This window comes from Burkholderia sp. Ax-1719 (genome assembly GCF_011753055.1).
Taxonomy (GTDB): domain Bacteria; phylum Pseudomonadota; class Gammaproteobacteria; order Burkholderiales; family Burkholderiaceae; genus Paraburkholderia.
The window spans coordinates 1-114,495 of the sequence record NZ_VWWJ01000001.1 but is presented as its reverse complement, the minus strand read 5'-3'; the positions used below and the strand labels follow the sequence as shown (position 1 = coordinate 114,495).

The 114,495-nt window shown below is 63.1% G+C and carries 100 protein-coding genes and 1 tRNA gene (1 of these 101 only partly in view); 62 read left to right on the top strand and 39 right to left on the bottom strand.

Features of this window, described 5'->3' with window-relative positions; translation table 11 throughout:
• Positions 1-1,334, bottom strand: partial view of an oligopeptide:H+ symporter gene (locus tag F3J17_RS00505; protein WP_167052765.1) — the 5' portion only. Its footprint begins 169 nt before the window's first position; 1,334 of the gene's 1,503 nt are visible here — the first part of the coding sequence; the start codon lies at positions 1,332-1,334; the stop codon falls past the left edge of the window.
• A gap of 341 nt (positions 1,335-1,675) precedes the next feature.
• Here F3J17_RS00505 and F3J17_RS00500 point away from each other — a divergent pair, with 341 nt between their 5' ends.
• Together F3J17_RS00500 and F3J17_RS00495 are read left to right on the top strand one after the other, a co-directional pair.
• Complete coding sequence (locus tag F3J17_RS00500; RefSeq protein WP_167052763.1) at positions 1,676-2,251, top strand: cupin domain-containing protein; 576 nt, start codon at positions 1,676-1,678, stop codon at positions 2,249-2,251.
• Between the two features lie 623 nt (positions 2,252-2,874).
• Positions 2,875-4,398, top strand: a complete 1,524-nt coding sequence (locus F3J17_RS00495) for an OprD family outer membrane porin (RefSeq protein ID WP_167054356.1) — start codon at positions 2,875-2,877, stop codon at positions 4,396-4,398.
• Between the two features lie 88 nt (positions 4,399-4,486).
• On the opposite strand, the gene F3J17_RS00490 is transcribed toward F3J17_RS00495, so the two are convergent.
• Genes F3J17_RS00490 through F3J17_RS00480 form a run of 3 tightly spaced genes read right to left on the bottom strand, consistent with a single transcriptional unit; the run spans position 4,487 to position 7,405 of the window.
• Positions 4,487-5,674, bottom strand: coding sequence for a transporter substrate-binding domain-containing protein (locus F3J17_RS00490; RefSeq protein ID WP_205194573.1), 1,188 nt, complete (start codon positions 5,672-5,674; stop codon positions 4,487-4,489).
• A gap of 17 nt (positions 5,675-5,691) precedes the next feature.
• Positions 5,692-6,714, bottom strand: coding sequence for a hypothetical protein (locus tag F3J17_RS00485; RefSeq protein ID WP_167052761.1), 1,023 nt, complete (start codon positions 6,712-6,714; stop codon positions 5,692-5,694).
• Positions 6,707-7,405 (bottom strand): hypothetical protein, encoded by a 699-nt coding sequence (locus F3J17_RS00480; protein ID WP_167052759.1) that lies wholly within the window; start codon positions 7,403-7,405, stop codon positions 6,707-6,709. Before F3J17_RS00480 ends, F3J17_RS00485 begins: the two co-directional genes overlap by 8 nt.
• A 600-nt stretch (positions 7,406-8,005) precedes the next feature.
• Here F3J17_RS00480 and F3J17_RS00475 point away from each other — a divergent pair.
• A complete protein-coding gene (locus F3J17_RS00475; RefSeq protein WP_167052757.1) occupies positions 8,006-9,103 on the top strand; it encodes an aromatic ring-hydroxylating dioxygenase subunit alpha in 1,098 nt (365 codons plus the stop codon).
• Between the two features lie 18 nt (positions 9,104-9,121).
• Here F3J17_RS00475 and F3J17_RS00470 read toward each other — a convergent pair whose 3' ends face one another.
• The 4 genes from F3J17_RS00470 to F3J17_RS00455 all read right to left on the bottom strand — a co-directional run bounded on the left by F3J17_RS00470 (position 9,122) and on the right by F3J17_RS00455 (position 11,440).
• Entirely contained in the window at positions 9,122-9,538 is a 417-nt protein-coding gene (locus F3J17_RS00470; RefSeq protein ID WP_167052754.1) for a DUF1801 domain-containing protein, read from the bottom strand.
• 117 nt (positions 9,539-9,655) lie between these two features.
• Positions 9,656-10,018, bottom strand: a complete 363-nt coding sequence (locus F3J17_RS00465) for a copper resistance CopC family protein (protein ID WP_167052752.1) — start codon at positions 10,016-10,018, stop codon at positions 9,656-9,658.
• Between the two features lie 23 nt (positions 10,019-10,041).
• Entirely contained in the window at positions 10,042-10,878 is an 837-nt protein-coding gene (locus F3J17_RS00460; protein ID WP_240160771.1) for a hypothetical protein, read from the bottom strand.
• Between the two features lie 172 nt (positions 10,879-11,050).
• Positions 11,051-11,440 carry a DUF2946 domain-containing protein gene (locus tag F3J17_RS00455; protein ID WP_345891102.1) on the bottom strand — a complete coding sequence of 130 codons (390 nt, stop codon included), beginning with the start codon at positions 11,438-11,440 and terminating at the stop codon, positions 11,051-11,053.
• Between the two features lie 164 nt (positions 11,441-11,604).
• On the opposite strand from F3J17_RS00455, the gene F3J17_RS00450 reads away from it, so the two are divergent.
• From F3J17_RS00450 to F3J17_RS00435, 4 genes are all read left to right on the top strand, one after another.
• The gene (locus tag F3J17_RS00450) at positions 11,605-11,904 is read left to right on the top strand and encodes a helix-turn-helix domain-containing protein (RefSeq protein ID WP_167052746.1); all 300 of its coding nucleotides are present in this window, start codon (positions 11,605-11,607) and stop codon (positions 11,902-11,904) included.
• Between the two features lie 20 nt (positions 11,905-11,924).
• Positions 11,925-13,277, top strand: a complete 1,353-nt coding sequence (locus tag F3J17_RS00445) for a pyridoxal-dependent decarboxylase (protein ID WP_167052744.1) — start codon at positions 11,925-11,927, stop codon at positions 13,275-13,277.
• A gap of 259 nt (positions 13,278-13,536) precedes the next feature.
• A complete protein-coding gene (locus F3J17_RS00440) occupies positions 13,537-15,186 on the top strand; it encodes a hypothetical protein (RefSeq protein WP_240160708.1) in 1,650 nt (549 codons plus the stop codon).
• A gap of 289 nt (positions 15,187-15,475) precedes the next feature.
• Positions 15,476-16,633 carry a porin gene (locus tag F3J17_RS00435; protein WP_240160770.1) on the top strand — a complete coding sequence of 386 codons (1,158 nt, stop codon included), beginning with the start codon at positions 15,476-15,478 and terminating at the stop codon, positions 16,631-16,633.
• Positions 16,634-16,645: 12 nt separating this feature from the next.
• On the opposite strand, the gene F3J17_RS00430 is transcribed toward F3J17_RS00435, so the two are convergent.
• On the bottom strand, positions 16,646-17,545 hold the full coding sequence (locus tag F3J17_RS00430; RefSeq protein WP_167052740.1) for a LysR substrate-binding domain-containing protein: 900 nt from the start codon (positions 17,543-17,545) through the stop codon (positions 16,646-16,648).
• A 208-nt stretch (positions 17,546-17,753) separates the two neighbouring features.
• Here F3J17_RS00430 and F3J17_RS00425 point away from each other — a divergent pair, with 208 nt between their 5' ends.
• The 3 genes from F3J17_RS00425 to F3J17_RS00415 are packed head-to-tail and all read left to right on the top strand — an operon-like array spanning position 17,754 to position 20,753.
• A complete protein-coding gene (locus F3J17_RS00425; protein ID WP_167052738.1) occupies positions 17,754-18,917 on the top strand; it encodes a branched-chain amino acid ABC transporter substrate-binding protein in 1,164 nt (387 codons plus the stop codon).
• A gap of 17 nt (positions 18,918-18,934) precedes the next feature.
• The gene (locus tag F3J17_RS00420) at positions 18,935-19,495 is read left to right on the top strand and encodes an L-2-amino-thiazoline-4-carboxylic acid hydrolase (RefSeq protein ID WP_167052736.1); all 561 of its coding nucleotides are present in this window, start codon (positions 18,935-18,937) and stop codon (positions 19,493-19,495) included.
• Complete coding sequence (locus F3J17_RS00415; RefSeq protein WP_167052734.1) at positions 19,488-20,753, top strand: Zn-dependent hydrolase; 1,266 nt, start codon at positions 19,488-19,490, stop codon at positions 20,751-20,753. Before F3J17_RS00420 ends, F3J17_RS00415 begins: the two co-directional genes overlap by 8 nt.
• A 5-nt stretch (positions 20,754-20,758) precedes the next feature.
• Here the strand turns inward: F3J17_RS00415 and F3J17_RS00410 are convergent, their stop codons facing one another.
• Genes F3J17_RS00410 through F3J17_RS00400 form a run of 3 tightly spaced genes read right to left on the bottom strand, consistent with a single transcriptional unit; the run spans position 20,759 to position 23,889 of the window.
• Positions 20,759-21,724 (bottom strand): PDR/VanB family oxidoreductase, encoded by a 966-nt coding sequence (locus F3J17_RS00410; protein ID WP_167052733.1) that lies wholly within the window; start codon positions 21,722-21,724, stop codon positions 20,759-20,761.
• Complete coding sequence (locus F3J17_RS00405) at positions 21,724-22,773, bottom strand: aromatic ring-hydroxylating dioxygenase subunit alpha (protein WP_167052731.1); 1,050 nt, start codon at positions 22,771-22,773, stop codon at positions 21,724-21,726. Before F3J17_RS00405 ends, F3J17_RS00410 begins: the two co-directional genes overlap by 1 nt.
• Positions 22,774-22,830: 57 nt before the next feature.
• Positions 22,831-23,889 carry an aromatic ring-hydroxylating dioxygenase subunit alpha gene (locus F3J17_RS00400; RefSeq protein WP_345891132.1) on the bottom strand — a complete coding sequence of 353 codons (1,059 nt, stop codon included), beginning with the start codon at positions 23,887-23,889 and terminating at the stop codon, positions 22,831-22,833.
• A 236-nt stretch (positions 23,890-24,125) separates the two neighbouring features.
• Here F3J17_RS00400 and F3J17_RS00395 point away from each other — a divergent pair, with 236 nt between their 5' ends.
• The 4 genes from F3J17_RS00395 to F3J17_RS00380 all read left to right on the top strand — a co-directional run bounded on the left by F3J17_RS00395 (position 24,126) and on the right by F3J17_RS00380 (position 30,020).
• Positions 24,126-24,644, top strand: coding sequence for a MarR family transcriptional regulator (locus F3J17_RS00395; RefSeq protein WP_167052727.1), 519 nt, complete (start codon positions 24,126-24,128; stop codon positions 24,642-24,644).
• Positions 24,645-25,038: 394 nt separating this feature from the next.
• Positions 25,039-26,334: an MFS transporter gene (locus tag F3J17_RS00390; RefSeq protein ID WP_167052725.1), complete on the top strand. Its 1,296-nt coding sequence runs from the start codon at positions 25,039-25,041 to the stop codon at positions 26,332-26,334.
• A 37-nt stretch (positions 26,335-26,371) separates the two neighbouring features.
• A complete protein-coding gene (locus F3J17_RS00385) occupies positions 26,372-27,574 on the top strand; it encodes a porin (RefSeq protein ID WP_167052723.1) in 1,203 nt (400 codons plus the stop codon).
• Positions 27,575-27,605: 31 nt separating this feature from the next.
• Positions 27,606-30,020 (top strand): glycoside hydrolase family 31 protein, encoded by a 2,415-nt coding sequence (locus F3J17_RS00380; protein ID WP_167052721.1) that lies wholly within the window; start codon positions 27,606-27,608, stop codon positions 30,018-30,020.
• Here F3J17_RS00380 and F3J17_RS00375 read toward each other — a convergent pair.
• The 6 genes from F3J17_RS00375 to F3J17_RS00350 all read right to left on the bottom strand — a co-directional run bounded on the left by F3J17_RS00375 (position 30,017) and on the right by F3J17_RS00350 (position 38,611).
• Positions 30,017-30,517, bottom strand: coding sequence for a molybdopterin-dependent oxidoreductase (locus F3J17_RS00375; RefSeq protein ID WP_167052719.1), 501 nt, complete (start codon positions 30,515-30,517; stop codon positions 30,017-30,019). The two genes, F3J17_RS00380 and F3J17_RS00375, sit on opposite strands and share 4 nt — an antisense overlap.
• A gap of 186 nt (positions 30,518-30,703) precedes the next feature.
• Positions 30,704-32,008: a replication-associated recombination protein A gene (locus F3J17_RS00370; protein WP_167052717.1), complete on the bottom strand. Its 1,305-nt coding sequence runs from the start codon at positions 32,006-32,008 to the stop codon at positions 30,704-30,706.
• A 77-nt stretch (positions 32,009-32,085) separates the two neighbouring features.
• The gene (gene fusA / locus F3J17_RS00365; RefSeq protein WP_167052716.1) at positions 32,086-34,134 is read right to left on the bottom strand and encodes an elongation factor G; all 2,049 of its coding nucleotides are present in this window, start codon (positions 34,132-34,134) and stop codon (positions 32,086-32,088) included.
• A 115-nt stretch (positions 34,135-34,249) separates the two neighbouring features.
• Entirely contained in the window at positions 34,250-35,023 is a 774-nt protein-coding gene (locus tag F3J17_RS00360) for a slipin family protein (RefSeq protein ID WP_167052714.1), read from the bottom strand.
• Positions 35,020-36,444, bottom strand: coding sequence for a nodulation protein NfeD (locus F3J17_RS00355; protein WP_345891101.1), 1,425 nt, complete (start codon positions 36,442-36,444; stop codon positions 35,020-35,022). Before F3J17_RS00355 ends, F3J17_RS00360 begins: the two co-directional genes overlap by 4 nt.
• 286 nt (positions 36,445-36,730) lie before the next feature.
• Entirely contained in the window at positions 36,731-38,611 is a 1,881-nt protein-coding gene (locus F3J17_RS00350; RefSeq protein WP_167052710.1) for a methyl-accepting chemotaxis protein, read from the bottom strand.
• Between the two features lie 215 nt (positions 38,612-38,826).
• Between F3J17_RS00350 and F3J17_RS00345 the strand changes: the two genes are divergently transcribed.
• Positions 38,827-39,354 carry a DUF4232 domain-containing protein gene (locus tag F3J17_RS00345; RefSeq protein WP_167052708.1) on the top strand — a complete coding sequence of 176 codons (528 nt, stop codon included), beginning with the start codon at positions 38,827-38,829 and terminating at the stop codon, positions 39,352-39,354.
• A gap of 9 nt (positions 39,355-39,363) precedes the next feature.
• Here the strand turns inward: F3J17_RS00345 and F3J17_RS00340 are convergent, their stop codons facing one another.
• Both F3J17_RS00340 and F3J17_RS00335 read right to left on the bottom strand, forming a co-directional pair.
• The gene (locus F3J17_RS00340; RefSeq protein WP_167054350.1) at positions 39,364-40,053 is read right to left on the bottom strand and encodes a DUF3142 domain-containing protein; all 690 of its coding nucleotides are present in this window, start codon (positions 40,051-40,053) and stop codon (positions 39,364-39,366) included.
• Positions 40,054-40,079: 26 nt separating this feature from the next.
• On the bottom strand, positions 40,080-42,305 hold the full coding sequence (locus tag F3J17_RS00335) for a hypothetical protein (protein ID WP_240160767.1): 2,226 nt from the start codon (positions 42,303-42,305) through the stop codon (positions 40,080-40,082).
• A gap of 283 nt (positions 42,306-42,588) precedes the next feature.
• On the opposite strand from F3J17_RS00335, the gene F3J17_RS00330 reads away from it, so the two are divergent.
• Both F3J17_RS00330 and ligD read left to right on the top strand, forming a co-directional pair.
• Positions 42,589-43,482, top strand: a complete 894-nt coding sequence (locus tag F3J17_RS00330; RefSeq protein WP_167052704.1) for a Ku protein — start codon at positions 42,589-42,591, stop codon at positions 43,480-43,482.
• Positions 43,483-43,507: 25 nt separating this feature from the next.
• Positions 43,508-46,117, top strand: a complete 2,610-nt coding sequence (ligD, locus tag F3J17_RS00325; protein WP_167052702.1) for a DNA ligase D — start codon at positions 43,508-43,510, stop codon at positions 46,115-46,117.
• A gap of 9 nt (positions 46,118-46,126) precedes the next feature.
• Here the strand turns inward: ligD and F3J17_RS00320 are convergent, their stop codons facing one another.
• Together F3J17_RS00320 and F3J17_RS00315 are read right to left on the bottom strand one after the other, a co-directional pair.
• Entirely contained in the window at positions 46,127-46,837 is a 711-nt protein-coding gene (locus F3J17_RS00320) for a GGDEF domain-containing protein (RefSeq protein WP_167052683.1), read from the bottom strand.
• Positions 46,838-47,035: 198 nt separating this feature from the next.
• Positions 47,036-47,494 (bottom strand): Lrp/AsnC family transcriptional regulator, encoded by a 459-nt coding sequence (locus F3J17_RS00315; RefSeq protein ID WP_167054348.1) that lies wholly within the window; start codon positions 47,492-47,494, stop codon positions 47,036-47,038.
• 132 nt (positions 47,495-47,626) lie between these two features.
• On the opposite strand from F3J17_RS00315, the gene F3J17_RS00310 reads away from it, so the two are divergent.
• The 6 genes from F3J17_RS00310 (at position 47,627) to F3J17_RS00285 (ending at position 51,077) form a co-directional block, all read left to right on the top strand.
• Positions 47,627-48,358, top strand: coding sequence for an AzlC family ABC transporter permease (locus F3J17_RS00310; RefSeq protein WP_167052681.1), 732 nt, complete (start codon positions 47,627-47,629; stop codon positions 48,356-48,358).
• Positions 48,351-48,659: an AzlD family protein gene (locus F3J17_RS00305; RefSeq protein ID WP_167052679.1), complete on the top strand. Its 309-nt coding sequence runs from the start codon at positions 48,351-48,353 to the stop codon at positions 48,657-48,659. Before F3J17_RS00310 ends, F3J17_RS00305 begins: the two co-directional genes overlap by 8 nt.
• A 55-nt stretch (positions 48,660-48,714) precedes the next feature.
• The gene (locus tag F3J17_RS00300) at positions 48,715-49,515 is read left to right on the top strand and encodes an alpha/beta hydrolase (RefSeq protein WP_167052677.1); all 801 of its coding nucleotides are present in this window, start codon (positions 48,715-48,717) and stop codon (positions 49,513-49,515) included.
• A 170-nt stretch (positions 49,516-49,685) separates the two neighbouring features.
• Positions 49,686-49,770, top strand: a tRNA-Leu gene (locus F3J17_RS00295).
• A 134-nt stretch (positions 49,771-49,904) separates the two neighbouring features.
• Complete coding sequence (locus F3J17_RS00290; protein ID WP_167052675.1) at positions 49,905-50,165, top strand: hypothetical protein; 261 nt, start codon at positions 49,905-49,907, stop codon at positions 50,163-50,165.
• A 123-nt stretch (positions 50,166-50,288) separates the two neighbouring features.
• Positions 50,289-51,077, top strand: coding sequence for a hypothetical protein (locus F3J17_RS00285; protein WP_167052673.1), 789 nt, complete (start codon positions 50,289-50,291; stop codon positions 51,075-51,077).
• Between the two features lie 66 nt (positions 51,078-51,143).
• Here F3J17_RS00285 and F3J17_RS00280 read toward each other — a convergent pair whose 3' ends face one another.
• The 3 genes from F3J17_RS00280 to F3J17_RS00270 all read right to left on the bottom strand — a co-directional run bounded on the left by F3J17_RS00280 (position 51,144) and on the right by F3J17_RS00270 (position 52,603).
• A complete protein-coding gene (locus F3J17_RS00280; protein WP_167052671.1) occupies positions 51,144-51,455 on the bottom strand; it encodes a hypothetical protein in 312 nt (103 codons plus the stop codon).
• Positions 51,456-51,680: 225 nt separating this feature from the next.
• Positions 51,681-51,977: a helix-turn-helix transcriptional regulator gene (locus F3J17_RS00275; RefSeq protein ID WP_167052669.1), complete on the bottom strand. Its 297-nt coding sequence runs from the start codon at positions 51,975-51,977 to the stop codon at positions 51,681-51,683.
• Positions 51,962-52,603 carry a DJ-1/PfpI family protein gene (locus F3J17_RS00270; protein ID WP_167052667.1) on the bottom strand — a complete coding sequence of 214 codons (642 nt, stop codon included), beginning with the start codon at positions 52,601-52,603 and terminating at the stop codon, positions 51,962-51,964. The genes F3J17_RS00275 and F3J17_RS00270 overlap by 16 nt, the downstream gene beginning before the upstream one ends.
• Positions 52,604-52,970: 367 nt before the next feature.
• Between F3J17_RS00270 and F3J17_RS00265 the strand changes: the two genes are divergently transcribed.
• Together F3J17_RS00265 and mug are read left to right on the top strand one after the other, a co-directional pair.
• Positions 52,971-53,978 carry a GlxA family transcriptional regulator gene (locus tag F3J17_RS00265; protein WP_167052665.1) on the top strand — a complete coding sequence of 336 codons (1,008 nt, stop codon included), beginning with the start codon at positions 52,971-52,973 and terminating at the stop codon, positions 53,976-53,978.
• Positions 53,944-54,471, top strand: a complete 528-nt coding sequence (gene mug, locus F3J17_RS00260; RefSeq protein ID WP_167052663.1) for a G/U mismatch-specific DNA glycosylase — start codon at positions 53,944-53,946, stop codon at positions 54,469-54,471. The genes F3J17_RS00265 and mug overlap by 35 nt, the downstream gene beginning before the upstream one ends.
• Here the strand turns inward: mug and F3J17_RS00255 are convergent.
• Positions 54,468-55,406: a LysR family transcriptional regulator gene (locus tag F3J17_RS00255; protein ID WP_167052661.1), complete on the bottom strand. Its 939-nt coding sequence runs from the start codon at positions 55,404-55,406 to the stop codon at positions 54,468-54,470. The two genes, mug and F3J17_RS00255, sit on opposite strands and share 4 nt — an antisense overlap.
• 347 nt (positions 55,407-55,753) lie before the next feature.
• Between F3J17_RS00255 and F3J17_RS00250 the strand changes: the two genes are divergently transcribed.
• The 4 genes from F3J17_RS00250 to F3J17_RS00235 all read left to right on the top strand — a co-directional run bounded on the left by F3J17_RS00250 (position 55,754) and on the right by F3J17_RS00235 (position 60,641).
• On the top strand, positions 55,754-56,422 hold the full coding sequence (locus tag F3J17_RS00250; RefSeq protein ID WP_167052659.1) for an antibiotic biosynthesis monooxygenase: 669 nt from the start codon (positions 55,754-55,756) through the stop codon (positions 56,420-56,422).
• 125 nt (positions 56,423-56,547) lie between these two features.
• Complete coding sequence (locus F3J17_RS00245) at positions 56,548-58,020, top strand: MFS transporter (protein WP_240160766.1); 1,473 nt, start codon at positions 56,548-56,550, stop codon at positions 58,018-58,020.
• A 12-nt stretch (positions 58,021-58,032) separates the two neighbouring features.
• Positions 58,033-59,106 carry an HlyD family secretion protein gene (locus tag F3J17_RS00240; protein ID WP_167052655.1) on the top strand — a complete coding sequence of 358 codons (1,074 nt, stop codon included), beginning with the start codon at positions 58,033-58,035 and terminating at the stop codon, positions 59,104-59,106.
• On the top strand, positions 59,103-60,641 hold the full coding sequence (locus F3J17_RS00235) for an efflux transporter outer membrane subunit (RefSeq protein WP_167052653.1): 1,539 nt from the start codon (positions 59,103-59,105) through the stop codon (positions 60,639-60,641). The genes F3J17_RS00240 and F3J17_RS00235 overlap by 4 nt, the downstream gene beginning before the upstream one ends.
• Before the next feature lie 24 nt (positions 60,642-60,665).
• Here F3J17_RS00235 and F3J17_RS00230 read toward each other — a convergent pair whose 3' ends face one another.
• A complete protein-coding gene (locus F3J17_RS00230) occupies positions 60,666-61,049 on the bottom strand; it encodes a nuclear transport factor 2 family protein (protein WP_167052651.1) in 384 nt (127 codons plus the stop codon).
• A gap of 201 nt (positions 61,050-61,250) precedes the next feature.
• Between F3J17_RS00230 and F3J17_RS00225 the strand changes: the two genes are divergently transcribed.
• Positions 61,251-62,510: an MFS transporter gene (locus tag F3J17_RS00225; RefSeq protein ID WP_205194572.1), complete on the top strand. Its 1,260-nt coding sequence runs from the start codon at positions 61,251-61,253 to the stop codon at positions 62,508-62,510.
• A 90-nt stretch (positions 62,511-62,600) separates the two neighbouring features.
• On the opposite strand, the gene F3J17_RS00220 is transcribed toward F3J17_RS00225, so the two are convergent.
• On the bottom strand, positions 62,601-63,308 hold the full coding sequence (locus F3J17_RS00220) for an SDR family oxidoreductase (protein ID WP_167052649.1): 708 nt from the start codon (positions 63,306-63,308) through the stop codon (positions 62,601-62,603).
• Positions 63,309-63,521: 213 nt separating this feature from the next.
• Here F3J17_RS00220 and F3J17_RS00215 point away from each other — a divergent pair, with 213 nt between their 5' ends.
• Together F3J17_RS00215 and F3J17_RS00210 are read left to right on the top strand one after the other, a co-directional pair.
• On the top strand, positions 63,522-64,109 hold the full coding sequence (locus F3J17_RS00215) for an XRE family transcriptional regulator (protein ID WP_167054344.1): 588 nt from the start codon (positions 63,522-63,524) through the stop codon (positions 64,107-64,109).
• Positions 64,106-64,636: a GNAT family N-acetyltransferase gene (locus tag F3J17_RS00210; protein ID WP_167052647.1), complete on the top strand. Its 531-nt coding sequence runs from the start codon at positions 64,106-64,108 to the stop codon at positions 64,634-64,636. Before F3J17_RS00215 ends, F3J17_RS00210 begins: the two co-directional genes overlap by 4 nt.
• A gap of 24 nt (positions 64,637-64,660) precedes the next feature.
• Here the strand turns inward: F3J17_RS00210 and F3J17_RS00205 are convergent, their stop codons facing one another.
• On the bottom strand, positions 64,661-65,404 hold the full coding sequence (locus F3J17_RS00205; RefSeq protein ID WP_167052645.1) for a helix-turn-helix transcriptional regulator: 744 nt from the start codon (positions 65,402-65,404) through the stop codon (positions 64,661-64,663).
• Positions 65,405-65,581: 177 nt separating this feature from the next.
• On the opposite strand from F3J17_RS00205, the gene F3J17_RS00200 reads away from it, so the two are divergent.
• Positions 65,582-67,498 carry an MFS transporter gene (locus tag F3J17_RS00200; protein ID WP_167052643.1) on the top strand — a complete coding sequence of 639 codons (1,917 nt, stop codon included), beginning with the start codon at positions 65,582-65,584 and terminating at the stop codon, positions 67,496-67,498.
• 51 nt (positions 67,499-67,549) lie between these two features.
• Positions 67,550-69,223 (top strand): long-chain-fatty-acid--CoA ligase, encoded by a 1,674-nt coding sequence (locus F3J17_RS00195; protein ID WP_167052641.1) that lies wholly within the window; start codon positions 67,550-67,552, stop codon positions 69,221-69,223.
• Between the two features lie 66 nt (positions 69,224-69,289).
• Here the strand turns inward: F3J17_RS00195 and F3J17_RS00190 are convergent, their stop codons facing one another.
• The 6 genes from F3J17_RS00190 to F3J17_RS00165 form a co-directional block, all read right to left on the bottom strand.
• On the bottom strand, positions 69,290-69,943 hold the full coding sequence (locus F3J17_RS00190) for a glycine zipper 2TM domain-containing protein (protein WP_167052639.1): 654 nt from the start codon (positions 69,941-69,943) through the stop codon (positions 69,290-69,292).
• Positions 69,944-70,099: 156 nt separating this feature from the next.
• Complete coding sequence (locus F3J17_RS00185; RefSeq protein ID WP_167052637.1) at positions 70,100-71,161, bottom strand: porin; 1,062 nt, start codon at positions 71,159-71,161, stop codon at positions 70,100-70,102.
• A gap of 173 nt (positions 71,162-71,334) precedes the next feature.
• The gene (locus tag F3J17_RS00180) at positions 71,335-73,242 is read right to left on the bottom strand and encodes an alkyl sulfatase dimerization domain-containing protein (RefSeq protein ID WP_167052635.1); all 1,908 of its coding nucleotides are present in this window, start codon (positions 73,240-73,242) and stop codon (positions 71,335-71,337) included.
• Positions 73,243-73,319: 77 nt separating this feature from the next.
• Entirely contained in the window at positions 73,320-74,645 is a 1,326-nt protein-coding gene (locus F3J17_RS00175) for an MFS transporter (protein ID WP_167052633.1), read from the bottom strand.
• Between the two features lie 73 nt (positions 74,646-74,718).
• Entirely contained in the window at positions 74,719-75,894 is a 1,176-nt protein-coding gene (locus F3J17_RS00170; RefSeq protein WP_167052631.1) for an acyl-CoA dehydrogenase family protein, read from the bottom strand.
• Positions 75,895-75,936: 42 nt separating this feature from the next.
• The gene (locus F3J17_RS00165; RefSeq protein ID WP_167052629.1) at positions 75,937-77,502 is read right to left on the bottom strand and encodes an AMP-binding protein; all 1,566 of its coding nucleotides are present in this window, start codon (positions 77,500-77,502) and stop codon (positions 75,937-75,939) included.
• A 93-nt stretch (positions 77,503-77,595) separates the two neighbouring features.
• Here F3J17_RS00165 and F3J17_RS00160 point away from each other — a divergent pair, with 93 nt between their 5' ends.
• Positions 77,596-78,510, top strand: a complete 915-nt coding sequence (locus tag F3J17_RS00160) for a LysR family transcriptional regulator (protein WP_167052627.1) — start codon at positions 77,596-77,598, stop codon at positions 78,508-78,510.
• 6 nt (positions 78,511-78,516) lie between these two features.
• Here the strand turns inward: F3J17_RS00160 and F3J17_RS00155 are convergent, their stop codons facing one another.
• Positions 78,517-80,208: a response regulator transcription factor gene (locus F3J17_RS00155; protein WP_167052625.1), complete on the bottom strand. Its 1,692-nt coding sequence runs from the start codon at positions 80,206-80,208 to the stop codon at positions 78,517-78,519.
• 183 nt (positions 80,209-80,391) lie between these two features.
• On the opposite strand from F3J17_RS00155, the gene F3J17_RS00150 reads away from it, so the two are divergent.
• On the top strand, positions 80,392-81,942 hold the full coding sequence (locus tag F3J17_RS00150; protein ID WP_167052623.1) for a diguanylate cyclase: 1,551 nt from the start codon (positions 80,392-80,394) through the stop codon (positions 81,940-81,942).
• Positions 81,943-81,958: 16 nt separating this feature from the next.
• Here the strand turns inward: F3J17_RS00150 and F3J17_RS00145 are convergent, their stop codons facing one another.
• The gene (locus F3J17_RS00145) at positions 81,959-83,029 is read right to left on the bottom strand and encodes a LuxR C-terminal-related transcriptional regulator (protein WP_167054342.1); all 1,071 of its coding nucleotides are present in this window, start codon (positions 83,027-83,029) and stop codon (positions 81,959-81,961) included.
• 440 nt (positions 83,030-83,469) lie between these two features.
• Here F3J17_RS00145 and F3J17_RS00140 point away from each other — a divergent pair, with 440 nt between their 5' ends.
• The 5 genes from F3J17_RS00140 (at position 83,470) to F3J17_RS00120 (ending at position 88,668) form a co-directional block, all read left to right on the top strand.
• On the top strand, positions 83,470-84,522 hold the full coding sequence (locus F3J17_RS00140) for a porin (protein WP_275692879.1): 1,053 nt from the start codon (positions 83,470-83,472) through the stop codon (positions 84,520-84,522).
• A gap of 24 nt (positions 84,523-84,546) precedes the next feature.
• Entirely contained in the window at positions 84,547-85,722 is a 1,176-nt protein-coding gene (locus F3J17_RS00135; protein WP_167052618.1) for an MFS transporter, read from the top strand.
• Positions 85,723-85,789: 67 nt separating this feature from the next.
• A complete protein-coding gene (locus F3J17_RS00130; RefSeq protein WP_167052616.1) occupies positions 85,790-86,899 on the top strand; it encodes a class II histone deacetylase in 1,110 nt (369 codons plus the stop codon).
• Between the two features lie 129 nt (positions 86,900-87,028).
• Entirely contained in the window at positions 87,029-87,889 is an 861-nt protein-coding gene (locus tag F3J17_RS00125) for a MoaF C-terminal domain-containing protein (protein ID WP_167052615.1), read from the top strand.
• Positions 87,886-88,668, top strand: a complete 783-nt coding sequence (locus tag F3J17_RS00120; RefSeq protein ID WP_167052613.1) for an SDR family oxidoreductase — start codon at positions 87,886-87,888, stop codon at positions 88,666-88,668. The genes F3J17_RS00125 and F3J17_RS00120 overlap by 4 nt, the downstream gene beginning before the upstream one ends.
• A 126-nt stretch (positions 88,669-88,794) precedes the next feature.
• On the opposite strand, the gene F3J17_RS00115 is transcribed toward F3J17_RS00120, so the two are convergent.
• On the bottom strand, positions 88,795-89,592 hold the full coding sequence (locus F3J17_RS00115; protein WP_167052611.1) for an SDR family oxidoreductase: 798 nt from the start codon (positions 89,590-89,592) through the stop codon (positions 88,795-88,797).
• Between the two features lie 229 nt (positions 89,593-89,821).
• Here F3J17_RS00115 and F3J17_RS00110 point away from each other — a divergent pair, with 229 nt between their 5' ends.
• The 12 genes from F3J17_RS00110 (at position 89,822) to F3J17_RS00055 (ending at position 101,431) form a co-directional block, all read left to right on the top strand.
• Entirely contained in the window at positions 89,822-90,514 is a 693-nt protein-coding gene (locus F3J17_RS00110) for a helix-turn-helix transcriptional regulator (RefSeq protein WP_167052609.1), read from the top strand.
• Positions 90,515-90,540: 26 nt separating this feature from the next.
• Positions 90,541-90,981 (top strand): hypothetical protein, encoded by a 441-nt coding sequence (locus tag F3J17_RS00105; RefSeq protein WP_167052607.1) that lies wholly within the window; start codon positions 90,541-90,543, stop codon positions 90,979-90,981.
• Between the two features lie 178 nt (positions 90,982-91,159).
• Positions 91,160-92,659 (top strand): aldehyde dehydrogenase family protein, encoded by a 1,500-nt coding sequence (locus F3J17_RS00100; protein WP_167052605.1) that lies wholly within the window; start codon positions 91,160-91,162, stop codon positions 92,657-92,659.
• Positions 92,660-92,682: 23 nt separating this feature from the next.
• A complete protein-coding gene (locus F3J17_RS00095; RefSeq protein ID WP_167052603.1) occupies positions 92,683-94,011 on the top strand; it encodes an aspartate aminotransferase family protein in 1,329 nt (442 codons plus the stop codon).
• A gap of 106 nt (positions 94,012-94,117) precedes the next feature.
• Positions 94,118-95,059: a helix-turn-helix domain-containing protein gene (locus tag F3J17_RS00090; RefSeq protein WP_167052601.1), complete on the top strand. Its 942-nt coding sequence runs from the start codon at positions 94,118-94,120 to the stop codon at positions 95,057-95,059.
• A gap of 218 nt (positions 95,060-95,277) precedes the next feature.
• Positions 95,278-96,726 (top strand): APC family permease, encoded by a 1,449-nt coding sequence (locus tag F3J17_RS00085; protein WP_167052599.1) that lies wholly within the window; start codon positions 95,278-95,280, stop codon positions 96,724-96,726.
• A gap of 287 nt (positions 96,727-97,013) precedes the next feature.
• Positions 97,014-97,217 (top strand): hypothetical protein, encoded by a 204-nt coding sequence (locus tag F3J17_RS00080; RefSeq protein ID WP_167052597.1) that lies wholly within the window; start codon positions 97,014-97,016, stop codon positions 97,215-97,217.
• Between the two features lie 265 nt (positions 97,218-97,482).
• Positions 97,483-97,752, top strand: a complete 270-nt coding sequence (locus tag F3J17_RS00075) for a DUF333 domain-containing protein (protein WP_167052595.1) — start codon at positions 97,483-97,485, stop codon at positions 97,750-97,752.
• Complete coding sequence (locus F3J17_RS00070) at positions 97,749-98,438, top strand: hypothetical protein (protein WP_167052593.1); 690 nt, start codon at positions 97,749-97,751, stop codon at positions 98,436-98,438. Before F3J17_RS00075 ends, F3J17_RS00070 begins: the two co-directional genes overlap by 4 nt.
• Before the next feature lie 166 nt (positions 98,439-98,604).
• The gene (locus F3J17_RS00065) at positions 98,605-99,018 is read left to right on the top strand and encodes a DUF3597 domain-containing protein (protein WP_167052591.1); all 414 of its coding nucleotides are present in this window, start codon (positions 98,605-98,607) and stop codon (positions 99,016-99,018) included.
• 353 nt (positions 99,019-99,371) lie between these two features.
• Positions 99,372-100,721 carry a reverse transcriptase family protein gene (locus F3J17_RS00060; RefSeq protein ID WP_167052589.1) on the top strand — a complete coding sequence of 450 codons (1,350 nt, stop codon included), beginning with the start codon at positions 99,372-99,374 and terminating at the stop codon, positions 100,719-100,721.
• Entirely contained in the window at positions 100,718-101,431 is a 714-nt protein-coding gene (locus F3J17_RS00055) for an MAPEG family protein (RefSeq protein WP_167052587.1), read from the top strand. Before F3J17_RS00060 ends, F3J17_RS00055 begins: the two co-directional genes overlap by 4 nt.
• Positions 101,432-101,482: 51 nt before the next feature.
• Here the strand turns inward: F3J17_RS00055 and F3J17_RS00050 are convergent, their stop codons facing one another.
• Positions 101,483-103,063, bottom strand: coding sequence for an isocitrate lyase (locus tag F3J17_RS00050; protein WP_167052585.1), 1,581 nt, complete (start codon positions 103,061-103,063; stop codon positions 101,483-101,485).
• A gap of 570 nt (positions 103,064-103,633) precedes the next feature.
• Here F3J17_RS00050 and F3J17_RS00045 point away from each other — a divergent pair.
• The 9 genes from F3J17_RS00045 to F3J17_RS00005 all read left to right on the top strand — a co-directional run.
• Positions 103,634-104,572 carry an AraC family transcriptional regulator gene (locus F3J17_RS00045; RefSeq protein WP_167054340.1) on the top strand — a complete coding sequence of 313 codons (939 nt, stop codon included), beginning with the start codon at positions 103,634-103,636 and terminating at the stop codon, positions 104,570-104,572.
• Between the two features lie 124 nt (positions 104,573-104,696).
• Positions 104,697-105,755 carry a sugar ABC transporter substrate-binding protein gene (locus F3J17_RS00040; protein ID WP_167052584.1) on the top strand — a complete coding sequence of 353 codons (1,059 nt, stop codon included), beginning with the start codon at positions 104,697-104,699 and terminating at the stop codon, positions 105,753-105,755.
• A gap of 90 nt (positions 105,756-105,845) precedes the next feature.
• The gene (locus F3J17_RS00035) at positions 105,846-106,676 is read left to right on the top strand and encodes an ATP-binding cassette domain-containing protein (protein ID WP_205194570.1); all 831 of its coding nucleotides are present in this window, start codon (positions 105,846-105,848) and stop codon (positions 106,674-106,676) included.
• A gap of 11 nt (positions 106,677-106,687) precedes the next feature.
• The gene (locus F3J17_RS00030) at positions 106,688-107,947 is read left to right on the top strand and encodes a sugar ABC transporter permease (protein WP_167052580.1); all 1,260 of its coding nucleotides are present in this window, start codon (positions 106,688-106,690) and stop codon (positions 107,945-107,947) included.
• Positions 107,948-107,982: 35 nt separating this feature from the next.
• Entirely contained in the window at positions 107,983-108,711 is a 729-nt protein-coding gene (locus F3J17_RS00025; RefSeq protein WP_167052578.1) for an SDR family oxidoreductase, read from the top strand.
• A gap of 36 nt (positions 108,712-108,747) precedes the next feature.
• The gene (locus tag F3J17_RS00020) at positions 108,748-110,391 is read left to right on the top strand and encodes an FGGY-family carbohydrate kinase (RefSeq protein ID WP_167052576.1); all 1,644 of its coding nucleotides are present in this window, start codon (positions 108,748-108,750) and stop codon (positions 110,389-110,391) included.
• An 87-nt stretch (positions 110,392-110,478) separates the two neighbouring features.
• Positions 110,479-111,744, top strand: coding sequence for a leucine-rich repeat domain-containing protein (locus F3J17_RS36525; RefSeq protein WP_167052574.1), 1,266 nt, complete (start codon positions 110,479-110,481; stop codon positions 111,742-111,744).
• A 630-nt stretch (positions 111,745-112,374) separates the two neighbouring features.
• A complete protein-coding gene (locus F3J17_RS00010; protein ID WP_167052572.1) occupies positions 112,375-113,541 on the top strand; it encodes a porin in 1,167 nt (388 codons plus the stop codon).
• 224 nt (positions 113,542-113,765) lie between these two features.
• A partial coding sequence (locus F3J17_RS00005) for an ABC transporter substrate-binding protein (protein ID WP_240160706.1) occupies positions 113,766-114,495 on the top strand: 730 nt, incomplete at its 3' end.

The window sequence follows — 114,495 nt, the reverse complement described above, 5'->3', positions numbered from 1 at the left end:
GGCGAGAGATTGCCTTCCGGCATCTTTGCGAACGTGGCAACCACGCTGCCCAGGTATTGCGATACGCCCGTGGCCACGAAGTACGCGCCCATCATGAAGCCGCTCATGCGAGCGGGCACGTAGCGCGCGATCATCGCGAGACCCAGGCCGCTCACGAGCAGTTCGCCCAGCGAGTAGAGGCCGTAGCCCGCCACCATGAACCACGACGACACGCGGCCGTCCACGGCGTAGCGGCCGCTCAGCGCGTAGACGAAGAAGCCCGCAGCCACCACCACGAAGCCCAGCGCGTACTTGGCCGCGACCGGCACGTCGCCGCCACGGCTGGCGAGTCGCGAATAGAGCGTCGCGAGGATCGGGCTCATGACCATGATCCAGATCGGATTGAGCGCCTGGAACTGCGCGGCGCTCCAGCTAAACAGCGTGGTGCCGAACAGGCGGAACGACGGATCGACGTTATGCACCGCGAACAGCGTCAGCGACGTCGACATCTGCTGGTAGAACACGAAGAACAGGATCACCTGCAGCACGAGGATCAGCGCGGCCACGAGGCCCGCGCGCTCCTGGCGCTCGCACGTCATCAGCATCCAGCCGAAGATCGCGAGGATCGCCACGCCCGCCGTATAAACGCAGGTGACGGCCAGCTTCTTGTCCTGCAGCACGAACATGGTCGCCACGCCCAGCACCACGCCGCCGGCGAGCACCCACGCGAGACGACGCCACTGGATCGGTTCGGCATCCGGAATCGAGCCGATCTGCGCCAGCGTGCGCTTCATCAGGAAGAAGTTGGCGATACCCAGCAGCATGCCGCCGCAGCAGACCGCGAAGGCCGCGTGCCAGCCCCATTGATCCTTGATCCAGGGCGTGAGCAGCATCGACACCGTCGAGCCGATATTGACCGCCATGTAATAGATCGTGAAGGCCGCGTCGATGCGCGATTCGTCCCCTTCATAGATACGACGCACGAGATTGGCGGCGTTCGACTTGAACAGGCCGTTGCCCACCACGATCACGCCGAGCGACGCATACATATGGCCCAGTTGGTCGTTGGGCATCGCGAGCATGAAATAGCCCGCAAACAGGATGGCCGCGCCCAGCACCATCGAGCGGCGCGAGCCCAGCACGCGGTCGCCGATCCAGCCCCCAATCGAAGGCGAGGCATAGACCAGCGCGGCGAACGCGCCCCAGGTGAGGGTTGCATGCTCTTCGCTAAAACCCAGCCGCTCGACCATGAACAGAACGAGCAGCGCCGCCATGCCGTAGTAGCCGAAGCGTTCCCACATCTCGATCAGGAAAACCGTCGAGAACGACCTCGTCCGTGAAACTGTTGAATTCATTGTGACCTCAATTTGCTGCGCATTTACTGCGATAGTGGCGAAGGCACGCGGGTCGCGTGCGAAGCGGGCACTCACTCACGCCGGGAGTGATGCCGCTGGCAAGGACGGCGCTTATGGCGCCAGTTGATGTCATATCTCCTCCGTGGTTGGTCTGCGGATCGCGCAGGCACCAGGTTTACAATTTCATTTTTCTCTGAATCTCCATCACAGTGACGGCGCGGATCTCGCTGACGCACTGTTTTGGTGCCGGTTCATATAAGTGAAATTCCGGCAACCCGCAAGGGTATCAAATCAGATTTACCTGTATCAAACAAATTTTGACGATAATTTACGTTCCTGATATGGTTTCTACAAGTGGAAAGCAGGAGCCGATTGCATTGGCGCTCGGTGAAAAGATCCGCGCACTGCGCCAGCGGCTGGGCCAGACGCTCGATCAGACGGCAACGGCGGCCGGTATTTCCAAGCCGTTTCTGTCTCAGGTGGAGCGCGGACTGGCCTCGCCGTCGCTGACTTCGCTATCGGGTATTGCGCGGGCGTTGGGCGTGACGATGCAGTACTTCGTCGAAACGCCCTCAGAGGAACGTTCGGTCAAGCGCGGCGATCAACTGGAGTTTTTTGGCTTTGCGAATTCGGCGAATCTGTTCGCCCGGCTCACGAATACGGCCGGGGGACGCCAGCTCGAATCGATCCTCGTGCGCCTGCCCACGGGCAAGAAGCGCTCGGAAGTCACCACGCACGCGGGAGAAGAATTTCTCTACGTGATCGACGGTGAACTATCGCTGGAACTGGAAGGCAAGGAGTTCGTGCTTCACGCTGGCGACTCGGCACATTATCAATCGACTGTGCCGCATAGCTGGAGCAATAACGGCAGCAAGGAAGCGGTGGTTGTCTGGGTAGGAACGCCGCGACTGTTTTAATCGAGGAAGGACCGGGTGAGTCGCAATATCGGGTGCTTCCTGGTAAGGTATTGTAAGGATGACGAAGTGAACGACTTTTACCTGACACCGGCGTTGCTATGGGCACCGGCTGTTACGGCATGAGGCGGCGCGCGGACCGTGCGTCGTCGTCTTGATTCGAATACAAGAGACACCCGCCCCCTACTGCGATACGCAGAGACACGATAAGGATTCCTTCCTGATGTTCGCCCGATAATGTATTGACGGGCGACGCTGAAGGTATTCCCGTCCTTTGTACGCGTCCGGATTCCGGGCGATATCCCCTCGCCGTGCGATCTAACTTCGCGTAACGCATTTGCGTGCGCTGGCCAGGCGCGCGTTTGCGCGCGTGACGCATGCAGAGGTGTCGACGCTACATTCAGCGTACTGAATGGCGGGGGGCAACACGCGGAGCAGGGCAACGCCAGCGCCGCATCAGCATTTCGCAGCATGGCTGACCGCCATGCCGTGGAATTTGGCCTGCCGTGCCACCGCCGGCGGCCAGGGGGATCGCAGGGTACACCACCCGATGATCCGGAGTACAACGACGTGAAGACAGAATGATGAAAACAGATCGCAGGAAAAACAAGGCGACATCGAAGATCATGTTCGTCGCATTGGGATTGCCGCTTGGTGTGAGCGCGCAGGCCTGGGCGGACGACACCCCGCAGCCGCAAATATCGACGCCGCAGTCGAACGCACAAACGCCGGTGCAAGCGAAACCCGCAGAAAAGAAGGTGCAAAACCGCACGGTCGTGGTGGCGCAGGCCAGCGTGCCGCCCGCGCAGGGTGAAACGCGGAGCGGCGCGCTACAGATGGCGGCAGGCTCGCCCGATCGCAACGCAGAGCGCGTTACGATTGCGGACAACCCGAAGGCCTCGCCATCGAGCCAGGCGCGCAGCAACGGTTTTATCGGCGACAGCCATCTCACCGTGAATCTGCGCAATTACGCCGACCAACTCGACATGCAAGGCGGCCCGCATCGCCACGCATGGATTCAGGCCGCGCAGGTCAACTATGAATCGGGCTTCACGCAAGGGCTGATTGGCTTCGGTGTGGACGCAACGATGTTCGGCGCATTCAAGCTTGACGGCGGCGCGGGCGCGGGGAATTTCGTGCACGTCGGCAAGGATGGCGGCGGTTCGAACCAGCTCGCCTGGGCTTATCCCGGCATGTACGACGTGAAGGCGCGCATCTCGGATACGGTCGTCAAATACGGCCTGCAGCAAATCGTCAATCCGTTCATGGAGCCGCACGACAATCGCGCGCTGCCGCCGACTTTCCTTGGCGTGTCGGTGGTGAGCAAGGACGTGGCGAACATGTCGCTGGAAGGCGGCAGCTTCACGAAAGCGGACGACCGCGGCCATACCAATCTGAGCAACCTCACCAGCTCGTATGGCGGCGTGCGGATCGACCGCCTGAGCTACGTGGGCGGTTCGTGGGACTACGCCAAAGACGGCTCGCTTTCGCTTTACGCCGATCAGGCCGACAACGTCTGGCGTCAGTACTACGCGTCGGTGAAGCAAAGCTTCGGCGACCCGTCGACGATCAAGTGGACCGGCTTCGGCAACGTCTATTCGACGCACAATGCCGGTGACGCCCTCGAAGGGCATATCGACAACAATGCGGTGAGCTTTTCGATTTCGGCGCAGCACGGGCCGCACTCGATCCTGTTCGGCTACCAGCGCATTCTGGGCGACCAGTTCTTCGATTACGTGAACGAGACCAATGGCATTTATCTCGTCAACTCGATGGACGTGGACTACAACGCACCGCACGAGCAATCGTTCCAGGCGCGTTATACGTTTGACGGCAAATACGCCGGTTTGCCGGGCGCGAAGGCGATGTTCTGGTATCTGACTGGCTGGGGCGCCGATGGATCGGCTGAAGCGCAGATCAACGCGTCGGAAGGCAGCGCGCTGCACGGTCTCTACTGGAAGAATGGCCAGCCCGTGCACGGCACGCACCACGAATTTGGTTTCGTGCCGTCCTATACGCTGCAAAACGGCCGCTTCAAGGATACGAAGATCACCTTCATTGCCATGTGGCACCACGGTTCGAAGTACTACTCGGACCCGAGCAATATGGAATATCGTCTGGTGATCGACATGCCTATCAAGGTGTTTTGATCAGCGTTTAGTCAAAGCTTGAGCCATAAAAAACGGGGCAATGCGCGATTTCCCACGCATTGCCCCGTTTGTCTTTTGTGCGCGCCGTTTAGCGCACCGGAATGATCAGTTGCTCGCCCACCAGGATCAGGTTCGGATTCGGCAGGTTGTTGCGGCGCTGGATATCGCGGTAACGCGCGCCTGCGCCGAGTTGCGCGACGGCGATGGTGTTGAGCGTGTCGCCGCGTTTGACTGCATAGGTATGCTCACCATTGCCGGCTGCCACCACATCGGCCTGATCGCTGCGAAAATACTTGCGCAGCAGTTCCAGATAAGCAGGCGTCTGCTTGACGCGACCAATCGCGCTATTCAGATACACGAGCAGATTCTGGTCGTCCGCGCGCACGCCGATCTTGTAGCTGATCGACGAGCCATCGAGTTTGGTCTGTGCAAATTTGAGGTCGCTGCCCTTGATCGATTCGACGGCGAACGGGTAATCGTAGATGAATGCGTCGACCTGATGCTCGTCGATGGCCTTGGTGATGAACTGGTCGTCGGCGTCGTTGACTTCCACGAACTGCGTGTTGGGGAACTGGCGCGTGACGAAAGCCTTCACGTCCGGATCGCCCTGCAGAATGCCTACGGTCTTGCCCGCGAGATCCGCCGGCGAGTGCAGCGGCGAACCCTTCTGCACGATCAGCGCGTAACCGAAGTCATCCAGATAGGGATTCGTGTAGATCACGCCCGCTGGCGTGTTGTCGGGAAAAGTCAGGCCGTCCATCGCGATATCGACAGCATGCACGCCGTTGTCCGAAGCCAGCAACTGTCGCGGCACGTCCTTGTACGCGCTCACTTCGTGATGCGTGTCGATCTTGACCGGGCCACTGGCGTTGAATTCGGGCTGACCGAACAGCAGTTTTGCGAACTCGTAGTTAAAACCATGCGGCGTGCCGTTGGTTTCGCCGTAGATCGGCTCGCTGGGGTTCTCCACGGAAATGCGCACGACGTGGTTTTGCAGGATCTGCTGCCGCGTGTCCGCATTGGGCGTGAAGCTGGCGGGGATCGGCTGCTGCGTGGGGGGCTGCGCGGTTTGCTGTGTACCCGCCTGGGTCGTGCCTTGGTCGGTCGATTGCGGGGCGGGCGAGGATTGCGAATTGTTGCCGACGTCGAGCGCCGCCGGCTGCGTATCGCCATGCTTGCCGATCAGGCCGTGCTGCCAGGCATAGTACGCGCCGTAGACGATCGCGACACTTGCGACGAGGCCGAGGAAGCGCTTCGCACCAGTGGTCAACTGCATGAGGAAACTCCTTAGTCTTAGTTTTTGTAGCGGGTATAGTCGATCGGGCCGGGCGAGGGCGGTTGTCCCTTGCCGGAAGCAGCGGACGACGCGTGCGCGCTATCGGTCAGGCGCGCGGCGGGCGTGAAATCGATCTGGCGGCTGTTGAGATCGGCGAGCAGTTGCAGACCGCGTTCGGTGTCGGCGTCGTCGCGGATCTGCACCGCGTCGATCACCTTCACGCTGTCCTGCACATAGGCGCGCATTTCGCCCATCTTCGCGGCGGTGTCGTCGTTGATGTAATCCACCAGCATGTCGCGCAATTCGTTGACGGTGGTCGTGCGGCTGAACGCGCGCCGGAAGCCGCGCCATGCTTCGGTCATCGAATTCACCGCCTCGTATTCCTTGACCTTGAGGCGGATCTTGAACTCGGCTTCATCGTGCATGCGCCGGAAGGCGTTTTCGGCTTCCACGAGGTTGTTGTAGGTGGCGCTCAGTTCGTCGTAGACCTTGCCGGTGCGCTGGATCGCGGCGTCGAGCTGACCGATGCGGCGCGCGTGCGAATTGATCTCTTCCTGCGGACGATTCTTGCGCGCCATCGCCACGGCTTCGCGTTTGAGCTGCTCTTCTTCTTCCTTGAACTCCTCGATGGTGCGGCGCACGGCTTCGACGCGGCCGCCGCCTTTCACGCGCGCATCGGAAGCCTCATCGATCATTTTGGTGATCTCTTTGGAGAGAATGCGTTCCGTGGCTGCCGGGTCGTATTTGATAATCGAATACGTCAGCCCTTTCATGAGCAGCTGATACGACAGCCACAAGCGGCTGCGCAGCGTGGAATCGAACACGAGCACGTAGACGAGTCCCACGGCGATCGCGCCGAAGAATACCGCAGCCGCGGTGTTTTCCATCAGCCGGGCGATAAACGGCATCACCTTGCCGGCACCCCACACGAGGCCGCCAAGCGCCGCGACCCCCACCACCATGCCGACGCCGCCTTCCTTCGTGTCCCAGAACGAGCGCACGCGCTTCTTGATCTCGGACTTCACGATGTCGTTAGCCATGTGCCGACTCTCCAAGATAGCCCTGAAGCTTCTTTACGATGCCGTCATATTTCTGCACGAGCGTCGTGCGCACGGATTCGAAATCGATCTTTGCCTTGGCGAGACCTGCGGTCTTGCTGTTGATGGACTTGCTGACGGCGTCTTTCTGCGCGTTCTTTTCCGTGAGCTGGCGCGCGAGTGCGCCAATCTCTTCGTTCAGTCGGGTTTCCTGTTCGCGCAGCGAGGCGATGTCCGCTTCGGAGTGCGCGACGAACGCCGATGCAAAGTTTTTCTGTTCTTTCGCCAGCACGTCCGCATGCGAATTGACTGCGCCGAGCAAGGCATCGAGATTGGTTTTCACGCCGAGCAGCGCGGCGCGATAGCGCTGCTGTTCGTCGGGCACCGCTGCCGCGATCGACTGGCTCATCTCGGCGAACGCCCGATAGGGTGCATAGGCCGGGTTGTCCTGGATGAGCGTGTCGATGCGCTTTTCGAGGTCGGCGACATCGATTCCGCTATTGACGCCTGGCTGCTGCCCCGCCTGCGCCTCTTGTGCCTGTTGTGCCGATTGCGTCGAGTGATTGCCCGACGCCGCGCCCGACGCGCTGGCTGACGAATCGCTTTCGGTCTCTGCAGTGGCCGGTGCGGACGCTGCGGATTCGTCCACGATGACCAGGTTCACCACCTTCTTGAGACCTTCTGGAATTTTCATTCAGTCCTCTCTGGGTGTTTGCTGACAACGCAACGACTAATGCGCGCTCATTGTGCGCCGCCCACAACGAAAATCAAGAGGCGCTTGAGGGGTGGAGTCGGCACTCTATGCAGTCCGCATCATCTTTAAAATATGCGCGATAGATGTATCGCGCAGCCACATGAGGGCAGAGTGCAAAGTCGGAGTGACGACGAAGAGAACTGCTTCGATAACAAGTTTGGAATGCGAAATATATTGAGCGGCTAATGGAGAAAAAACGCGTCGCCATGACCGGGTAAAGCGCGCAATCACAGCGCGCGAACGTCCGCATAAGTCTGCCGATTGCGCTACCCGGCCGATACGGGTATGTCCCAACCCGCATGGGTCACGAAGGCGCCAGGCAACGCGCTACGATAGCCGGCGCGACATTGAAAAAAATTCCTGCCCCGCCTGAACTGTGTGCGGGCACTCATTTTGCTACTCAAAATAAATTTGCGGTGCCCAGAACCGCCAGCGAAGGCCATGGCATTCCAGTACCATGGCAGAAGCCGCGCCGATCCGCCCACGAGGCTGGCGTGCTCAACGGCGGCTGGTGCCCGGTTCTGCAAGGAGACATCACGCATGCGTGCAATGCCTTATCTAGACGGCTCCACGAGCGAAGCCCCGGTACGCGATCTTCGCCGCGTGCCCATTCATCCCGATCACTGGTATCCGCTCGCCTGGTCGCGGGAGGTCAAGGCGGGCAAGGCGCTGGGCGTGCACTTCGCCGGCGACCCTATCGTGCTGTTCCGCACCGTATCGGGCAAGGTGTTCGCGCTCGAAGACCGCTGCGCGCACCGCCAGGTGCCGTTGCACAAGGGCGTGGTCGATGGCGAGTCGCTGCGCTGCGGCTACCACGGCTGGACCTACGATTGCTCGGGTCAGTGCGTGGACGTGCCTTACCTTGGCCGGGAACGCCTGCCCAATGGCGTGCGCGCCTACCCGTGCGAGGAAGCGCACGGCATGATCTTCGTGTTCCCCGGCGACGCCACGCTGGCGGCCGGGCGCCCCGTGCCCGCGCTCGCCTCGGTTGGGAACAAGGACTACAAGACGCGCCGTTTCGGCCGCGCGGTCAAGTGTCATTACTCGTTCATGCACGAGAACCTGATGGACATGAACCATCAGTTTCTACACCGCAAGCAGATGGGCCAGATGCGTGCGCGTTCGCTGGGGCGGCGGCGCGGCGAAGGCTGGATCGAAGTGGATTACACCTTCGTGCGTATGGAGGGCAAGCAGCCCGCGGGCGAGGCGCTGGTGTTTCGCGGCAGCAAGAAACGCGAGGATCAGAGCGACCAGAGTGTGATGACGATCCGCACGGAATATCCGTTCCAGACGCTGCAGATCCATTCGAGCGACGGCACGCTCGTGATGGACCTCTGGATCAACTACGTGCCGCTCGACGCGCAGCAGCGCACCAACCGCACCTTCGGCATGCTGTCGATCCGCCGGCCGTCGATTCCTTTCCTGCTCGACCTGGGCTGGCCGCTGCTGGTGTGGTTCACGGAACGCATCTTCGCGGAAGACCGCACCATCGTGGAACTCGAACAGGCTGCGCACGACATGCAGGGCGCGGACTGGAATCACGAGGTGTTCCCGGTCATCAACGAGTTGCGCGAGCTGTTGCGCACCTGCGGCGACCGCACGGTCATCCCGATCCGCGAGGTGCGCGATCTGGTTTAAGGCGTGCCTTGAGCCGCCTCAGGCGTCCGCCTTCTTTGCCGTTTTGGCGGGCGCCTTGTTCGCCTTCGACGCTTTCTTGCCTTGATTGAATTCGATCGCCGCGCGGATCAGCGCCTTGAGCGCCCGCGCGTTGATCTTGTCGCCTTCGAAGAAGTCGATTGCGCGCCGTGCGTTGCCTTCCAGCCCGGCATTGAAGAGGCCGTCCGGGTCCGGCAGACTCGCGCCGTACTGGAAGGTCAGCTTGACCTTGCCCTTGTGCGCGTTCGCTACCGCGATGATCCCGTCGCGTTCCCAGACGGGGCTGCCCATCCACTTCCATTCCTCGACGATGTCCTTGTCCGCCGCGAGAATCGTCTTGCGGAGGTTGGCAAACGTCTCGGCGCGCCAGTCGGGGATGCCCGCGATCAGGGCGTCGATCTGTTCGGATGGCGTCATGGTGTCTCCGTGCCTGCGTGTAAAAGCTACACGATACGGCGTGCGTCAGCGTGCGGGCAAGCCAGGCGTTGCGCTTCGCCTGCCCGCCGCTGTCTGGTGCCGAGTCTGGCGTGAGGCTCAGTGCGCCGTGAAGCTGTAATGGCCAGTGGTGCGATGGCCGTCTGCCGCGACCGCGATCCAGGTGACCGTGTAGATGCCCGCGCTCAGTGCGTTGAGCGGCACCGACATGCGCTTCTTGTTCGACGCATCGACGGCGGCCTTGTCGCGCGTGACCGACTTGCCCGACGCATCGGCGACCTGGATCGAGCTGAAGGCGGGTTCGAGCGCGTCGTCGAAGTCGATCGTCACGGCGCTTTGCGTGGTCGGAACGGTCGTGCCGGCGCCCGGCTCCTGGTGGGTCGGATAGGCGTGCGCCCAGGCGAGTTGCGCGGCGCCCAGCGCGAGGGCGGCGGCAGCGAGGCGGAATGCGGCGAATTTCATGATCGGATTCTCCTGAAAAGCGATTACTGGAACAACGGCTTGCCGATCGAGTTCGGCGCCACGTCGTCGAAGAAAATGTGCGTCTGCACGAGGATGCCCACGTGCGAGCCGCTGGCGCGATTTACCGGAATCTGCGCCTCGATACCGAGCTGGCCGTAACGGTTGATCCAGATAAAGCCCGGATTGATCGTGCCGGTCGTCTGCCCCTGACTGCGCGAGAGCGGCACTTCCACCAGCGGAATCAGATTCGAGAACGGCTGCGGCAGGCCGAGGTCATGCACGTGCTGCTGCAGATACGGCAGGCTGTACTGGAACGTGAAGCCGTAGTTGAAGGCGTTGGGCTGGCCCGCGCCGGTGGTGAACGACGGCCCCAGTTCGCCGGTGATGGCGATCGGGCGCAACCACGCGAGCGAATCGGGCAGGTCGCCCATGCCCTTGCCCGCGTAGACCGTGGGCGAGAGGGTCGAGAAGTTGTCGGCGATGGCGCGGCTGCCGGTGCCGCCCAGTTCGGCGTCCACGCCCACCGAGGTCATGAACTCGTGCGCGTCGTTCACGTACAGCATGTACTTGAGGCCGACGCCGAAGTTGTCGAAGCCGCGCGCCGTGGGGTTGTTCTGCATCACGTAGCCGCCGTCGACGGACAGCGCCAGGCGCGGCGTGAGCAACTTGTCGTATTCGAAGTCGAACGAATTGATGCTCTGGTCGCCTGAGTCGCCAGGCACGCGCACGTGGCCGAACTGAAGGTCGGCTTCGTCGCCGACGCCGGGATCGTCTACCGCCATGGTCGCCGGAAACACGCGGTCGCCCGCGATGGCGTGGGCGTGGGCCGCCTGCGGCGCAATCGCGAGCGCGCCGAGCATCGCGCAGGCAAGCCGGATGGCCGCGCGCGGGAAAAGATCAGACATGATGGTCCTGGTTGTTGCTGCTGCAATCACGGTGTGCGCCTTGTGCATGAAGGCGCGTGCTGACGCGCGGCGACACGTCACGCCTTCGGGCGTTGGACGCATCGCCGCGAGGGCGGTCACAATCGGATCAAACCAGGGGCGGGGCGCGCGCGAGCGCGAAGGTGAGCGGCTCGACGCGCGCGAGCCGTTCGAAGCGCGCCGTGATGCGCGCGTGTACGAGACGTGTGGCGAGCGCAAGCGGCAAGGGTACGCCGGGCATCACGGGCAGATGAGCGAGCAGGTTGCAGTAACCGCAGTCCTGCAGGTCGGCGTTGGGTGTCTGTGCGTGGCTGGGTGAGCCGTCCACGCTGTGGAGGTGGCGCATCGACGGCATGTCGCAATGCGCCGACATCATGAGCGGCTGCGCCGGAGACCCTGCCTGCACCGCGAGCAGGTGCGAAATCACCGGGGCGAGCGTCGTCATGAGGATCGCAAGCGTCCCCAATAGACTGACCAGCCTGAGATGAATCCGGCGCACGGTGGAGAGAAAAAACGGCGGTAGAGAAGACCGGATTATGCCACGCAGCGCGCGCGCTTCGGTCGGCCAGCCGGTATGCCGATATTTTGCGCGGTGTCATACACGCCTCAAGCACACATTTCGTCATTTAGCTAAACTTCAAAATGACAAAGGAGATTGCTTCGATGGATGACGTCATCCGCATCAGCGCGCTTGCCAATGAAAGCCGCCTTGCCATCATGCGCTGGCTGAAGGCGCCGCGCCGCCATTTCCCGGTGCAGCCGCACGGCGATATCGACGAACTGGGCGTGTGCTGCACCTTCATTACGGACAAGCTCGGCATCGCACCCGCAACTACCACGCGCCATATGCGCATCCTTGCCGATGCGGGCCTAGTGCGCGCCACGCGCGTCGGCAAGTTCACTTACTACAAACGTATCGACGCCGAGCTGAAGAAGCTCAGCCGCGAACTTTCGCAACTCTGAACCACGCCCAAAGGTCCAGCATGGATGAACTCGCCTTACTCGGGGACGCCGACCAGCGCGCCCATCGTTATCTTGCAACCGTTGCACAACGTCGCGTGTTTCCCGACGCCACGGCGTTGGCCGGCCTCGCCGCCTTCGACGAGCCGCTGCCCGCCGAGGGCGCGCCGCCGGCCGATACGCTGCGCCTGCTGGACGAGGCCGGTTCGCCCGCCACGGCGGTATCCAATGGACCGAACTATTACGGCTTCGTGATTGGCGCGGCGCTGCCGGCCGCTGCTGCCGCCGAACGCCTGATGCTGGCGTGGGACCAGTGCGCCTCGACCTTCGACAATTCACCTGCTGCGGCGACGATCGAGCGCATCGCGGGGCGCTGGGTGGTGGAGGCGCTGAAGCTGCCGACGGGGAGCGCCGTGGGCTTCGGCACCAGCGCAACGGCTTGCACGCTCGTGGCGATCGCCGCCGCACGGCGTGCGCTGCTCGCGCGCAAGGGCTGGGACTTCGATAACGACGGCTTGATCGGCGCACCCGAAGTCAAGGTGGTGATCTCCGAACTCGCTCATATCACCGTAAAAAAGGCACTGCGCGTGCTGGGCTTCGGCATCAGGCGTCTGATTGTCGCGCCAGTAGATGGTTGTGGGCGCATCGATGTCGAACGTCTGCCCGCACTCGACGATATGACGATTCTTTGCGTGCAGGCAGGCGAAGTGAACACCGGCGAATTCGATCCGTTCGCTGCCTTGATTGCGCGCGCGAAGGCGGCGGGCGCGTGGGTGCATGTCGATGGCGCATTTGGCCTGTGGGTCCGCGCATCGGCGAAAGCCGCCTTGACCGATGGCGTCGACCAGGCCGACAGCTGGACCGCCGACGCACATAAGTGGCTTAACACCCCCTACGACGGCGCGATGACGATCTGCCGCGACGCCGCCGCGCTCGCGGCCGCAATGAATGCCGATGCGGTGTATTCGAGCGCCTCGCACGATGCGCAGAAGAATCTGAATCTGGAGTTTTCGCGCCGTCCGCGTGGCTTGCCGGTGTGGGCCGCGTTACGCAGCCTGGGACGTGCAGGGGTGGCGGAAATGGTGGAGCGGCATTGCGCGCTGGCCGCCCGGATCGGCGAGGGATTGCGCGCCGCGGGCTACGAGGTGCTGAATCGCGTCGTGCTCAACCAGGTGCTGGTGCGCGCCCAAAGCGATGCGCAAACCGTTGCAATACGCGAGGCGGCGCAGGCTTCGGGCGAGGTGTGGTTCGGCGCAACCGTGTGGCAGGGGCGCCCGGCGTTTCGCATCAGCGTTTCGTCCTGGCGGACGCAGGAAGAACATGTGGAGCGGCTGATCGCGCTGCTGGCGGACCTGCGCGAGCGGCACGCGGACTGACCTGATCTGGGCGTCCGCCATCGAGTCGGGCGCGCAGATCGTCCATCAAGGTAGATGTCCTGAACAATCTTTGTGATCGCGTGGCAACGCGATCACGTCCCTGATTTCCCCTGCAACAAATCCTTCACGAAGTCTCGTTACGTTAGCGTCGATTGACCTCCCGTTCGTCCGAAAAACAAGCTTTAAATTCCTTACGGAGACGCTACAGATGGCCATCGAGACCCTTCGTTCTGCTTTCCAGTTTTCCCGCCTCCCCGGTATGACACGCCGTCCGGCGCTCGCAGTCTTGACGCTCGCGATTGCAGGCGCGATCGCCAGCACGAGCGCACACGCCCAGCTACCCGAGCCGTTTTTTAGCGGTCCGGGCCTGCTGATCGTGAGCCGCAGCGTCTACGACAATCTTTCGAGCAACGTGCAGGCCGGCACCGCGCTGCCGCCCGGCTGCGCCAGCACCCAGGCCGCCTGCCCGACGGGCAATGGCGCGACCAGCGACGGCACCTATCCGTACGTCTGGAACAACGTGCTCTACGATCCCAGCTTCGGCATCACGGCGCGTATTTTTCTCGACGCCATCACGCCAGGCGGAGAAGTGGTGCATACGCTCGAAGTGCCCAACAGCCTGCATCCGGGCAAAGATCAGGATCAACTGGTGACGAGCTTCAGTTCGAAATCGGAACTCGCGCTCAATCTGTCGACGGATGGCCGCTATCTGACCTTCATGGGTTACGTTGCGCCTGTTAATGCCATCGACGTGTCCAACTCGAACACGCCCGGCGCGAGCGATCCGACCAACCCCGACGGCCAGGCGTTCTATCGCGCCGTCGCGCGGCTCGACCGCGAAGGTCATTTCAGCTTCACCGAAACCAACGCGTACAGCGGCAATAACGGTCGCAGCGCCATCCTCAACGACGCCAGCGGCGAGGGCTTCTACTACACGGTCGGCAATGCGGGCAATGGCTCGAACCCGCAGCCCACGAACGTGATTCTGGGCGCGGGTTCGCAATACATCGCGGCGACGAAGGCGCACGAAGCGCAGCAGTCGCCGGGCGTGCCCACGCCGCTGGCCAGCTTCTCGGTCACGGAACTGGGCGCAAAGGCCGACAAGGTGGGCAAGGATGACAACTTCCGCGGCCTCACCGTGTACAACAACGTCGTGTATTTCACGAAGGGCAGCGGCAGCAATGGCGTGAACACGGTGTATTTCGTCGATACGACGGGCGCGGCCTGTCCGTCAGGCGTCGGTGTGCCGGCGGCGAACGCGAAGCTGCCGACCAATCCGCTTGCCTACACCGCGGCCACGGTGCAGTCGAACGGCTTGCCGAATAACGTGTGCGTGCTCGCGGGCTTCCCTGTCACGCCTAACAAGACGGCGACGACGCTGGCGTACCCGTTCGGCATCTGGTTCGCCAACGCCAACACGCTATACGTGGCCGATGAAGGCGACGGCTACGCGGGCGGCACCGATCTCTACACGCACGCTGCCGCACAGACCAGTGCGGGCCTGCAAAAGTGGGTGTACAACGCAGGCACGAAAACGTGGAAGCTGGCCTATACGCTGCAAAACGGCCTGAATCTGGGCACCGCCTACACGGTCGCGGGTTATCCGGCTGGCTCCAATAGCGCCACCGGTCTGCCGTGGGCACCGGCCACCGACGGCCTGCGCAACCTCACGGGCCATGTGGACGCCGACGGCACGGCGACGATCTGGGCGATCACCTCCACGGTGAGCGGCAACGGCGATCAGGGCGCGGACCCGAACCGCCTCGTCGCGATTCGCGACGTCCTGCGTAATACCACGGCGGCCAGCGCCACACAGGAGCATTTCGTCACGCTGCGCGAAGCAGGCTTTGGCGAAGTGCTGCGCGGCGTGTCGCTTGCGCCGGGCAGCGTGAACGGCAAGTGGTTCTAGGCTGACTTAAAGACGCTTCGAGTGTCGCGAGGCCAGGCGCAGCAGCGCCTGGCCTTTCTATTTCCGCGCGATTAACCCCTGTTTCAGGAAAGGTACTTTCACGCGCGTCGTATTGATCCCTCATTCCCCCGCATCGACAATCGCGACCTTGCATGCGCACAGTCCCGTGCGCGGCCCGCCTTTCCCAACAACAAGACGGCTGAACGGTGCGTCGCGTGCAGTCTGCGCGCGGCCCGAACGCCTGCAAGACCCGCACATGATGAACAGAAAAGTCCTCTCCACCTGCGCCATGAGCCTGTGTGGCCTGAGCGGCCTGAGCGCGAGTGTCGCTCATGCACAGAGCAGCGTCACGCTGTATGGTTTGATCAATACTTCGATATCCTACGTAAATAATCAGCGTACCAATGGCGCAGGGTCGCCTGGCAGCGGCAATGTGTCGGTGAATAGCGGCAATCTCAGTGCGTCGCGCTGGGGACTGCGCGGCAGCGAGGATCTGGGCGGCGGCGCTTCGGCCATTTTCATGCTGGAAAGCGGGTTTTCGTCGGTCAACGGCAAGACCAGCAACGGCGGCAATCTGTTTGGCCGCCAGGCGTACGTGGGCTTGCGTGCGAATGGCTACGGCACGTTGACGATGGGTCGCCAGTACGACTTCATTCTCACGTTCGTCACGCCGCTGGGCGCGGCGGGTTCGGGCTGGGGCGGCAATCTGGCGATGCACCCTTACGACAACGACGATTCGATCCAGAATATCCGCATCAACAACGCCGTGCGCTATACGAGTGAAACGTATCGCGGCTTCACGACGGGCGCGATGTACGGTTTCTCGAACACGCCGGGCAGCTTCGGCAACAACGCCGCGTATAGCGCGGGCGTCTCTTACGCGAATGGCCCGTTCAAGGCCGGCGCGGCGTTTCTCAAGATCAATCGCGATGGCCGCGTCGCCAATCCGGATGGTGCGGTAAGCACGACCGACGGCTCCGCGACGGTCACGGGCGGCGATCAGTTGATCGTCGCCGTGGGCGCACGCTACGCGTTCGGGCCGCATTCGGTCGGCGTGAGCTGGACCCACTCGGCCACGGACGACGTCACGGGTCTTTATCAAGGCGGCAAGATCGCCTCGCTCAAAGGCAATACGCTGATCTTCGATAATTACTCGATCGATGGACGCTACGCCGTGTCGCCTTCGCTGTATGTGGCAGCGGCTTACACCTATACGCAGGCGCGTTTCGATGCCGGCGCGGGATCGGCCAGGCCGAAGTGGAATCAGGTGGTCGCGCAGATCGACAAGCAGGTCACGCCGCGTACCGACCTCTATCTGGAAGGCGTGTATCAGAGCGTGAGCGGCGGCCGCAACATCGCCGCATTCGATGCGTCCGTCTACACGCTCACGCCGTCGTCGAACAACAATCAGGTGGTGGTTGCGGCGGGCATGCGGCATCGCTTCTGATTCACACGCTCGCTAGGCCGCCTTGGCTGAATCCAGCAGCCATTGCGCGAGCCGCTGCGCGCCGTCCGGCATTTCCGCGTCGGCGCGCCAGCAGAGGTAGTAGTGCCGCCCGTCGTCGAGCTCGTGATCGAACAGCTTGCGCAGCGCCCCCGAGGCCAGTTCGCGCGAGATCAGCGGCGCGCGCAGCAGGGCCGCACCCAGATCGGCCATGGCGGCGCTCAAGGTCAGTTGACCGTCCTCGAACAGCGGACCTTCGGTGCGCGTGACGTGGCGCGCGCCCGCGCTTTGCAGCCAGTTCGCCCAGGTGCTGCGGTCTTCGTCGTGCACCAGAGGCACGCCCGCGAGATCGGCGGGCTTGCGCAGTGGCCCGTAACGGCGCTCGAAGCGCGGCGTGCACACGGGCACCACCGCGCCCGAAAGCAGCGGCGTGCTCGTGTAGCCAATCCAGTCGCCCGTGCCGAAGCGGATCGACAGATCCGCGGCGTCGCTGCGGTAATTGCGGTGATTCGCGTAGAGCACCGTCACGTCCACGTCGTCATTGGTCGCGAGAAAATCGTGCAGCCGCGGAATGAACCAGCCGATGCCGAACAGCGGAATCAGGCTGACCGTGATCTGGCGGCGCGCCGAGCGTTCGCGCACGAAGCCCGTCGCGCTGCGCAGCACCGAAAACGCCGCGCTGATCGAGCGATAGTAATCGCGCCCTTCGTCGGTGAGGACCAGCGAGCGGCCGCTGCGCACGGTCAGCGGCGTCTGCACGAACGATTCGAGCAATTGCAACTGGTGGCTCACGGCCGATGGCGTGATATCCAGCTCGCGCGCGGCCGAAACAACCGAGCCGTGCCGTGCGAAGGCCTCGAAGGCGCGCACCGCGCGCAGCGGTGGATCGTCGGCGATATGCTGAATTTTATTCATGTGTCGAATTATATCGAACAGCGTGCGGATCGACGTCGATGCGATTTAAGTCGATAAATCATTGGCTTAAAGACTATTGTGGCCGCTGGGAATAATGATCGAACTAAAGATAATTTAGGCGGTTTCGCATCAAACCGTAATCTTTTTCATTATTCAAGGACGGCGCGACGAGCGCCTTCCGGTTCCCACATCGCACGCTGACTGACACATGAAAAAGAAAACCCTGCTTTTGCCGATCGCCGCGCTGGCCGCGACGCTGTTTGCGGGCGCTGTCCACGCCCAGGATGAGCAGGTCGTCCTGATTGGACTCGCCGCGCCGCTCACTGGCGGATCCGCCCGTATCGGCAAGGATCTGGAAAACGGCGCGCAACTCGCCATCGACGACGCCAACGCGAAGCATCCGACTATCGGCGGCAAACCCATCGTCTACAAGCTCGCAAGCGCCGACGATCAATCGGACCCGCGCACGGCCGTAACGGTGGCGCAGCAACTGGTCGATCGGCATGTGATCGGCGTGGTGGGGCACTGGAACACCGGTTGCAGCGTGCCGGCCGCGCGCGTCTATCACGACGCGGGCATTGCTCAGATCGCACCGGCCTCCACGGGGCACCAGTACACGCTGCAGGGTTTCGACACCTCGTTTCGCATCATGGGTCATGACGACGATAGCGGCGCTTACACCGGCGCGTATGCTGTGAAGACGCTCAAGGCCCAGCGCATTGCCGTGATCGACGATCAGACCGCGTTTGGCGCGGGCCTCGCGAACCAGTTCGTCAAGGGCGTGCAGGCCAACGGCGGCACGGTGATCGATCATCAGTACGTGACCGACAAGACCATTGATTTCAGCGGCGTGCTCACCGAGATCAAGGGCAAGCGCCCCGATCTGATTTTCCTCGGCGGTATCGACGTGGAAGCCGCGCCGCTCGTGCGCCGCATGCGTCAGCTCCATATTCAGGCGCCGTTGCTGGGCGCGGGCGGTTTCGTGAGCCAGACCTTCCTCAAGCTCGCCGGACCCGCGGGCGAAGGTGTTGCAGCGCTGGAACCGGGCCGTCCGCTCGAACGCATGCCGGGCGGCCCCGCCTTCGACGCGCAGTATCGCGCACGCTGGCATGCGCCGATCGAACTGCATGCGCCGTTCGCCTACGATGCGGCCGCAACCATTATCGCGGCTACGCAGCAGGCCAATTCGACCGACCCGAAGAAGATCGTCGCGACGTTGCACACGATCCGTCGTGATGGCGTGACCGGCACCATCGCGTTCGATGCCCAGGGCAACCTCAAGGACCCGGCATACACGATCTATCAGGTGCGCGACGGCAAGTGGGCCGTGGTGGATGTGCTGGGCGGCGGCGCGAAAGCCGCTGCGCACTGAAAATCGAGGAGTCGATCATGACGCAGAAACACGATCAACAAGCCGAACAAAGCGAACACAGCGAAGGCGTGAATGGCGTGACGCTGGGCATCCTCGAACGTCGTCGCATCGAGGCTGAAATCATCAAGCCGATCTATGAAATCCTCAAGCGCGATTTCGGCGCTGAGCGCGCGCAAGCCGTGATCGGCGAGGCGGTGCGCGGCGCGGCGGTCGATGCAGGCCGCGATTTTGCGGCGCGCGAGCCCAACGGCACGAGCATCGCTTCGTTTGTTGCGCTACAGGTGCTCTGGGAAAAGGACGATGCGCTCGAAGTGGAAACGCTGCGCGCCGACGCCGATGCCTACGATTACAACGTGCATCGCTGCAGCTATGCGGAGATGTATCACGCGATGGGGCTGGGCGAAATCGGCCATCTGCTGAGCTGCGCGCGCGACAGCGAGTTTATCGAGGGCTACGATCCGCGCGTCGAACTCACGCGTACCAGCACGATCATGCAGGGCGGCAAGCGCTGCGATTTCCGCTATCGCATGCGCGATGCACAGGCGCAGAAAACCCACGCGGAGAAAACGCATGGCTGAGTACGATCTCGTGAGTCGCGCTGCATTGCGCGTGAACGGCGCGCGCCTGTGGGATTCGCTCGAACGCATGGCGCAGATTGGCGCAACGGCGAAGGGCGGTGTGTGCCGCCTTGCGCTTACCGAACTCGATCGCGAAGGGCGCGATCTGTTCGTGCGATGGGCGCGCGAAGCGGGCTGCACGATCCGCGTTGATCGCATGGGCAATATCTTCGCGCGCCGGGCAGGGCGCAATCCCGATGCTGCGCCCGTGCTGACCGGCTCGCACGCCGATACGCAGCCCACGGGCGGGCGCTACGACGGCATCTATGGTGTGCTGGGCGGTCTGGAAGTCGTGCGCGCGCTCAACGACGCGGGCATCGAAACCGAACATCCTCTAGAAGTCGTGATCTGGACCAACGAGGAAGGCTCGCGCTTCGCGCCGGCGATGATCGCCTCGGGCGTCTATGCGGGTGTTTATCCGCTCGAATATGGCCTGTCGCGCACCGATGCGTCGGGTACGACGATCGGCGAAGCGCTGGCGCATATCGGCTATGCGGGCGACGAGCCGGTGGGCGGCACGCCGGTTCACGCGGCGTACGAACTGCATATCGAGCAGGGCGCGATTCTGGAGCGCAGTGGCAAGACGATCGGCGTGGTCACGGCGGGGCAGGGACAGCGCTGGTACGAAATCGAACTGGAAGGCGTGGATGCACACGCGGGCACCACGCCGATGGATCTACGCCGCGACGCGCTGGTGGGCGCAGCGCGCATGATCGCGTTCGTGGAAGCGCTCGGCCGCAGCTATGCGCCGCATGGACGCGCGACGGTCGGTATGATCGAAGCGAAGCCGAATTCGCGCAATACCGTGCCGGGGCGCTGCTTCTTCACGGTGGAATTCCGTCATCCGGAGTCCGAAGTGTTGGCGCAAATGGACGCGCAACTTCGCGCCGAACTCGCGCGCGTGGCGCACGAAGCGCAGTTGGGCCACAAAATCGAGCAGATTTTCAACTATGCGCCGGTGCCGTTCGCGCCACAGTGCATCGAGGCGGTGCGGCGCGCCGCGAACGAACTCGGCTTGCCGAACGCCGAGATCGTTTCCGGCGCGGGACACGACGCCTGTTATCTCGCACGCGTTGCGCCGACGGGCATGATCTTTATCCCCTGCGTGGATGGCCTGAGCCATAACGAAGGAGAAGCGATCACGCCCGAATGGGCCGAGGCGGGCGCCAACGTGCTGCTGCACGCGATGCTGGCGAGCGGCCAGCTCGCTCCCGCTTAAGCGCGTCAGAGATCGAGCACGAGCAACGGCGTGAGCGAGCGCGAGCAGCAGGGCAGGAATTGATCGCCCGCTGCCTGTTCCTCCTCGGTGAGATACGCGTCGCGATGATCGGGCTTGCCCTCGATCACGCGTGTGAGACAGGTGCCGCACACGCCTTGCTCGCATGAGGTCAGCACTTCCACACCGTTGGCCGAAAGCGCCTCGATAACGGTGCAGCCCGCTGGCACGTCGATGGTTGCGCCGCTGCTCGCGATACGAATCTGGAATGTGGCATCCGCGGCGGACTGCTCGACTACCGCGCCGAAAAACTCGTAGTGAAGGCGTGGCTCGTCCCATTGCTGGCGGCGCGCTTCTGCAAGCACGGCATCCATGAAGCCACGCGGTCCGCAGACATAGAGATGGCTACCCGCCGGGGCATTTGCGAGCGTCGCAGCAATATCAAAGCGTTGCGAAGGCGCGCCATCGTCGAAATGGAACGCAGCACGCGCGCTGAACGGCGACGCCGCAATGCGCTCGACAAACGCGGTGCGTTCGCGCGAGCGCGTGCAGTAGTGCAGATCGAACGCTTCATCCGCGTGGAAGAGACGTTCGGCCATGCACAGAAGCGGCGTAATGCCGATGCCGCCCGCGATCAGCAGATGATGGGGCGCACCATGGGCGAGCGGAAAGTGATTGCGTGGCGCGCTGATCTTCAGGGCGTCGCCTTGTTCGACTTGGTCGTGAATCGCGCGCGAGCCGCCGCGGCCGTTTTCATCGCGTAGCACCGCGATGTGATAGCGCTGCGTGCTAGATGGATCGTTGCACAACGAATACTGCCGAATCAGGCCGCCGGGCAGATGTACGTCGATATGTGCGCCCGCACTGAAGGGCGGCAACGCACCGCCTCCCGCAGCGACGAATTCGAATCCGTAGATATCCTGAGCTTCCTGCCATTTGCGGGCGACGGTGACATTGAGCGTAGCGTCCGACATCATGCCTCCATGTTCGCGTTTGCACCCTGCTCTGCAGCGAGCAGCCGGTCGATCACCTTGCGCGACAGCACGCCGCCTGCATCGATGTTGAGCTTGAGCAGCTTACGCTGCGGCCAGGCTTCCAGATTGCGTTGCTGGCGCTCCAGCATTTCCAGATCCTCGGCGAAAATCTTGCCCTGACCTTCGCGAATCTGGTCGGTGAGCGCGGCATCGTCAGGCTGGAAATTGCGCGCCATGCCCCAGAAATACCAGATCGACGATTCGGTTTCGGGCGTGATGAAATCCACCACGATCGACGCCGCCTTGTGTTCGGCGCTTGCGTGATAGCCGCCATGTCCCGCGTGCGCCACGCCCACTTCGATCATCACGTGGCTGGGCGGCGAGAAGCGGCAAATCTGCCAGCGGTCCACCGGCACATCGTCGGCCAGACCGTTGCCGCGCAGCGCTATGCGCCAGAACGGCGGCGCCATGATGTTCTCCATGAAGCGGCTCGTCACGACTTCATCGCCCTCGCTGGTCGTCTTTGGCGGCGCTTCGTCGATTTCCTTCTGGCCGATGCTGCTGGCGTGCACGTAGGTTTCGTGCGTGAGGTCCATGAGGTTGTCGATCATGAGACGGTAATCGCAGCGGATGTGATAAAGGCCGCCGCCGTAGGCCCAGGTGGGATCTTCGGCCCACGGTAATGGGTGCAGCGCCGCGGGATCGGCTGCCGCGGCGTCGCCGGGCCAGACCCAGATAAAGCCGTAGCGCTCGATCACGGGAAAGCTGCGCACGGCCGGAAAGCCGTTGACGCGCTGGCCAGGCATGCCGGTGGCCTTGCCGTGGCAACCCATCTCCAGACCGTGGTAACCGCACACCAGCGTGCCGTCGCGCACGAAGCCCAGCGAGAGCGGCGCGCCGCGATGCGGGCAAAAGTCCTCCAGCGCCGCGACCGCGCCACCCGCCGCGCGATAAAAGACCATCGCTTCGCCGCAGATCGTGCGGCCGAGCGGCTTCTGCGCAATCTCATCGGGCGTACACGCCACATACCATGCGTTCTTGAGAAACACCTTGCATCTCCTTGGGGACGATTTTTTATCAGCGCTTTGATCGGTGAGCGCTGCTTTTTAAGGGGCGATTGCAGTGAGGCCGGCAATGATGCGCCGCGCGCGATTCGCGCCCACGTCGACATGAATGTCGATCTGCGGGCCTGCGCCAAAGCGCTGCTGGTTGCGGTATTGCGCCTCGATCACGACCTTGTCTTCTTCGAAGGTCAGTGCGGTTTGTTCGAATACCTGGTCCATATTGCTGCCGCCGTCGGGGCGGCGATTGGTTGCCATGGTCCAGAAGTAGTGCGTGGTCGTCGCCGTTTCCGGCGTGACACCGTGCAGCCCGCGCATATGGAAGCCGCCGCGCGCCGGGTTGTCGAGCGATTCGGTATCGGCATCCACGGCGCCGGTCCAGATACGCAGATGGCTCACATCGAATTCGATTTCCTGCCAGCGATCGATCCGCTCCGCGAACGGCCAGGCGGCGGCATAGGTCGCGGGCGGTTTCGAGCCGCGCATATGGCGCACCACGCGCACGCTGTTGTCGACGCTCTCTACGCGCATATCGGCCTGCATATGAGTGGATGGATCGCCGCCAATCGTGCGCAGATGCACGTAGCCCAGATGGCTCAGATCGAGCAGATTGTCGTGAATGAGCTGATACGGCGCATCGTAGTGATAGACGTCGCCACGAAATTCGTAGCGCACATCCGCGTGCCACGGATAGTCGGGCGGCGACTGCAGCGGCTCTGGATGATCGGCGTCGCCGAACCAGATCCACAGAAGCTGGTCTTTTTCGGCCAGGGTATGCGCCGGGACGCGGCATTTGCCGGGAATCCGCTCCTGGCCGGGAATCTCCAGACATGCGCCGTCGGGGCCAAACAGCAGGCCGTGATAGCCGCAGCGCAGCCCGCGCGCCTCCACCGTGCCGAACGACAGCGGCAGCGAGCGATGACAGCAACGGTCTTCGAGTGCGGCGGCCACTCCGTCAGGTGTGCGAAACAGCACGAGCGGCTTGCCCAGCAAGGTGCGGGCAAGCGGGGTGCCGCGGTCGAGTTCCCAGCCGAAGCCGGCGATATACCACTGGTTCAGTGCAAACACGGTGTCTCCCTGTTTTGCGCGATGCGAGGTAACGATGCCGCTCACGCACATTCGGTTACGTTCAGCATACTTAATATCTAGCGTTCAGTGTACACAAGATCGACGTGCGATGTTTTCAGTAACTTCCCTGGGCTGGCGGTTTTGTCTGCGCCGCGCGAGAAGGGCGGAAACGTCACAGTCGATGCGCTAAAATTCATCGATCAAGAAGAGGAGTGCAACGCGGGCGCGCTGCTCCAACCTCGCAGCAACACCGTCTGACCAGAGGACATCACATGAGCAGTACGGCATCGCGGCCAGCTACACGAACGCGCAAAAAGAAAAAAGACGAGCTGTCCACCGATCTCTACGAACAACCGGGCCACCTGATCCGCCGCGCGCATCAGATCGCCGTATCGATGTTCCATACCGTGCTGGGCCCCGATATCACGCCGGTGCAATATGGCGCGATGCGCATTCTCCAGGACCATCCGGATATCGACCAGGTGACGCTCGCGCGTTACTGCGCGCTCGACAATTCGACTACGGCCACGCTCGCGGTGCGCCTCGAAGAAAAAGGCTGGATCGAGCGCATCACGCCGCCCGAGGACAAGCGCGTGCGTCTGCTGCGCCTGAGTGAAACGGGGGCGTTGCTACTGGAGAGTCTGGTGCCCTCGGTGCATGAGTTGCACAGGCGCATGATGCAGACGCTGTCCGAGGACGAGCAGGAGACCTTCCTGACGCTGCTCGCGAAGTTCGTCCATATCAACAACGAGAAAAGTCGCGCGCCGCTGCGGCGGGGTGATGCGGATTGATGTGCGCCTCGCGCGATTGTCAGCCGACCAGCGGTTGCCTTGCGGCGCCGCTTTTTTAACACTCATTTTCTGCAACTAACTGGCGATCTGGGGCGGCGACTTCAAACGCCGTTTCACGGCGCCAGCCGTGTACGCCACTACGACAACAGACTTTGAAATCTTTGCAATTCTTCAAGATGTCTGACGTCGTACTTAATCCTGATCACGCTAGATTTTCGTTTCTGTTCGTTTCCGGGTCTTTTGCCTATTGACTGTGTTCGAAAGCGAACATAGCATCGGTCTCACGTTGAATGTTTCGGCGATGCTGAACGCATTCACGCGAAAAGAGTCGATGCTTCTCGCAAGCAGGTCATACGACAACGTAACAGATCAAAACAAGATGGAGACAAGCGGTATGACGTCAGTCTCGCAAGGCATTAAAGGATTGCGCTGGTGGATCATCGCGCTGGTGTGTATCGGCACGATCATGAACTACCTCACGCGCAACTCGCTCGGCGTGCTCGCGCCCGAGCTCAAGGGCGAACTGAACATGTCCACGCAGCAGTATTCGTACGTGGTGGGCGCGTTCCAGGTGGGCTACACGATCATGCAGCCGGTGTGCGGCATCATCGTGGACCTGATCGGGCTGCGGTTGGGCTTCGCGCTGTTCGCGGCGCTCTGGTCCGCAACCGGTGTGCTGCATGGCTTCGCCACGGGCTGGACTTCGCTCGGCATGATGCGCGGTTTGCTGGGCGTGTTCGAAGCGGCGGCAATTCCGTCTGGCATGAAGGCCGTGGCCGAATGGTTTCCCGACCGGCAAAAGTCAGTGGCGGTGGGCTATTTCAATGCGGGCACTTCGCTGGGCGCCTTGCTCGCGCCGCCGCTGGTGGTGTTTCTCTCGCTGCGTTACGGCTGGCAGTCGGCATTCGTGGCGACGGGCGCACTGGGTTTCGTGTGGGCCGCTGTGTGGTTCGTGCTCTATCGTTCGCCTTCGGAGCATCTGCGTATTTCCGCACAGGAACTGCAACTGATCGAAAGCGGCCAGGCGCGCGCCGCGCCGGTGAGCCGCCGTCCCGTGCTCGATATTCTCGGTTCGCGGCGCTTCTGGGCCATTGCGCTGCCGCGTTTCTTCGCGGAACCGGCCTGGCAGACCTTCAGCTTCTGGATTCCGCTCTATCTCGCCACCGAGCGTCATATGGACCTCAAGCAGATCGCGCTTTTCGCGTGGCTGCCTTTCCTGGCGGCCGATATGGGCGGCATTCTCGGTGGTTATCTTTCGCCGTTCCTGATGCGCTTTTTCCGCATGCCCCTGCTGTGGTCGCGCGTGGCGGGCGTGGTGCTGGGCGCGTTCATGATGATCGGCCCCGCGTGTATTGGCCTCGTTGCTTCGCCCTATATGGCGATTGCGCTGTTCTGCCTCGGCGGCTTCGCGCACCAGATGCTGTCCACGCTCGTCAACACGCTGTCGGCCGATGTGTTCGATCCGGAGGAAGTGGCCACGGCAAGCGGTTTTGGCGGCATGGCGGCGTGGATCGGCGGCTTGAGCTTTTCGCTGGTGGTGGGTGCGTTGGCCGATAAAGTGGGCTTTGGTCCGCTGTTCGCATGCCTGGGCGCATTCGACCTGATCGGCGCGGCCTTGCTGATTCTGCTGATACGCGGACAGACGCGTGAAGCACGCGGCGCGCTGCCCGCTTCACGTAAAGCAGCCTGATACGTGTCGGACTCCATAACATAATAAGAGACAAAAGATGAATAACTCACACTTCTCGTATCGCAGCAAGGCGCTCAAGACCCTGATTGTTGCGGGCGCATCGATAGGCACGGCGGCAGGATCGATCGACGCACAGGCGCAATCGAGCGTCACGCTTTACGGCGTGCTTGACGATTCGATCGCCTACGTCAATAACCAGAAGGGCCATTCGAACGTTTATCTGCGGCAGGGGAATCTGTACGCGTCCAAATTCGGCTTCAAGGGCGCGGAGGATCTCGGCGGCGGCACCAGCGCAATATTCGATCTGCAAGCCGGTTTCGATCCGAACAACGGCACGGCGTCGTCAGCGGGACTGCTGTTCAATCGCCAGGCTTACGTGGGCCTGCAAAACAAGACCTGGGGCACGCTCACGATGGGCCGCCAGTACACGCCGTACTTCCTGCTGGTCGGTCCGCTTGCTTCAAGCACGTATCTGACTGGCGCAACGGGCGCGCATCCCGGCGATATCGACAGCCTGGATACGACGGTGCGCATCAACAATTCGGTCACCTGGACTTCGCCAACGTGGCAGGGCTTGAGCGCGAGTGCGCTGTATGGCCTGAGCGGTATTCCGGGCAGCGTGGGCGCGGGACAGAGCTGGAGCGGCGCCGTGCGCTATGCGATTGGCGGCGTCAATCTTGCGGCGGGCTTCCTGCGCATGAACAATACCGGCCGCACAACGACGAGCTTCGATGCAAGCGCGACCGGATCATTCGCGACCTCGGCGCTCAACGCGGGCTATCTCTCCGCGCGTGCGGTGCAGAATGCGGCCATCGCCGGCACATGGACCACGGGCGGACTCACGCTCGGGCTGACTTATACCAACGTCGAATATCTGTCCGGCGGCTATTCGGCGTTCCGCGATACCGCGGTGTTCAACACTTATGCTGCGTTGGCAGCGTATCGCTTCACACCGGCGTTCGACGTCGCCGCGGGCTATGCGTGGACGCTCGCTTCGAAAGCCAACGGTGTTTCAAGCGCCGCGCGCTATCAGCAGGTTTCGCTCAAGCAGGCTTATCACCTCTCCAAGCGCACGACGCTTTATGCCTTGCAGGCCTGGCAGCATGCCAGCGGGCAGACGCTCGGCTCGAACGGCGCGATCGTCGATGCCGTACCGGACGTTGGCGACTCGCAGAACTCGACGCCATCGTCCACGCGTTCGCAATTCGTCGGGATGCTGGGCATCGCGACTGTGTTCTAAATATTACGAAGCAATCCCAAGGAATCGCCAGATGGCATCGTTATTGAATCGCCCGTTTTTCCGCCTGATTGACGAAGCGCGCAACCGCCTGACGTTGCAAAGCGAGCAGGGCGCGACCATCGAAATCTTCGTGCTCGAAGAGGATATCGTGCGGGTGCGCGTGCTGCCCGATGGCCAGCCGCACGGGCCGCGCAGCTGGGCGATTGCGCCCGGCATGGACGACGTGCCCCTTGAAGGGCGCGACCGGCTCGATCTTTCGGGTTTCGCCCTGCCGGGCTATGCCAGCGAGAGCACGCCCGATTGCGTGCGCGTGAGCACGTCGAAAATCCGGCTGACGGTGAAACTCGACGGTGGTTTCTGCACATGGGAAATCAATCAGGATGGCGAATGGTTGACCGCGCTGGAAGACCGCGCCACGCAGGCCTATAACTTCGGCTGGTGGGACGAGCGCGTCTATCATTACGTGCGTCGCTTGCCGGGCGAGATGTATCTGGGTCTGGGCGAACGCGCGGGCGCGCTCGATCGCGCCAATCAGGCGTTCCGCATGACCAATGTCGATGCGATGGGCTATAGCGCGAAGACCACCGACCCGCTCTACAAGCACATTCCGTTCTACCTCACGTGGCGCGCGCAGACGCAAACTGGCTTCGGTCTCTTCTACGACACGCTCGCCGATTGCAACTTCGACATGGGCCGCGAACTGGATAATTATCACGGCCACTACCGTCACTTCATTGCCGATCACGGCGATCTCGACTACTACTTCATCGCTTCGCCGGGTACGCCGCTCGACGCGGTGCGGCGCTTTACGTGGATGACGGGACGCCCCGCGCTGATGCCGAAGTGGGGCCTGGGCTATTCCGGCTCGACGATGACGTACACCGACGCGCCCGACGCGCAGGCGCGCATGAACGAGTTCACCGATCGTTGCGCCGAACACGACATTCTGTGCGATTCGTTTCATCTCTCGTCGGGCTATACGTCGATTGACGCGAAGCGCTACGTGTTCAACTGGAATCGCGAGAAATTCCCCGACGTGGAAGGCTTCGTCAATCGCTATCTGGAACACGGCGTCAAGCTGTGCGCCAATATCAAGCCTTGTCTGCTGCGCGATCACCCCGAATTCGAACACGCGCAACGCGAAGGCCTGCTGATTCGCGCTGCGGATGGCGAGCCCGCCTGGGTGCAGTTCTGGGACGAAGTGGGCGCGTATCTGGACTTCACGAATCTGGCCACGGTGGAGTGGTGGAAGGCGCGCGTGACCGACGCGCTGCTGCGTTACGGCATCGCCTCAACCTGGAACGACAACAACGAATTCGAAATCTGGACGCCCAATGCGCTCGCGAACGGCTTCGGCAAGCCCTTCCCCGCGCGCGAGGCGAAGGTGTTGCAGACCTTGCTGATGATGCGTGCATCGCGCGACGCGCAGCGCGCGTATGCGCCGGAAAAGCGGCCGTTTCTGGTATCGCGCTCAGGCTGCGTCGGGATGCATCGCTATGTGCAGACCTGGTCGGGCGATAACGCCACCTCGTGGGAGACGCTGCGCTACAACCTCAAGATGGGGTTGGGGCTGGCGCTCTCGGGCGTGTCGAATATCGGGCACGATATTGGCGGCTTCGCGGGTCCTGCGCCGGAGCCGGAACTGTTCATCCGCTGGGTGCAGTTTGGCGTGTTCATGCCGCGTTTCAGCATTCATTCGTGGAACGACGACGGCACCGTCAATGAGCCGTGGATGTATCCCGAACTCACGCCGCGCATCGCGGATCTGGTGAAACTGCGATATCGCCTGATTCCGTATCTTTATCAATTGCTGCACGAATCCAGCACGCACTATGAACCGGTGCTGAGTCCCACCTTCGCGCAATTTCCGGCTGACCCGCAGTGCTACGCCGAATGCGACGACATGATGCTCGGCGCGTCGCTGCTGGTTGCGCCGGTTGTAGAGGCTGGCCAGCGCGAGCGGCAGGTGTATCTGCCTGCGGGTGCGCGTTGGGTCGATTACTGGAGCGGTGCGGTGTTCGAGGGCGGTCAGACCGTCACGCTGCCCGCGCCGTGGCACGCGCCGGTCATGCTGATCCGCGAGGGCGGCGTAATCGCGCTCAACGTCGCGGAGCAACATTTCGGTCAGCGTGCGGACCGTCGTGCCTTCATGCTGGTGCCGATGGCGGGCGAGGGCCGCACGAGTGCGCAATACACCGAGGATGACGGCGAAACGCAGGCGTGGCGCGATGGCGCTTGCGGCATATGGCGCATCGCCGCGCAAGGCGGCGCGCAGACGCTTTCGATCACGGTCGCGCGCGATGGAGACAAGCGTTACCTTGCCGATGTCATCGAGCTTCATCTGCCCGCGAGCGAAACGCGGGCAATCGTGCTGGACGCGGGGCACGTCGTCGCGGACGTACGCGACAACGGCTGGCGAAAACTGACGGTCAATCTGGCCGATTAAATCGTCATGGCGCGCACGTCGATGCGCGCAAGCCGCTTGACGTGGCGCGGTGCGGGCACGAGGTCCGCGCCCGAAAACAGTACTGGCGCGCCGTCTTCTTCGGAAAGCGGCGCGCCGCCGCATTCGTAGACGATGATTGCCTGCTTGCCCACCGGCGTGTTGAACAACTCGTGCCAGGTGAAGGGCACCGCATAGCCGTCATGGCCGATGGCGAGGAAGATCATCCGCTTGAATTCGCCGTGGACCTCGCAATGCAGCCCGGCATACTCGATCAGATCGGTCAACAGGACGCCGCGATAGGGCTCAACGGTGCGGATGAAACGCTGCGTCGTATAGCAGCGCAGATCGAAAGGCGCGCAGGTCACCGAGGGGAAAGCGCGCAACGCGTCGAGCGTGAGCGACTGCGGACGCAACAGGCGGCCCGTCAGCAGCAGCGTGCCCGGCTGGGCGGTCGATCCGGTGGCGGCCGGGGCGGCGTCGGCTTGCGCGATATCCATCGTCGGGTCTCCGGGCCGCAGCGGCCAGTCAGTGGATCAAAAAACTCGGGAGATGAGCGGTGCTGGACCGATATGATCGCACGTATATTACGCATGGCGCGACCGATTGTTCAATGCGGCACGCGGCATGAGGGTTATGTCCTGGCGGTTATCTGGCGGATGGGGTCGGAACGTTAGACGGCGCGTTCAATCTTCCCACGCGTCCTCATCCATCCCCCGCAACCACTCCAGCCTGTCAGCGAAACGCGCTTCCAGACCGCGCGGCACAGGCCAATACCAATGCGGCTGCCTCACGCCATCAGGAAAATAGCGCTGTCCCGCCGCAAACCCCTGCGCCTCATCGTGCGGATTGCGATAGCCCGTCAAGCGCCCCAACGCCTGCGCAGCGACGCTCAAATGCGCCGGCACCGGCCGCGCCCCGTCCTGCGCGACGAATCCACGCGCCTGCATCAGCGCCACGCCACCCGCATTGCTCTTCGCCGCACAGGCGAGCATCAGCACGGCCTGCGCGAGCGCCAGATCGCCTTCCTCGCCGCCGAGCATTTCGCTTGCTTTCACCGCGTCGCTCGCATAACGCAGGGCGCGCGGGTCGGCCAGACCGATATCGTCCCAGCCGATCGCAATGATGCGCCGCGCCAGATAGCTGCGCCTCACGCCGCCGTCCAGCATGCGTGTGAGCCAATAGAGCGCGGCATCGGGGTTCGAGCCGCGCACCGACTTGTGCAGCGCCGATATCTGGTCGTAAAACTGCTCGCCGCCCTTGTCGAAGCGCCGCGCGCCGCGCGTGAGCAGCCCCGCAACGAACGCTTCGTCGATGGTCTGCGTGCCGTTGGCCGCCGCCAGCGTGCGGACCTGCTCCAGCAGGTTCAGAAGGCGACGCGCATCGCCATCGGCATAACCGAGCAGGACATCCACCGCGCCCGCATCGAAGTCGAGACCCGCGAGCGCCCGTTCGCGCGCGCGTTCGAACAACTGGCGCAATTCACGCGCATCGAGCGGATGGAGCACATGCACGCGCACACGGGCGAGCAGGGTGCGATTCACCTCGAAGCTGGGGTTTTCCGTGGTCGCGCCGATCAGGATCACTTGCCCGTCGCGCACGAAAGGCAGCAGCACGTCCTGCTGCGTCGCGTTGAGGCGATGGATTTCGTCGATGAACAGAATGGTGCGGCGGCCCGTGCGCGCGTGGCTATCCCGCACGCCCTCCAGCGTGGCGCGGATCGCCTTGATGCCGTCGAGCACAGCCGATAGCGCGACGAAATCGCCGTCGAAGGCCTGTGCGGCGAGCCGTCCGAGCGTGGTTTTGCCGACGCCCGGCGGTCCCCAGAGAATCATCGAATGGGCTTCGCGCGCGGCGAACGCGCGTTGCAGCGGCTTGCCCGCGCCGAGCAGATGCGACTGGCCGATGACATCGGCGAAGGTCGCGGGGCGCAAGGCTTCCGCCAGCGGATTACGTGGCGGCGGCGCCTGCGATGCGAACAAATCGGCCATGAAGCGCGAACTCTCCCGTTCCCTGAAGCGCCAAGCGGAGCCGGGATTATGCCGCGAGTTTCATCGCGTCGCAGGCTTCACTCCACCTCGCCGCCGTGTGCTTTATGCTGCGCCGCAAGCTTGTCCTGCTGCGAGGGCGGCACGGGATCGTAATGGCTCAGCTGGATGCTGTAATTGCCGTTGCCGCCCGCCATCGCATTCAGCCGCGACTGGTAGTCGTTGAGTTCCGCGAGCGGCACCTTGCCCGCGATCACCATCGCATTGCCATTGACGGTGCGCGTGCCGTGCACCTGGCCACGCCGCGCCGAGAGATCGCCGATCACATCGCCCATCGCCGCCTCGGGCGTCATCACCTCGATATCGACGATGGGTTCGAGCACCACGGGCTGCGCCTTGAGCACGGCATCGATAAAGGCCTTGCGCCCCGCCGTGACGAACGCCACTTCCTTCGAATCGACCGGATGGCTCTTGCCGTCGAACACCGTCACGCGCACGTCCTGCATTGGAAAGCCCGCGAGCGGACCGCTTTCGATGACTTGCTGGATGCCTTTTTCGACGGCGGGAATGAACTGCGAAGGAATCGCGCCGCCCTTGACCGCATCGACGAATTCGAAGCCCGCGCCGCGCGGCAACGGCTCCACGCGCAGCATGACTTCGCCGAATTGCCCTGCGCCGCCGGTTTGCTTCTTGTGGCGGCAATGGCCCTCGGCCTTGCCGCCGATGGTCTCGCGCCACGCGATGGTGGGCGGACGCGTCAGGACTTCGAGCTTGTGCTGGTCGGTGAGCCGCTCCAGCATATAGCGCAGATGCAGTTCGCCCAGCCCGCGCACCACGGTCTCGTTGGTGCCCGCCGGATGGCTGATGACGAGGCAAGGATCTTCGGCGGTGAGCTTTTGCAGCACATCCCACAGGCGCTGTTCGTTGCCGCGCCGCGCGGGCTCGATCGCGAGACCGTAAATCGGATTCGGAAAATCGGGCGGCGTGAGATGGATGTTGCCGTCCTCGGGCGCATCGTGCAGCACATCGCCGAACGCGATGTCTTCCGCTTTCGCTACCGCGCAGATATGGCCCGGTCCCGCACGCGGAATCTCGGTGTGATCCTTGCCTTGCAGCATCAGCAGATGCGCGACCTTGAACGGCTGGCGGCCATTGCCGATATACAGCTGGCTGTCGCGCGTGACCGTGCCCTGATGAATGCGAAACAGCGCAACCCGGCCGATATATGGGTCCACCACCACCTTGAAGACATGGGCGAGCACGTGTTTGTCCGCGCGCGGCTCGGCGCGCACGGGTTCGGTTTTATCGCCCGTTTCACGGTAAAAAAGCGGCGGATTGCCTTCGGTGACATTGGGCAACAGGCGCACGAATACATCGAGCAGTTGCGCGATGCCCGCGCCCGTCGCCGCCGATGTGAAACACACGGGCACCAGATGGCCTTCGCGCAGGGCGCGCTCGAATGGCTCGTGCAATTGCTCCGGACGGATCGCTTCGCCCTGTTCGAGATAGAGCTCCATCAATTCGGCGTCGAGCTCGATCACCTGATCGACCAGCGCGTTGTGCGCCGCTTCCACCGAATAAAAATCCGCCTCGCCGGACGGATTGAAGAAGCAGTCGACCACATCGGTCCCGCCTTTTGCAGGCAGGTTGATGGGAAGGCACTGTTTGCCGAACGTCTCCTGGATCTGCGCGAGCAGGCCGGGCAGATCGACCTTTTCGCCGTCGATGCCATTCACCACGATCAGACGGCAAAGCTTGCGCGCCGCCGCCGCGTCCATCATGCGGCTGGTGGTCATCTCGATGCCGGTGCGCGCGTCGATCACGATGGCCGCCGTTTCGACGGCAGGCAACGCGCCGATGGACAGGCCCGCGAAGTCGGGATAACCGGGTGTGTCGAGCAGATAGATGCGCGTGTCGCGATAGTCGATATGCGCGAGCGCGGAGCTGAGCGAGTGATGATACTTGCGCTCAAGCGGGTCGAAATCGCACAGCGCGGTGCCGCGGTTCACGCTGCCCTGAGCGTGCAGCGCGCCGCCCTGGTGGAGCAGGGCCTCGGCAAGCGAGGTCTTTCCGCAGCCGGCGTGACCGACCAGCGCGACTGTGCGGATGGCTTCGGGACTGTAATCCATGGTCGCCATCGTCCAGTAGTGGATGTTCGGGCATTATTGGCGAAAATCGGCTGCACTGCCAACTAACTTATCGAAACCTTGGTACATCCCCGCGCTTTCGCTGCGGCGCAATATTTCAAGGGGTTTTCGGCACGCCCAGACGCTCGATCAATACTGAAAGCAGATCGATCGGCAGCGGAAACACAATCGTCGAATTCTTGTCTGCCGCAATCGTGGTGAGCGTCTGCAGATAGCGCAGCTGCATGGCTTGTGGTTGCAGCGCGAGCCGCTGGGCGGCTTGCAACAATTTTTCCGATGCCTGCAATTCGCCTTCGGCGTGAATCACCTTGGCCCGACGCTCGCGCTCCGCTTCGGCCTGACGCGCAATCGCGCGGATCATGGTTTCGTTGAGATCCACGTGCTTGATTTCGACTGTCGAGACCTTGATGCCCCACGCGTCCGTCTGCGCATCCAGCGTCTTCTGGATATCGGCGTTCAGTTGTTCGCGCTCGGCCAGCAGCGCGTCGAGTTCGTGTTTCCCAAGCACCGCTCTCAACGTGGTCTGTGCAAGCTGGCTGGTCGCCTCGAAATAGCGCGCGACCTGAATCACCGCTTTTTCCGGATCGACCACGCGGAAATACACCACCGCGTTGACTTTCACCGATACGTTGTCGCGCGTAATGACGTCCTGCGCGGGCACATCGAACACCACGGTGCGCAAATCGATGCGCACGGCCTGTTGCACGACCGGCAGGATAAACACGAGGCCCGGCCCCTTGACCTTCCAGAAGCGGCCCAGCATGAACACGACGCCGCGCTCATACTCGCGGAAGATGCGGATCGCGGAAACGGCGAACAGCACCGCAAGCAAAATCAGCAGACTCGAAAAACCAAAGGTAAAACCGATCATGGCGATGCTCCTCCCGGATGGGGTGCCTGTTGCCGTTGTTGTTGCTGTGGTGCCTGTTCTTGCGGGGCGACCGTGAGCACGAGGCCGTCGCGCGCCGTCACCCTGACGCGCGCGCCTGTTGCGAGCGGGACGGCGCAGGTCACGCGCCAGCGCTCGCCACGAACACGCGCCCAGCCGATCGCCAGATTCGTCGCGCTGTGCTCGACCTGGAGTCCTTCATCGATGATTTCCCCCACGCTGCCCACCATGGCTTCCGCGCCGGTCACCACAGGCCGCCGCCGCGCGCGCAGCGCCACGCCGGAGACGCAGGCCACGAACACCGCTCCGCCCAGCGTCAGTCCCGCGATCAGCGGCAGCGGGATGCCATAGCCGGGCACATCGGTATCGATCAGCATCAGCGCGCCGACGGCAAATGCGACGATGCCGCCGAAGCCCAGCACGCCCGAGGTGGGCAGGAACGCCTCGGCGATCAGGCAGCCCAGGCCCAGCAGCACGAGGCCCAAACCCGCGTAATTCACCGGCAGCAACTGCATGGCGAACAGGCCCACCAGCAGGCAGATGCCGCCCGCGACGCCGGGCAGCACGAAGCCCGGATTGGCGAATTCGAAGAACAGGCCGTAGACGCCGATGGTCAGCAGAATCAGCGCGACGTTGGGATCGGCGATGATCGCGAGGAAGTGGCTGCGCCAGTCAGGCGCGACGTAGACGAGCGGGGCATGCGCTGTCGCCAGCCGCACATTGCCCGCCGCGGTGGCGATGACGCGGGCGTCGAGCTTGCGGGCGAGATCGGCGGCGTCCGTGGCGATCAGATCGATTACATGCTGATCGAGCGCTTCGCTGGCGGAAAGGCTCACGGCCTCGCGCACCGCGCGCTCCGCCCAGACGGCGTTGCGCCCGCGCAGTTGTGCGAGGCCGCGAATATACGCGGCCGCGTCGTGCGTCATCTTGCGGGTTTCAGTGGAGGCGGTGTCGCCGGGCAGCGGTGCGGAAGCGCCGGAAGCCGATGAAGGCCCGGAAGGACCCGAGGGCATGGCCGGCGGGGCAGCCGACCCCATGCCGAGTTGCACGGGCGACGCCGCGCCCAGATTCGTGCCCGGCGCCATCGCCGCGATATGGCTCGCGTAGACGATGTAAGTGCCCGCACTCGCGGCGCGCGCGCCGCCGGGCGCGACGAACGCGGCCACCGGCACGGGCGAGGCAAGAATCGACTTGATGATCTCGCGCATCGAGGTATCGAGACCGCCCGGCGTATCGAGCTGGATAATCGCGAGCGCCGCATGTTGCTGCGCGGCGCGATCAAGCGTGCGGACGATGAAATCGGCGCTGGCGGGGCCGATCGCGCCATCGACGTTCATCACGACGACGGCGCCTTGCTCTGCCGCCCATGCGCCGATGCGGCCGGCCAGAATGGCAACGGCCACGACCGCCGCGAACAGCGCAATCCGCACATACCGCACGGAACGATTGGAGCGGATGGAAAAAACGCGCCGCGCCGCCCGCAGCAAGTGCGCACGGCGAGGATGAGGCGGCAGCGTGTCGTGCTTCGCCGCCCGGGTGGGGCGATGAGCGCGCATCGGAACGTCCGGACGGGCAGTGGGGTGGCCCGATAATCAAAGATTAGGCGCTTTGCGAACGTTCTGCAGATAGCCTCAACCCTTAGCCTCGCGCGTGCTTCACAGCGTTCTTCGCTTTGTGCTTCGCCGTGTGTTACGCCACGAGTTCCTCGCCCACCTTGAACACCGCCACCAGGCGATCGAGTTCGGCGGCCTGCTGCTTGAGACTTTCCGCGGCCGCCGCGCTTTCCTCGACCAGCGCTGCGTTCTGCTGCGTCACTTCGTCGAGTTGTTGCACCGCATCGCCGATCTGGCCGATCCCCGCACTTTGCTCCACGCTCGCCGAGGTGATCTCGCTCATCATCGTGCTCACGCCTTGCACCTGCGCGACCACGTCGCCCATCACGCGGCCCGCGTCGGCGACCAGGCGTGAACCGGCGTCGACGGTGCCCGCGCTGTGCTCGATCAGCGCCTTGATCTCCTTGGCGGCCTGCGCGCTGCGCTGCGCAAGATTGCGCACCTCCGACGCCACCACTGCGAAACCGCGCCCCTGTTCGCCCGCGCGCGCCGCTTCCACGGCGGCGTTGAGCGCGAGGATATTGGTCTGGAACGCAATACTGTCGATCACGACGATGATCTCCGAAATCTTGCGCGAAGCCTCGCTGATCTGCTGCATCGTGCTGACCACCTGACCCATCACCTCGCCGCCCTGCGAGGCGGCCGTGGACGCGGTGCTGGCCATCTGCGCGGCGGTGCGCGCGGTGTCGGTGTTGTTCTTTACGGCCGCCGTGATTTCCTCCATCGACGCAGCCGTGCGTTCGAGATTGCTGGCCTGCTCCTCGGTGCGCTGGCTCAGATCGGCGTTGCCCATGGCGATCTGCGTGGAGCCGATGGCGATCGACGTGGACGACGCGCGCACGCGCCGCACCAGCGTACCCATCGACGCCACGAAGCGGTTGAAGGCATCGGCCAGTTGCCCGACTTCGTCGCCGGTCTCGACCGTCATCTGGCGCGTGAGATCGCCCTGACCGTCGGCGATTTCGGCCAGCAGCACCGCGGCGCGGCGCACCGGCGCGGCAATCGCGCGGCCCACCAGCAGAATCACGCCGAGCGCGGCGGCCAGCCCCACCACGGCGGCGATCAGCGTGGCGGTGCGGATCGTGCGCTCGAAGGGACCGAGCAGTTCCGCCTGCGGCACCTCGACCACCACGTAAGCGTCGAGTTCGGGAATGAACGACGTCGCGATATAGCGCGTGCCGGCAGGCGCCGGGTAGGTCATCGACGCATAGGTTTTGCCGCCCAGCAGCGCGGCAGCGGTATCGGCGGGCATACCCGGCACGTCCTTGAGGAAGTGCTTGCCGTCCACCAGCGCCGTATCGCGATGCATCATGATCGCGCCGTCGGGATGGACGAGATAGGCGAAGCCGGTCTGGCCGATCTTGTAGCTGGAGATGCCGGCCGCGAGCGCATCGACCGACAGCGCCATGCCCGCGACGCTGGTGGCCTCCGCCTGATTCGCCCCCTGTACGCGCGCGTTGATGAACATCATGTAGCCGCCCACGGCGACGTCGCGGTCCATGTTCACTTCGTAGGGCTTGCCGGTAGCGAGGAAAGCCTTGAGCCAGCCATCCTGATCGCCGATCTTGCGTTGCAGTCCCGCTTCCGTGTAGTAGTTGCCCGTTCTGGTCGAGACCCATTGCACGCTGGCGGCTTTTTCCTCGGCCTTGATATTGGCGGCGAGGCGCGTCCAGTTGACCGCGCCGGCGTCGGGCTCGCCATCGGCTTCCCATTGCTGGAGGAAGGGATTAAGCGCGATGGCGCGTGCGGCGGTGATCGGGCCTGCGAGTTGCCGCTGCACGTCGGCGCGGATGCCATTGACGGCGGTGGGCAACTCGTCCTGCACGACGCGCTCGCGCACCGTATCGCCGATCAACCAGATGCTCAACCCGCTCGAAATGCCGATGAAGATCAGCAGGCAGGTGGTCATGCTCAGAACCAGCTTGTTCTGGATGGAAAGTTTGCGCCAGATGGACATGAAAGTTTTTCGTCAGCGAAATGAGCGGCTATGAAACGGGGACCCGTTTAGACGTTATCGGTCGCTGCGGGCGCGAACTTCATGGGAGATTGCGTATAGGGGGTATACGCTGGCGGGGGCGATGGCGGCGGGCGCGATATGTACCAGCCCTTGCGCTGGGCAGGTGCGAATTGGGGCAATATGCGATGTTCAAAAGCCGCAGTGAAGGGAGAACGATGCTGAAGAAAATCACGATGACGATGGGCGCGCTGCTCTGCGCGGCGCTTTCGATTCACGCCGTAAGCGCCCGCGCTCAGGCCGCGCCTTGCGAGCCAAAGCAGCTCGCTTTGAGCCTCGACGATGGCGGCGGGGATTTCACGGGCATGTCGCACGGCGGGACTTACGTGGAGCTGCACAACCGCGGCCGCGCCCGTTGCCAGATTCCCGCGCGTCCCGACATCGCGTTTCTCGATGCGAACGAGCAGACGCTGCAAGCCTCGTTGCAGGCCACGCCGGGCATGCATCCCGGCCCGGTTTTGCTGCCCGTGGTGATCCGCCCGCACGCCAGCGTGAGAGCGAGCCTGCGCTGGGTGACCGGCGAGGTATTCGACGACACGCAATGCATCGACACCTCGGCTTTGCGCATCGCCATCGGTCACGGTGCATTGACGGCGCCGCTGCAAGCCCATCTTTGCGGCGCGCGGGCGCAGGGTCCGCAATATCAATTCGTGCCGTTCCAGCCGAAACGGCCGCCAACGAATTAATGCCGGGTTTCAAGGATTGCGCAAAAACACGACATAGCCGCGAAACCACGGATTCGCCTCGAGATAAGGCGGCGCATCCCACGCGCCGCCCTGAATAATGCCGATACGAAACGGCAGTTGCAGGCGGGCGACGCGCGGCAGCCAGGCGTCGTAGTGCGCGATCGTGTGGCGGCCCTGATAGGTCTGCACGACCACTTCATCGACGATCTGCTTGAGCTGGTTGACCTGGCCAGCGTCGATACGGCTGCTCCAGTCGAGCAGACCGGTGATGCTCAGCCGGCAGTCGGCGGGCAGCGCGGCGCGCAGCGTGCGCAGGAAATCCAGGTAATCCTGAAGATGCAGCGTGCGCGCGTCGAAGTCGATCTGGATGCCCTCGATCTTGCGGCCCGAAGCACGCCAGCGCGCCAGTTGCGCCAGCATGATCTGCGAGATGCGGGGCGTCCAGCGCAGCGTCTGTGCGCGATACGCAAGCCAGAGGCGCGCCTTGGGCGCGTCCGGCAGCGCCACGCCCTGGGCGATGAAGCGCACCTGCGATTCGTCGCCGGGCGCGGCTTCGATCTGGCCTTGCAGCAGGTAGATCGTCTGGGCGTCGTGCAATACCGCCTGTTGCTTGACTCCCGCCCACAGCCAGAACGAATCATAGTGCGTGGCATCGACCGTTCCGGCCGATGCCAGATGCACGCAGGCCAGCAGCACCATGCAGAGCCCGTGCTTCACCGCCGCAATCACCAGTAATACTTCTGCGCCTGCGCCCACTGACTGCGCGGGTAAGCAGTCTTGAGCGTGGTGAACCAGTGCTTGCGCGTGGCGGGCGGGAGCTTGTTGCCGCCGCAATCGCTGTAGCCCGAGGGCGCGAAACAGTTGATCGCGCGATAAAGCGCATAGGCGCGGTCATCGGCGTTGGCCTGCGCATTGGCAATGACGTTTTGATAGCTCGCGATACGCTGATACGGCGCGCCCTGAAATTGCGAAGGCAGGCTGCCGAGCGTGGGCGGTTCCGCGCTCGCGCCGTCCGTGCGCGGGAAGGCCGGATCGAGCAGCGCCGGATCCTCGCCCAGTGCGTAGGCGGGCGGATGGTTGCGCACGAAATCGGCAAGACAGTTCAGGCCTTTGGCATCGTTGGGATTCATCTGCAGCATCGCCGCGATGTCGCGCGTCGTGGGGCAGGTGTATCCATCGCCATTTCTTGCGCCGGGCAATATGAACGGTTTGAGCGTGGTGGCGGGTGTGGCGGGCACGAGTGCGAGATCGGCAAGGAAATCAGCGTAGTGGCTGCGCGTGAATTCCTTGTAGAGCAGCGTGTAAAGCGCGATGTCGCGCAGCGTGCCACTCACCATCTTGTTCTGCGCCTGCGCGCGCAGCAGGTTCGCGTTGGCCGAGCGCTCCAGCAGCGTTGCGCGGATCGCCGCATTCTGGATCGGCGAATCGTCGGCGAAGGCGCGGTCGATCAGGCCCGCCTGCTCCAGATTCATCGCCAGCCCCAGTTCGAGCGCTTCGCGTTGCAGACGCAGTCTGGCGAGCGGCACCAGATCGCTCCACAGTTGCCGCGCCTGGTCGGCCTGGCCGTTGTCTTCGAGCGCGAAGGCGCGCAAGGCCTGCTGGCTCAAGCCGAAGTAATTGAGCGTAGCGTCGGCATGGGTGGGCGCTGCGGGCAGGAGCGCGAGCGCCTGATCCGGTTTGTGATCGACATAGACGTGATACGAGGCAAGCAGATAGTCGTGCAAGGCCGGAGCCTTGGCGAAGACGGGTTTCTGCGCCTGCAATTCGTCGAGCTTGATGGTCTTGTTCTGCGACGCATCGGGATTGTCGTCCTTGCGCATGCGCATCAGATCGACGAGTGCGAGCACGGTGGGTGACTGGATCGTTGCGACGTCCGTGCCGCTCATCAGCAACTTGCTGTCGAGTTCGTTGGCGAGCTGGCCGAGCGGCACGTTGGAGCTGTCTTGCGTCCAGCGCGCGAATGCGCGGTCGTAGGCATCCGCCTGTTGCAGCGTGTCGCCGCCCAGCCATGCCACGCGACGCTGCAAGCCCTGCGCCGAAGCCGCATAGCGTCCTTGCGGATAGACCTTCAAATAGGCGCGAAAGACCGTTTGCGCAGCGTCCAGCGAGACCTGCCTGACCTTGTCGCGATCGAGCGTATTGCCGTCGCCTTCCGAGGCGAAGGCCTCGGCCTGAGCGGCGTTGAGCTGCGCGCGCCCCGCCATGTACAGCGAGGCTTCGCGCAGCCACGGATCGGTGCTGTGCGAGGCGCTGGCGAAGGACCGGGTGGCGGCGAAGAAGTCGTAGCGATAAAAAGCGTTGGCGCCTTCCAGATAGGTCGCGAACTGCTGGCCGACGGGGCTCTTCAGACCTGTTGGCTTACGCCAGACAGGTGCATTGTTGTTTGCGGCCGGGCTTGAGTTCGCGTTGCCGCCGTTGCTGGCACTGTTATCACCGCTTGCGGGGCAAGCCTTCGCCATGTCGGCGCGCGCAGTGCGCAGGCGTGCGGCCTCGTCGGCGGGCAGGCCCTTGGCGGCGCCCAGCGCAGCGTTGAACGCCTGGTCGCCCGCTGCGATGCTGCGGCAGATGCTGCCTTCGCCATCGGCGTAAGACGTCGATTGACCGTTGGCGTCGGCATTGTCGTCCGCGCTGGCCGGCTTCTGGCCGATGTCGATCCAGCCCGAGTAATCGTAGAGAAACGGCACCACGAGCTGATTCGGACGATCCGCAACGGGGATTTTCTGCGGGTCCGGGAAGGTCTGCGAAAGGCGTTTGCCGTCGGTCATCAGCAGCATCGCGTTGATGCGCGTGTCGTTGCCTGGGCTCAGGAACGGCAGACCGCCACATGTATAGCTGGGATGCCGCAGCGTGGAGGTAGTGAAGCAGCCGTCGTCGCCGCTTGCGTGGGCGGCAGTGGCGCTCAGTAGCGGGAGCAGGCCCGTCAATAGCCTGGCGATGAAGTGTCGTTGCAGCAACGTGGTTCTCCGCGTTTTTCTTGTGCTGGTGTACGAGAGTGGACACGGCCGCGCCGTGCCCAGAATGCATGTTTTGCGGCGCCCTTTTCAAGGCGCGAAAATCGGCGCCCCGTACTATAGCCAAAGCGGCCAAACGACGATTTGTGCGCGTACAGGGTTTGCAAACGAACGGGCGAAGGCGTTTCGACTGATCGGGCATGCGGCTTGAATAGCCGGGCATCGCGCTTGCTATCAATTGTGTCCTCAAGCCGGTCTACCCTCTGCGAGAAGGAGAGCGATCATGCCGCGTGCGATCTGGAAGGGCGCTATCAGCTTCGGGCTGGTCTACGTGCCGGTCGAACTCGTTCCCGCTACGCAGAGCGAACACACGGGCTTCAATTTGCTGGAGCGCCGTACCTTCGACCCAATCGGCTATCGTCAGATCAACAAGCGCACGGGCAAGCCGGTCGAGCGCGACGACATCGTGCGCGGCTACGAATACGAGAAGGGCGCTTACGTGGTGATCTCCGACGAGGAAATCCGCGCGGCCAGCGCAGAGGCCACGCAGACGGTGGACATCCTCGCCTTCATCGACGCCGCGCAGCTGTCGTTCGTGTATCTGGATACACCCTACTGGCTCACGCCTGATCGCCGTGCGGGCAAGACTTACGCGTTGTTGCGCGACGCGCTGGCGGCGAGCGGGAAGATTGGCATTGCGAATGTCGTGCTGCACAGCAAGCAACATCTCGCGGCAGTGATTGCAGCCGGTCCCGCACTGGCGCTGCAAACCTTGCGCTGGTCCACCGAAGTGCGCGAATTCGAGGACGTGCAGGCCTTGCCGAAAAGCGCCAAAAGCGAAGGCGTCAGCAGCCGGGAATTGCAGATGGCGCGCAAGCTGATCGACGACCTGACAACCGAGTGGCAGCCCGATGCGTACCGCGATACCTTCCGCGACGCGATTCTGGAACTGGCCGAGCGCAAGGTGAACGAGGGCAAGGCGCATGAAGTGACGCGCGTGCAGGCGCCCGCGCAGAAAGCGCGCGGCGCGGATATCGTGGATCTGACCGAACTGCTCAAGCGTAGTCTGGGCAAGCGCAAGGGCACGGCGCGTCACGACAAAGAGGCCGATGACAACGCCGACGATACATCGCCGCCACGCAAGCCCGCGAACCGGCGCGGAAAACGCGCAGCCTGAGTAGGACTGCGCCAGGGGAATCGTCATGCCGGCTCGACATAATCTAAAGGATTACGAATCAAAGCGGCGATTCGATGAAACGCCCGAACCATCGGGCCGCGCGGCTCGGCGCGGCAAGCCCAGTAAGCCCGGTAAGCGCGGCAGCGCGAGCACCGGCTCTTTCGTGATCCAGCGTCACGACGCGCGCCGTCTGCACTACGACTTCCGGCTCGAACTGGATGGCTCGCTCAAATCCTGGGCCGTACCCAAGGGGCCGAGCCTCGATCCTGCCGTCAAGCGCCTCGCTGTGCATGTGGAAGATCACCCTGTTGAATACGGCAAATTTGAAGGCCGCATTCCCGCCGGCAGCTATGGCGCGGGGACGGTCGAAATCTGGGATCACGGCACGTGGAAGCCCGAAGGCGGAATGCGTGCCGCACGTGACGGCTATAAAAACGGCAAGCTCGCTTTCAGGCTCGACGGCGAAAAACTGCATGGCGGCTGGGCGCTGGTGCGTAGCGCGATGGGCGGTGGCAAGCACGACAACTGGCTGCTCATCAAGCAGCGCGATGAAGACGCGGTAGGCGAGGACGAATATCACGTGATCGACGATAGTACGGGCGGCAGGCATGCGGCTAAGTCCTCGCATACGCCCGCAAACAAAGCCAGAGAACCCAAGGCGGCAAAGAAAGTCGCGGGCGCGGGCAAGCGCACCAGGAGCACGACTTCCCACGTTGATCCGGCGGCGCTAAAGGGCGCAGTGAAAGCATCGCTGCCCGACACGCTCGCACCGCAACTCGCCACACCCGCCGACGCGCCGCCTGGTAATGATGGTTGGCTCTACGAACTGAAATTCGACGGCTACCGTGTGCTGGCCCGTATCGACGGCCATGATGTACGCATTTTCACGCGCAGTGGCAAGGACTGGACCGCGAAATTTCCGCAGCAGGCGCAGGCGTTGCTTGCACTCGATGTGAAATCGGCGTGGCTGGATGGAGAGGCCGTCGTGCTCGACAAGGACGGCGTACCCGATTTCCAGGCGCTGCAAAATGCCTTCGAGGAGGGCAGTGCGGATGACATCTGCATCTGGTTCTTCGACCTCCCCTGGCTGAGCGGATTCGATCTGCGCAAGGTGCCGCTGGAAGCACGCCGGGCGCAACTCCAGGCGCTGTTGCAAGGCGCGAAGCAAGCGACACTGCGTTTCTCGGAGGCCTTCGAAGGCGACCCCGACGCGCTTCTTCAAGCCGCCTGCGAAGCGAACCTCGAAGGGCTGGTCGCCAAGCGCGAGGGCAGTGCCTATACGTCGACGCGCAGCGCATCGTGGCTCAAGCTCCGTTGCTCACGTCGTCAGGAGTTTGTGATCGGGGGCTATACGGAGCCTGCGGGCAGCCGCGTGGGTTTCGGCGCGCTGCTGCTGGGCGTCTATGACGGCGAGGGCGCGCTGCACTATGGGGGGCGCGTGGGCACCGGCTTCGACACGGCGCGCCTCAAGTCGATGGCCAGCGCCATGCGCGAACGCGAGCGCAAGACTTCGCCGTTCGCAGCCGTGCCCGCCACCGAGCGTCGCGCGGGCGTGCATTGGCTGCGTCCCGAACTGGTGGCCGAAGTGCGCTTCAAGACATGGACCAGCGCTGGCGTGGTGCGCCAGGCGTCCTTCGTTGGGCTGCGGAAAGACAAGCCGCCAAAATCGATTGTGCGCGAACCTCAAGCTTCGCAGGTTCAAGGCAAAGCGCACACAAAGACGTCGCTGCGCGCCGTGAAGGGAGAAACCGAAGTGGCTGGCATCCGCATCACGCATCCGGATCGCGTAATCGATAACGCCAGCGGACTGCGCAAGATCGATCTCGTTCATTACTTCGAGGCCGTCGCGCCCTGGCTGCTGCCGCATCTGCAAAAGCGGCCTGCCGCGCTGGTGCGTGCGCCATCGGGCGTGGAAGGTGAACTGTTCTTCCAGAAGCACGCGAGCAAGCTGCAGATTCCCCATGTGGCCCAGCACGAAGGACTCGATCCTGGCCACGCGGCGCTGATGACGTTCGAAAGCGCGGACGCGATCGTTGGCGCGGCGCAGATGGATGCCATCGAATTTCATACGTGGAATGGGCTTGTCACGGGCATCGAAAAGCCCGACCGCCTGATCTTCGATCTCGACCCCGATCCGGCGTTGGAGTGGGATCGCATGATCGAGGCGGCGCAATTGACGCGCGATCTGCTCGACGCGCTAGGCCTGCGCTCATGGTGCAAGACGAGCGGCGGCAAGGGCCTGCATGTGGTGGTGCCGCTCGTGCGTCACGCGCAATGGGATGACGCGAAGGATTTTGCGCGCGCGGTGGCCGTGCATATGGCCGCCACCTTGCCCGATCGCTTTAGTGCGAAGATGGGCCCGAAGAATCGCACGGGCCGCATTTTCGTGGACTATCTGCGTAATGGCCGTGGCGCGACTTCGATTGCCGCTTACGCGCCACGTGCGCGTCCGGGACTGGGCGTTTCAACGCCGATTCGCTGGGATGAACTGGACTCGGTCAGTGGCGGCGCGCACTGGACCGTGGCGAACCTGCACGAACGGCTGGAAAAGCTGCATGCCGATCCGTGGGAGGGCTATGCCCAGGCGCGGCAACGCATCACGGCTGCGATGCGCAAGCAACTCGACAGCGCGTGAAATGCAGCCTCAAACGGTCGTGAACTCGATCCGGTCGCGCCCGGCGCGCTTCGCCGCATAGAGCATCTGATCGGCGCGCTGATACATGTCCCACGGTGTGGCCGGCGGCTCGTGCTCTGGCGCATGACCTTGCCTGCGCGCACGCAACGCGACGCCCATGCTGATCGTCAGCGTGTGGCCTTGTAGTTCGCGTTGTGGCGGCTCCAGCGTTCTCACCGCCTGTTGCAGGCACTGCACCGCGCGCAGCGTTTCGCCCGCCGACGCGGCAAACAGCAGCACGCAGAATTCATCGCCGCCCAGCCTGAACAGATAATCGTCGCTGCTGCGCAAGCCGCCGGTCACCGCGCGCGCGACGGCGCGCAGCACGCGGTCGCCCGCGTTGTGGCCATGCGTGTCGTTGATGAGCTTGAAATGGTCGATATCGAAAACGCAGAGCGCCGCCGTATGCGTACGCTCGCGCAATCGCGCGTCATGCGCCAGCACCACTTCCAGATAACGCCGGTTATACACGCCGGTGAGCGCGTCGGTTACCGAGAGTTCGGCAAGCGCCGCATTTTCCGCTTCCAGTTCGCGAATGCGGCTGATCAGACTTTGCCGCTCGCTGCGCAAACGCGTGGGCAGTATCGACGTGCGATGTGTGCGCCATTTCAGCGGCGGCGGATGAGGACGGGCGCGCGCAGCGTAAATCACGCGCTTCGTGAAGGCGATCTTGTTGGGCATGAGGTCTCTGCGTGTGGCTGTAATGCCTGTCATGACCGGTCGGCCCGCTCCTGCGCCTGATTCGAAATTCAATAAGCAGGCTTATGAAGTGAGCCACCGGTTGTTTTTGGCATTATCAGCGAGGCACGCGCGCGGGACTGTCAGGCATTGTCAAACACAAATCACCCTGCATATTGTCGAATATGTCTGTGCATTACCTCACATGGGAATTTCGGATGTGAGCTTGATTTTCTGCATGGGAATATCGGTCTTGACGCTTTGCACGCCGGGAATACGCGTCAGATATTCCATCAGGAAACGCCGATATTCATCGAGATCCGCCGCCACAATGCGCAGTAGAAAGTCGCAGTCGCCCGCCATCAGATGACACTCGACCACGTCGGGAAACTGGCGCACGGCCTCGGCGAAACTGTCTACCGTATGCGCATCCTGCCCCTTGAGCCACACGCGCGCGAAGACCGTCAGCGCCTTGCCGACTTTGGCCGGATCGAGCACGGCCACGTACTTTTCGATCACGCCCGCGTCTTCGAGCAAACGCACGCGCCGCAGACATGGTGACGGCGACAGCCCCACCTGCTGGGCGAGATCGACGTTCTGCAAACGGCCGTCGCGCTGCAGGGCGTTGAGGATGCGGCGGTCGATGGCGTCGAGCTTCAGATGGCTTTCCATATCGATATTTTGCTCAATCGTGGCATTGAATGCCAAATTCTCGCGCCTGCATGGCCACAACGCAACCCGATTCGAACGCGTTCAGCAGAAAATATCGCCTTTGCAGGAATTGTAATTATCATGAGCAGTGTGCCTACCTCTGCCGCCTCCGCGCGGCGTTCCATCGATACCTCCGAAGTCGCGCGCGGTATGCGCGCCGCGCTGCCCATCATGCTGGGTTTCATCCCGTTTGCGCTGGTGCTGGGCGCCCAGGCCGCGCAAAAGGGCCTGAGCAATATCGAAGTTCCGCTGATGACCGGCGTGAATTTCGCAGGGGGTTCCGAATTCACCGCGGTGCGCCTGTGGACCTCGCCGCCGCATATCGCGCTGATTGTCGCGATGTCGTTTCTTGTCAACGCGCGCCATATCCTGATGAGCGCGGCGTTTGCGCAATATATCCGCCATGTGCCGCTGCGCCGTGCGCTGCCCGCGCTGTTCCTGATGTGCGACGAAAGCTGGGCGATGGCGATGGCCGACGCGAAGGTCAATGGCACCGGGCGCGTCAGCATGGCCTATTACATGGGCGTCGCGATCAATCTGTGGCTTACGTGGGTGTCGTTCACGGCGCTGGGCGCGGTGCTCGGGCCGGTACTCGGCGACGTGCAGCGCTATGGGTTCGACATGGCTTTCACCGCTGTTTTTCTGGTGCTGCTCAAGGGCATGTGGAAGGGCGTGCGTGCAAGCCTGCCGTGGATCGTGAGTCTCGTGGTGGCAGCTGTGACCTACCTTTACGTGCCGGGCGCGTGGTATGTGGCAGCAGGCGCGTGCGCTGGCCTCCTGACGGCCGTGCTGCGGGAGCCGGGCCATGCTTGAAGGCAACACGATCGCCACCCTGGCGACCATTTTCCTGATGGCGGTGACGACCTACCTCACGCGCATCATCGGTTACGTCGCGCTGCGTGATCGCACGCTCAGCCCGCGCATGCGCGCGGTGATGGAGAACGTGCCGGGCTGCGTGCTGATTTCGGTGATCGCGCCGGCGTTCGTCTCGCGCGATCTCGCCGATCTCGCGGCGCTCGCCATCACGCTGTTTGCCGCGACGCGGCTTTCGTTGCTGCCGACGGTGCTGATCGGCGTGGCCGCAACAGGCATACTGAGGCATCTGTTCGGCTGACGTTTTCTGTTGATATCGTCGGCCGACTTCAATCGACCACGTACATCGCATAACAATGAACGAGACACAGGCGCTGACGCAGGACCACTGGATTGCCGGCCCCACGGGCAAGCTGTTCGCGTGTAGCTGGACATACGGCGATCACGCGGGGCGCGCCCCCATCGTGTTGCTGCACGACTCGCTGGGCTGCGTCACGCTCTGGGGCGCATTTCCGCAAACCCTTGCGCGCGCAACGAACCGGCGTGTGATCGCTTACGATCGCGCGGGTTTTGGCGCTTCGGATGCGCGTGTAGACCGGCTCGGCGCGCAGTTCGTGCGCGACGAAGCCGCGCGCTTTTTCCCGGCACTATGCGAGCAACTGGACATCGAACGCTTTATCGCCTTCGGCCATAGCGTGGGCGGCGGAATGGCAGTCGAATGCGCGGCGCAGCATGCCGGGCAATGCGCGGCACTCGTGACCGAGGCTGCGCAGACTTTCGTGGAAGACCGGACGCTCGCCGGCATTCGCGCTGCGCAAACCCAGTTTCGCGATGCCGCGCAATTCGCGCGTCTCGCGCGCTATCACGGCGACAAGACGCAATGGGTGCTGGATGCGTGGATCGAAACGTGGCTCTCGCCTGAATTCGCCGACTGGTCGCTCGATGCGGTGTTGCCTCGCGTAACGTGCCCAACGCTGGCAATTCACGGCAGCCTCGACGAATACGGCACGCGCGTGCATCCCGAGCGCATCGCATCGTGTGTGAGCGGCCCCGGGCGTGCGGCCGTCATGGAGGGTGTGCGCCATGTTCCGCATCGCGAGCAGGAAGCGCAGGTCGCGGCGATGGTGGCGGAATTTCTCCAGACGCTTGAGGATTGAGCCGCTTTTTCAGGCACTTTCACACGGCTGAAAAAAATTTTCAGATTTTTTTCGTGCGGGCCTTCAAAAATCCAGAAGGACTCGATACAATGCCGATCCCTTGCACAGCAACGACTTGTTCGAAGCGCTAGCAGGGAATAAGCAAACGGAGCGATCCGCTTGCAGGAAATGCCGACGTGGTGAAATTGGTAGACACGCTATCTTGAGGGGGTAGTGGCGAAAGCTGTGCGAGTTCGAGTCTCGCCGTCGGCACCAGAATTCATCCAGCAAGGTCTTGAATGGCCTTGTCCGGATTACAAGAAACCCGCGAATGCGTCATGCTTTCGCGGGTTTTTTCATGGGCGATTGCAACGCGCGCAATCCACGCAGGCGAGAGCACGGAGTACACGTTGGGCAGGAAAAAAAGTGCGGAGAAGTTGAAAGTCGTCGCGGTGCGCGTCGATCCGGCCATCGAGCGCAGATTGCGCTTGCTGGCTGACACGACCGGCCGCAAGCCGTCGTATTTTCTGCAGCAGTTGATCGAAGGCGGCCTGGGCGCGCTGGAAGAGCAATGGTTGCCCGCTGATGTGCTCGCACAAGTGAGGGCGGGGACGGTTCCCGATCCGCTCGGTTCGCATTCGGTGCCGGATCTGTTTGGCGATCTGGAGTAATAAATCCGTTGTAATGGGTGCACGGGCCGTTCACCTTAAATCCGGCTTAAGGCCAGGTTAAGGCGCTGTTGAATACAGTCGATAGTTTCCATTCCCACCATCGGCAAGATGGAGACCGCGCCCATGAATTCGACCGCCAATGTCACGCTCACTCCCGAGCAGGCGCTGAGCAAGGTGCCCGCGCTCACGCTCGGTTTCTGGATCATCAAGATCGCGGCGACCACGCTGGGAGAAACCGGCGGCGACTGGGTCACCATGTCGCTGAATCTGGGTTATCTCGTCGGCACACTGATCTTTCTCGTTGCATTCATTGCGCTGGTTTTCGCGCAGGTTCGCGCGGAGCGCTTCAACGCCTGGCTCTACTGGGCGACCATCATCGCGACCACGACACTCGGCACCACCCTGGCGGACTTCTGCGATCGCTCGCTGGGCGTGGGCTATCCCGGCGGCGTCACCGTCATCGTCGCGCTGCTGGCAGCGAGTCTGGGCATCTGGTATCGCTCGGAAGGCACGGTGGCGGTGGAAAGCGTCGTCACGCCGCGCGTCGAATGGTTCTACTGGATCACCATTCTGTTTTCGCAGACGCTGGGCACCGCGCTGGGCGATTGGGTCGCCGACGACGATCGCGGCGGCCTTGGGCTCGGGTTCGAGGTGGGCGCAGCAATCTTCGGTGTGGGTATCGTGATTGTTGGCCTGCTGTGGCTGGGCACGCGCGTATCGCGCACGCTGCTGTTCTGGGCCGCCTTCGTGCTCACGCGGCCGCTGGGCGCGACCCTGGGCGATCTGCTCGACAAGCCGGTAGCGCAGGGCGGCCTGGCGGTGAGCCGCCTGTATGCTTCGGGCATTCTGCTGGCGTTTATCGTCGCTTGCCTCGTACTGATTCCGCAACGCGCGGCACGACGTACGCGCTGATTCTTTCTCCGCGCACTTCAGCAGCGCTCCCGCTTCAATACATGCAAGCGGGAGCCGCTTCAAAACTTAACCGATCTTGTTGGCCTGTTCCCTGGCCTGCAGGCGCTGCGCCTGCAGATCGCCGCGATTGGCTTCCTGCGCTGTCTGAACCGAAGTCTCGGTCGCCTCGGCCAATGCCGCGCGCGCGGCATTGCTGATCTTGACCGAATAAGAAGCCGACGACGACGTGCTTTGTGCAGGTGTCGTTGAGCTTTGCGTTTGCGTTGCGCTGGACGATTGGGCCGTGGCGCTGGTTTGCGCCGATTGTCCGTTGTTGGTGGTGGTGGCCGTTGCGACATTCGTCGCCAGTGCCTGGCCGGAAACCGCTTGAATTGCCATCGAATTTCTCCCGATTAAATGAAACGCCGGAATACGGCATTTGCTTTATCGGCGGCGCTTTAATTGTGCTTTAGAAGTATATTTTTTGTAACTATGGCAATGCTTAAGGTTTAGATAAGGTGGTCTTTAAATTGCGATTTAAAGACATTATTCTGAATAAAAACGACTGGCATTCAGTATCTGCCTTCCAGTTCCAGCCGCTCGGCAAGGTGCTGGGTTCGAGACCTAAAGTTGCTGGTGGAGCTGCGCGGCGAAAGCGCGTATGAGCGCTTCGTTGCGCGCGAGGAAGGTCCATTGACCCACGCGTGTGCAGAGCAGCAATCCGGAGTCGACCAGCGCGGCAAGATGTGCTGAAACGGTCGATTGTGCAAGACCGCTGCGTTGCTGGATCGCGCCGACGGGCACGCCGTGGCCCAGGTCGATATAGCTCGCCGCAAAGGCCTCGCGCGGCGTTTTCAACCATGCGAGGATCTCGCGGCGCAGCGGATTGGCGAGCGCCTTGTGGATCAGGTCGGCGTCCATCGTGCAGCCTTGTCCAGTGGGTTCGAACGCGCGGCGGACGTATCCGCCGCCTGTACAGGCAAACCTAACGAAACGCCGATCTGATCGGCGGTCCGCGCGCCCAGGTCTTCCCTGACGAGCGCCAGCGCGAGATGCAAGCCGGCGCGCGCGCTGCCCGACGAATAGAGATTGCCGTCCTTCACACAGGCTTCGCTTGCGAATACATGGGTGGAGGGATATTCGTCGGCGAGGCGCCTTACGTAACGCCTTTGCGTGGTTATCCAATGCTTGTCGGCAAGGCCCGCGCGTGCGACCAGCAGGGCGCCGCTGGAGAGGCTGGCGATGCGCGGCGTGGTGGCGCCCGCATGGCGCAGCCATTCAACCACTTGCCGATGATCGGGCGTGGTATCGGCGAGTGGGGACCCCGGCACCATGACGATGTCGAATGCGCCTGTGGCGCGCGCATAGCAGTCAGCCGTGGCGAGCGCCGCGCCGCTGGAGGCGAACACGCTCCCACACGATGGCCCGAGCAGGCGCGGCTCGTAGAACGTCTGTCCGCGCAGACGGTTGGCCTCTTGAAACACGTCCATTGCGTCGCTGACTTCCAGCAATTGAAAGCCGGCGTAAAGCATCATTGCGACCTGCATGTGCCATATCCTCGCGGGCGCATTGGAAAGCGCGGCTGTTGGCCTTGCTGCATGCGCCCAATGGGTTGTGATGGAGTGGACGTCGCCTGGCGCTGGTAACGCGCAGGAGACGTTTGAAACACGAAGACAGTCTAGTGGGCGGCCCCGTCGCGTGCGGGCGGCGATGGTGCGTTCAACGGCCAGATAGCGCGCTTTTTGGGCCACGCGGCATGGCTGCCATTTCATTACACAGGCGCAAAAGTCTTTTTACAGGGCCAGACTGCAAGCGATTCCGGCCTTGCGTTACTCTGCGTCACGGTCATCGCAATGACCGCCGTATTTCCCCATCGATTCCGCTCAATCCCTCTCAACCGACCAAGGTTCCAGCATGAAAGTCGCCATTGTGGTGTTCGACGGTGTGCAGGCGCTTGACGTTGCCGGCCCGCTCGATGTGTTCGCCGAGGCGAATACCTTTCTCGCCGATCATCAGCGCTACGAAGTTTCGCTGGTCGGTTACGAGGCGGGCGCGGTCACCTGCTCGAATGGCATGCAGCTCGCCGTGTCTTGCGGCTTCGCCGAATGCGACGTGCAATGGGACATGTTGCTGGTGGCGGGTGGCCCCCGCTTGCCCGATGCTCACCCGTCCTTGCCGTTTCTGACCTGGCTGCAACGCCAGGCGCGCGGCGCGAGCCGCTACGGTTCGGTGTGCAACGGCGCCTTCGTGCTGGCGCGTGCCGGGCTGCTCGACGGCCGCGAGGTGACGACCCATTGGGCCGACGCGGAACGTTTGTCCGACGAATTCCCGCAGGCCAATGTGCAGCCTGACCGCATTTTCGTGCGCGATGGGCGGCTGTTTACGTCAGCGGGCGTCACGGCGGGCATCGATCTCTGTCTCGCACTGGTCGCGGAAGACTGGGGGCACGAACTGGCGGTGCGCGTCGCCAAGCGGCTCGTTGTTTATATCCAGCGCGAGGGTGGGCAATCGCAGTACAGCCCTTATATGAATGCAGGCAAGGACGAAGACCCGATACTCGCGCGAGTGCATCGCTACGTGAGCGAGCACATGACCGAAGCGCTGTCGATCGACGAACTGGCCAATGCAGCGGCAGTGAGCCGACGCACGCTTTCGCGCGTCTTTGCGAAGCATGCGAAGATGACGCCCGCAGTCTACGTCGAACAAGTGCGTGTCGATTCGGCGAGAAAGCTGCTTGCAGAATCGGATGCGCCGCTCAAAACCGTGGCGTACGAATGCGGTTTTCACAGCGCCAGTCATATGCGCACGACGTTTGCGCGGCGGCTCAACGTGACGCCGCAGCAATATCGCCAGCGTTTTCGCGCAGACTTGCGTTTCGACGAGCCCCATGCAAACACCGAATTTTCAGCCCTCGCTGCCTGATATTGTCGAACCCGGTTTATCGGTGCTGTTTTGCGGTATCAATCCCGGCATGCGTGCGGCGGCCAGCGGGCAACACTTTGCCGGCCGAGGCAATCGCTTCTGGCGCGTGCTTCATCTGGCGGGCTTTACGCAAGAAGAATTTCGCCCTGAAGATGGCTATCGCTTGCCGCAATATGGCTATGGATTGACGACAGCCGTTGCGCGGCCAACGTCGCGCGCGAGTGAATTATCCAAGGCGGAGATTCAGGCTTCGGCGCAGGAATTCGCGCTGAAGATTCGCCGTTATGCGCCGCGCTACGTGGCCTTCCTCGGCAAAATGGCGATCGCTGAAATGACCGGTCAGCGCGATATTGCATGGGGCCTGCAAAGCGCGGATTTTGCCGGTTCGCGCGCGTGGGTCTTGCCGAATCCAAGCGGACTCAATCGCAGTTTCAGCCTCGAAGCATTGGCGGCGGCGTACCGCGAATTGCGCATAGCCGCTGGTGCCCATTAGCGCGCCGACGAGTGCATCGACATTAACGTCGGTGCGCCTTGAAGGTAAGTGTTCTTCCGCAGCGTCTCGGTCACGAATTCCACGAACGAGCGAATCTTTCCGCTCCTGCCGCGCCGCTCCATATGCAGCAGGCTAACCGGCGTCGAGTCCGGTTCATAGTCGCGCAGGATGGGCACCAGATCGCCAGCAGAGACTTCAGGCGCGGCCTGATACGAAAGCAGTTGCGTGATGCCCACGCCATGCATGGCGGCAGAAACGGCAGCGGGCGCGAGGTTGACCACCATGCGTGGCTGGATGCGCACGGGCAATCGCGCCGCGTTTTCGTAGAACAGCCATTCATGCGGCTGGGACACGCCGGTGAACGACACGCAATCGTGCAGGAGCAGATCGCGCGGATGCGCGGGTTCGCCGCGCTTGGCGAGATAGGCAGGCGCGGCGAAGGTTTGCCGCCGCACTGCGCCCAGTTTCACCGCGAATGCCGACGAATCGCCTAAATGGCCGATGCGGATCGCCACATCTACGCCTTCTTCCAGCAGCTTCGTCGGACGATCGAGATACACGGCATTGACGTTGACTTCCGGATAACGCAACGCATACGCATTGACGAGCGGCGCAATAAATCGTTGCCCGAATAAAACGGGTGCGGAAATGGTCAGCGTGCCGACGGGATTCTCGGGATCGGCGGCGAGATTGGATTCCACGTCTGTAATCGCATCGATCACCTGGCGGCAGGTCTCCAGATACGCCATGCCCGCATCGGTGGCGCGCACCGATCGTGTCGTGCGCGCCAGAAGATGCGCGCCAAGACGCGCTTCGAGCGAATGAACCGCGCGCGAAACCGCTGCTGCAGACATATTCAGTTTCTCCGAGGCAGCGGTAAAACTGCCTTGATCGACGATGGCAACAAACACTTCCATCTCACGCAACTTATCCATGCTGGCTCTCCAGAACCGCTTGTCTGCCTTGGCGAAACAGGCATCCGACATTTAAAAAGATTTGATGAGCCGATTGTAGGCAGCGTGCCGCCGTCTGCGATATGGCGCTATGTCGATTGACCCGAAAGCGAGCTTCAATGGCCTGTACCCGTCGCGCTGAATCGTCGGATGAAGCCTGTTTTTAAGGGGTTTTCGCGTTGATGAAATTGAGCGAAATGCCCTGGCCGGATTCGCGCGCACGATGGCCCAAAAGCCATCGTGGTTCAGCTTCAATAAAGACGCCTGGTCTTCGACAATGGATTCACTGCTTCGATAACGCAGTGACCCATCCCACAAGCGAGGTTCCTATGTTTTCCGCAATGCTTGAAGTGAATCCGGTTCCCGAACAATTCGATGCGTATCTCGGCATGGCCAAAATGTTGCGGCCCGAGCTCGAAAAGATCGAGGGTTTCATCGACAACAACCGCTACGCCAGTTTGACGCGCGATGGCTGGCTGCTTTCGCTGTCGAGCTGGCGCGACGAGAAGTCCTTGATCCGCTGGCGCACCACCACGAAACATCACAAGATCCAGCAGGCCGCGCGCGATCGCGTGTTTGCCGATTACCGGCTGCGCATCGGCCAGACGGTTGCGGATACGCGCCTGCCGCAAGGTGAAGCACTCACCGAGCAGCGGCTCGACGTGACCGAAGTGGGCGCGGGCAAAGCGGTGACCCTGCTCGACGCGACGCGCGACGCCGCCTGGGTGAAGCAGGCCGGTGCTGACGCTGTGCGCGAGTCGCTCGGCTTGTCGCTGGATGCCGACGGCCTCGTGGCATGGGACGCATTCGACGCGTTGATGAGCCCCGGCGATGTGATCGTGGTGGCGACCTGGCGCGATATGGAGGCTGCTGAAGCGTTCGAGCGTCAAACCTCGCTTGCCCAGGACGCGCGTCTGCGGCACATCCGCATCATCCGCGAATACGGCATGTTCGATCGCCGCGAGGCGCCCCAGTATTTCGAAGACGCGCAGCGCTGATCGCCATGAGCACCGTCCATACCCCGGCAACGCCGATATCGGCCGCGCAGTCGCCCGCCCGCGCGGCGCAACCGGCCGCGACGCCAACCCCCTTTACCGCGCGACTGGCCGTGGGTCTGGTCGGCATGTTGCTGGCCTCGCTGCTGGCGATCCTCAACGAACAGGTCACCGCCGCCGCGATGGCCGATATCCAGGGCGCGTTCTCGATCGGCCACGATGACGGCACATGGCTCACCGCCTTGTTCGAAGCAGGCAACGTGGCCATCATGGTGTTCGCGCCGTGGCTGGGCGTGACCTTCACGCTCAAGCGCTTCACCATCGCGGCCGTGCTGGCCACCCTGTTTCTGGGCGTGCTGTGCCCGTTCGCGCCCGATCTGCCTGCGCTGTACCTATTGCGCGTGCTGCAGGGCATTGCCGGCGGCTGCCTGCCGCCGATGCTGATTATCGTCGCGCTGCGCTATCTGCCGCCGCGCATCAAGCTGTACGGGCTGGCGGGCTATGCGCTGACCGCGACGTTCGGCCCGGCGCTGGGCACGCCGCTGGCCGCGCTGTGGACCGAATACGTGAGCTGGCGCATGGCGTTCTGGCAGATCGTGCCGCTGGGCCTGCTGTGCTGTGCGGCTATCCAGCAAGGCCTGCCCGCCGACGCCATGAAGCTCGAACGCCTGCGCGAATTCAACTGGACCGGCCTCGCCACGGGATTCCCGGCGATTGCGATGATCGTGACCGGACTTTTGCAAGGCGACCGGCTCGACTGGTTCAACTCTGTGTTGATCCGCGTGCTGTTCGGCGGCGGCGCGGTGTTGCTTGCGCTCTTTCTCGTCAATGAGTGGTATCGGCCGGTGCCTTTTTTCAAGCTGCAATTGCTCAAGCGCCGCAATTTCACGCACGGCCTCACCACGTTGCTGGGCACCGTGATTCTGCTGGTGGGCATGGCGGCGATCCCGGGTCAGTATCTGGCGAAGGTGCAGGGTTACCGGCCCCTGCAGAGCGCGCCGCTTGCCTTGCTGCTGGCTGTACCGTTGCTGATTGCGTTGCCTTTGACAGGCGCATTGTTGAACCTGCGCCGCGTGGATTCGCGCTGGGTCATGGCAACCGGTCTTTCGCTGATGATCGCGACCTGCGCAATGGGCAGCTTCATGACATCCGACTGGATCCGCAGCAACTTCTATCTGATGCAGTCGCTGCAGATCGCGGCGCAGCCGATGGTCATCATGTCGATCCTGATGGGCGTGACCACGGGTTTGCCGCCTACCGAAGGACCGTTTGCCTCGGCGATGTTCAACACGCTCAAGACGTTCTCCGCCGCCATCGCGACGGGCCTGATCGAAGGTCTTGGCACGGTGCGCGAGCATTTTCATTCGAGCACGCTGGTGGATCAACTGGGCAACCGCGCATGGATTGCCAGTGAGGGCGGGGACGCGGCCGTGAATCCGCATGAACTCGCGCATCGCATTCACGAACAGGCCGTCGTGCTGACATCGGCCGATCTCTATTGCGTGCTGGGCTGTGTCGCTGTCGCGTTGCTCTTGCTGGTGCCCGTGCTGCCGGTGCGTATCTATCCGCCGTGGACGACCACGCCGGACTCTTCGAAATAAAGGACGAATGTCATGTCTACGACTATCTTCTCTCGCCTGAAAGTAATTCGGACTGCAGCATTTATAGCCGTGACGGGCGTGGCGGCATGGGCCTGCACGACATTCGTCGGCGGTTCGAATACGGAATCCACCAACGACGCCTATGTGACGGCCGATTTCACGCTGGTTGCTCCGCGCGTTGCCGGACAGATCGCCGAAGTGCTGGTGGCCGACAATCAATCCGTGAGCGCGGGCCAGTTGCTGGTGCGCATCGACGATCGCGACTATCGCGCCGCCCTCAAAAGTGCGCAGGCCGATGTTGCCGCCGCGCAGGCATCGGTGGCGAATTTCGATGCTCAGATCGCGCGTCAGCCTTCGCTGGTCGAACAGGCGCGCGCGACCTTGCGCGCCGACGAGGCGTCGATCAGTTTTGCGCGCGCCAACGCCGCGCGCTATCAAAACCTGTCCGACGCGGGCGCAGGCACCGCACAGGAGCAGCAAAGCGCCTCCAGCACGCTGGCTGCGCAACTCGCGCAGCAGTCGCACGATGAGGCCGCATTGTCGGCCACCGAGCAGAACCTCGATGTTCTGCACACCCAGCGCGACAAGGCCGCAGGTGCATTGGAGCGCGCCGACGCCGCACTTGATCAGGCGCAGCTCAATCTGTCCTATACGGAGATTCGCGCGCCGGTGGCTGGCAAGATTGGCCGGCGCTCCGCCCGGGTGGGCGCGTTCGTCACGCCCGGCGCGCCCGTGCTCGCGATCGTGCCGCTGGCGGATGCCTATGTGGTCGCCAACTTCCAGGAAAACCAGATCACGAAAATGCGGCCCGGCGAAAGCGTGCGCGTGAAAGTGGACAGCCTGCCAGGCGTGGTGATCCGCGGTCATATCGATAGCCTCGCGCCCGCAACCGGTCTGAGCTTCGCGCCGATTGCGCCGGACAACGCCACGGGCAATTTCACCAAGGTCGTCCAGCGCGTGCCCGTGAAGATCACCATCGATCCGGCTCAACAGGCGGCATCCGCATTGAGCGTGGGCCTGTCCGTCGAAGCAGAAGTGGCGCTGGGCCGCGGTGCGGATCAGCCTGAAACAGGAGAAGCAAAATGAAGGCGAACGATTCTTCCATCCGGGCCATCATCCTGACGATCCTCGCGTGTCTCGTCATGGCGGGCTGCACGGTCGGGCCGAATTTCGAACGGCCGCAGACGCCCACGCCTGAAGTATTCGATCGCACGCAGGCCGCGCAGGCGGCCAGCAAACCCGTGCAGGCGCGGCTCGACCCGGACTGGTGGACCCTGTTCAACGACCCGGTGCTGAACGGTCTCGAACAGCAGCTCGCGCAGGCCAATCTCGACGTGGCAGCCGCATCCGCACGCCTGCTGCAAAGCCGCGCGCAGCGACGCGTAGTGGGTGCGGCGCAGATGCCCACGCTCGACGCCGCTGCCTCATATGACCGCGAGCGCGGTAGCGAAAACGGTGTGCTTTCGCTGCTGGGCGTGACACCTACGCAAACACAGCCGCAATCGGCGTCGGGCAGCGCACCGCTGGGCGTTGCCGGGATGCCGAGCTCCAAGGGCTCGCCGGCATACAACCTCTATCAGACCGGCTTCGACGCGTCATGGGAACTCGATATCTGGGGGCGCGTGCGGCGCAGTGTGGAAGCGGTGACCGCGATGTCCGACGCCTCCTATGAAGATCGCAATGCCGTGCTGCTGAGCGCTCGCGCAGAGCTGGCGCGCGACTATATCGAACTGCGCGATACCCAGGCACTGCTGACGATTGCGCATGAAAATCTCGACATCGCGAATAATGCATTGAAGCTTACGCAGGTCCGCGCGCACGAGGGCGTGACGACGGATCTCGATGTCTCGAACGCCTCGGCGCAGGTGGAAAACATCGAAAGCCTGATTCCGGTGCTGGAATCGCACTGCGAAACCTCGATCAACGCCATCGGCGTGTTGCTGGGCGAAGAACCCGGCGCGTTGCGCCAGACGCTTGCCGCACCGCGCGATGTGCCTGCACTGCCCGCGCAGATTCCCATTGGCTTCCCCTCGGAACTCGTGCAGCGCCGCCCCGATATTCGCAAAGCCGAGGCGCAATTGCATGCCGCCACTGCGTCGATCGGTGTCGCGAAGGCAGACTTTTATCCGCGTATTTCGCTGAATGGCAGTGCGGGTTTTCAGAGCCTTCAGCTTTCGAGTCTCGCGAGTTGGGCGTCGGGACAATTCGTGGTCGGGCCGTCTATTACCATGCCGATCTTCGAAGGCGGTCGCCTCAAAGGCACGTTGCAGTTACGCGAAGCGCAGCAGCAGGAAGCGGCAATCGTCTATAAGCAGACGGTCTTGCAGGCATGGCGCGAAGTGGACGACGCGCTGGTGATCTACGACGCCGAGCAACGCCGCCGCGACCGCCTCACTGAAGCCGTGACCATGAACGAGCGTGCGCTGGCGATTGCCCAGCAGCGCTATAAGGCCGGTGCGCTCGATTACCTCGACGTGCTCAATGTGCAGAAGCAGCTACTCGATGCGCAAAGCAATCTTGAGCACAGTCGTATGGCGGCGGCGACCAATCTCGTCACGCTGTGCAAAGCCCTGGGCGGCGGATGGGAATCGACTTACGGCGGACAATATGCGGCACATTAATGCGCGCGCCTTTGCGTCATGCCGTCACGAGACGATCTGCACCCAACGGCTACGCCAGGCGGGTGCATCGAAGGGTTCGGAGAAATACTGGGTTTCGTGCACGACCTTGCCGTCACGAAATTCCATGATGCTGACCGTAAAGGCGACACGGTCGTCATATGTAATGGTGTATTCGGTGATCCACAGGTTGCCGCTGCCTTGCATGCGCCGCACGTCGAAGCCCGATGGCCGGGCCGGATGCGCGCCGCGCAGCGCCTGCAGATTCGCGCGGCCGAGAATACGTTCGCCGGATTGAGGGTAGTCGCAGAGGGCGTCGTCGGCATAGATGCGGTGTTCCGCGTCCAGATCGCCGGCCGCCGATGCTTGCCAGTGCGCCTCCAGGGCTTCGCGGATGGCCTGATCGTGCATGGTATGTCTCCGAACGTAGGCGCTCGCGCGTAGGGGATTCCACATTTGGCCCTTGAAATGCAGGGCTAACGCGCGGTGTCATTGCAGTGTAGCAAACGTCGCGACGAGCCGGATCTGATGCGCCGGACGTCGTGAACCAGGAGTGATCGACATGAAACAACGCTCTGTCCAATCGATCGAAGCGATCAAATCGGGGGTGCAATGAGCACGCTCGATACGTCTTCCGCCGATACAGCGGTCCTCGGTTATGCCGAGCGCAATGCGCTGTACTGGCGTCGCAATCTCGTCGTCTGCGTGTTCGGCTCGTTCACGACGCTGGTGAGCTTGAGCATGCTGCTGCCGTTTTTACCGCTCTACGTGCGCCAGCTCGGCGTGAGTTCGCAGGCCGCGGTGATCCAGTGGTCGGGGATCGCCTTCAGCGCGACGTTTCTGGGCACGGCGGTGACCGCGCCGATATGGGGGCGTCTGGCTGACCGCTTCGGCCGCAAGCCCATGCTCGTGCGCGCGGCCATCGGCATGGCGATCGTGATGTCGCTAATCGGCGTCGCGCATAACGTCTACGAACTGGTGGCGCTGCGGCTCGTCGCGGGGCTGGTGGGCGGCTATGCGTCGGCATCGACGGTGATGGTCGGCACGCAGGCGCCGCGCGAGCGCGCGGGCTGGGCGCTGGGCATTCTGTCGACGGGCGCGCTTGCGGGCAATCTGGTCGGGCCGCTGGTGGGCGGTTTTTTACCGGGCTGGATCGGCATACGCGGCACGTTCTTCGCGGGCGGCGCGATGATCGCCGTGGCGGCGCTGTGCACCATCTTCGTAGTGAAAGAGGACTTCAACGCGCAGCGCGATGCGAAGCGCCGCGTGCAGCAGGTGTCCTCGGCCAATGCGTCGCCGGTGAAGCGCGCCAATGCGGGCGTCGTCGCTGCGCTGCTCGTCACCGCGATGATGGTGCTGCTCGCCAATATGTCGATCGAACCGATCATCACCGTCTATATCTCAAGCCTGCACGTCGATGCCGCGCATCTGGCGCGTGTGGCGGGCGCGGTCATGGCGTGCTCGGCGCTTGGCAGCATGTTGACGGCTGCGCGGCTTGGCTCGCTGGCCGATCGCATCGGTAGCTGGCGCGTCATCATAGGCTGTCTGCTGCTCACGGGCCTGGCGATGATTCCACAGGCCTTCGTCACGCACTGGTGGCAACTTGGCGGCTTGCGCGTGGTGATGGGCATGACGCTCGCGGGGCTGCTGCCGTCGATCGGCAAGCTCGCGCGTCATTCGGTGGACGAATCCTCAACGGGACGGCTGCTGGGCTGGTTGCAGTCGGCGCAATTCAGCGGGCAGGTGATCGGACCGGTGATTGGCGGGTTGATTGGCGTGCACATGGGACTGCATGCGGTGTTCTTTGCGACCGGCGCCTTGCTGGTGGCGTGCGCGGGGCTCGCGCAATGGGCGCGCAAGCAGGAACATTGACGTAATCGTGCTTTAAAACAGGCATAAATAAAGGCTCTGCCGTTTCCGGCAGAGCCTTTCGTTTCAGCGCGTGTTATTCGAACCGCGCGTTCAATGTCCCGCGCTTTGGCCGCCATCCACATGCAGGATTTCGCCCGTAACGAAAGCGGCCGAATCCAGATAGAGAATCGCATCGACGATATCGCGCATCTCGCCCATATGGCCCATTGGATGCAGCGCGCCCAATGCGGCGTGCGTTTCCGGCGCATGCATCGGCGACTTGATGATGCCAGGTGAAACCGCGTTGGCGCGAATGCCGGCTGCTGCATATTCGATCGCCAGCGATTTCGTCGCCGAATTCAAGCCGCCCTTGGTCAGCGAAGCCAGCACCGAAGGCACGTTATGGTTGGCCTGATCGACGAGGCTCGTCGTGATGCTGACGATATGGCCGCTGCCCTGTTTCTGCATCTGCTCGACGGCCAGTTGTGTGATGTAAAAGAAGCCGTTGAGATTGACCTTGGTGATCGCGGCGTAGTCGTCTTGCGTGTATTGCGTGAACGGCCTGGCGATAAAGATGCCCGCATTGTTGACGAGCGTATCGACGCGGCCAAAGCGTTCGATTGCAGCTTCAACGACGCGACGTGCGGTGTCGGCGTCGCCGATATCGCCAGCCACCGTCACGAGATCTGCTTCGGTAGACGGCGCGATGCTGCGCGATGTGGCGACTACGCGATGGCCCTGTGCGCGAAACGCCTTGACGGTTTCCGCGCCGATGCCTTGCGATGCGCCGGTGACGATGATGACTTTGGATGTGCTCATGATTTGCCTCGCTGGGAGTGAGTGTCCGGTCTGCTTTCCGGTCGAATCTGGGTGATCCGATGGATGCAGACTGTAGGCGCATCGGCCCAGGATTCGAACACCCGCCGTGGAGCAAGAGTTTTGCGTCGCGAGAACAAATGCATGCGGTTCGCCATCGCTGGGACACCACACGATTTCCATTGCAATGGAATAAAAATCCATTATACTGGATTCATGAATGTCGAAGCCCTCCTTGCCAGACGAGTCCGCGACCTGCGCAAAGCGCACGGCCACACCCTGGACGATCTGGCCGAAGCCAGCGGCGTAAGCCGCTCGACCATCTCGCTGATCGAACGTCAGGAAATCAGCCCCACAGCCGTGGTGCTGAACAAACTGGCGGACGCGCTGGGCGTGTCGATGGCCGCGCTATTCGCCGAGGACGCGCCCAGCGACGCCCAGCAGCCGCTCGCGCGCCGCGCGGAGCAGCAGACGTGGCAGGACCCGGCGACCGGCTATCTGCGCCGCCATGTGTCGCCAGTGGGCTTTGCTTCGCCGCTTGAACTGGTCGAAGTCAGCTTTCCGCCCGGCGAGAGCGTCACGTTCGATAACGTGACGCGCCTTGCCGTGACGCACCAGCAGGTATGGGTGCTCGAAGGCGAGATGGCGATCAGCGTGGGCGAGAAGGCGTGGCAACTGAAAGCCGGGGATTGCCTCGCCATGGTGCTCGACCAGCAGATTGTTTTTCGCAACCCGGGGCGCAAACCCGCGCGCTACGCTCTGGTATTGACGACCGTATCCACGACTCAAAGGACAACGAAATGAGTGATCCCATCATCGTGCAATGCACCCACGAGCGTCATGCCGATGCGATCCTGGAGATCTTCAACGACGCCATCGTCAATTCGACGGCGCTGTACGACTACAAGCCGCGCGACGCGCAAAAGATGGTGGCGTGGTTCGAAGCCAAACGTGCGGGGAATTTCCCGGTGATCGGCGTGGAAGACGAAAGCGGCACCTTGCTGGCCTTCGGCAGCTATGGCACGTTCCGCGCGTTTCCCGCGTTCAAGTACACGATGGAGCATTCCGTGTATGTGCACAAGGATCATCGCGGCCGCGGGCTGGGGCGCGTCATCATGGATGCGGTGATCGCCGCTGCGCGCGAGAACGATGTGCATGCCCTGATGGGCGCGATCGACGCGACCAATGCGGGCAGTATCGCTTTGCACGAGCGGCTGGGATTCAGGCACGTCGGCACGTTGCCGGAAGTGGGCTTCAAATTCGGCCGCTGGCTCGATCTGGCGTTCTATCAATTGCTGCTGGATACGCCCGCCAAACCTGTCGACGGCTGATGGCCGGTATCTCGCCGGCTACGCTCAGTCGGCGACTTCGCGCCGCAATTCGGCAAACATGCGCGGCTCCCATTCCCGCGTGCCGATCAGCAGACCCGTGCCGCGCCGATGCGTGAGCGGCGCGGACGCCGATTCATCGTGCAAGGCCGCAAACTTGCTGCGCAACCGGCGCAATTCCACCGCAAGTTCTGCACGCGCCGCTTCGGTCAGCATGCCCTGGGTGAATTCGAGCGATTCCCCCGCGCCCGCGAAGCTGTCGTCAAGAAAATCTCCCAGCCCGCGCGCCTTGAAATACTGCCGGATTGGTCCGCCCGGAATCCAGTCGAAATCGCGGGCCACCAGCAGTCGGATGCGATCGCCGGGCAGCAGCGCAATCAATCCCATACGGTCGAGCGAAAGCAGCAGCTTCAGACATTCCGCGCGCGTGAACGTATAGATCGCGACGATATCGTCGAGCGTCCAGTGGTTGAGCGCGCAGACCGTCACCAGCAGCAGCCGCTCATTCGAGACGAGTTGCGCCTCCTGCGCCTGGCTGAGGATGCGTAGTTGCGGCACCGTCGCCGCGGCTTCCTGCACCAGTTCGGCAACGGTAAAGCCCAACAGCCCGCAAATCTCCTCCAGCCGGTCCAGCGTGAAGCGCCCCTTGGAAAAAAGCCTTTTCACACTGGGTTCGGAGACGCGTAGCGCTTGCGCCACGTCACGGTAGGTCATCCGCCGCGCGCGCAATTGCCGCTTCAGCGTTTCGACCAGTTGGGCAGTTTGGCTCATCAGAAAGTATTGAAAAATGATACTTATGGTGGCATTAGCGGTCACTCTAGCATGAGTTTGCATCGGATTTGATCCTGATCGTCATACTGGCTTCGTCTTCTGGCCGGGCGCCGATGTCGGCGGCAAACTGCACCGCGCGCCCTCTGACCGATCACTCCGCACGCTCACGAGCCACACATGACCTCTACCGCTAGCCGCGAACGCCGTGATGAACCCTCACAGTTCGCCTTGTTGCGCGAGCGCCGCTTCGCGCCGTTTTTCTGGACGCAATTCCTCGGCGCGCTCAACGACAACGCGTTCAAGATTGGCTTTACGTCGCTCGTGACCTACGAGGCGTCGAGCTTCGCAGGCGTCGATGCGAAAACGGCGGCGTTTGTGATTCCCGCGCTGTTCGTTCTGCCCTTCGTGCTGTTCTCGGCCACCTCCGGGCAGATCGCGGACCGCTTCGACAAGGCCGCGCTCACGCGCTTCGTCAAGAACTTCGAGATCGTCGCGATGTTGATTGGCGGCGCGGGATTCATGTTGCATAGCGCGGCACTGCTGTATTGCTGCACGTTTCTGATGGGCGTGCATTCGACGCTGTTCGGCCCGGTGAAATACGCGTATCTGCCGCAACATCTCGCGGACGCCGAACTCGTGGGTGGCAACGGTCTCGTCGAAATGGGCACTTTCGTCGCGATCCTGCTGGGCACCGTGGCGGGCGGCGCGGCTGCCGCTGCGGGTGGCTTGGGGGCGATGCTGCTGGCGGCCCTGTGTGTGGTGATGGCGCTCGTGGGGCGTATCGTGTCGTCGCGCGTGCCGGCTTCACCCGCGCCGCAGCCCGATCTGCGCATCAACTGGAATCCTATCGGCGAGACGTGGCGCAATCTGCAGATCGCGCGCGAAGATCGCACGGTTTTTCTTGGCCTGCTCGGGATTTCGTGGCTCTGGTTCGTGGGCGCAACGTTGCTCTCGTCGTTCTTCGGTTTCGCGAAGGACGTGCTCAGCGCGAATCCCGATGTCGTGACCGTGCTGCTGGCGACGTTTTCGGCGGGTATTGGCATCGGTTCGCTGCTGTGCGAGCGTCTCTCGCGCGGACGTATCGAAATTGGCCTCGTGCCGCTTGGTTCGATCGGCATGAGCGTGTTCGCGATCGACCTGTTTTTTGCGAGCCACGCGCTGCCGGCGCACGCCCATCTGCAAACCGTGAGCGAATTCATGGGCGCTGCCGCTCATTGGCGTGTGCTGGCCGATCTGTTTCTGCTTGCGATGTTTGGCGGCTTTTATAGCGTGCCGCTTTATGCGCTGATTCAAAGCCGCAGCAAGGCGACGCATCGCGCCCGCATCATTGCCGCAAACAATATTCTCAATGCATTATTCATGATTGCTTCCGCGCTGATGGGCGTGGCGCTTGGCGCGGCGGGCGTGGGTATTCCGGGGCTTTTCCTGATTACAGGGCTGTTGAATATCGCGATTGCCGTGTACATTTACTCGCTCGTGCCGGAATTCATGCTGCGTTTTATTGCATGGGTGCTGGTGCATACGTTTTATCGCATTCGTCTTGTCGATACGCAACGCATTCCGCATGAAGGCGCGGCGGTGCTCGTCTGCAATCACGTCAGCTTTGTCGATGCCGTTGTGATCATGGCCGAAAGCCCGCGCCCGATCCGCTTCGTGATGGATCACCGCATCTTCCGTTCGCGTCTTGTCGGCTGGTTGTTCCGTCATGTGAAGGCCATTCCGATTGCCCCCGCGCACGAAAATGCCGAACTGCTCGATCAGGCTTATGCGCATTGCGCCCAGGCGCTGGCCGAAGGCGAACTGGTTTGCATTTTCCCGGAAGGCAAGCTCACGCGCACCGGTGAAATGAACACTTTCCGTCATGGAGTCACGGAAATCCTGCGCCGCGTGCCCGCGCCGGTTGTGCCGATGGCGCTGCAAGGCCTGTGGGGCAGCGTGTTTTCACGCGACGAGCGCTCCCGCATGCCGCGTCCGCTGCGTCTGCGCGCGATGAGCCGTCTCACGCTGGCGGTGGGCGAACCGCTCGCCCCAGCAGAGGCTTCGCCGCAGCGGCTGCAGGAAATCGTGCAGACATTGCGCGGTGCGCAGCCCTGAAAACACGCTCGATACGCGTCCCAATATTTTTTGAGTTACCTCGACCACACCATGAATAAACCCTGGCTCCATTCCTACCCGTCGGGCGTGCCTGCCGAGATCGACATGTCGCGCTATGGCTCCATCACGGCACTTTTCGAGGAGAGCTTCCGGCAATTTGGCGAGCGACCTGCATTCGCGTGCATGGGCAAATCCATCAGCTATGCCGAACTCGATACGCTTTCGCGCAGGCTTGCCGCGTGGCTGCAATCAAAGGGCCTTGAACGCGGTGCGCGCGTGGCGATCATGATGCCCAACGTGCTGCAATATCCGGTTGCGCTGGCCGCGATCCTGCGCGCGGGTTATGTGGTGGTGAACGTGAATCCGCTCTATACGCCGCGCGAACTCGAACATCAACTCAAGGACAGCGGCGCTGAAGCCATCGTGTTGCTGGAGAATTTCGCCACTACGCTGCAAGCGGTGGTGCAACACACGTCCGTCAAACATGTTGTGGTCGCAACCATGGGCGATCTGCTTGGCATGAAAGGCTGGCTGGTGAACTTCATGGTGCGGCGGGTCAAAAAGATGGTGCCCGCCTGGGATTTGCCGGGGCACACGCGTTTTAACGCGGCGATCGCGCAGGGCGCGCGCCTGCCATTCAAGCGCGTGGAGCAGGGCCTCGACGATATCGCCTTCCTCCAGTACACGGGCGGCACCACGGGCGTATCGAAGGGCGCTACGCTGCTGCATCGCAACCTCATCGCCAATCTGTTGCAGACCCAGGCGTGGCTCGAACCCGCACGCGCGAAACGTCCTGACGTGACGCAGAACGTGACCGTTGCGGCGTTGCCGCTCTATCACGTGTTTGCGTTGACAGTGTGCGGCTTGCTGAGCATCCATACGGGCGGCCTTTCCGTGCTGATTCCCAATCCGCGCGATATGGCGGGCATGATTGAGACGCTGCGTGCGTATCGCATCACCATGTTCCCCGCCGTGAACACGCTTTATAACGCGATGCTCGATCATCCCGACTTCGACAAGCTCGACTTCTCGCAGCTTTTCGCGGTAGTGGGCGGCGGCATGGCCGTGCAGGAAGCGGTGGCGAAACGCTGGTTCGAAAAGACCGGCGTTCCGGTGGTGGAGGGCTATGGCCTGACTGAGACCTCGGCGTGCGTGACCTGCAATTCGCCGGTTGCCGTGACCTGGAGCGGCACGATCGGCTTGCCGCTGCCCTCTGCCGAAGTGTCCATCCGCGACGACGATAACAACGTGCTCGGCGTGGGTGTGCCGGGCGAACTCTGCATTCGCGGTCCGCAGGTCATGGCCGGTTACTGGCAACGCCCCGACGAAACCGCAAAAGTGATGACGCCCGATGGCTTCTTCAAATCGGGAGATATTGCGGTGATGGACGAAAGCGGTCTGGTGAAGATCGTGGACCGCAAGAAGGACATGATTCTGGTGTCGGGTTTCAACGTCTACCCGAATGAAGTCGAGGATGTGGTGGCGCAGCATCCTGGCGTGTTCGAAGTGGCGGCCGTGGGCGTGCCGGATCGTCACTCGGGCGAGGCCGTGAAAATCTTCGTGGTGCGAAGAGATCCGGCGCTGACCGACGCCGAGATTTTCAACTGGTGCAAGGAGCGTTTGACGGGTTACAAGCGGCCCAAGCTGGTGGAGTTCCGCGACGGTCTGCCTAAAAGCAATATCGGCAAGATTTTGCGGCGCGAACTGCGCGATGGCCGCGCGTGAGCGTCTGATTTCGGGATCGGCTACGCGAATCGTCATGCTCGATGACGATTCGCGGCAGTTACAAAATCAATAACGTGAAAGCTGGCTGCCGTTGATCTGCACGCGGTCGCCCGGATGCAGATCGCCAGGCGTCGGGACGTCGAAGGCGCGCGTCGAGCCATCGCTCAACTGCACGTCGATGCGATAGCCGGCCGGACCGCTCATTTGCTGGCCGATCTGGTTGCCTGCATAGGCGCCGCCCAGTGCGCCGATAACGGTTGCGGCGTCGCGGCCATGACCACGGCCGATCTGGTTGCCGAGCACGCCGCCCACCAGCGCACCCACGACGGTGCCGCCGACGCCGCCTGCGCTCGTGGCGCTGCTGACCGGGTGGATTGCGGAGATCGTGCCGTACTGCGCAGCGTATTGGTTGTTGTACTGCGGGTTGTTGTACTGCGGGTTGTTGTACTGCGAATTGTTGTACTGGCCGCTGTATTGCCCGCTATTTTGCGAGTCATACGGCTGCGCAGGCGGGGGCGGCGGCGGAGCATAGGCCGGTTGCTGCACAGTGGCCGGTTGCGCATACGCGGGCTGGGCATATTGGCCTTGATAGCCCTGTTGCGAACCATAAGACGAATAACCCGGCCCGTAGCCCGGCGCAACACACGCGGACAGCGAAACGGCGGTAGCGGCGACGAGCGCGGCGGTCAGGGCAGAGCGGGTAGAGAGCATGGGCATCACGGTGTTTTCTGCGGCGCAGCGCGCAATGTACGCGGCGGGCCGTCGTTCGGTAGCGGATGCGGCGGAGTATAAGGAATGCCCGTCCAGCCGTCCGCTACGTGCGGGTAACAACGTGTAAAGTCTGTTGCCGATGGCGCGCCGCGCCGCGTTCGCGCTTTAAAACCGCGTCATCAATCCCACCGAAACGCCCGTTGTCGACGCAGTGCCCGCGCGTATGCCGAGTCCCGCGATATTCAGCGCATCATTGCGGTACGCGCCCTGCAGTCCGTTGAAATCGGCCTCTGCGTAAATCTCGGTACGCTTGGAAAGGAAATACTCCGCGACGGCGTACGTGGTGAGCTTGTGGCCGTCGCCACTTTTCGCGTTCGCCAGATGGCTTGCGCGATCGTAGTAGACCGCGGCGGTCAACTGGATCGCGGGCGTGGGCACGACGACAAGGCCCGCACCCGGCATCTGGTCGTGCCGCTCCGGTGCCCCCGCCGTGGCGGCGCTCACATGCAGATCCGCGTAGCTGAGGAACAGGCGCGCCGGGCCCATCACGAGCGAGCCGCCGCCCTGGAAGGTCTCGGCCCACTGTGTGGCGGTGGCGTTCCATTGCTTCTGATAGCCAAAGCCCGCGAGGCCGCCGCCCCATTGATACAGCGCCATTCCTGAAACGTTGCTGCCGGCGCGCGTATTGCCGGCCACGCCTCCGGGCGAATAACTCGCGCCATAACGGAATCCACCCACGCGCCCCAGGTAGCTGATGGTGTTGTTGAAGCGCGTGTCGTAGGTGAAGAAGTTGAAGTAGTAGAGCGCGTTGGGCGAGACTGCGAGCGACTGGCCCTGACCATTGAGCGGATCGACGAGAATCGAAAAATATTCGTTCGCGCTCACCTGACGCCCGAAGGTCAGACGTCCATAGTTGCCGTTGAATCCCACATAAGCCGCCTGCGAAAACAGCACGCTCGAACTCTTGAGCGCGCCGGTGCCGCTATTGAAGGCGTTTTCCAGCTTGAAAATCGCCTTGACGCCGCCACCCAGATCTTCCTCGCCAGCAAGCCCAAAGCGGTTGCCCGCCAGAATATTGTTATTGAAGGCCACGGCGCTGCCGCCGTTGAGACCGTTGGTCCAGCGCACACCGCCGCCCAGGTAGCCATACAGTGTCACGCTCGATTGCGCGTGCACGCAAGCCGGAAGAGTCGCGCCGACGAGAACGCTCAGTAGAAGCTTTTTCATCTGTCTCCTTGATTCTCTTTTAATTGATATGGATAACGAATGAATCGTCATCGATGATCAGTGTGTCGGAGCGTTTCCGGTTTCGCCATCAAGCGTTGGGCATAGACACATTCCTCGCGAGCATGTCCGCATTAACCCCGACAATGCCAACGGGCAGCGCAGAACCGCTTCAATCAAGGCTCAACGACGTTGAAACGTCCATCTGGCTTTTCCAGCGTCTTCAGGAATGCGCCAAACAGCGCCTTTGCGCCATCGAGCGCGATATCGCCTTCAGCGACGGCCGCACCGAATTGCGTTTCACCCAGCAGGATGCGATCGAGCGTCGCGCGCGTCATCGCAATGCCCAGATCGTGACTGTCGCGATGGGGCGTTGTGGACCACGTCAGTGCACCGTGTTTGAGAGTCAGCGCGTAGCGCGCATTGCGATCGGTGAAGTGCCAGCTCATGCGGATGTCCAGGTTTTGCGCTTTAAGACCATCCACCATCACGGCGAGATAATCGAAGAAAGCGCCGTCGCTGAGCGAGCGCACGAGATCCTGGCTGCGCATGACGTGCCCCGCTGCCGCGCCCGCTCCCTCCCGCAATTCGCGCGCACCCAGCAGATAGGCGTTGCGCCATGTCGCCGATTCGGCCTGAAAGCCCATTTGTTCGAGCGCTGCTGCGCCCAGTTCGCGCGCTGCGCGCAGTTCCGGCTGCGCAAACACGAGGCGGTTCATGATCTCCGCGACCCAGCGATACTCGCCACGGTCGAAATCGCGGCGCGCGCGTTCGAGCATCGCCTGAGCGCCACCCATGTACTCGACATAGCGCGACGCGGCCAGTTCGTCGGGCAGGGCGTGCAAGTGCGCGGGATTGCCGTCGTACCAGCTCAGATAGCGCTGGTAGATCGCTTTGACGTTATGCGAAATCGTGCCGTAATAGCCGCGCGTGTGCCATTGGGCGGCGAGCGCGTCGGGCAAAGCGAGCGATTCGGCGATTTCGGCGGCGGTCTGGCCGCGATTCATCAGGCGCAGTGTCTGGTCGTGCAGATATTTGTAGAGATCGCGCTGCTGTTCGAGGAAGCCGGTCAGGCGTGTCGTGCCCCAGGTAGGCCAATGATGCTGTGCGAACACGACATCGGCGTGGCCGGCGTAACGCTCGATCGCCTGATTGAGGTAGCGCGACCAGAGTTTCGCATTGCGCACCTGCGCGCCCCGCAGCGGGCAGAGATTGTGAAGCGTGCGCGTGCCATTCTCCGCCACGTTCAGCGCGCGTAGTTGCGGGAAGAAGAAGTGCATTTCGGCGGGCGCTTCGCTATCCGGCGTTAGCTGAAAGACGATCTCTATACCGTCGATCGTATGTGTTTCGGTTTCCTCACGGATGAGCTGGGTGGGTTCGATCAGCGTGACCGCGCCGCTCGGCATGGTCTTGCCCAGGCCCGCGTCGATCTGGCAGCAGGCGCTGCGCGCCAGCGTCTGTCCAAACTGGAATTGCGAGCGCCGCTCCATGGCGGTGCCGGCCAGCACGTTCTCCGATACCGCCTCTTCCATGAAGCCTTCGGGCGCGATGATCGCGCACCGTCCTGCGCGCACGCTTGCTTCGTCGATGACGCCTTTCACGCCGCCGAAGTGATCCGTATGACTATGGCTGTAGATCACGGCGACGACCGGGCGGCGCGGCCGATGTGCGTAGTAGAGTTCGAGCGCTGCGTGCGCCGTCTCGCGGCAGGTGAGCGGATCGATGATGATGAGGCCGCTATCGCCTTCGATCAGCGTCATGTTCGAGAGATCGAATCCGCGTACCTGATAAATGCGGTCGGTCACAGCGAACAGACCATGCAGGCGGTTGAGGCGCGCCTGGCGCCACAGCGCGGGATGGGCCGTCGGCGGTGCGCACTCTTCGTCGAGGAAGGCGTAGTCGGCCATGCTCCAGACCAGCCGACCGTAGTCGTCGCGGATCTCGGCGTCGGGGATCGTGCCGATAAAGCCACGCTGCGCTTCCTCGATATCGAGCGGGTCGTCGGTGGGCAGGCCATGTTGTACGGCGATCTGGGCGTCGACGGTGGCTTGCGTCGCGCGCTGGAAGGGGAGGGTGTCGTTCATGATCTCGGGAAGACTCGCCGGTCGGGACGTGCTATCCACGTCGCGCCCGGCATGGTGAGGACGTTGGGTGCGCAGACTCAGTGCGTGATGCGAGAGGCCGCGAATTCCGGTTCCGGAAGTGCGCGCAGCGCAGCGCGCGAGCGTTGTGGGTCGAGCCAGCGTGCACATAGCGCGCCGCAGCCGATCAACACGAAGCCAGCCAGCACACACGATTGTTCAAAGCCGATGGCGGTATTGCCGTGCGCATGCTGGATCAGCACGCCCGTCAGCAATGGAGCGCTCAGGCCCGCCAGCGAGCCGATCGCATTGCTCAAGGCGAGAATCGCGCCGCGCTGCCCGTCGGGCGCGACTTCGCTGAGCATTGCCGGACCGACCGAATACATTGCGAGCGTAAGCCCGCTGCTGAGTGTGAGCAGCAGCACTTTCTCGAAGGGGCCGAGCGCCGGCACGAACACCACCATGCGCATCAAGCCCGCCACGCCCAGCGCCACGGCGATAAAGATCCCACGCGATTGCCGCGAGGGCATGCCCGCGCAAAGCATCCGTTGCGAGAGCCAGGCGAGGCCAAGACCCATCGGCGTGGTGATGCCGACAAAGAGCGCGAAGAGTCGCCCCGATGTGCTGGCGCTATAGCCAAGACCCGCCTGCAGATAATGCGGCATCCAGGTAAGCGAGGTGGCGAGCACCCAGTTCGCCGCGAAATGGCCGCAGAAATTGCCGACGATGGTGCGATCCGCAAGCAGCACGCGCCAGCGCACGCGCTGCGTGATCTGGCCGTCTTGCGCGTGTCCCTTGGCTGATGAGCGCAGCGACGAACCCAGCGGCCCTTCCGCGCCGAAGACCAGCCAGCACGCACACCACACGAAGCCCAGCACCGCGAGCACCACGAAGTTCGCGCGCCAGCCCCAGCGCGCCGTCACGAGCGGAATCGCCAGTCCCGCGATAAAGAGGCCCAGTGCGCTGCCCTGATACAGCACGGCGGCGGGCAGGCCGCGCTTTTCGTCGGGGAACCACTTGTAGATCGCATGCAGTGCGACCGGCGAGGCCGGACCTTCGCCAGCGCCCAGCAACACGCGCAGCACGAGGATCACGCTCATCGAGCTTGCAAACAACATGGGCAATTGCAGCAGCGACCACGACAGCGCCATCAGCAGCAGGATGAGGCGGGTGGCGACGCGATCGGCGAGCATGCCGCCGATCACCGCGGAAATGGCGAACAACCAGTTGAGGCTGCCGCCAATCAAGCCGAACTGCGTGGGCGTGAGGCCAAGATCGCGCATCATCGGCACGGACACCATGCCGAACACGATCTTGTCGAGGAAATTCACCATCATCATCAGCGCGAGCATGATGGCGATCGACCACGCGCGCGCGGGCCGATAGTCGCTAGCGTTAGCGGACATGCCTGTCTCCGGACTTGTTCTGGAGGCGCGTCGGAAGCGCGCCTTGTCTATTCATGCGCCACGTTGCACGTTTTTACGCGGCGGCGGGTTCGAGAATCGCGCGCGCAATCGTATTGCGCTGAATCTCGCTCGTGCCCGTGAAAATGCGGAACATGCGCAGTTTGCGGAATGCCTGCTCCACCGGATGATGGCGCGTGACGCCGATGTTGCCGTGAATCTGCACGGCCTTGTCGGCCACTTCGAAACAGCGCTCGGAAACGAACACCTTGCAGGCGGCCGCCTTCATGCGCAGATCGCCGCCTGCGTCCGCGAGCGCGGCTGTCTGCGCGATCATGCTTTCGCAGGCCCACAGCGTGGCGGCCATATCGGCGAGCATGTGCTGGATCGCCTGGAAGCGTGCGATGGGGCCGCCAAACTGGCGACGGCTGCGTGCATAGTCGAGCGACGCCTCATAGACCGAGGTGGCGAGGCCGAGCATCGTCGGGCAGTGCAGCAGCCGGTTCACGTTGATGCGCGACATGCCAAGCTTGAAGCCGTTGCCCGCGCCGCCGAACAGATTTGCACGCGGTACGCGCACGTTGTCGAAGCGGATATCGGCATCGATATGCTGGCCCGACATCGGCACGTACTCCTGCTCGACCGTTACGCCTGGCAGATCGAGGTCGACCAGCACCGCACTGATGGCAGGCGGGGTGGTGGATGCGTCGGTCACGCACATCACGATGGCGAAGTCCGCAAACGGCGCGCCGCTGATGTAGTGCTTATGGCCGTTCACGATCAGGTCGTCGCCGTCTTCGACTGCGGTGGTGCGGATGCTTTGCGCGTCCGAGCCGGAATGCGGCTCGGTCAGTGCGAAGCAGGTGGACTTTTCGCCCTTGATCACCGGCATGAAATAGCGCTGCAATTGATCGGGCGTCGCGTACTTGAGCATATTGCCCACTCGCGGCGGGCCGCCCAGATCGCCTAGCACATGCATTGCGAGCGAACAGCCGCTGGCTGCGAGGTCGGCCTTGAGCGCACATTGCTGCAGCACCGAAAAGCCCTTGCCGCCCAGTTGAACGGGCAGGCAGGCCGAATAAAAGCCCAGTTCCGCCGAGCGCTTCCAGACACGGCGCAATACGTCGCGCGGCCAGACGCTTTCGGAATCGAGGCCGAGTTCGCGCTCCATCGGCGCAAGCTCTTCGGCCACGAAACGGCGGATGCCTTCGCGGGTGGCATCGAAGACCGGATCGGTCACGTAGTCGAACATGATTCGCTATCCTGAATGAATCAATGAGTGGTCAATTGAAGGTCAATTGACGCGGCGATCCGCGCCTTGCCAGTATTGTTCGCGCACAATCTTGCGGGCGATCTTGCCGCTCGCATTGCGCGGCAGCTCGCTCACGAAGCTGATCGAGCGCGGCAGCTTGTAGTCGGCCAGCAGCGTACGGCAGTGTGCGACGAGGTCGTCGGCGCTGGCGGTTTGTGCAGCATTCGCGCGCTGCGGCTTGAGCACCACGGCGGCCTTGACGCCTTCGCCCCAGCGCTCGTCGGGCACGCTGAATACGCATGCTTCGAGCACGTCGGGATGCTGGTAAAGCACCGCCTCGACTTCGGTGGGATAGACGTTGAAGCCGCCCGAAATGATCATGTCCTTCTTGCGGTCGACCAGATAGAGGTAGCCGTCTTCGTCGGTGCGCGCGAGGTCGCCGGTCAGCAGCCAGCCATTCACCAGCACTTCCGCGCTGAGTTCCGGCGCGCCCCAGTAGCCCTTGAATACGTCTTCGCCGCGCACGGCGATTTCGCCCACTTCACCGGCCGCGAGCGGCCGACCGTTTTCGTCGATCACGCGCACTTCCGTTTCGCCCATCGGCCGGCCGCAGGAAGCGAGACGTTCGGGCCGCTGGGCTATCGCGTAGGCGTGATCGGCCACGGTGAGGCGGGTGACGCCGGAGGTCGATTCGCTCGCGCCATAGCCCTGCGAGAGAATCGGCCCGAAGCGCGCCCACGCTTCTTCTATGCGCGCGGGGGCCATGGGCGCGGCGCCATAGGAAAGCGATTTCAGTGCGCTCAGGTCGGTGCGCATGAGCGCGGGCTCGTTGAGCAGCATATTCACCATCGCGGGCACCATGAAAACGTGCGTGACCTTCAGGCGTTCCAGATCGGCGAGAAAAGCGGCGGGCTCGAAGCGGTCGAACAGCACCAGCGTGGCGCCGCCATAGAGAAAGGGCTGCATGAGCATGCCGGACGCGTGCGTGATCGGCCCCACCAGCGCGAGGCGGTCGCCCGGACGCGGCTGCGTGTCCATGCCCATCAGCAGCTTGCGCAGCGAGGCCATGCGGTTGCCGTAGCTCTGCATCGCGGCCTTGATCTTGCCCGTCGATCCCGAGGAAAAATGCAGCACGGCGAGATCGTCGGCGTGATTGACGATCTCTGTCGCATGCGATGCGGCCTGCGCGAGCAGCGCCTCATAGTCGAGATAACCCTCGCCGCCGCCGATGGCGATAAAGGCCTCCACGCTCTCGAAGCCGGGCGTCGCGCGGGTATAGCCAGCGTAGCCTTGACCGGCGATCAGCACGCGCGGCGTGCAGTTTTCCGCCACGTCGCTGGCTTCCGCCGCGGTGAAGCGCGGATTGAGCGCGGCTTTCACGAGGCCGGCTTTATAGAGCGCGCATTCGATCTCGACGAGTTCCGCGCAGTTGCGCGCCTGCACGGCCACACGATCGCCGCGTTGCAGGCCGAGCGCGAGCAGCGCATGTGCGAGCTGGTTCGAGCGCGCTTCGAGTTGTCGGTAGGTCAGTGTACGGTCGCGATGAATCACGGCGGGCACGTCGCCCCAATAGGCCGCGGCGCGCCGCAGAAAATACGGGAAGCTCATTCAGGTCTCCAATGAATGTCGACCCAGTGTGTAATATGTCGGTCATCACCGCAATGAAGTGGTGGCTATAAACCCATAACCAAAGGGAATGCCATGGAGACACGCGATCTGGACTATCTGCTCGAAGTCCAACGTTGCGGAGGAATCGGCAAGGCAGCAGAGGCGCTGGGCATGAGCCAGCCTGCGCTCACCAAGGCGATCAAGCGGATCGAGAGTGAAGTGGGCCTGGCCCTCTTTCACCGCAGTCCGAACGGCGTGGCGCTCACGCCGGGCGGGATGGTGTTTGTGGAGCGTGCTCGGCGTATCGCGCTCGAATACGAGGACGCGCTCAAGGAATTGCGCGCGATCCAGACGGGCGAGCAAGGCATTCTGCGGGTGGGCTATTCGCCTACGGTGCCGGATTCCATCGTACTGCGGGCATGCCGTCAGCTGATGAACGAGCGTCCCGCCGCGCGCCTGCGCTTGCGCCGACGCCTGGCCAACGATCTGTTTGCGCTGATGAGCGCGGGCGAACTGGATATGGCCGTTGCGCCGGAGCCGCCCGACGTCGGCCGCGAATTCGCCACGGTGCCGCTGTTCAACGACCGCCTTTACGTCATGGCCGACGAATCGCATCCGTTGCAGCGCAAGGCCCGATTGAAGCTGCGCGATCTGGTTGGCGAGGAATGGCTGCTGCCGGGCATGAATATTCCGCTGCGCCGCCAGGTCAACGACGCGTTTCGCCGCCAGGGACTGCCCGAACCCGCCCTGCGTGTGGAGACGGATTTCGCGGTGCCTGCGCTGCTGGAGTTGCTGCGTGGTTCGCGCATGCTGTGCATCGCCGGAAATGCCTCTGCGAATGCGCAGCGCGGACTGGTGCGGTTGAATGTCGATCCGGGTGAGCTGGAGTTGGGCCGCAGCGTGGGCGCAATCGTGCGGGCGGGCGGCTATGTGTCGCCGCTCGCGCAACGGCTGGTGGAACTGCTGCAGCGTGCGAAACCGGCAGTGGGGACGGTGCCGCTGGAATAGGCGGTTTCAGCGTGGTTCTTTGTACAGCCGATCCTGCGTGCGCTGCATCTGGGTTTTGAGCGTGAAGCGGCAACGCGGACCGTTGTCGACGTGGTCGAGCGACGCGCCTATTCTGTGCGCGATCTTCTGGCAGGCCGGCATGAGCCACGCGTCGCGCTTGCGCCTGCGTGTCGTGCGGTGGGCGGCGGAAGTCACCGCATCGATGACAAGCTGCAGATCGAGCAGGCCGCGCGAGCGTGCCGAAGTCTTCAGTTCGAGCCTGACGGCTCGCATGTCGCGCGTATTGCCGAGCGCCGCGTCGAGCAGCAGGCCCAGCAGATCGTCGAAGGCCTGTCGGTCGAGCCACGCCGTGCGCGCGGCAGAATGCGGTGTGGCGATCTCCAGCGCGATCTTCGCCTGCGCGTGGCGCAAGCCGGCCTGGTCGATGGCCGAACGCACGAGCGCTGCGGGCGTACAGCGCTCCAGCGTGCTCGACGCCGTGTCGTCGTGGACGCGCGCGAGCAGGGCGAGCCGGTTCAGGCTTGCACGCAGCGCATCGACGGCAGCGCCTGCTTCTGCCACAGCGCGAGCGCTGGGCGCTTGGGCGATCAACGCGCCTAGCCGGCCGATCTCCGGCGCAAGCGTCTGCAGGCAATGCTGGATCAAACCGTCCTTCTGGCGCGCACTGAGCTCGGCCTGTGCGAGCTGTTCGCGCAGCGCCACGAACGCTTCTTCCTGATCCGTTACGTTGATGCTGCCGCAGAGCATGGCGTCGCGCCGGTTGCCGTCGTTGAGCGGCGCGCCCCAGTGCAGGGCGGCTACGATGCCGTTCATGCCATCGAGGGTGATCTCGCGGCGGTACGCCTTGCCGCTGCGCACGGCATCGGCGAATACATATTCGAGTTCGCTGGCCTGGTCGGTCGGAATGCCCAGCAATGCCGCGTGCTCGACAAAATCGGTATTTGTGAGTCGCTGCGCGCGTTCGCCGAGCGCTTCGCGGCCATAGCGGTTCAGGAAAAGCACACGTCCGGCGGGGTCGCGAATGGTCGCGTGAAATGGCAGCGCATCGAGCACCGCGCGTACCGGCGCGGGGCTGGCGGCGGGCGGAGCATCCGCTTCGCTGCGCCTGACGATCTCGGCGAGTTCGACCACGGAAGCCGCATTGAGCTTTTCCAGCAGACGCCTTTTATAGGTGCTCACGGTGCTTTCGCTCAGCGCGAGTTCGGCGGCGATGTGGCGCAGACGTTCGCCTTTCACGAGGTAAGAGAGCACGAGACGCTCGCGCGCGGATAGCGCATCGAGCTGCGCCGCCTCCGACGATGCGCTGCCCTCGACCATGGCGGGAAACCAGCTACGTCCGCGGCGCACAGCGTCGAGCGCGGAAATCAGTTCGGATAACTCACCTTGTTTGCTAACGAAAGCGGTGGCGCCGGCCTGTGCGCACAGACTCATCGAATGCGCGCTGTCCAGCGCGGAAAGCACGACGATCCGTGTACGTGGTAATTCGCGGTGGATGCGGCGGATCGCCTCCAGCCCTGAAAGGCGGCGCATCTGCAGACCGATGACGACGATATCCGGCCGATGCTGCAGCATGCGTTGCACCGCGCTCATGCCATCGGCGGCCTCTGCGAGCACACGGTAGCCGGCCCGCTCGACCAGCAGACGCACGGCCTGGCGCGTGACGGTCTGTCCTTCCGCGATGACGATGCTCGTGCTCATTCACGCCCCCGTGCATGGTTTGCTTCGAGTGTAGCGATTTCTCTACACGAGTATCGCGATTCTGCGATAGGGCGCGCTCAAGCGCCGCGTCAGAATAGAGCCATGACTTCGGGATTTCGACAACGCGGCTAGTTCCTGACCGCTTCGTTTGCATGATTGCCCGAAGCACAAGGAGAAAAAATCGTGTTCCCCCGAAGTGTCACCGCGCCATTCGCTCGCGCCGGCCGCGTGCTGCGCAGCTGGTCGCGTGGCCTGCTCGCCGCCGTCGACGCGCATCCCAATCTGATTTCCGTTGCGGGCGTCCTGTGCGCCATCGTGGTGCTTGCCAGCACGGCGGCATGGCTCACCGCCGATCGCGCGGGCCGCGTCGAGCGCGCTCACGAACGCGCGCAAAGCGTCGCGTCCCTCGTCGCGGGCGGCCTGAGCGCCAATATGACCATCTACGATGCGCTGCTCGCGGACATGGCGGCATCGGCGCATAGTCCGACCGCGCCGATCAGCGCTAACGTTCGAGAACGTATCCGTTTTGGTCAGGCGATCTCGCATGAACTGCTCGACGATGCCTTTATCGTTGGCGCGGACGGCATGCTCGACGCTCCGGTAGACAACCCGTCGGCGGCACGCGTCGATCTGCACGATCGCGACTACTTCCAGGCGTTCGCGCGCGGCACGCCGCGCACACTCTATGTTTCGCAACCGCTCGCCTCGCGGATTCGCGACGGACGACGCTCGATTGCACTCGCGCGCGGCATCGCCGCACCTGGCCAGTCTTTTGACGGCGTGGCGGTGTTGATCGTGCGACTCGACAATCTCCAGCGCTTTATCAGCAGTTTCGATTCGCGCGATGTCGATGCAGTGCGCGTCGTGCGTGAAAATGGCGTCGTGCTGGCCAATGCGATGCATCCGGACGACGCGTCGCCGCTCGCCGTGCAGGAAGCGGCGGCCGGTGTCATCGAACGTATCGATCCTGCGGGTGCGAACTATTGTGTGGCGCGTGTCAATGGCGCGCCGCTCGCGGTGGTCGTGACGCCTTCGACCGCGCAGACGCTGGGCAACTGGCGGCGTCAGGCGATCTGGCAGGGCGCGCTGGCGGTGGCGTTTGCGCTCACGTTGGCGGTCGGAACGATGGCGCTGGAAAGCGCGCTGCGCTCGCGTTACAAGGCACTCGCGAAACTGCGCAAACTGTCGCTGACCGACGCGCTCACGGGCTTGAGCAACCGCCGCGCGCTGGATGCTCGGCTGGATGAAGAATGGCGTCGTGCAATGCGAAAAAACCGTAAGCTATCCCTATTGTTTATCGACATCGACCGTTTCAAGCTCTTCAACGACGAATACGGTCATGCGGTGGGCGACGAAGTGCTACGTAGCGTGGCGCAGGCTATCGGCGGGCAGGCGCGACGCGCGCAGGATATGGCCGCGCGTTATGGCGGTGAGGAATTCGCCGTGGTGCTGCCCGATACCGATGCGCAGGAGGCCGCGCGTATCGCGGAACGCGTGCGTCATGCGGTGGAGGGGCTGCGCATTGCGCATGCGAAGAGCGAGGCGGGCGCGGTGACGGTGAGCGTGGGCTGTGCGACCGTGACCGTTGTAGAAGGCGCCGAGCACAGCGCGCAAGCGTTGCTGGAAGCCGCCGACGCCCAGTTGCTGATCGCGAAGGCAAGCGGGCGCAATCGTGTGTGCGCATGTGTGCTCGATACGCTGACGCCTGAGATGACGCCGGCCGAACACGCATAGCGGGCGTTTCGCCGGGTCAAGGGCCATCCTGCCTGCCGGGTGCCGCGAGCAAACGCGGAATCTCGCTCTTGTCGTGCATGCCGAGCTTGCGATACGCGCAGCGCAGATAATGCCGCACGGTGGTGGGCGAGATACCCATGCGCTGCGCGACTTCCTTGTGCGACAACCCATCGCCGTAATGCTGGATCGCGACGAGTTCGCGCGGGCTCAGGCGGTCGAGTTCAGAACGCGTGCGCGCTTCCAGTTGAAACAGCCCCGCCGTCGGCACGCAATGGACCGTGATGTGCTCGCCCGTAAAAGGCTGCGTGCCGCCGCCGTGGAGCCAGTCGACCAACGCTTGCGGCAAGGTCTGGTTCGCGTAGAGCGGCCAGTCCTGTCGCAAGGTGGTTTCGAACGCCTTATCGGCCTGATGGACCGTGCCAAACGAATCGCAGATCGCGCGTGCGGGTGAAGCGCTGGGCGTAGCGCCGCGCTCGCGCGTGAGCTGGAAGGAGCGATTGATCGTCAGCGCCGCGGCCAGGTGGACGATCACATTTTCGACCTTGCGCGCGTCGTCGGCGCTGAAGGGCTTGTCCAGCGCACGCCGATACACTGAAAGAAAAGTCGTGAGTCCGAAGCGATGGTCGAGCGCCGTCACCACCATCAACTGCGCGAGCCCATGCTTGACGGCCCAGTTGCGAAAGCGCGGTGGCACCTCGGGACCGACGATGGAGATCGACATCGCACGCCCATACACGCCGCGCGTACCACTCGCGAGCGGATCGCAGTCGCGTACCTTGATCCATTCCGTGAAGAACGAATCGGGTAGTCCCCATGTGAAGCTGTTGTGCATGATGGGGCCGTCGGGCGTGTGTGTGGTCACGCCGGTCCAGCCTGCGTCGAAATGGAGCAGCGCGCCCAGCAGGCGGAAAAAGCCGTTTTCGAATTCGCCGATGCCGGTCTGGTTGGCGAGCGCGTAGAGGTCGAGCAGCAGCACGCTCAGGTCGCGTCCGGCGCTGCCATCGCTGCAGAACGGGCCTTCGAAATCGTTGCTGCGCGTGGGCGTCGCGCTTTGCGAGTAGGCGTCGATGGCAATGGCGGCGGGCATATCTGGCGCGCTGTGAAAGGGCACTTGCCGGTCTGCGTTGCGTGTCAAGCGCGCCTCCTCTGCGATGCTTTTGTCGTGTCTCTTGCCGCCCGTCTTACTGCATCCCTTGCTGCGATTGTTTCTCGATTTCCGCCCGATTATACGTGCCGCCGAATTTCGGCGAACAGCGTGCCGGAGGGCGGCTTCGCCCCCTGCATTTGAACGGGGCCGCGTGCAACGCGCGGCGTGCTGCACGCGCACGAAATCCGCGACGCGCCCGTTTTATCCGGGCTTGCCGCCAGCATCAGGGTTTTCCGCAGCGTTCACTTGAACGTCTGTTCACGACTTTTCCCGCTACCGACACTGCTCGCAGATCCGGATCCGCCGCATGGATGGGCAAGGCGGCCACCGGACAAACGCTGTTCATGACAACAACGTTGTACGGTTTGGAGAGTCGGTCGATGAAACGATGGGATGGATTGTGGCGAGTGCGTACCCTGGCACTGGCCTTGACGATCACGCTGGGCATGAGCGCCACGGCGCATGCGCAGTCGAGTGTGACGCTGTACGGCATTCTCGATGCGGGCATTCAGTACCGCACTCACGAGGACGGCGAGCACAGCGCGGTGAATCTGCAGAACTACGGCGTGCTGCCTTCGCAGATCGGCATTACCGGTACGGAGGATCTGGGCGGCGGTCTGCAGGCGATCTTTCGCCTCGAACAGGGGCTGAATCTCAACGACGGCACCGCCACGGTCCCAGGCCTCGCGTTTTTTCGCGGAGCATGGGTCGGGCTCAAAGGCGGCTTCGGCACGCTGACGCTCGGGCGGCAGTTCAGTGTGCTGTTCGACCGTACCGTGTTTTACGACCCGCTGCTCTACGCGGCGTACAGCGGACAGGGCGTGATCGTGCCGCTGGCAGCGAATTTCATCGACAACGCCGTCAAGTATCAAAGTCCCGATATCGCGGGTTTTAGCGGCGAGGCGCTGGCCGCAACGGGCGGCGTCGCAGGCAATTCGCGCTCCGGCCGCGTGCTGGAGGCGGGCGCGCAGTACGCAGGCAACGGCTTTGGCGTGAGCGCGGTGGTCCATCAGTCGTACGGCGCGGTGTCGCCAGGCGTGGATACGTCCGCCGAGCAGCGCGTGGTTGGCGTGCTGGCTGCGCACTGGGATATCGACAAGCTTTCGCTCTATGGCGGCGGAGAACGGCTGACCGGATCGCTGGAACCGGCAAAAACGGTCGCCTGGGGCGGCGCGCGCTACCGCCTGGATCCCGCCATCGGCTTCGCGGCCGGGATTTATCACACCTTTTCCAACACGCCGAGCGTGGGGCACCCAACGCTCTACATCGCGAGCGGCACCTATGCGCTTTCCAAACGCACCTTCGCCTATCTGAACCTCGGCTACTCGCACAACACCAGCGGCAGCACGCAGCCGGTCTACGAATACGACTCGCTGCCCGTCGCCGGTGTTTCGCAGTTTGGCGCGATGGCCGGTATGTCCCACACGTTCTGAATCTCGCCAACTTCATCTGACGCCATGAAAAATCCCTCTACGTCCTTTGCCGCGGTGGATGCCGCGCCGCGCGATTTCGCGGCGTCGACGCTGCTTTCGCTCGTCGTGTTTGCTGCCGTCACACCGTTGTTGCTGCTGGTCGCGCCCGCCGTCGCGGCGCAACTGGCGGTGCAACTCGGTTTGTCGGCCTCGCAGATCGGCACGTACTTCTTCGTCGAACTCGGCGCGTTCAGCTGCGCGACGCTGCCTTCGCTGCTGTGGCTGGGGCGCGTCGATGCGCGTCGCGTGGCGGCCGTCGCGACAGCCGTGTTCTGCATCGGCAACTTCGCGACGGCGCTGGCGATGCCGGGCTTCGCGGGCTTGCTCGCGCTGCGCACCGTGACGGCGCTGGGCGGTGGCACGCTGATGGTGTTGTGCATGACGAGCGCCGCGACCAGCGCGAACCGCGACCGCGTCTATGGCCTTTGGGTGGTCGGCCAGCTCGTGGCGGGCGCGGTGGGCCTGTTCCTGCTGCCGCATGTGTTTGCGGGTTACGGGCTGCGTGCGCTTTACGTTGTGCTCGGCGTGCTGGGGTTGTGCGCCGCGCCGCTCGTGCGCGGCTTCGATCCCGCGCTGGGCCGCGCGAAGCACGCAGGTACGACTGCCACCGCGCAGGAGACAGGTACTGCACTGAACGCCTGCCTTGTGATTGGCGGCGTGCTGGCGTTCTACGTCGCGATCGGCGGCGTCTGGACCTTCGCAAGCAAGGCCGCCGCGCTCGCGGGCTTCGACGCTGCCCATACCGGCGAAGTGCTCGCGGCGGCCAGCGTGATGGGCATCGTCGGCGCGGGCTGCGCGTCGCTGATCGGCGGGCGTGTGGCGCGGCTCGCGATGCTGCTGACGGGTTACGCGATTCTCGCTGTTTCGCTCGCCGGGCTTGCAACGCAGCCAGGCACGGCAGGCTATATGGCCGCCGTATTCGCCTTCAAGTTCGCCTGGACCTTCGTGCTGCCGTTCATCCTCGCCGCTGCGGCGAAGCACGACCGCACGGGCCGGCTGGTTGCGTCGCTGAACTTCGTGATCGGCGCGGGTCTCGCCGCCGGACCGTTGATCGCGGGCGTGCTGCTCGACGCGGGCGCAACGCTCGCCGCCCTGTTCGCGGGCGCGGCGGCCATCAGCGTGATTTCCTGCGTCTGCCTGCTGCGCGTTGAACGCGCTTGATGCGCGAATCCCGATCCCGTCGTTGATCCACAAACGAAACAAGAACCACCACCAGCAAGAGAAACTCATGAGCAAAACTGCCTTCTTCACCGACGAACGCACCTTCTGGCACACGGGCGGCACGCACGCGCTGTTCTTCCCGGTCGGCGGCTGGGTGCAGCCGCCTGCGGCGAGCGGCTACGCGGAATCGCCCGAATCCAAGCGCCGCCTGCTGGCGCTGATCCAGGCGTCGGGGCTTGCGGCGTCGCTCGACATGGGCAGCGCAAACGCGGCCCGCGACGACGATCTTTTGCGCATCCATCCGCGCGACTACCTCGAACGCTTCAAGGCGGCGAGCGACGCGAACGGCGGCGACCTGGGCGATCTCGCGCCGTTCGGCAAGGGCAGCTATGAGATCGCCGCGCTTTCGGCGGGACTGGCGATGAGCGCGGTCGATACCGTGCTGGCGGGGCGCGCCGCGAATGCGTTCTCGCTGTCGCGCCCGCCCGGACATCACTGCCTGCGCGACAAGCCGATGGGCTTTTGCCTGCTCGCCAACATTCCGATTGCGATCGAAGCGGCGCGCGCGAAGCATCGCGTGGAGCGCGTCGCCGTGATCGACTGGGACGTGCACCACGGCAACGGCACGCAGTCGATCTATTACGACGATCCCAAAACGCTGACGATCTCGCTCCATCAGGAAGGCTGCTTTCCGCCGGGCTATAGCGGCGCGGAAGAGCGTGGCGCGGGTCGCGGCGAAGGTGCGAACATCAATATTCCATTGCTGCCGGGCGGCGGCCACGACGCATATCTCTACGCCTTCGAGCGTATCGTGCTGCCCGCGCTCGATCGCTTCAGACCCGATCTGATCGTGGTGGCGAGCGGCCTCGACGCAAGCGCCGTCGATCCGCTTGCGCGCATGCTGCTGCATAGCGAGAGCTATCGCGCGATGACACAGCTCGTGCGCGACGCCGCCGAGCGCCATTGCGGCGGGCGGCTGGTGGTGGTGCATGAAGGCGGCTACTCGGAAGCCTACGTGCCGTTCTGCGGCCATGCGATCGTTGAAACGCTCGCGGACGTGCGCACACAGGTGGAAGACCCGATGCTCGAACTGGCCATCCTGCAGCAGCCAAGTCCGCGTTTTGCAGCGTTCCAGCGCCAGTTGATCGACGAAATGGCGCAGACATTCGCGCGCTGATTGCGGCGGCGCGTTGTCATCCTTCTGGTTGATGCCGCGCGGCGGGGCGGCTCCGTAGAGTGTGAGTCGCGCCGTCTTGCCACTGCAAGCAAGCGGCGTTCACACCTTATTTACGGAGTCCTCCTCATCATGACGTCCCAACCCGTGTTTATTCAGGTCGGCGCACTCGCCGAAGGTTTCGCGCCCGACAGCCATAGCCTCGCACCATCGGCCGATCTGGAAGGCCGCCGATTGACGCTTGAATTCGAGGATGGCGGCGCGATGACGCTGCATTTTTCCGGCGCCCAACGCGTAGAAGTCGAGCGCAACGTCGGCTCGCAACGGCATCGTGCGCGCCACGAGTGCCGCGTAAGTTCGGTGCGCAACGGCATCTATTTCGTCGATTATGTGGGCAGCGATGAAACGCTCATGGACGACAACGGCAAGCCGCGCAACGTTTCCACGAGCTACGTGCTCGACCTGCGTCGCGCACTGTGCACCGTGGTGATTGGCGCATTGCCGAGCGAGGCCGAAACGCATATCGACGCCTTTACGCGCGTCGAACGCGGCATGGAATTGACCGGCGTTCAGGCGCAGTTGCTGCATGGCCGCATTACAGCGGGTGACGGCGTAGAGCCGACGCAATCCCCGCTGCACGCGCCGACGCGCGAATTGATCGGCATGCGCAACCTCTACACGTATAGCGCGACGGAGCGCTACGAGCATGTCTATCTGAACGAGAACTTCTATGCATGGCAGTGTTTGTCGGGCGTGGAAGCGGGACTGGCGGACGTGGATCGCTGCCACATGATCGGCATCGACGAACAGCTCTATCTGTTCGTATGGCGCGAGAAGATTGTGCCGACGCTTGGCGTCATCATGATCGACCTCGAACGCATGAAAACCGATGGCAAGATCTTTGGCTATCAGGGCAGCCGTTTTGATGCGTTGTCGAACTTCCCGGTGGGCGCGTATGCACAGGTGCTCAACGTCACGCGGTATCCGGCATGACACGCGCATTCGAGGGACGCACCGTGCTGGTGACGGGCGGTGCACAGGGGATCGGGCGCGGCATCGTGGAGGCGTTTGCGCGCGAGGGTGCGGCGGTAGCGGTTGCCGATCTGCAGGCCGATGTCGCGCGTGAATGGCTCGGCGGGATCGAGGGTGGATTGTCGCGGACGCATCGTGCCTATGATGTCGATCTGGCTGAGCGTGAGCAGATCGATGCGCTGATTTCGCGGGTGGAGGCGGATTTTGGGCGGCTGGATGTGGTCGTGCATAACGCGGCTTATTTTCCGTTGACACCGTTTGGTGAGATTTCGCCCGATGTGCTGGGGCGCACGCTGGCGGTGAATCTTGGTGCGCTGTTCTGGCTTGCGCAGGCTGCTACGCCCGCTTTTGTGAGGCAGGGTGGGGGGCGCTTGCTGGTGACTTCGTCGGTGACGGGGCCGCGGGTTGCCTATCCGGGACTTGCTCACTATGCCGCCTCAAAGGCGGGGGTTAATGGCTTTATTCGCGCTGCTGCGCTGGAGCTTGCGCCGTATCGCATTACCGTGAATGGCGTGGAGCCAGGGATGATTCGAACGCCCGCTATGGAGAATCTTGGGGATGCCGCGTTGAGTGAGCGGATTGCGGGGGCGGTGCCGCTGGGGCGGCTAGGGGAGCCTGAAGATATTGCTGCGGCGATGGTTTATCTGGCTTCGCCAGGGGCTGCTTATGTGACTGGGCAGACTATTGTGGTGGATGGGGGGGCGACTTTGCCGGAGGCTTCTGCGGTGTTTTTGGGGTGACGGTTTTTTGGGCGCGCGCGCGTTTACTGGTTTTGTTGTCGGTCTATTAGCGTTGCCGCTGTGCGGGGCGGCACTAATAGACCGACAAGCAAACAAGGAAACGCGACAAACAAAAAAACAAAAAACCTAAACCCGCTCAAACGCCAAAGTAGGCACATCCACAACCGAAGCCCCCCCGTCAGCCACAATCACCGCCCCAGTAACAATACTCGCAGCATCCGAAGCAAGAAACCCACAAACCCGAGCAATCTCATCCGCACCAGCAGCCCGCCGCATAGGCACATCCGCACAAACCCGCGCATAAGCCTGCTCCAGCGTATCCCCATACCGCTCGACAAGCGGCACCATTTCCTCATCGGCCATTGGCGTCTTGACCCACCCGGGGCACACCGCATTCACCCGCACACCTCGCGGACCATAATCACGCGCAAGCGAGCGCATCAACCCAATCAGCGCGTGCTTGGCCGTGGTGTACCCACAAACCTCAGGGCCAGCGGCCAGCGAAGCAATCGACGCCACCATCACAATCGATCCCCGCCGCGCAATCAACTGCGGCAAACAGGCCCGCGCACTCACGAACGCCGTATCCAGATTGGCGCGCATCGCGCCGGCCCAATCGTCATCGCTGGTTTCAAGGGCGCTGCCCGCTCCCAATCCACCAGCACAGGCGATCAGGCTAGTGACACCGCCCTCAGCCGCCAGCGCAGCACTAAACCGCTCCCAATCCGCTGCGCTTGCAGCATCCCCTTCCAGCACGATGCCGCCCGTCATCGCCGCGACGCGCTCAAGCGGCGCTCGTCGGCGTCCGATCAGCGCAACGCGCGCTCCTTGCGCGGCAAAGAGCCTGGCGCAGGCTTCGCCGATTCCGGTTCCTGCTCCGGTGATCACCACGCAGCCCTGTTCGGGCGAGTAAGGGGATGTCATGTCGATAGCTCCTGAAGGGTTAGCACCGCATAGGTGTGCGCGCAGTCTAGGCGTCGGGCATCGGCGGGCCTATCGGGCAAAAGGATGACAACGCGGATCCGCCCGCACGAAGCGGCGCGCGTATTCATTTGCCAATTAGCGCTCACACCTTGCCGTCTTGCGTGCCTAGCATCGTCGATACGAACCGTCCGGCAAGGACCGCAGCACCACAGGATCACGGAGACCGCTCATGCCCACGCAAGACTGCCGCGCCGCGCTGGAAACGGCCGTCGCTACGCTCTCGAAGCTCGCGCGCCCCGGCGCGACCGTGTTCTACCGGATCGGCGCCGACCAGCAGCCTTCGAGTTTCGAGCTCTTTGGCCTGGCGGAGACCATGCATCGCACCTGGCTACAGCGCTATCTCGTGCTGGATCCCATGCATCCATCGCGTTATCTGCGTCAGCGCGGCAATGTGCTCACGCTCGCGCTCGAATTGCCTGAGGCGCTGCGCGGTGAGTCCGTCTACTGGCGGCGTTTCCTGCAGCCGCATCGCGTGGTGGATGTGATGGAAGTGCTCCTGCGCGACGAGGGCCGTGTGATCGGCGCGTTTTCGCTGTTGCGCTTTGCGCCGGATGCGGCGTTCACGCAGCACGAAATCGATCTCGCGGGCGCTGTGCAGCCGTTGCTGGAGCTTGCGCTTGCACCCATGCTGCGCAGCGAAAGCGCAATTCATGTCGTCTCAACCGGCGATGACGCCGAGGCGCCGCGTCTCACGCATCGCGAGGAACAGATCGCCCGTCTGGTGCGCGATGGGCTGTCGAACAAGGCCATCGCGCGCGATCTGGCGCTTTCGCAGCCCACCGTGAAGACGCATCTGCTGCGCATGTTCCGCAAGCTGGGCGTGTCGAGCCGCACGGAACTGATCGGCGCGCTGTTTCTTTGACCTGCCATCACAACGAGGACTGCACGATGAACGCCCTCGCGCCCTTGCTCAATGAACTCGACGACGCAGCACCCGCTGCGTATGACGAATCCGGGTTCCTGCTTTACGCGGTCGCCGCGCTGGCCGTCGAACCGGCCGGCGAGCCTGGCTGGTTCCGCCGCTGCGCTCACTCGGGCGCAGCCGTGATCTCACGCGAGGAGGACGTCCCAGACGTGCTGCTGCGTCTGCCCGACTGCTGGAATATCGCCGATGCCGCGCGCTGCCAGGGCCTGCATGACGATCCCGATATCGTCGCCGTCGATCCGCGTTTCAGGCATGGCGTCGACGATACGGCCTTCGCCATCGTCGCGCATGACGACGGGCGGCGTCATGTGCTGCTGATGCAGGTGAACGCCGCCGAAGCCGTGCTGATGCCCGAGCGCCCGTTTCGCGAGCGCGATGCTTTCGAGCGCTGCGTGTGGCCGTAAAGACGCGCAGGGTGCTCAAGGCAACGATGAACGTTTACCCGCACCGCGCGGCGATCTGCCAATTTGCGCTAACGCCCGATTATTCGCGCCCCTAAAGTCGGCATCAGAAGCCGTGCCCGCCCGCGCGGGCCAGGTGCTTACCGCGTACCCACTGTGTGACAAGCGAGAGATTGACGATATGAGTAGCGATGCGAAGGTCCGGGTCAACGACAGCGTGCGTGCGTTCGTCGCGCGCGAACATGGCCTCTTCATCAACGGCGGCCCGCAGCCCGCGCAGAGCGCGAAGCGTGTCGAGGTGTTCGATCCGTCCACCGGCGAGGTGATCGCCACCGTCCCCGATGCCGATGCCGCCGATGTCGGCCGCGCCGTCTCCAACGCGCGCGAGGCCTTCGATGCGCGCGTCTGGAGCGGTCTGCGTCCCGCCGATCGCGAGCGCATCCTGCTGCATCTGGCCGATCTGATCGAAGCCAACGCCGAGGACCTCGCGCAACTCGAAACGCTGGAGCAGGGCAAGTCGATCAACATTTCGCGCGCGATCGAAGTGGGCGCGACGGTCGAATACGTGCGCTACATGGCCGGCTGGGCCACCAAGATCACGGGCGAAACGCTCGACGTGTCGATTCCGTTCCCGCCCGGCGCGCGCTATACGGCGTTCACGCGCAAGGAGCCGGTGGGCGTGGTAGCGGGCATCGTGCCGTGGAATTTCCCGCTCATGATCGCCGTGTGGAAGCTGATCCCGGCGCTCGCGGCGGGCTGCACGATCGTCATCAAGCCGTCGCCGGAAACGCCGCTCACGGCGCTGCGCCTCGCGGAAATCGCCGTGGAAGCGGGCATTCCGCCGGGTGTCTTCAACGTCGTCACGGGCGGGCGCGAATGCGGCGCGGCGCTCGCCTCGCATCCTCAAATCGCGAAAATTTCGTTCACGGGTTCGACGCCCACGGGCAAGCTGATCGGCACGGCGGCCGTGCAGAACATGACGCGTTTTTCGCTCGAACTGGGCGGCAAGAATCCCGCGGTGATGCTGGCGGATGTCGATGTCGATCAGGCCGTGCAGGGCGCGCTGGCAGGCGGCTTTCTGAATCAGGGGCAGGTGTGCGCGGCGGCTTCGCGCATCTATATCCATCGCAGCAAGTATCGGCAGATCGCCGATGGGCTCGCCGATGTCGCGCGCTCGATGACGCTGGGTGCGGGACTGGACCCCAACGCGCAGATCAATCCGCTCGTTTCCGCGCAGCATCGCGAGCGCGTGGAGCAGCATATCGCGCGCGCCCATGCCGATGGTCTGCGCTTCCTGGCTGGTGGCACGCGCGTCGATCATCCGGGTTACTACGTCAATCCGGCCGTGATCGCCGATGTGCCGCACGACGCCGCGCTGGTGCGCGATGAAGTGTTCGGCCCGGTGCTCGCGCTGATCCCCTTCGACGATCCCGCCGAGGCGCTGCGTCAGGCCAACGATTCGCCGTATGGCCTCGCCGCCAGTCTCTGGAGCAACGACCTGCGCACGGTGATGAATCTCGTGCCGCGTATCGAGGCGGGCACGGTCTGGGTGAATTGCCACGTGCCGCTCGATCCGTCGATGCCGTTTGGCGGCTACAAGCAATCCGGCATTGGCCGCGAATTCGGCAAGTACGCGGTCGAGGGCTTCACCGAAACCAAATCCATCTGCATCGCGCATTGAGAAGCGCATCCGAAGGAGACACCATGAGCAATCAATCCGCCTTCTGGCATCCGATGATTCACCCCGCCGAAATGCAGCGGCGCACGCCGATCCGCATCGTGCGCGGCGACGGCTGCTTCGTGTTCGACGAGCATGGCAAGCAACTGGTCGACGGCGTGGCGGGCCTCTGGAACGTCAACATCGGCCATAACCGGCGCGAGGTCAAAGAGGCCATCACCGCGCAGCTCGACGAGCTTGAGTACTTCCAGCTGTTCGACGGCATTTCGCATCCGCGTGCTGAGGAGCTTTCGCGTCTGTTGATCGAGATGCTCGAACCCGAGGGCATGACACGCGTGACGTATAGCTCGGGCGGCTCGGACGCGGTGGAGTCGGCGCTCAAGCTCGCGCGCCAGTACTGGAAGGTCGAAGGTCAGGCCGATCGCACCAAGTTCATTTCGCTCAAGCAGGGCTATCACGGCACGCATTTCGGCGGCGCGTCGGTCAATGGCAATACGGTCTTCCGCCGCAACTACGAGCCGAATCTGCCGGGCTGTTTCCATGTGGAAACGCCCTGGCTCTACCGCAATCCGTTCACGCAGGACCCGCAGGAACTCGGCCGAATCTGCGCCGAAATGCTCGAACGCGAGATCCTGTTCCAGAGCCCCGACACCGTCGCCGCCTTTATCGCCGAGCCGGTGCAGGGCGCGGGCGGCGTGATCGTGCCGCCGGAGAACTACTGGCCGTTGATCCGCGAGGTCTGCGATAAGTACGGAGTCCTGCTGATCGCCGATGAAATCGTGACCGGATTTGGCCGCACGGGCAGCATGTTCGGCAGCCGCGGCTGGGGCGTGAAGCCGGACATCATGTGCTTTGCGAAGGGGATTTCGTCGGGTTATATCCCGCTGGGCGCGACGGCTTTCAACGCGCGTATCGAACAGGCTTTCATGAAGAACGCCGATTTCACCGGCGCGCTGATGCACGGCTACACGTATGCGGGCCATCCGGTGGCGTGCGCGGCGGCGCTGGCGAACCTCAAGATCGTCGCCGATGAAAACCTGCCGGCCAATGCGGCGGCGCAGGGCAAGCATCTGCTCGAAGCCTTGCAGCCCTTTGCAAAGCGTTATGCGGCCGTTGGCGACGTGCGCGGACGGGGCCTGATGGTGGCGCTCGATCTGGTGAAGGACAAGGCCACGCGCGAGCCGATCGATCCAACCGACGGCTACGCCAATCGCGTGGCGGAAATCGCGCGCGAAAACGGCGTGCTGGTGCGTCCGGTGGGTACGAAGATCATCCTCTCGCCGCCGCTCGTGATCGAGACCGCGCAGATCGACGCCATGGTTCAGGCGCTGGCTGCAGGCTTCGAGGAGGCCTGAATTCAGGCATTTTTTTCAGGCAAGCGCTGACCCGCCTTCATCGATTAAGATTCGTCGATTAAACTTCGTCGATTAAGATGCTGTTGATTCATGCAGGAGACAGCAGATGGATTTCAGGGTCAGCGCGCTTGCCGATGTGCATGATCATTCGCTCGCGGTGAATGGCTGGGAGCAGGTCTATCGTCAGATGACGCCGGGCCGCTATGAAAGCCGCGTCGTGCAGGCCTCGTCGAGCGAATTTCATTTTTTCCGCGAGCAGACCAACCGCCGGGTGGTGCAGGCGGGCGTCTCGCCTGCCGGCTTTGCCTCGCTCGCGGTGCCGCTTTATGCACCGGTCGTGGGCACCTTCCAGGGCCAGAAGGTCGATGGCTACGCGCTCATGCAGCTTGGCCCCGGCGAGGAATTCCGGTTCTACACGCCCGAAGCCATGCACTACGTGGGCGTGAGCCTGCCCGCCGAAACCATGTTCGAACTCGTCGCCGTGACCATCGGCGAAGAGGCCGCGCGCCAGTTGCGCCGCAACGTGGTGCCGTTTCCCGCCGAAGCCGCTCAGGCGCTGCGCCAGCGCCTCGCGCCTTTTCTCGATGCGAGCGAGCGCGATGGCGCTGTGTTTGCGCATCCGGCTTCCATCAAGCGCTTTCAGGACGAAGTGCTGAGCGTGCTGCTCGGCCTGCTCGAAAGCGCGACGGGGCTGCCTTCGCGCGACCTCACGCACGCCACCTATAGCGACATCGTCAAGCGCTGCGAGCGCATCACCGAAGACAACACCCAGGAATCGCTCACTGTGCTCGATCTGTGCCGCATGTTGCGCTGCAGTCGCCGCACGCTGCAAACGAGCTTCCAGCGCGTGGCGAACGTCACGCCGGTGGAGTATCTGCGCTCGATCCGCCTGAATGCCGTGCATCGCCTGCTGCGCTCCACCAGCGCGGACGAACTGCTGATCGGCGACGCCGCCGCGCGCTGGGGCTTCACACACCTCAGTTATTTCGCACGCGAATATCGCGATCTTTTCGGCGAACTGCCTTCGCAGACAGTGCGCAAGGGTTGACGGTCCTGGCCGTCGTTTTACCCGTTATTTTTCGGTCTCCTTACACCGCGACACTTTTCGCGCACGATTCTCCTCCCGACTAACCCTGGTTCTGGCCCCGCGCCGCGCGGCTTGCCGATTTGTGCTGCCGGTCGGCAATTTTGGCTCCCTACAGTGTTCTCAACACCCGGCCCGCCCTGCGCGCCGCGGCACGATAACACCTCATCGGAGCGAGATACATGAACGTCGCGGCAGAACCCACGCCCTCGACCGAACTACGCAAAGGCGCCCTTGGACTGGGCTTCATTGTCTTTTTCGTCATCTCCGCCGCCGGGCCGCTGGTGGCCATCGCGGGCGGCTTTCCCATCGGCATCATGCTGGGCAACGGTGCGGGCACGCCGGCGCTGCTCATCGCCACCGTACTGATCCTGCTGCTGTTCGCGGCTGGCTATACGGCGATGTCGCGTCACGTCACCAACGCCGGCGGCTTCTACGCGTTCACCGCGCGCGGTCTGGGCGGCACGGCGGGGGGCGCTGCCGCGTTGCTCGCGCTGCTCGGCTACAACACGATGCAGATTGGCCTCTATGGCATGTTCGGCGCGGTGGCCTCCGGCTTTCTGCAAACGCACTTCGGCGTGAATGCGCCGTGGTGGGTGTGCTCGCTGGTTGCGATGGCGAGCATTGCCGTGCTGGGCTATCGGCAGATCGATCTGTCGGCCAAGGTGCTGTCGCTGCTCGTGCTCGGCGAATATGTGGTCGTGCTGATCCTCGATCTTGCGATTCTCAAGAGCGGCGGCGCGCATGGCGTGAATGTCGTTTCCTTCACGCCGCATGTGTTCATGAGCGGCACGCCCGCGCTGGGCTTCCTGTTCTGCTTCGCGAGCTTTATCGGCTTCGAGGCCACCACGATATACAGCGAGGAAGCGAAAGACCCGCAACGAACCGTGCCGCTCGCGACGTATATCTCAGTACTGCTGATTGGCGGCTTCTATGCGTTCTCGGTCTGGTGCATGGTGATCGGCGCGGGCGCGGACGATATCGTCAAGACGCTCAATGCGTTGCAGGACCCGACCACCTTCCTCTACACGCTCTCCGATCATTACGCCAACAGCACGCTCACGGCGGCGATGAGCGTGCTGTTCATCACGAGCGTGTATGCGGGCCTGCTGGCGTTCCACAACTCGGCGGCGCGGTACTTCTTTGCAAGCGGCCGCGAAGGTTTGCTGCCGAAATCGCTTGGCCGCACGCATGCGGTGCATTGCAGCCCGCATCGCGGCTCGTTGTGGCAGTCGGCGATTGCGGCAGTGGTGGTGCTGGTGTTCATCGTCGCGCACGCCGATCCGGTGCTCACGCTCTTCTCCTGGCTCACCAACGTCGCGACGCTGTGCATCATTGCGTTGATGACGCTGGCGTCGGCGGCGGTGTTCGTGTTCTTCCGCCGCCAGAGCGTGAGGCAGGAAGGCGCGCTGCGCGTCGTGTGGTTCCCGGTGATTTCGGGGATCGCGCTGGCTGCTGTTTTGATGCTCGCTATCGCTAACTTTCCGCTGCTCACGGGGGCGGGCGCCACGCTCTCGTATGCGTTGACGGCGCTGCTGCCGGTGTTCGCCGTGATCGGCGTGTATCTGGCGCGTCGCCTGAAGCAGCGTGATCCCGCGGCGTATGGACGGCTCGGCAATTCGCGCCTGTAATAGCCGTTGTCGTTTTCTGTTGGCTTGAATGTCGTAAGCGGCCCGTCGATGACGGGCCGCGCTGCGTTTACGGCCAGGGCACGCCAATTGCAGAGTCGCCGTTACGCGCTTCAACGATCGGCAACATTTTTTGCAGCGCGCCGTGCCCTGTTCGCTGGGCGTGGAGGCAGCCGGATGACGGTGGCATTGTCAAAGAGTGTCGGGCGACGTTTCGAATTCAGGGTCACAGCGCTACACTCGCCGGAAATTCAGCGGCCATTTAGCGGCCGTTCGATCAAGCATCGCGGATGCCGCAACAGCCATTCGAGGAAGATATGCCGGCTTTCATCGTCAAATACACGCATCGCCATATGAACACCACGACGGACATCGGCTCCGCGATCCGCGTCGACGCCGTTTCGGGCGACGCCGCCATCGATCAGGCCTGGGTCCTGCTCAAGCAGCGCCATCCCGGCGAGTACATCGTGGTGATGGCGGCGATCAGGAAGTAGCCGAGCCCTTGTGCCGCGTCAGGTTTGATCGGGCTTCCACAAATCGCATCGCGGCAAGTGAGTAAATTCCGAATTCGTGACGCCGCCCGCGCAGCCGCGCGAAGCATGTTGTACCGTCAGGGATGCGCGGGTTGCGATCGTCGTTTGGAGCGTCGATCCTCAAGAAGCCTCGCGTGTCGCCGCCCGGGCTGGCTAATGCCTGTTTGGGCTTGATGGGTTCATAGCCCGGCGGTGAATCAAAACGCTCGCTTACCCGGTGGCCAACATGAAAACAATCCACGTCCTCCCCGCACTCGTCGCTGCATTCTGCGCGACTGCCGCTTGCGCTCAACCGCTACCCACCAGTGCGCAAAGTCCCGCGCAGCAACAGGCGTCGCTGGCCAACCCGGCGTCGGTCAACTGCGTTCACATCGGCGGAACGCTACAGATCGTGCAGACCGCCGAAGGGCAGGCGGGCATCTGCAAACTGCCCAATGGCCACCAGTGCGAGGAATGGGCACTGCTGCGCGGCGAATGCCAGGCCGCCTTGCAATGAACACGCCAGCCGCAGATCGCGACTATGGCGACGACGTGCAGGTGCTCGCGCATGCCCTGCATGCGCAGATCGACCACGCTTCGTCCCGGCCGCAGTCCCGGGCGTGGGTCGTGCGCCTGCCGAATATCGATCGGGACGCGACCTTGCTGCTGCGTTTCTCGCCGCCCGAGGCGAAGGGGCGCATCGTGGTTGAGTGCGTGCTTTCGCTCGACGGTGTGCCGGTGCGGGCTCACGACTGCCTCAGCGTCGAGGCCCTGCGCGCGTGCCGTTTCCGCCCCATGATGTCGCTGTCGCTCAGCAAGAAAGCGAGCCACCTCGCCGAGGAGATCAAGGGACGTCTGATGCCCGGCTTTATCGACGTGCTCGAAAAGATTCGCGCGCAGCGTGGCGAGCAGGGCGAGGCGGATCCCGCACGGGCGTCGTATTCGCAAGGCGTGCCGCGCGGCTACACCGTTGCGCGGCCCGCGCACCTGTTCATCATGCCTGCGCTGCTGGCGAGCATCGGGCTGCATAGCACCGAGTGGACGGGGCATCGCTCGGTGGTGCTGCCGCGTCTCGTCACGGGCGGTCCACAAATTGATGTGCAGGTGGACAGCGAGCAGGCCGGCACCGTACACCTGTCGATCAGCGAGTTGCCGCTGGAGCGCGCGCAGGCCGTGCTGCAACTGATATGCGACATGCGATAAGCGCGAGTGCGGCGAATCGAACACCCACATCGTTCATGTGACAAGCACATTTCAGGGCATTTTCAGGACGGCGATTTTCCATGCTCCGGCATACTTCGCCTGACGAGGCAAAGACGGCGCTGCGGCGCCGCCTCGGCAACCAGCAACCCCCATAGGAGTCAAGCAAATGAGCATCTTCGGCGATATCGTGAACAAGCTGTTCCACAAGGCCAAGCCCGACCAGACGCCGCCGGCCGTCGAGCCGACGCCGGACCCCGCAGTGGCGCAAGCCGCCGCTCAGGCTGCCGCCCCCGAAGCCGCGCCGGCTCCCGCGCCGCTGACCGACGTCGATGTCGCGGCCGTGATGGACCAGCTCGTGTCCGAAAGCGGCCAGACGCTGAACTGGCGCGTGTCGATCGTCGATACGATGAAGGCGCTCGGCGTGGACAGCAGCCTCGACCATCGCAAGCAACTCGCGCAGGAACTGAAGTACTCGGGCGACATGAACGATTCGGCGAGCATGAATATCTGGTTGCACAAGCAGGTCATGGCGGCGCTGGCCGCGAACGGCGGCAAACTGCCGGCCGATCTGGCAGGCTGATCCGCTTTTCCATATTCCGGCATCGCCTGATGAGGCGAGCCGGGAGGTGAGGAAACGCCAAAGCGAGCCGCGGGAGTGAATCCCGCGGCTCGCTTTTTTATGGCGCATTGCACCGTGACGGGATGATTTCAGAGGTGCGCTTGACACGCGCGATACGCGGCGCTTATCTTCGGTCCGCGGGGCGGTGGGTCAAGCACGACCCGGGATCAGGCAGCACGCTCCCGGACGGCGGGGCTACCCCGCCGATGACTCGCAAGTCGCAATACATCGCAAGAGCGGCGTTGCGCTGACGCGCAAATGAGCTCTCGCCAGACTGGCACGTTGATCCATCGTCCCGCCTTTGCCTTTCCATCATGCAACCTGGTTTCCGGAACACGCTCGTCATTGTCTGCGACGCCATGCTTGCCGGTGCGCCCGAAGTGGCGGGCGTTGTGACACGGCTGACTGCGACGTTCGGGCTATACGGCGCATGGATGGAGGAAGTCGCCCAGCAGGCGGTCGACGCCTTCGGATCCCGCTGGGACGCCACGCGGGTCGATGAACTGACGCCGTTGCTGGAAAATGCGCCCGCAATCGTCGCGGCATTCAGCAGCCAAGCGTCGCCCGAAATCATCCGCATCATTCGACGCGCCCCGGCGCAGCGACCACCGCCGCCGCAACTCGCGCACATCGGCTTGCCGCATCTGCCCACGCTGCGCGATCTTGCCGAATGGCTCGAACTGAACGACAGCGATCTCGCCTGGCTCGCGACGCGCTGGCGGGTCGATCCCGGCGAGGCGTCGTCGCCCCTGCATCACTATTCGTATCACGCGCGCGAAAAGCGCGACGGTCGGCATCGTCTGATTGAGCGGCCGAAGTCGCTCATGCGCTTCGTGCAGCACAAGCTACTGCACGGTCTTCTCGATCACGTGCCGCCGCACGACGCCGCGCATGGGTTTCGTCAAGGGCGCAATATCGTTTCGTTCGCCGCGCCTCATGCGGATAAGTCGCTCGTGATTCGCCTCGATCTCGCGGACTTCTTTGCGTCGATCACGCAGGCGCGCGTTCACGCCACGTTTCACGCGCTCGGTTATCCGCTTGCCGTCTCGCGCGCATTGACGGCTTTGTCGACCAATCGTGTGCCGGTGCGCGTGTTGAGCTGCGGCGCGTTGAAAGACAAATTCGACTGGACCGAGCAACAGCGTCTGCGCGCGCGGCATCTGCCGCAAGGCGCATCGACATCGCCGGCGCTTGCCAATCTGTGTGCATTCCGGCTCGATACGCGTCTGGCCGCGCTTGCCCGCTCGCTGGACGCGGACTACACGCGTTATGCGGACGATCTGGCCTTTTCCGGCGCGGCGCGTCTGGAGCGCGTGGCCGATCGCTTGCCGCTCTGGGTCGCGGCTATCGCGCTAGAGGAGGGTTTTACGGTCCAGCCGCGCAAGACGCGTGTGATGGCGCGCGGTGTCCGGCAGCAGCTTGCGGGCGTCGTCGTGAACCGGCATCCGAATCTCGCGCGCGACCGGTTCGACGCGTTGAAAGCACTGCTGACCAATTGTGTCCGCCACGGCCCGGTTTCGCAGAATCGCGATGGCCGGGCGGATTTTCGCGCGTCGCTCGCGGGACATGTCGCGCACGCGACGATGTTGAATCCCGCGCGCGGCGCGAAACTGCGGGCGATTTTCGATCGCATCGACTGGAATCGGCTCGAATCCGCGAGTTGATTGCGCTTGCCGCGACGCGAGCCCATGCATCGCTGCCCGAAACTGAGAGGAAATTCATGAGCGATCCCAACCCGGATATATCCGATTTTCGTCGGCAACGCTCGCGGGGCATGCGTGCCATCGCCGTCTCGGCGTTGATTGCGCTGGCGCTCTGGCTGGGCATTGCTCACGGGATGTCGCCGTTGCCTGGCATGGAGGGCGTCGCTGCCCGGATGCTACTGACGCTCAAATGCTTTTGCGTGGCCGTGCTGTTCTGCCTCGTGACCGGTGTGGAAGCCGTGGCGCATGAACGGCTGACATCTCCGGCGTTCGATCCGTTGCAGCGCTTCGAGACAAGAAGGCTGCTCGTCAATCAACGGTATCTGCAGAACACGGTCGAGCAGATCATCGTATTTGGCGCGGCGCTATTTGGCCTTGCGGCTTATTGCGCCGATGGCGAGGCAATGCGCGCCGTGGTGGCGACCACGGTAGTCTGGATTGTCGCAAGAGTGGCGTTCTGGCTTGGCTACCATCGCAGCGCGGCGCTGCGCGGGCTTGGCGCGCCGGGAATGGCACTGAGCATGATCGTGCTGCTCTATGTGGCGAGCCGGTTTGGGGATGAAATCGCCGGTAAGGTAGGGGCGATCGTGCCGGTTGCTGCCTTCTTCCTGATCGAAGCCGTGTTGTTCTGGGGCACGCGACCGAAATCCGCCGAAACGCCCAATCGATAAAAAAACGCCAACCATCGCTGGCTGGCGTCTGACTTGAAGGCCGTGCCTGAATCAGAACTGATTCATGGTGTTGTCTTTACCCGCTGCCTTCAGCGCTGCTTCGCCGCTGAAGTATTCCTTGTGATCGTCGCCGATATCCGAACCGGACATGTTCTGGTGCTTGACGCAGGCGATGCCCTGGCGAATCTCCTTGCGCTGCACGCCGGCCACATAACCCAGCATGCCCTGATCGCCGAAGTATTCCTTGGCCAGATTGTCGGTCGACAGCGCGGCCGTGTGGTACGTCGGCAGCGTGATCAGGTGATGGAAGATGCCGGCTTCACGCGACGCATCGGCCTGGAACGTGCGGATCTTTTCATCCGCGAGCGTGGCCAGTTCGGTCTGGTCGTATTCCACGCTCATCAGCTGGGCGCGGTCGTAGGACGACACATCCTTGCCGGCGGCCTTCATCGCGTCGTAGGCCTGCTGGCGGAAGTTCAGCGTCCAGTTGAACGACGGGCTGTTGTTGTACACCAGCTTGGCGTTCGGGATGACCTTGCGGATCTCGCTGACCATGCCGCCGATCTGCGCGATATGCGGTTTTTCGGTTTCGATCCACAGCAGGTCGGCGCCGTTCTGCAGGGCCGTGACGCAATCCAGCACGCAGCGCGCTTCGCCCGTACCGGCGCGGAACTGGAACAGGTTGCTCGGCAGGCGCTTCGGACGCAGCAGCTTGCCGTCGCGCTTGATGATGACGTCGCCGTTGCCCAGTTCGTCGGCCGACAGTTCTTCGCAATCGAGGAAGGCGTTGTACTGGTCGCCCAGATCGCCCGGCTTGCTCGTCACGGCGATCTGCTTGGTGAGGCCCGCGCCCAGCGAATCGGTACGCGCCACGATGATGCCGTCATCCACGCCCAGTTCCAGGAAGGCGTAGCGGATCGCGCGGATCTTGGCGAGGAAGTCCTCGTGCGGCACGGTGACCTTACCGTCCTGGTGACCGCACTGCTTCTCGTCCGACACCTGGTTTTCGATCTGGATACAGCAGGCGCCCGCTTCGATGAACTGCTTGGCCAGCAGATAAGTGGCTTCCGCGTTGCCGAAACCGGCGTCGATGTCGGCGATGATGGGCACGACGTGCGTCACGTGGTTGTCGATCTTTTCCTGGATCGCGGCCTTGGCAGCGCCTTCAGCGGCGTCGAGCTGGCGGAACAGGCCGCCCAGTTCGCGGGCGTCGGCCTGGCGCAGGAAGGTGTACAGCTCGCGGATCAGCGCGCTCACGGACGTCTTTTCGTGCATCGACTGGTCGGGCAGCGGGCCGAACTCCGAGCGCAGCGCAGCGACCATCCAGCCCGACAGATACAGATAGCGGCGGTCGGTGCTGTTGAAGTGCTTCTTGATGGAGATCATCTTCTGCTGGCCGATGAAACCGTGCCAGCAACCCAGCGACTGCGTGTACTTGGCCGGATCGGCATCGTAGGCGGCCATGTCGGCGCGCATGATTTTCGCCGTGTACTTCGCGATATCCAGACCCGTCTTGAACTTGTTCTGCGCGCGCATGCGGGCGGCCGATTCGGGGTTGATCGCGTTCCAGGCGCTGCCTTGCTGTTCCTTCAGACCTGCCACTGCCTTGATGTCGTCTTGATATTGGGACATGAGTCTCTCCTGATGGTCCTGATTGGTCCTGATAGGGATACGCGTTTGACTGGTTGGTTCGGCGTGTCGCTGTGTCTCTCGCAGCGCACTGCATGACTTAATAGTAGCGCCGCGTCGCCCAACTCTTATATAAGACATAAGACATTATTTGTTGTTTATTTTCAATGAGATAGATGCGTGTTTTTGCGATGTAAAACGCCTTTTCGGCCGGCGAAAAGATCGCGCGACGCAAAATCGGGGCGATTTTCGTAATGTGAAATGCGCTTTCGGCTCATGGAGATAGGGCAGTGGCAAAGCGCCGGACGTTGCGATGCACAAAAATTGACATCGGCCGCGATGGGGGCTTTCCCGTATGCAAAAAAGTATCAGTTGGGCGTCTTATTTTTAGTAGCCGATCCGCATGCGGACGGGTAATTTCCAGACATGGCGGCGCTCATCGCGTTTAGCGCGTTTATCAGTTACGCGGGCCTGACAAGAAAGAACGAACAAGGCACGGAACGCCGCAGGAGGAGACAGATGCTCACCACGCAGGACGCGATGACTGATCGGGCCGATTCCATCACCCATCGGATGACTCACCGGGACGCCGGGCACGCCAGGATCGACCAGCCCGATCTCGAACTGGTCGCCGTACCGGCAGCGGAATCGTTCAAGGTCTGGGCGCATGGCTATCCCTATCGCACGGTGCGCTGGCATTTCCATCCCGAATACGAGATCCACCTGATCACCGCCACGACGGGCAAGTATTTCGTTGGCGACCACATCGGCAATTTCGTGCCGGGCAATCTCGTGATGGTGGGGCCCAACTTGCCGCATAACTGGGTGAGCAGCGTGCCGCCGGGCGAGCGCGTCGACGAACGTTGTCTCGTCCTGCAGTTCGATGCGGCCTTCGTGGCGCGCGCAATCGAAGCGTTTCCGGAGTTCCGGCGGGTGGAAACGCTGCTCGACGCCTCGCGCTCTGGCCTGCTGTTCGCCCCGGAGGCCGGTGCCGCAGTGGAGCCGATCCTGCGCGAGATGGTTGGTGCGCAAGGCCTTCGGCGCGTCATGCTGTTCATCGCGCTATTCGATCAACTGCTGCGCAGCGCCGAGCCGCAGCGGCTCGCCAGCGCCGCCTATCACGCCGACCCGACGCGCTACGCCGGTTCGCGTATCAATCACGTGCTGACGTTCATCGGCAAGAACTTGTCACAGGAACTGCGCGAAACCGATCTGGCCGCGCTCGCCGGGCAAAGCGTCAGCGCTTTCTCGCGTTACTTCCGTCGGCATACGGGCGTGCCGTTCGTGCAGTACGTGAACCAGTTGCGTATCGACCTGGCCTGCCAGTTGCTGCTGTCCGACGAGTTGAGCATTACCGGCATCTGCTACCAGGTGGGTTTCAACAATCTCTCGAATTTCAACCGGCAGTTTCTGCAGATCAAGGGGATGTCGCCGTCGCGCTGGCGCGCGTGGCAACGCCTCAACGCCGCCAGCGCCGCCGAATCCGCCGACCCGACCACCGTGCCGGCCTAGCGCACGCCTCGCGCCTCATACCTGTTGTCGCACCGGGCAGTCTTGCCCGGTGTGGGGAAGCTTTACCCGTGGTCCACCGGCGGCATGCGCTGAACCGGCATTTTTCTAACAACGGAGACACTCAATGACCCGACTCACAACCCATCTGATCGGCGCCGCCCTGTTTGGCCTGGCGCTGACCGGCGCAACCGCGTCCTTCGCCGCGCCGAGCGGCACCGTAGCGTTCCTGATGCCCGACCACGCCTCGACGCGCTACGAACAACATGACTTCCCCGGCTTCAAGGCGGAAATGGCGAAGCTCTGCGCGGGCTGCAAGGTGCTGTACCAGAACGCCAATGCCGATGCCTCGACCCAGCAGCAACAGTTCAATTCGGTGATCGCGCAGGGCGCGAAGGTGATCGTGCTCGATCCGGTGGACTCGACGGCCGCGGCCTCGCTCGTGCACATGGCGCAGAGTCAGGGCATCAAGGTGATTGCCTACGATCGTCCCGTCCCCTCTACGCCGGCCGACTACTACGTCTCGTTCGACAACGAGGAGATCGGCAAGTCGATTGCGCAGTCGCTCGTGCAGCACCTGAAAGAGGCGGGTGTGGCGACTGGCAAGGGCGGCGTGCTCGAAGTGAACGGCTCGCCTACCGATGCGGCGGCCGGCCTCATCAAGAAGGGCATCCACGAAGGACTGGAAGGCAGCGGCTACAAGACGCTCTCGGAATACGACACGCCGGAATGGGCGCCCCCCAAGGCCCAGCAATGGGTGAGCGGGCAGATCACACGCTTCGGTGGACAGATCGTCGGCGTCGTGGCCGCCAACGACGGCACGGCTGGCGGCACCATCGCCGCATTCAAGGCGGCCGGCGTCAATCCGGTACCGCCCGTGACGGGCAACGACGCGACGCTGGCGGGCCTGCAGCTGATCGTGGCGGGCGACCAGTACAACACCATCCTCAAGCCGAGCGAGATCGTGGCGGGCGCGGCGGCGAAAGTTGCGGTGGGCTTCCTCTCGGGCGACAAACCCAAGGGCGAAACCACGCTCTTCAGCACCCCGTCGCAACTCTTCAAACCCGCTGTCATCACCGCGAAGAACATCAAGGCCGAGGTGCTGGACAAGGGCTTTACGAGCGCGAAGGATCTGTGCGCCGGTCGCTACGCGGATGGCTGCAAGAAGCTGGGCATCGCAAACTGAATCGCATCGCTGATCAGATAGGCCGATCCACCGGGACGGCGGTCGCCGTCCCCGGGTTTTACGAATGCAGGTACTACCATGACCGGGTCCATGATTGAGAATTCTCCATCCCGAGCGGCGCGGGGCGAACTCGTACTGAGTCTGCGCGGCATCTCGAAGCATTTTGGTGCGGTCTCCGCACTGACCGACATCGAACTCGACGTGCACGCGGGCGAAGTCGTGGCCCTCGTCGGCGACAACGGCGCGGGCAAGTCGACGCTCGTGAAGGTGCTCGCCGGCGTCCATCAGCCGAGCGCGGGCACGATCACGTTTCGCGGCCAGCCGGTCACGTTGACCGATCCCGCCACGGCGCTCGATCTGGGCATCGCCACGGTGTTCCAGGATCTCGCGCTGTGCGAGAACCTCGATGTGGTCGCCAACATCTTTCTGGGCCGCGAGTTGAGCCCGATGCGGCTCGACGAAGTGCAGATGGAAGTGCGCGCGTGGACGCTGCTCAACGAACTCTCCGCGCGCATTCCCGATGTGCGCGATGTGGTTGCGTCGCTTTCCGGCGGGCAGCGCCAGACGGTCGCGATCGCGCGTTCGCTGCTGCTCGATCCGAAGCTGATCATGCTGGACGAGCCCACGGCGGCGCTCGGCGTGGCGCAGACGGCCGAGGTGCTGAACCTGATCGAGCGCGTACGCGAGCGCGGTCACGCGGTCATCATGATCAGCCACAACATGGAGGATGTACGCGCCGTGGCGGATCGCATCGTCGTGCTGCGCCTGGGGCGCAACAACGGCGTGTTCTATCCGGATTCTTCGAATGCGGAACTCGTCGCCGCCATTACCGGCGCAACCGAGAACGCGGTGTCGCGCCGCGCGGGACGCCGCGCCGCGCAGCAGGATGCCGGGCAGGACGCGGGGCAGGACGTTCAATGAAAGGAATCATCATGAGCAAGGAAACGCAGGGCGCCGCGCAGCCGGCCCCGCTGCTCGACCGCAGCGATGTGCGCGTCAAGCACGCCAGCGGACCAGGCGAAAGCCTGTCCGCATTCGTCGACCGGATTCGCGCGGGCGACCTCGGCTCGCTGCCGGTCATCGTGGGCTTGATCATCATCTGGACGGTATTCGCCAGCCTGAATCCGGTCTTTCTATCCGCCGACAACCTCGTCAATCTGCTGTTCGATTGCTCGACGGTCGGCGTCATTTCACTGGGCATCGTCTGTGTGCTGCTGGTCGGCGAAATCGATCTTTCAGTGGGATCGATGAGCGGCTTTGCTTCGGCGATGCTGGGCGTGCTGTGGGTCAACGAGGGCTGGCCGGTGCTGCTGGCCATCGTGGCGGCGATCGTCGTCGGCGGTGTGATCGGCGCGCTGTATGCGCTGCTGCTGAACCGCCTGGGCATGCCCAGTTTCGTGTCGACGCTGGCCGGGCTGCTGGCGATTCTCGGCATGCAGCTCTATCTGCTTGGCTCGGATGGCTCGATCAACTTGCCCTACGGCTCTCCGATGGTGAATTTCGGGCAACTGATGATTATTCCCGCCGTGGTCTCGCACGTGCTGGCCTTGCTGCCGGGCCTCACGATGGTCGTGCTTGGGCTGCGCACGCGTGAGCGCCGCCGCGCCGCCCGGCTTTCGGCGCCTTCGATTGGCGGCCTGCTCGCGCGCGCGGCGATCATCACGCTGTTCCTCGAACTGGTGGTGGCGTATCTCGACCGCGGACGCGGCGTGCCACTGATGTTCGGCGTGTTCCTGGGGCTGACTGTCGCCATGAACTATGCGCTCACGCGCACGCGCTGGGGGCGCTCGATGAACGCCGTGGGCGGCAATCGCGAAGCCGCGCGCCGCGCGGGTATCAACGTGCGGCGCATCTATACGAGCGCCTTCGTGCTGTGCGCCGCGCTGGCGGCGCTGGGCGGCGTGCTGACGGCGGCGCACCTCGCTTCGGCGAGCCAGCAGGCCGGCACCGGCGACGTCAACCTCAACGCCATCGCGGCGGCGGTGATTGGCGGCACGAGTCTGTTCGGCGGACGCGGCAGCGCCTGGTCGGCGGTGCTCGGCATCATCGTGATCCAGTCGATCGCAAGCGGCCTCACGCTCCTCAATCTGTCTTCGTCGCTGCGTTTCATGATTACCGGCGCGGTGCTGGCCATCGCCGTGATCGTCGATTCGCTGGCGCGCCGCTCGCGCGTTACGCACGGCCGCGCCTGATTGCGCTTAATCCAATGCATTCCGGAGAGTCGTTCATGTCTGAATCCATGAAGGGAAAAGTGGCCGCCATAACGGGTGCGGCTTCGGGGATCGGTTTCGAGTGCGCGCGTGCGCTGGTCGGGCAGGGCGCCAAGGTGGTGCTGATCGACCGCGCGAAGGAGCGCCTGGACGCATGCTGCGCGGAACTGGGACCGAACGCGTTGCCCCTGCAGGTCGATCTGCTGGAGCCCGCGGAAGTCTCCGGCATGTTGCCGAAGATCCTCCAGCTGGCTGGCGGTCTCGACATATTTCACGCGAATGCGGGTGCCTACATTGGCGGCGAGGTGGTGAACGGCAACCCCGACGAGTGGGACCGCATGCTCAACCTGAATATCAACGCGGCGTTTCGCAGCGTGCATGCGGTGCTGCCGCACATGGTTGCGCAGCAATCGGGCGACATCCTGTTTACGAGTTCGATTGCGGGCATCGTGCCGGTGGTGTGGGAGCCAATCTACACCGCGTCCAAATTCGCGGTGCAGGCCTTCGTGCATACCACGCGTCGCCAGGTCGCCAAACATGGCGTGCGCGTCGGGGCGGTCGCGCCGGGGCCGGTCGTGACGGCGCTGCTCGACGACTGGCCGAAGGCAAAGATGGAAGAAGCGCTGGCTTCCGGCAGCCTGATGCAGCCGAAGGAAGTCGCCGATGCGGTCATCTTCATGCTGACCAGGCCGCGCAACGTGACCATTCGCGATCTCGTGATCCTGCCCAACAGCGTGGATCTTTGAGCGGCGTCGCTCACATCACCGGATAGAGCAACGGCAATGACTTTAGAGAAGCAGGAGAACGCGGCGAGCCGCGCGCGCTATGTGATCGGCGTGGACGTGGGCACGGGCAGCGCCCGCGCCGGCGTGTTCGATGCGAACGGCGGCATGGCGGCGTCGGCGAAACACGATATCAGCGTGTTTCATTCGAGAGGCTCGATCGTCGAACAGTCGAGCACGGAAATCTGGCGCGCCGTCTGCCGGGCCGTGCAGGACGCGCTCGCTGCGGCGGCGCTTGCGCCGGGCGACATCGCCGGCATCAGCTTCGATGCGACCTGCTCGCTCGTCGTGCTGGGAGAGGGCGGCAAGCCGCTGCCGGTCGGGCCCACGGAACAGGCTGGGCGCGACATCGTCGTGTGGATGGACCATCGCGCCGTCGATCAGGCGCAGCGGATCAACGATACGGGCCACGCGGTGCTGCGCTATGTTGGCGGCACGATCTCGCCGGAAATGGAAACGCCAAAACTGCTGTGGCTGCTGGAACACCGTCCGCACGTGTTCGCGGCGGCGTGGCAGTTCTTCGACCTGACCGATTTCCTCACGTGGCGCGCGAGCGGCGATCTGGCGCGCTCGACGTGCACGGTCACCTGCAAGTGGACCTATCTGGCGCACGAGCGCCGCTGGGACGAGAGCTACTTTCGCGCAGTGGGACTGGGCGTGCTCGCCGACGAGGAGTTCGTCCGCATCGGGCAACGCGTGGTTGAACCGGGAACGGCGCTTGGGCAAGGGCTGACGCCGCAGGCCGCCGCCGAGCTGGGGCTCGCCGCCGGAACGCCGGTGGCGGCGGGCGTGATCGACGCGCACGCGGGCGGTATCGGCACGGTGGGCGCCGACGGCGCGCCCGAAGACTGTCTCGCCTATGTGTTCGGCACGTCCTCGTGCACGATGACCACCACGCGCGAGCCGGTGTTCGTCCCCGGCGTGTGGGGGCCGTATTTTTCGGCGATGGTGCCGCAGACCTGGCTGAACGAAGGCGGGCAATCGGTCGCCGGGGCGGCCATCGAGCGGCTGATCGGCATGCATCCGCTGGCTCACGAGGCGCAGGGCCGCGCGGCGCAGGCTGGCGAGTCGTTGCCCGCCATGCTTGCGGGCCTGGCGGCGCAGGCGAGCGAAACGCTGTCCGATGCGGTGAAGCTCGCGCGCGATCTCCATGTCGTGCCGGAATTCCTTGGCAACCGCGCGCCGTTCGCCGACCCGCATGCGAAGGCCATCGTCGCGGGACTCGGCATGGAGACGGACATGGAGAGCCTCGTTGCACTTTATGTTGCCGGGATCTGCAGCATTGGTTACGGCTTGCGTCAGATCATCGAGGTTCAGGATGCGGCGGGCGCCCCGATCGAACGCGTGGTGATCAGCGGCGGGGCCGGGCGGCTGGGGCTCGTGCGCCAGTTGCTGGCCGACGCCACGGCGAAGCCGGTACTCGTGACCAAGGCCGAAGAACCCGTGCTGCTGGGCGCGGCAATGCTGGGCGCGGTGGCGGGTGGTCTGTACGGCGACCTGCCCGGCGCAATGGCGCGGATGTCGCGCATCGACAAGGTTCACGAACCGGCCACCGGAGACATCGCCGCGCTGCATGACGCGCGATACGCCGCATTCAGGCAGTTGCAGGACGTGGCGAGGTGCATCCGGCAGACGCGGGCGTGAGCGCCGCGCCTGGCTGACACGGCACTGACGGGGCGCGGCCCCGCTCTTCGTGTATAAATGGGCAATCCTGCACAAACGGAGCCGCCCGTGGCCGACACCCCGCCCGACAACACCCAGCCAGCCGCGGAAAGCGCGCGCCCGTCAGTTTCGCGTCGCCCCGGATTCTGGATTCTGTGTGGCGGCATCGTTGTGCTGATCGTCATCCTGCTGATGATCTTCCATCCTTTTCGGGAAAGACTGGATGAACATGCGCTAGGCGATCTCGGGTTTTTCACGGGTGTCTGCAACGGTGGCGGCGATGCCGCCAGTGCACCGGAGCCTGGGTGCATCGCATTGCGGGCGAAGCCGACCATGACGACAGCCCAGCTTGCGGCGGCGGTTCCTCATCTTGACAAGCTCGATCGCAAGGTCGAACTGAACCTGACGGACACGCCCGTCGATAACATCGATTCGCTGAAAGATCTGGATAACGTCGAGGCGCTCGACCTCACGGGAACCCAGGTCTGGAACATCGACGCGCTGCAGGGCATGCCCTCGCTGAAACGGCTCGTGCTGCACCGAACCCAGGTTCAGAACATCGATGCCTTGAAAGAACTGACGAGCCTGCAATCGCTCAACCTCTGGGAAACCGGAGTCTCGAATCTCGATGCACTGAAGGACTTGAGCGACCTGCAACAACTCGATCTGCGCGATACCCAGGTGCGCGACCTGGATGTGCTGGCGAAACTGCCTCACCTCGACACCCTCAAACTGGGCGGCGCGCGCAATGTCAAGAGCATCAAGCCCATTGGTCAATTGACTGCGCTCAAGGTCCTGGATCTCAACGAGACGCAGGTCGACCGTCTCGATCCCTTAAAAAATCTGCACGATCTGCAGGCGCTGTATCTCGCCAACACGCCGGTTCGCGATATCGATGCGCTGGCGGACATGTCCAATCTGACGACGCTCGTGCTGGACGGCTCGAAAGTCGACAATATCGACGCCATGAAAGGGCTGATTCAGCTGGATACGCTGGTTCTTTCGCGCACGCCGGTGACGGACATTGGCGCGCTGAAGGGGCTGACTAACCTGCAACGGCTCAACCTCTCCGATACCGATGTCGAGGACATCGATGCCCTGAGCAATCTGACGAAACTGAAAACGCTCAATCTCTTTCGCACCGATGTCCAGGATATCGATGCACTGAAAGGGCTCAAGGGTTTGCAGGAGCTGTATCTCGCGAACACGCCGGTCAAGAACGTCGACGTGCTGAAAGGCCTGACCGGGCTGCGTGAGCTGGTGCTCTACGGCACGAAAGCCAGCAATGTCGATGATCTCAGGGCAGCGTTGCCGAATACGCGGATCGTCTGGTAAAACGGGTGCCGCGCTGGCGAAATAGAAAAATCAGATAGCCCCAGATTTCCCCCTATTGACCGTCACGTCGAACTCGTCATCGAGCTCCACGTGACGGCGCGGATACTGCGCCCGTACGGGTTGGAGGCCGTGTCATATAAGGGAAATGTCGGAAAGGCGCAAGTACATCAAACTAGATTTACTTATATCAAACAAATTTTGACGCCAATTTTTGTTCCTGATATGGTTTCTTTACGTGGGAAGCCGGACACGGCTGCGTACCTCGCTCTACGGTGATGTCTTGCTGGAACCGGCAGGCAAGGCGTTTGTGCTGCAAACAGGAGACTCAGCACATTATCAGTCCGCGCCAGCATAGCTGGATCAGCAACCGAAGCAGGGGGGCGGTTGTCGTGTGGGGCGAAACCTCGGGGCTGTTTTATCGAGGAAGTACTGGAAGCCAAAACTTCGGGTGCTGCCTTGTATGAGATTGTAAGGATGACGAAGTGTACGACTTCCATTTCCCATTGGTGTGAACGAGATGCTAGCCGTCGCGGCATGAGGCGATGCGCAGGCCGTACATCGTCATCGACATTCGAATAAAACGAGACCCATTTCAATCAATCAAAAAATTATTCCAGGCGTGAAAGACAGATGAAGAACAACAAGATCAAGATCAGCGTGATGGCTGTTGCTGCTTTCGCAGCATCCTCGGCAGCAATGGCACAGTCGTCGGTTACCTTGTACGGCATGCTCGACGCAGGTATCGGCTATACGTCCAACGTGGGCGGTCACTCCAAGGTCAGCCAGGATGGCGGCGCGTCGGGTTCGAACAAGTGGGGCCTCAAAGGCCAGGAAGATCTCGGCGGCGGACTTTCGGCCGTCTTCAAACTCGAAAACGGTTTCAATATCGGCACCGGCCGCATCAACGGCCAGGGTCCGATTGGCTCCACGCGCTCGCTGTTTAACCGCCAGGCTTACGTAGGCCTCGCGTCGGACCAGTACGGTACGGTGCGCATGGGGCGCCAGATCGACGCCGTGACGGAAATGGTGCAAGGCATCACCGGCGACGGCATTTCGGCGTCGGCATTCTCGACCCCGGGCGACGTCGACAACAACGACAACACGACGAACCAGAACAACGCTGTCAAATACATCTCGCCGGTCTTCCACGGCTTCCAGGTTGAAGGCGCCTATTCGTTCGGCGGCGTTGCTGGCGCAACGGGTTCGGGTCAATCGTGGTCGGTGGCTGCGGACTACCTGCAAGGTGGACTGACGGTTGCTGGCGGCTATTTCCGCGCCGTCAATCAGGGTGAGAGCGGCTGGGAAAACGCAACGGCGCAGCCGTCGTTCGGCGGCTCCCTGGGCTATCCGTCGTCGGGCTACAACGGTGGCAATGCGTTCAAGAGCGCGGGCATTGCTCAAATCGCCGGGCAATATGAATTCGGTCCGGTCACGGCCGGTCTGCGTTACTCGAACGCGCAGTATCAGGGCTTCGACGGTCAGCCGTCGATCCACTTCAACGTGCTGGCTGGCCTGATGCAGTATCGCGTGAGCCCCGCGCTCTCGCTGGCAGCTGAGTACACGTACGTCTACGGTTCGGCAGCTACGCCTACGCAAGCCGCTGAGGGCCGCACGATGGCGTCGATCAACCAGGTGTCGCTGGGCGCAACGTACTCGCTGTCGAAGACCACCTCGGTCTACGTGATGGGCGCGTACGTCCACGCGCTGGGCGCTCAGGCTTCGGTTGCTGACTTTGGCAACACCGCGTCGGGCGGCAACCAGGTTCAAGCCAACGTTGGCATGTACCACGCCTTCTGATCGCAGGCTTGCAAGCCCGGGGTAATGCACGCATTACCCCGGCAACGAAGTGTTCTGCCAGTGAACTGCCGTGAAACCGGCAGCACGACACTGGCAATCAATTCCCCGACCACGTCCCTGTGACGAACGATATTTTCATCGTCGATACGATGGACGTGGACTCAACGCGCCCACGAGCAAGATCGCTGTATGCCAGTTTGCGCTGGCACCGAATCGGAGAACACATGAAACAAAACAACCTGTTGCGTGCAGCACGGATGACGTCCTTCGTGGCGCTCGCAGCGGCATCGATTGCAGGCGCCCCGCTCGCGCACGCCGACAGCATTCCGAACAAGACACTCGTCTACTGTTCGGAAGGCAGCCCGGCCGGTTTCGATCCGGCGCAGTACACCACCGGCACCGACTTCACCGCGAACACGTTCACCGTCTACAACCGTCTCGTTGAGTTCGAACGCGGCGGCACCAAGGTCGAACCGGGCCTCGCGCAATCGTGGGATGTTTCCCCAGACGGCAAGACCTACACGTTCCACCTGCGCCACGGCGTGAAGTTCCAGACCACCTCGTTCTTCAAGCCCTCGCGTGAGTTCAACGCCGACGACGTGGTGTTCTCGTTCCAGCGCATGCTCGACCCGAACCAGCCGTTCCGCAAGGCGTACCCGGTGTCGTTCCCGTACTTCACGGACATGGGCCTGGACAAGCTGATCGCCAGGGTCGAGAAGGTCGATCCGTACACCGTCAAGTTCACGCTCAACGAGCCGAACGCGCCGTTCATCCAGAACATGGCGATGGAATTCGCCTCGATCCTTTCCGCTGAATACGCGGATCAACTGATGAAGGCCGGCAAGGCCGCCGACATCAACCAGAACCCGGTCGGCACCGGCCCGTTCATCTTCAAGAGCTACACCAAGGACGCGACGATCCGCTTCGACGGCAATCCGGATTACTGGAAGCCGG

Excerpts from the sequence above, each read along its gene's own strand:
- fusA (WP_167052716.1), bottom strand. The coding sequence starts at position 34,134 with ATGGATTACAGTCCCGAAGCCATCCGCACAGTCGCGCTGGTCGGTCAC.
- F3J17_RS00215 (WP_167054344.1), top strand. The coding sequence starts at position 63,522 with ATGAATGTCGAAGCCCTCCTTGCCAGACGAGTCCGCGACCTGCGCAAA.
- F3J17_RS00075 (WP_167052595.1), top strand. The coding sequence starts at position 97,483 with ATGAAAACAATCCACGTCCTCCCCGCACTCGTCGCTGCATTCTGCGCG.
- F3J17_RS00155 (WP_167052625.1), bottom strand. The coding sequence starts at position 80,208 with ATGAGCACGAGCATCGTCATCGCGGAAGGACAGACCGTCACGCGCCAG.
- F3J17_RS00340 (WP_167054350.1), bottom strand. The coding sequence starts at position 40,053 with ATGGTGCTGCTGGCCTGCGTGCATCTGGCATCGGCCGGAACGGTCGAT.
- F3J17_RS00380 (WP_167052721.1), top strand. The coding sequence starts at position 27,606 with ATGGCATCGTTATTGAATCGCCCGTTTTTCCGCCTGATTGACGAAGCG.
- F3J17_RS00495 (WP_167054356.1), top strand. The coding sequence starts at position 2,875 with ATGTTCGTCGCATTGGGATTGCCGCTTGGTGTGAGCGCGCAGGCCTGG.
- F3J17_RS00030 (WP_167052580.1), top strand. The coding sequence starts at position 106,688 with ATGAGCAAGGAAACGCAGGGCGCCGCGCAGCCGGCCCCGCTGCTCGAC.
- F3J17_RS00390 (WP_167052725.1), top strand. The coding sequence starts at position 25,039 with ATGACGTCAGTCTCGCAAGGCATTAAAGGATTGCGCTGGTGGATCATC.
- F3J17_RS00200 (WP_167052643.1), top strand. The coding sequence starts at position 65,582 with ATGACCTCTACCGCTAGCCGCGAACGCCGTGATGAACCCTCACAGTTC.
- F3J17_RS00370 (WP_167052717.1), bottom strand. The coding sequence starts at position 32,008 with ATGGCCGATTTGTTCGCATCGCAGGCGCCGCCGCCACGTAATCCGCTG.
- F3J17_RS00305 (WP_167052679.1), top strand. The coding sequence starts at position 48,351 with ATGCTTGAAGGCAACACGATCGCCACCCTGGCGACCATTTTCCTGATG.
- F3J17_RS00345 (WP_167052708.1), top strand. The coding sequence starts at position 38,827 with ATGCTGAAGAAAATCACGATGACGATGGGCGCGCTGCTCTGCGCGGCG.
- F3J17_RS00040 (WP_167052584.1), top strand. The coding sequence starts at position 104,697 with ATGACCCGACTCACAACCCATCTGATCGGCGCCGCCCTGTTTGGCCTG.
- F3J17_RS00070 (WP_167052593.1), top strand. The coding sequence starts at position 97,749 with ATGAACACGCCAGCCGCAGATCGCGACTATGGCGACGACGTGCAGGTG.
- F3J17_RS00180 (WP_167052635.1), bottom strand. The coding sequence starts at position 73,242 with ATGAACGACACCCTCCCCTTCCAGCGCGCGACGCAAGCCACCGTCGAC.
- mug (WP_167052663.1), top strand. The coding sequence starts at position 53,944 with ATGCAAACACCGAATTTTCAGCCCTCGCTGCCTGATATTGTCGAACCC.
- F3J17_RS00500 (WP_167052763.1), top strand. The coding sequence starts at position 1,676 with ATGGTTTCTACAAGTGGAAAGCAGGAGCCGATTGCATTGGCGCTCGGT.
- F3J17_RS00145 (WP_167054342.1), bottom strand. The coding sequence starts at position 83,029 with ATGCCCGCCGCCATTGCCATCGACGCCTACTCGCAAAGCGCGACGCCC.
- F3J17_RS00165 (WP_167052629.1), bottom strand. The coding sequence starts at position 77,502 with ATGAGCTTCCCGTATTTTCTGCGGCGCGCCGCGGCCTATTGGGGCGAC.
- F3J17_RS00205 (WP_167052645.1), bottom strand. The coding sequence starts at position 65,404 with ATGAGCCAAACTGCCCAACTGGTCGAAACGCTGAAGCGGCAATTGCGC.
- F3J17_RS00410 (WP_167052733.1), bottom strand. The coding sequence starts at position 21,724 with ATGTCGGACGCTACGCTCAATGTCACCGTCGCCCGCAAATGGCAGGAA.
- F3J17_RS00080 (WP_167052597.1), top strand. The coding sequence starts at position 97,014 with ATGCCGCAACAGCCATTCGAGGAAGATATGCCGGCTTTCATCGTCAAA.
- F3J17_RS00275 (WP_167052669.1), bottom strand. The coding sequence starts at position 51,977 with ATGGACGCCGACCTGATCCACAAGGCGCTCGCCAATCCGCTGCGCCGC.
- F3J17_RS00285 (WP_167052673.1), top strand. The coding sequence starts at position 50,289 with ATGAATTCGACCGCCAATGTCACGCTCACTCCCGAGCAGGCGCTGAGC.
- F3J17_RS00185 (WP_167052637.1), bottom strand. The coding sequence starts at position 71,161 with ATGAAAAAGCTTCTACTGAGCGTTCTCGTCGGCGCGACTCTTCCGGCT.
- F3J17_RS00310 (WP_167052681.1), top strand. The coding sequence starts at position 47,627 with ATGAGCAGTGTGCCTACCTCTGCCGCCTCCGCGCGGCGTTCCATCGAT.
- F3J17_RS00035 (WP_205194570.1), top strand. The coding sequence starts at position 105,846 with ATGATTGAGAATTCTCCATCCCGAGCGGCGCGGGGCGAACTCGTACTG.
- F3J17_RS00470 (WP_167052754.1), bottom strand. The coding sequence starts at position 9,538 with ATGACGCCATCCGAACAGATCGACGCCCTGATCGCGGGCATCCCCGAC.
- ligD (WP_167052702.1), top strand. The coding sequence starts at position 43,508 with ATGCCGGCTCGACATAATCTAAAGGATTACGAATCAAAGCGGCGATTC.
- F3J17_RS00265 (WP_167052665.1), top strand. The coding sequence starts at position 52,971 with ATGAAAGTCGCCATTGTGGTGTTCGACGGTGTGCAGGCGCTTGACGTT.
- F3J17_RS00170 (WP_167052631.1), bottom strand. The coding sequence starts at position 75,894 with ATGTTCGACTACGTGACCGATCCGGTCTTCGATGCCACCCGCGAAGGC.
- F3J17_RS00135 (WP_167052618.1), top strand. The coding sequence starts at position 84,547 with ATGAAAAATCCCTCTACGTCCTTTGCCGCGGTGGATGCCGCGCCGCGC.
- F3J17_RS00475 (WP_167052757.1), top strand. The coding sequence starts at position 8,006 with ATGCGTGCAATGCCTTATCTAGACGGCTCCACGAGCGAAGCCCCGGTA.
- F3J17_RS00090 (WP_167052601.1), top strand. The coding sequence starts at position 94,118 with ATGGATTTCAGGGTCAGCGCGCTTGCCGATGTGCATGATCATTCGCTC.
- F3J17_RS00425 (WP_167052738.1), top strand. The coding sequence starts at position 17,754 with ATGAAAAAGAAAACCCTGCTTTTGCCGATCGCCGCGCTGGCCGCGACG.
- F3J17_RS00230 (WP_167052651.1), bottom strand. The coding sequence starts at position 61,049 with ATGCACGATCAGGCCATCCGCGAAGCCCTGGAGGCGCACTGGCAAGCA.
- F3J17_RS00245 (WP_240160766.1), top strand. The coding sequence starts at position 56,548 with ATGTTGCTGGCCTCGCTGCTGGCGATCCTCAACGAACAGGTCACCGCC.
- F3J17_RS00120 (WP_167052613.1), top strand. The coding sequence starts at position 87,886 with ATGACACGCGCATTCGAGGGACGCACCGTGCTGGTGACGGGCGGTGCA.
- F3J17_RS00350 (WP_167052710.1), bottom strand. The coding sequence starts at position 38,611 with ATGTCCATCTGGCGCAAACTTTCCATCCAGAACAAGCTGGTTCTGAGC.
- F3J17_RS00085 (WP_167052599.1), top strand. The coding sequence starts at position 95,278 with ATGAACGTCGCGGCAGAACCCACGCCCTCGACCGAACTACGCAAAGGC.
- F3J17_RS00280 (WP_167052671.1), bottom strand. The coding sequence starts at position 51,455 with ATGGCAATTCAAGCGGTTTCCGGCCAGGCACTGGCGACGAATGTCGCA.
- F3J17_RS00375 (WP_167052719.1), bottom strand. The coding sequence starts at position 30,517 with ATGGATATCGCGCAAGCCGACGCCGCCCCGGCCGCCACCGGATCGACC.
- F3J17_RS00140 (WP_275692879.1), top strand. The coding sequence starts at position 83,470 with ATGAAACGATGGGATGGATTGTGGCGAGTGCGTACCCTGGCACTGGCC.
- F3J17_RS00480 (WP_167052759.1), bottom strand. The coding sequence starts at position 7,405 with ATGAAAATTCCAGAAGGTCTCAAGAAGGTGGTGAACCTGGTCATCGTG.
- F3J17_RS00330 (WP_167052704.1), top strand. The coding sequence starts at position 42,589 with ATGCCGCGTGCGATCTGGAAGGGCGCTATCAGCTTCGGGCTGGTCTAC.
- F3J17_RS00420 (WP_167052736.1), top strand. The coding sequence starts at position 18,935 with ATGACGCAGAAACACGATCAACAAGCCGAACAAAGCGAACACAGCGAA.
- F3J17_RS00255 (WP_167052661.1), bottom strand. The coding sequence starts at position 55,406 with ATGGATAAGTTGCGTGAGATGGAAGTGTTTGTTGCCATCGTCGATCAA.
- F3J17_RS00485 (WP_167052761.1), bottom strand. The coding sequence starts at position 6,714 with ATGGCTAACGACATCGTGAAGTCCGAGATCAAGAAGCGCGTGCGCTCG.
- F3J17_RS00430 (WP_167052740.1), bottom strand. The coding sequence starts at position 17,545 with ATGAATAAAATTCAGCATATCGCCGACGATCCACCGCTGCGCGCGGTG.
- F3J17_RS00415 (WP_167052734.1), top strand. The coding sequence starts at position 19,488 with ATGGCTGAGTACGATCTCGTGAGTCGCGCTGCATTGCGCGTGAACGGC.
- F3J17_RS00250 (WP_167052659.1), top strand. The coding sequence starts at position 55,754 with ATGTTTTCCGCAATGCTTGAAGTGAATCCGGTTCCCGAACAATTCGAT.
- F3J17_RS00160 (WP_167052627.1), top strand. The coding sequence starts at position 77,596 with ATGGAGACACGCGATCTGGACTATCTGCTCGAAGTCCAACGTTGCGGA.
- F3J17_RS00220 (WP_167052649.1), bottom strand. The coding sequence starts at position 63,308 with ATGAGCACATCCAAAGTCATCATCGTCACCGGCGCATCGCAAGGCATC.
- F3J17_RS00210 (WP_167052647.1), top strand. The coding sequence starts at position 64,106 with ATGAGTGATCCCATCATCGTGCAATGCACCCACGAGCGTCATGCCGAT.
- F3J17_RS00465 (WP_167052752.1), bottom strand. The coding sequence starts at position 10,018 with ATGAAATTCGCCGCATTCCGCCTCGCTGCCGCCGCCCTCGCGCTGGGC.
- F3J17_RS00105 (WP_167052607.1), top strand. The coding sequence starts at position 90,541 with ATGAACGCCCTCGCGCCCTTGCTCAATGAACTCGACGACGCAGCACCC.
- F3J17_RS00025 (WP_167052578.1), top strand. The coding sequence starts at position 107,983 with ATGTCTGAATCCATGAAGGGAAAAGTGGCCGCCATAACGGGTGCGGCT.
- F3J17_RS00060 (WP_167052589.1), top strand. The coding sequence starts at position 99,372 with ATGCAACCTGGTTTCCGGAACACGCTCGTCATTGTCTGCGACGCCATG.
- F3J17_RS00385 (WP_167052723.1), top strand. The coding sequence starts at position 26,372 with ATGAATAACTCACACTTCTCGTATCGCAGCAAGGCGCTCAAGACCCTG.
- F3J17_RS00300 (WP_167052677.1), top strand. The coding sequence starts at position 48,715 with ATGAACGAGACACAGGCGCTGACGCAGGACCACTGGATTGCCGGCCCC.
- F3J17_RS00270 (WP_167052667.1), bottom strand. The coding sequence starts at position 52,603 with ATGCAGGTCGCAATGATGCTTTACGCCGGCTTTCAATTGCTGGAAGTC.
- F3J17_RS00045 (WP_167054340.1), top strand. The coding sequence starts at position 103,634 with ATGACTCACCGGGACGCCGGGCACGCCAGGATCGACCAGCCCGATCTC.
- F3J17_RS00110 (WP_167052609.1), top strand. The coding sequence starts at position 89,822 with ATGCCCACGCAAGACTGCCGCGCCGCGCTGGAAACGGCCGTCGCTACG.
- F3J17_RS00435 (WP_240160770.1), top strand. The coding sequence starts at position 15,476 with ATGAGCCTGTGTGGCCTGAGCGGCCTGAGCGCGAGTGTCGCTCATGCA.
- F3J17_RS00130 (WP_167052616.1), top strand. The coding sequence starts at position 85,790 with ATGAGCAAAACTGCCTTCTTCACCGACGAACGCACCTTCTGGCACACG.
- F3J17_RS00445 (WP_167052744.1), top strand. The coding sequence starts at position 11,925 with ATGGATGAACTCGCCTTACTCGGGGACGCCGACCAGCGCGCCCATCGT.
- F3J17_RS00065 (WP_167052591.1), top strand. The coding sequence starts at position 98,605 with ATGAGCATCTTCGGCGATATCGTGAACAAGCTGTTCCACAAGGCCAAG.
- F3J17_RS00125 (WP_167052615.1), top strand. The coding sequence starts at position 87,029 with ATGACGTCCCAACCCGTGTTTATTCAGGTCGGCGCACTCGCCGAAGGT.
- F3J17_RS00320 (WP_167052683.1), bottom strand. The coding sequence starts at position 46,837 with ATGCCCAACAAGATCGCCTTCACGAAGCGCGTGATTTACGCTGCGCGC.
- F3J17_RS00095 (WP_167052603.1), top strand. The coding sequence starts at position 92,683 with ATGAGCAATCAATCCGCCTTCTGGCATCCGATGATTCACCCCGCCGAA.
- F3J17_RS00440 (WP_240160708.1), top strand. The coding sequence starts at position 13,537 with ATGACACGCCGTCCGGCGCTCGCAGTCTTGACGCTCGCGATTGCAGGC.
- F3J17_RS00020 (WP_167052576.1), top strand. The coding sequence starts at position 108,748 with ATGACTTTAGAGAAGCAGGAGAACGCGGCGAGCCGCGCGCGCTATGTG.
- F3J17_RS00490 (WP_205194573.1), bottom strand. The coding sequence starts at position 5,674 with ATGCAGTTGACCACTGGTGCGAAGCGCTTCCTCGGCCTCGTCGCAAGT.
- F3J17_RS00195 (WP_167052641.1), top strand. The coding sequence starts at position 67,550 with ATGAATAAACCCTGGCTCCATTCCTACCCGTCGGGCGTGCCTGCCGAG.
- F3J17_RS00450 (WP_167052746.1), top strand. The coding sequence starts at position 11,605 with ATGGATGACGTCATCCGCATCAGCGCGCTTGCCAATGAAAGCCGCCTT.
- F3J17_RS00100 (WP_167052605.1), top strand. The coding sequence starts at position 91,160 with ATGAGTAGCGATGCGAAGGTCCGGGTCAACGACAGCGTGCGTGCGTTC.
- F3J17_RS00050 (WP_167052585.1), bottom strand. The coding sequence starts at position 103,063 with ATGTCCCAATATCAAGACGACATCAAGGCAGTGGCAGGTCTGAAGGAA.
- F3J17_RS00360 (WP_167052714.1), bottom strand. The coding sequence starts at position 35,023 with ATGATCGGTTTTACCTTTGGTTTTTCGAGTCTGCTGATTTTGCTTGCG.
- F3J17_RS00460 (WP_240160771.1), bottom strand. The coding sequence starts at position 10,878 with ATGCTCGGCGCGCTCGCGATTGCGCCGCAGGCGGCCCACGCCCACGCC.
- F3J17_RS00235 (WP_167052653.1), top strand. The coding sequence starts at position 59,103 with ATGAAGGCGAACGATTCTTCCATCCGGGCCATCATCCTGACGATCCTC.
- F3J17_RS00115 (WP_167052611.1), bottom strand. The coding sequence starts at position 89,592 with ATGACATCCCCTTACTCGCCCGAACAGGGCTGCGTGGTGATCACCGGA.
- F3J17_RS00225 (WP_205194572.1), top strand. The coding sequence starts at position 61,251 with ATGAGCACGCTCGATACGTCTTCCGCCGATACAGCGGTCCTCGGTTAT.
- F3J17_RS00175 (WP_167052633.1), bottom strand. The coding sequence starts at position 74,645 with ATGTCCGCTAACGCTAGCGACTATCGGCCCGCGCGCGCGTGGTCGATC.
- F3J17_RS00010 (WP_167052572.1), top strand. The coding sequence starts at position 112,375 with ATGAAGAACAACAAGATCAAGATCAGCGTGATGGCTGTTGCTGCTTTC.
- F3J17_RS00240 (WP_167052655.1), top strand. The coding sequence starts at position 58,033 with ATGTCTACGACTATCTTCTCTCGCCTGAAAGTAATTCGGACTGCAGCA.
- F3J17_RS00395 (WP_167052727.1), top strand. The coding sequence starts at position 24,126 with ATGAGCAGTACGGCATCGCGGCCAGCTACACGAACGCGCAAAAAGAAA.